The organism is Streptomyces humi (assembly GCF_001005085.2).
Taxonomy (GTDB): Bacteria; Actinomycetota; Actinomycetes; order Streptomycetales; family Streptomycetaceae; genus Streptomyces; species Streptomyces humi.
In genome coordinates, this window is sequence record NZ_LBMU02000025.1 from 113,257 (window position 1) to 214,220 (window position 100,964).

The window sequence follows — 100,964 nt, forward strand, 5'->3', positions numbered from 1 at the left end:
CCCTCCAGGTCGTCGCCGCTCGACCAGGCGACCCAGCCGGCCAGCGTCAGAGGGGCCGCGGCGTGTTCGCCGTAGGGGCCGACGCAGCGGCGGGCCAGGGCCCGCCACAGGCGCAGGGCTGGTCCGGCCTCGGCGCCCTCCATCCAGGCGGCCGCGCGGTCGCGGGTGAGGCGGTCCTGTAGTCCGAGGATGAGCTGGGCGGCCTCGTCGTGGGCGAGCAGCCGGTCGTCGCGGAGGTCCGCCTGGTGGGTGCCGGGGACCGGGGTGGCGTCGGCGTACCGTTCGATGATCCGGCGGGCGAGGGCCAGGGTGTCGTCGGCCACCTGCGCCCGGAAGGCGTCGTCGAGGATGCGGGGCACCAGGGCCATTCCGGCGCGGTCCAGGGCGATCTCCTGTTCCGGCGCGGCGCCGGTCTCCCAGGGAAGCAGCCTGGCCCGCAACTCGCGCAGACTGCCGCGCACCTGGATACCGGCGTAGGTGGCGGCGGCCGCGAGCACCGAGGTGCCAGGCAGCCCCATCGGGGTGCCTTCGGCGGGGCAGCATGCCTCCGCCGGGCAGCAGTACGACCAGAAGCGGGCGTCGGAGATGCACAGCGCCTCGATCACGGGCACGTCGAGGCGGCCGCACTCGGTGCGCAGCAGCTGGGCCAGCGGCGCCAGCCTGCGCATCACGTCCCGGCCTGATTCACCGGGCGCGGGTTCCTGGCAGACGTAGGCGACCATCTGCTCGGGCCGGGCGCCCCGGCGCTCGCTGCCCGCCATCAGCCCCTGGGCCAGTTGGCGTGCGGCCGACTCCCAGTCGTCCCTGTTCGCGGGGATGCCGAGCCGGGCGCGGCCGCCGAAGCGGCCACGGCCGCCCCGGTCGTGCAGAGCCATCAGGACCATGCTGTCCTCGGGGCGGTATCCGAGCAGGTAGGGCAGCGCGTCGGCCAGTTCGGCCGGGGTGCGCAGGGTGACCTGGGGGTCGTGGGCCGATCCGCAGAGGGGTGGCGAGCCGCCCGCGGCGTCGCTGTTTTCGGATGGTTCGGCGGTTTCGCTGTGGTTCGTCATGGGCCGACCATCTCGCGGATCTCGCGATTCCGGTTCGGCCTGTGGATAAGTCGAATCAGGGACATGCCAAGCACGCCGTCCTCGTCCACAGTCCGCCCGGACTGTCGGTCCCGTCCTGTTGTATGGGACCCATGGAGCACACGAACAACGCGGATCTCCGGGCCCGGGCCGACGCCGTCCTCGCCCGCCTCGTCGGCGACGACACCGGCACCGCCCGGCTGCGCGAGGACCAGTGGCGGGCGATCGAGGCACTGGTCGCCGAACGGCGCCGGGCCCTGGTCGTGCAGCGCACGGGCTGGGGCAAGTCCGCGGTGTACTTCGTGGCCACCTCGCTGCTGCGCGCCGGAGGCAGCGGCCCGACTGTGATCGTCTCCCCACTGCTCGCGCTCATGCGCAACCAGGTGGAGGCGGCAGCACGGGCCGGTATCCACGCCCGCACCATCAACTCGTCCAACACCGAGGACTGGGAGGCGATCCAGACAGAGATCGCGACCGGCGAGGTGGACGTCCTTCTCGTGTCACCGGAGCGCCTCAACAACCCCGACTTCCGCGACCAGGTGCTGCCCCGGCTCGCCGCGGCGACCGGTCTGCTCGTCGTGGACGAGGCCCACTGCATCTCCGACTGGGGCCACGACTTCCGGCCCGACTACCGGCGGCTGCGCACCATGCTCGCCGACCTCCCGGCCGGCGTGCCCGTGCTGGCGACCACCGCCACGGCCAACGCGCGTGTGACCGCGGACGTCGCCGAGCAGTTGGGCACCGGCGGCGGTTCGGACGCGTTGGTACTGCGCGGCCCGCTGGACCGGGAGAGCCTCAGCCTGAGCGTGCTGCGACTGCCGGACGCGGCGCACCGGATGGCCTGGCTCGCCGATCACCTGGACGACCTGCCGGGGTCGGGCATCGTCTACACGCTCACCGTGGCGGCGGCCGAGGAGGTCACCGCCTTCCTCCGACAGCGCGGTCACACCGTGGCGTCGTACACGGGGAAGACGGAGAACGCGGACCGGCAGCAGGCCGAGGAGGACCTGCTCGGCAACCGGGTCAAGGCGCTGATCGCCACCTCCGCCCTCGGTATGGGCTTCGACAAGCCCGACCTCGGGTTCGTGGTGCATCTGGGCTCGCCCTCCTCCCCCATCGCCTACTACCAGCAGGTGGGCCGTGCGGGACGCGGTGTCGAGCACGCCGAGGTACTTCTCCTGCCGGGCCGCGAGGACGAGGCGATCTGGAGCTACTTCGCGTCGCTCGCCTTCCCGTCGGAGGAGCTGGTGCGCCGCACCCTGGACGTCCTGTCCCGGGCCGGCGGTCCGATGTCGCTGCCCGCGCTGGAACCGCTGGTGGAGCTGCGTCGGTCCCGGCTGGAGGCCATGCTCAAGGTCCTCGACGTGGACGGCGCGGTCAAGCGGGTCAAGGGCGGCTGGATCGCGACCGGACAGCCGTGGACGTACGACGCCGATCGGTACGCGTGGGTGGCGCGGCAGCGCGCCGCCGAACAGCAGGCGATGCGCGAGTACGCGGCCACGACGGACTGCCGGATGGAGTTTTTGCAGCGGCAGCTGGACGACGAGGGCGCGAAGCCGTGCGGCCGCTGCGACAACTGCGCCCAGCCACGCTTCAGCGCGGACACCTCCCCGGCCGCGGTGGACGCCGCGCGGGTCGATCTGGGGCGGGCGGGGACCGAAGTGGAGCCCCGCCGGATGTGGCCCACCGGACTGCCGGCGATCGGCATCGAACTCAAGGGACGCATTCCGGCCGGTGAACAGGCCTCGGTCGGGCGGGCCTTGGGGCGCTTGTCGGACATCGGATGGGGCAACCGGCTACGACCACTGCTCGCGCCCCAGGCCCCGGACACTCCGGTGCCGGACGACGTGGCCCGTGCCGTGGTGGAGGTACTGGCCGACTGGGCGAAGGGGCCGGGCGGCTGGGCAGCCGGTGCGGCCGACGCACAGCCGCGGCCGCGAGGGGTCGTGACTGTCGCCTCACGCTCCAGGCCTGAGCTGATCCACTCTCTCGGGGCACGGATCGCGGAGATCGGCAGACTGCCGCTGCTGGGCAGCGTGGAGTACGCGGGCGACGCACAGCCGGGCTCCCGCAGCAACAGCGCGCAGCGACTGAAGGCCCTCGACGGTGCGCTGACCGTGCCGCCCGCCCTGGCCGCCGCCCTCGCCGAGGCTCAGGGGCCGGTGCTGCTGGTGGACGACTTCACCGAGACGGGCTGGACACTGGCCGTAGCCGCGCGCCTGCTCAGGCGGTCCGGGGCGCAGGGGGTGTTGCCGCTGGTCCTGGCGGTTCAGGGCTGATCCACCCGCTGCCGTTCGACCGCGATGCCGGCCGCGGTGCACGAACGTGCCGCTGTCGAACGTCTCAAGGGTCGTCCGCTGCCTCGTGGGGTAGGGATATAAGTCACACTCCACCAGATAACAGTCGGTGGCCCCATTTGCTCGTTGCCGCATCCAAGTTCGACAGGAAGAATTGAAGTCCGCTCCCCGCACGGCTCGTCCGTGATCCGGTTGGGCTTTGCTGCGGTGCGCGCTCCCCCGAATCCAATCCTGCCCGCAGTGTGGGCGCGTAGCCGAAGGGAGGAACGTGACCTTCGGATTCGCTCCGTCCTCGGCGGCATCCCTGTCGACGTCCGCGTCCGCCGCTTCCGCCAGCCGTCTGCTCGAGCCCGCGGAGTGGGCCGACGCCGGAATACCGCTGCTGCGCAACCCCCGTGAGGTCGTCAGCGGGCTGCACACCCGGCACCTGCCCCGGCTCGGCACGGCGATCGTGGCCGTCCTGGACCCGGAGGAGCGCCTGTGTGCCAGTGCCTCCTTCAGCCGGCGCACCGCCCCGGCCGACGGCTGGATGTTCCGGAACGTGCTGTTGGACCAGCTGCGCCGGGTCATCCCGCACGATCTTCGCCGGCGCACCCCGGTACGTACCGCCGTGCTGCTCTACTGCCGGGAGGGGGACGCGCGTTGGACGGAGGAGGACGGCGCCTGGATGTGGGGGCTGCGGGACGCCTGCACCCTGCACGGGCTGCGCTGCGGGGCGTACATCACGCTGACGCACGACGGCTGGCAGGTGCTCGGCGAGGGTCGTGGCGGGCGGCGCCCCAGTGCCGACTCGGCTCCTGAGCCCTTCGCCCTGTCCCAGGCCCCGCCGTTGGCACCGCGCACCGGGGGCGCGGCTTCCGAGGTGCTGCGCCGCGCGGCCGCTCGCTGAATCCCGGCCCTGTGAGGGGAGGTGCCGGGCCGGGCCGGCCGGACGCCCTTCGTGCGGAGGCCGACCGGATACACGTCGTGCAGAGGCCGGCCGGCCACGAATCAGCGGCCCGGCACGGCGGACCCGCCGTACCCGGTGCTCGGGAAGGAACGCTCACCGCGCTCCGGGGCGGCCCGGGCGGGCCCGCGTGGGTGTCTCGCCGTCGCGGCCTGGCGGGCCCGCGTGGGCGTCCGGCCGTCCGGCACCTCGGCGAGCTAGGAGGATCAGGCCCGGTGCCCGCGTTCCGGACCTCCGGCGGCCGGACGGCCGCTCCGTGACGGCAGCGGGTACCGCCCGTCAGGTGTCCGGGCACGGCAAAGGCACCACCGTGCGAATCACCGCCGGAACTCCGCCGGTGCCTCCGGAGACCCAGAGGCGCCGGAGACGGCTCAGACGCCCGCGCCCAGTACCGAGTTGATGTGCTGCGGGTCGCCGCAGACGATCAGCAGGGCACCGGCCCGGGAGAGGGCCAGCGGCAGGGCGGTGGCGGCAGCGTCGGCCGGGCCGCCGTTGACGGCGACGACCACGACGGCGCGGGTCGCGGCGCGGGAGGCGATGGCGGCGTCCGTGTAGAAGACGTCGTCACCCGCGTCGTGCTGCGCCCAGTAGGAGGCTTCACCGAACGACAGCTCGTGGTCGGCCCACGGGTGCTGCGCGCCGGTGGTGATCACCAGCACGTCGCCGGGGGCACGGCCCGAGTCGAGGAGCAGATCCACCGCTTCCTCGGCCGCGTCGAGAGCACTCTCGACCGATGCCGGGATCAACTGGATCTGCGGAGCCGCCGCCGCAGCGGCGGGCACGGCCGGGCCGGACGGGCCTGGCTTGGCCACGTCACGCGCTGTGCGCTGTACCGGCGGCGCCGGCCGCACAGGGCCGGGACGACCGGGACGCGACGGAGCCGCGGGGCGGGGGCCGGGTACGGGACGGGGGGTCGGCGCGGTACGGCCACTGGCCGGAATGGCGCGGGGACCCTGGGCACTCTCGTGAATCTGAGGCTCCTCGGGAATGAGAGGCATGAGCTGATATCTATCAAACGTTGGTGCAGGTCAGGTGAACCGGGTGGCACAAGAGTGCGACTGGAACGTCAGAAGTCGAAGCCGAGCTGACCCTCGATCTCCGGAACGTTTCCCTCCGCCCAGCTGCGGACCTTCTTGAGGTGCCGCCACTGGGGCAGCGCATCAAGATACGCCCACGACAACCGGTGGTACGGGGTGGGGCCCCGCTCCTCCAGTGCGGCCTTGTGCACGGGCGACGGATACCCGGCGTTGTCCGCAAATCCGAAGTCTGCATGGTCGACACCCAGTTCGGCCATCATTTTGTCGCGCTGAACTTTGGCGATCACCGAGGCCGCCGCCACGGCCACACACGAACGGTCACCCTTGATGACCGTACGCACCTGCCAGGGCAGGCCCAGGTAGTCGTGCTTCCCGTCGAGGATGACCGCGTCGGGGCGGACCGGCAGGGCCTCCAGGGCTCGGCTCGCCGCGAGTCGCAGCGCGGCCGTCATCCCGAGGTCGTCGATCTCCTCCGGCGAGGCATGCCCCAGGGCATAGGCCGTGACCCAGGTCCGCAGCACCTCGGCAAGTTCCGTACGCCGCTTGATGGTCAGCAGCTTGGAGTCGGTGAGGCCCGTGGGCGGCCGGCGAAGACCGGTGACCGCGGCGCAGACGGTGACGGGGCCGGCCCAGGCGCCGCGCCCCACCTCGTCGACACCGGCAATGACCTTCGCTCCGGTCGTGGCGCGAAGGGAGCGCTCGACGGTGTGAGTAGGTGGTTCGTACGGCATGGCGCCCTTAGGGTACGCCGCGCTGATCCCCGAGCGACACCCCGGCCTCCCGGAGGGCGCGGCCGACCGCCGGAACATGGATCACGCGTCGCGCGACAGCAGTAGCGGAAGCATGAACCCGTCGATCATCTCTTCGATCTCCCGGTCGCTCCATTCGCTTCCAGAAATCTTGGTGCGGTACATCATCATCGCCGGAATGGCGTCGAGGACATAGCCGTTGGCCGCATCGGGCCGTACCTCACCACGCTCTGTGCCACGGGAGACGATCTCGCCGATCAGCCTGGTGGTCGGCTCCACGACCGCTTCGAAGATCACACCATGGAACCTTTCGGCCTGCACCGGATCGCATTCGTGAATCACCGATCGCAGTGCGAAGCCCGGACGCGAGAACATCGCGTCCCGGGTCTGCCGGCACAGGGCCAACAGGTCCTCGCGGACACTTCCGACGTCGGGCGCCTGCTCGAAACGCGGCAGACCGGCCTGTAGGGCGTCGGCGACCAGGTCCTCCTTGGAGGACCAGCGGCGGTAGACCGCGGCCTTGCCGGTCTGGGCCCCGGCGGCGACACCTTCCATGGTGAGACCGTTCCAGCCGACCGTGCTGAGCTGCTCCAAGGCGGCGTCGAGGATCGCGCGTTCGAGAACCGCACCGCGCCGACGAGGGGAAACCGCCTGAGGGGGAGCGGGGGCGGCGGTCCAGCGCGAGGTAACCATCTGAGTTTCTCCAGCGAGCAGGGGAGCGGGGATTGCGGAGCGGGGGATGCGGAGCGGGGGATGCAGCGTGCGACGGCAAAGGGGGACGCGGCACACGACGCAGTTAAGTGAACGCTTGCGTTCTCTACTGAGGACTCACTACCGTTGGCGTGACAGTGAACGCTTACGTTCACTAAAACATTTGTGGGGGATCCACAGTGACAACCTCTCAGCTGATACAGGGCCAGAAACCGGGTGCGGCACGTCGGCAGGGGCGCCCAGGCATCGCCCTCACCGTGATCGCCGCCTGCCAACTCATGGTCGTACTTGACGCGACGATTGTGAACATCGCGCTCCCGCACATTCAAGACGCTCTCAGGTTCAGCACCACGGACCTGACATGGGTGGTCAGCGCCTACACACTCACCTTCGGCGGACTGCTGCTCCTCGGCGCGCGAGCCGGCGACATCCTGGGCCGGCGCCGGGTTTTCATGACCGGCATCCTGCTGTTCACCTTCGCCTCGCTCCTCGGTGGTCTCGCCCAGGAGCCCTGGCAGCTGCTGGCCGCCCGGGCCCTCCAGGGCATGGGCGGCGCGATCGCGTCGCCCACCTCCCTGGCGCTGATCACCACGACGTTCCCCGAAGGCCCGGAACGGAACCGGGCGTTCGGCGTGTTCGCAGCCGTCTCCGCGGGCGGCGGTGCCATCGGACTGCTGGCCGGCGGCATGCTCACCGACTGGCTCGACTGGCGCTGGGTGTTCTTCGTCAACGTGCCGATCGGCCTGCTGATCGTCGCCCTCACCCCGCAGTACATCAACGAGTCCGAACGCCACCCCGGCCGCTTCGACATCGCGGGCGCGCTGACCTCCACACTGGGCATGGCCTCCCTGGTGTACGGCTTCATCCGGGCCTCGGAGGACGGCTGGCGCGACGGCCTGACCCTGGGCTCCTTCGCCGCCGCGGTGGTGCTTCTGCTGGCCTTCGTCTTCATCGAGACCCGGGCGAAGGAACCCATCACACCACTGCGGATGTTCGCCGAGCGTAACCGCTCCGGGACGTACGTCATCATGCTGAGCCTGGCCGCGGCGATGTTCGGCATGTTCTTCTACATCGTGCTGTTCGTGCAGAACGTGCTGGGCTACAGCCCGATCAGAGCCGGTCTGGCCTTCCTGCCGGTGACGGCGGCCATCGCCGTCGGCGCGGGGCTGTCGCAGCGGTTCCTGCCCGTTCTCGGCCCGAAGCCGTTCATGATGACCGGGTCGGCGCTCGTGGTCGTCGGACTGGCCTGGCAGACGTTCATCAACCCCGACAGCTCCTATGTCGGCGGCGTGCTCGGACCCATGCTGGTCTTCGGTTTCGGCATGGGGCTGAACTTCGTGACGGCGACCGTCACCGCGGTGTCCGGGGTCGCCCCGCACGAGGCCGGAGCGGCGTCCGGACTGCTCAACGCCATGCAGCAGGTGGGCGGCTCGCTGGGCCTTTCGATCCTGACCACGGTGTTCGGCACGGCCAGCAAGGACGAGGCGCGGAAGCAGCTGCCGAAGTTCCTCGCCGAGGGTTCGCCGGAGCAGAAGGCGGAGTTCGCCAAGTCCCGTCAGCTGCCCGCGCCGTGGGGGCACGAGGTGCTCGCACACGGCATCTCGACGGCGTTCGTGCCGGCCGCCGCGATGGCCGGGATCGGCCTGCTCACCGCCTGGCTGGTGATCAAGGTCCGCAAGAGCGATCTCGAAGCCCTCGCCGGCACCGCCGGCCCGGGGCTGGGCTGACCCCACGAGGTCCGCACCACTGCGGCCGGCGCCACGGTCAACGTCAGAAGAACCCATCCCACCCACACCCTCCCGCTCCGACTCCGCCTCCCGATCCGCCCTCCGCACCTGGACGGAGCGCGGATCGGATACCGGGAGAACGCCGCACGATTACCCAGAGTTCCCACCGGGCACGGAGAGTACAAAAAGCGAGGTCGGCCATACGGCGAGAGGCGCGGGGCCCGGCCGTCCTACGGGTGACCGCCCCGGCGCGCGGGGGCGGGGCCGTCCTGCTGTGCTCCGCGCGCCGGGGCGGTCACCCGCCGGCGCTGGTGCCCGTCGCCGACGGTGTCCACTGCGGCAGCGGTTCCGTGCGCCGCGCCCAGGCGGCCGGAGGTGCTCCCGCCTCGGCGCCCGCGAGGACGCCGCCCACGATGGCGCAGGTGGTGTCCACATCGCCGCCCACCTGGGCCGTGGCCCAGAACGCCGTCTCGTAGTCGCCGAGGGCACGCGCCGCCGACCACAGGGCGAAGGGGACGGTGTCGTGAGCCGTCGTACGCCGTCCGCAGCCCAGGACGGCCGCGACGGTGCCGGCGTCGCCGTAGTCGAGCATGTCGCGGGCGCGTCGCAGCCCCTGGCCGACGGCGCTCCTGGGGATCAGCGAGATGACGCCGTCGAGGAGGTCCGCGGGGCTCGGCGGGCCGCCGGGCCCGGCTGCCAGAGCGGCGGCGGCAGCGACGGCCATGGCTCCCACGACCGCCTCACGGTGCTGGTGCGTGGGGTAGGCCGAGATCTCGGCCTGATGGGTGGCCTGCTCCGGGTCGTCCGCGTACCAGGCGCCCAGGGGCGCGATCCGCATGGCCGCGCCGTTGCCCCACGATCCCTGGCCGTTGAAGAGCGCGGCGGCCAGTTCACGCCAGTCGCCGCCCTCCCGGACCAGGCGGAGCAGACGGTTGACGGCAGGGCCGTAGCCGCGGTCGAAGTCGTGATGCGTGGCGAAGGAGTGGGCCAGCGCGTCCTGGTCGACGCGTTGATGGGCGGCCAGGACGGCGACGACGGAGCAGGCCATCTCGGTGTCGTCGGTCCACTGCCAGGGACCCGGCGGCAGCTCTCGCCGCTTGAGCAGCGGATAGTTCACCGGGACGAAGAACTGTGAGCCCAGCGCGTCACCGACGGCGAGTCCGCGCAGGCTGGCCAGGGCGCGGTCCAGGCGCCCCGGGGTCGAGGAGTCGAAGGAGGAGGTCATCGCGGCCAGCCTAGCCGCTCATCCAGTGCGGCTCCGGGTCCCGCCAGCGGTCGAAGGGCTGGTCGAGGCTGTACTTGCCGTCGTCTCCGAGAACGAGCATCCGCATCTCGGCGTTCCCAGGGTTGGAGAGCGACTCGAAGTCCGCGACCGTCCAGTGGAACCAGCGCATGCAGAACAGCCGCATCGCCAGACCGTGGGTGACGAGGAGCACGTTCGGCGGGTGGTCCGGTGCCTCGAAGCTGCGGAACAGGCTCTCCAGGAAGCCGCCGACCCGGTCGTACACGTCGGCCCCGGACTCCCCCTGGGGAAAGCGGAAGAAGAAGTGCCCGTACGCGTCCCGGTACGTCTTCTGAAGGCGTACGTCGTCGCGGTCCTGCCAGTTTCCCCAGTCCTGCTCACGCAGCCGGGGCTCCTCACGCACCCGTATGAGATCCGGGTCGAGGTGGAAGGCGCGGAGAGTCTCGTGCGTACGGCGGTACGGGGAGACGTACACGCTGACACGCTCCTGGCCGAAGATCTCCCGGATGCGTTTTCCGGTCTCCTCGGCCTGTCGCCAGCCCCGGTCGGTCAGGGCCAGCGCATGGTCGGGTTCGCGTTCATACACGGAGTCGTCGACATTGCCGGTTGACTCGCCGTGCCGGACAAGGACGATGCGCCGTGGTCGTGCCATGCCAAAACCCTAGATCGAGTGACGCGAAGTCGAGCACTCGGATGGGCCTCATACGGCGCAGGTCACATTAAATGAAGGTTGGATATTCAAACGATCCAGCTCGGTTCGAGCTCCACGATGTCGCCCCTGAGGGCGGCGATGTCGGCCTCAGTCTGGGCGCGCAGTGCCAGACGCTCCACCCGTTCGGTGCGGTACTTGCCGTGCTCGGCCGCCGACCGCCACATCGAGAGGATCAGGAACTCGTGGGCCGGGGCCTCCGCGAACATGCCGCGGATCATGCCGGGAGAACCGGCCATCGCCGGATTCCAGACCTTCTCCTGCATCAGGGTGAAGTGCTCCACACGCTCCTCGTGCACCCGGCAGAGCGCCACCCGGACCAGGTCGGCGTCCGTGAACCGCGGTTCGAAACCGGTCTTCACATCGAACCGGTACTCGAACAGCTTGACCTGCTGGTCCTTGTACGTACCGGACTGGGACGCGGCCAGTCGGTCGTGCGAACGCGCCATGAAGGAGTCGTAGAAGGCACGGCTCTCCCAGAAGGCGAAGGTGTGCGCGACTCCGGGACGCTGCCGACTCCAGCCCCCGCCCTGTCCCCGAAATCCCGGCTCCCCCAGAAGCCCCGCCCATTTCCGCTGCCCCCGCTCGAAGCCCCGGCGGTCCACCACGGTGCAGCGAATCCACTTGACCAGCACCGCGCCATCGTAAGGCCATGAAGGGTGGCGCCGGTCACGCTCCGGCTGAGATCACCCGCGCACGCGCCCCCGCGCGCGTGGCACGATGGACAAAGGGCCTTGGCAGCCCATCAGTTGGGTAAGTGGACCTCTAGGGGGGAAGGGGACGCGTGGTGAGCGGTTTCAGCAAAGCGATCCGCAAGGTCGAGGTCGCGGTGAAGTGGGATCCCAGCCCGTCCGGGCAGCCGCCCACCGATCTCGACGTCGTCGCCGGGACGTTCACGGCGGCGGATCCGTACGGAACCCCGGCCTACCTGGTGCACTTCGACAGCCGTTCGCCCGACGGCACCATCTTCCTCAACCGGGACAGCCAGGACGGCAAGGGTTTCGGCTGGGACGAGGTGATGACGCTCGAACTCGACCGGCTCGCCAGCCAGTACGTGCGCGTGATCGTCGGAGTCGTCATCCAGCAGCGGCCCACGCACCGGACGTTCGTGAACGTCCTGAACCCGGCCGTGCGGGTACGGGAGGGCTACAGCGTGCTGGCCGAGGACGACTTCGGCTCGGTCCTCGGGGCGACGGCCGCCACCGTCGCGGAGTTCGTGCGCGACGGATCCGGCGACTGGGGCTTCCGGCCCGGTCTGCGCGGCTTCGAGGACGACCCGGTGGTCTTCACCCAGGAGATGGGCGGGCTCGGCCGGCCCTGACGGCGGAGGACAGGGACACCGAACGGTAAGGGGCGCCGGCATTGGCCGGCGCCCCTTACCTCACTTCATGGACGGTCAGCTGCAACCGCTGGTCGAGCCGCAGCCCTCGCAGATGTAGCAGGACCCGGCCCGCTGCATCTTCGTGCCGCAGGAGAAGCAGAGCGGGGCGTCGGCCTGGATGCCCAGCTGCATCTCCACCAGCTCGGCGCTGGTGTGAGCCTGCTTCGGGGCGGGCTTGGCCACCTCGGCCCTCGGGGACGCGACGGCCTTCAGCTCCTGGGTGCGCGGTGCCGACTGGGCCAGGCCCTCGACATCGACCTCGTCCTCCTCGATGGAGGGTTCGTACGAACCGGTCTCCAGGTGGCGCTGACGCTCCTCGGCGGAGTGGATGCCGAGCGCGGAACGCGTCTCGAAGGGAAGGAAGTCCAGCGCCAGGCGGCGGAAGATGTAGTCGACGATCGACTGCGCCATCCGCACGTCCGGGTCGTCCGTCATACCGGCCGGCTCGAAGCGCATGTTGGTGAACTTCGAGACGTACGTCTCCAGCGGCACGCCGTACTGGAGACCGACGGAGACCGCGATGGAGAAGGCGTCCATCATGCCCGCGAGGGTGGAGCCCTGCTTGGACATCTTGAGGAAGACCTCGCCGAGGCCGTCGTCCGGGTAGGAGTTGGCCGTCATGTAGCCCTCGGCGCCGCCGACGGTGAAGGACGTGGTGATGCCGGGACGACCCTTCGGGAGGCGCTTGCGGACCGGGCGGTACTCGATGACCTTCTCGACCGTCTCGCGGATGGTCGCCTCGGCCTTCTCGGTGACCTCGGTCTTCTCCTTCTCCTTGGTCTTGGCGGAGAGCGGCTGCCCGACCTTGCAGTTGTCGCGGTAGATCGCGAGCGCCTTGACGCCGAGCTTCCAGGCCTCGTAGTAGATCTCCTCGACCTCCTCGACGGTCGCCGTCTCCGGCATGTTGACCGTCTTGGAGATGGCACCGGAGATCCAGGGCTGGATCGCGGCCATCATGCGGACGTGGCCCATCGGGGAGATGGCGCGCTCGCCCATGGCGCAGTCGAAGACCTCGTAGTGCTCGTGCTTGAGGCCGGGGGCGTCGATCACGTTGCCGTTCTCGGCGATGTGGGCGACGATCGCCTCGATCTGCTCCTCCTGGTAGCCCAGGCGGCGCAGGGCCTGCGGGACCGTGCCGTTGACGATCTGCATCGAGCCGCCGCCGACCAGCTTCTTGAACTTCACCAGGGCGAGGTCGGGCTCGACACCGGTGGTGTCGCAGGACATCGCGAGACCGATGGTGCCGGTGGGCGCGAGGACGGACGCCTGCGAGTTACGGAAACCGTTCTTCTCACCGAGGCGCACCACGTCCTGCCAGGCCTCCGTGGCGGCGGCCCAGACCGGGGTGTCCAGGTCGTCCATGCGGACGGCCACGGTGTTGGCGTCGGCGTGCTGGCGCATGACCCGGTTGTGGGCGTCGGCGTTGCGGGCGTAGCCGTCGTACGGGCCGACGACCGCGGCGAGCTCGGCGGAGCGCTTGTACGCCGTGCCGGTCATCAGGGAGGTGATGGCACCGGCCAGCGCGCGGCCGCCGTCGGAGTCGTAGGCGTGGCCGGTCGCCATCAGCAGGGCGCCGAGATTGGCGTAGCCGATGCCGAGCTGGCGGAAGGCGCGGGTGTTCTCGCCGATCTTCTGGGTCGGGAAGTCGGCGAAGCAGATGGAGATGTCCATCGCGGTGATGACGAGCTCGACGACCTTGCTGAAGCGCTCGACGTCGAAGGACTGGCTGCCCTTGCCGTCGTCCTTCAGGAACTTCATCAGGTTCAGCGACGCGAGGTTGCAGGACGTGTTGTCCAGGTGCATGTACTCGCTGCAAGGGTTCGAGCCGTTGATCCGGCCGGACTCCGGGCAGGTGTGCCAGTGGTTGATGGTGTCGTCGTACTGGATGCCCGGGTCGGCGCAGGCCCAGGCGGCCTCGGCCATCTTGCGGAACAGGCTCTTGGCCTGGACCTCCTCGATGACCTCACCGGTCATACGGGCCCGCAGACCGAACTGCCCGCCCTGCTCGACCGCCTTCATGAACTCGTCGTTCACGCGGACCGAGTTGTTGGCGTTCTGGTACTGGACGGACGTGATGTCGTCGCCGCCCAGGTCCATGTCGAAGCCCGCGTCACGGAGGGCGCGGATCTTCTCCTCCTCCTTGACCTTGGTCTCGATGAAGCCCTCGATGTCGGGGTGGTCGACGTCCAGGATGACCATCTTCGCGGCGCGGCGGGTGGCGCCGCCCGACTTGATGGTGCCGGCCGAGGCGTCGGCGCCGCGCATGAAGGAGACAGGTCCGGAGGCGTTGCCGCCGGAGGAGAGCAGTTCCTTGGAGGAGCGGATCCGGGAGAGGTTCAGGCCGGCTCCGGAGCCGCCCTTGAAGATCATGCCCTCTTCCTTGTACCAGTCGAGGATCGACTCCATGGAGTCGTCGACGGACAGGATGAAGCAGGCGGAGACCTGCTGGGGCTGTGGGGTGCCCACGTTGAACCACACGGGGCTGTTGAAGCTGAAGATCTGGTGCAGGAGGGCGTACGCCAGCTCGTGCTCGAAGATCTCGGCGTCGGCGGGCGTGGCGAAGTACTTGTAGTCCTCGCCGGCCTTCCGGTACGTCTTCACGATGCGGTCGATCAGCTGCTTGAGGCCGGTCTCGCGCTGCGGGGTGCCGACAGCACCACGGAAGTACTTGCTGGTGACGATGTTGACCGCGTTCAACGACCAGAAGTCGGGGAACTCGACGCCACGCTGCTCGAAGTTGATCGAGCCGTCGCGCCAGTTGGTCATGACGACGTCACGGCGCTCCCAGCTCACCTCGTCGTACGGGTGCACGCCGGGGGTGGTGTGGATGCGCTCGATACGCAGTCCCTTGGTGGCCTTCGTCCCCTTCGCGCGGGAACTCCGTGCCGGACCGCTCGCCGTCTCTGTCATGCCGCCTCCCTCTACGGGCAAAAACGCCCTGAAATGCCACGATGTTCCCGTGACACGCTGTTCTGTTTTCGCGTTGCGGGCACCCTGAGCTGCCCCCGCAACAAGTCCTGGATCGCCGTCCGACAACCGGACCCGGGTCCTCCGACCGGTTCCGGTCCGCCCGTCAGCCGGCGATATCGGCGGGCGCGGGCACCCGGGTGGTCCCGCCCGGCCCGCGATCGTCCTCCTGGCTCCCCGCTGCCGCGCCTTCGTCGTCCGCGACGGGGTCCTGCGCCGCCTTCCTGAGCTCCGCGATCGCGGCCTCGAAGTCCTCGAGCGAGTCGAACGCCCGGTAGACGGAGGCGAATCGCAGGTAGGCGACCAGGTCGAGCTCCTGCAACGGGCCGAGTATGGCCAGACCCACGTCGTGGGTGGTCAGCTCGGCGCTTCCGGTGGCGCGCACCGCCTCCTCGACCCGCTGGCCGAGCTGTGCGAGCGCGTCCTCGGTGACAGGCCGTCCCTGGCATGCCTTGCGCACACCGTTGATGACCTTGGTTCGACTGAATGGCTCGGTGACTCCGGACCGCTTGACCACCATGAGCGAGCACGTCTCCACGGTCGTGAAACGACGGGAGCAGTCGGGGCACTGGCGGCGCCTGCGGATCGACGTGCCGTCATCGGTCGTACGGCTGTCGACCACACGGCTGTCGGGATGCCTACAGAAGGGGCAGTGCATGATCTCCAACCCTCCTCACAGCAGACTCGACAGCCTCGCCGGACCTCATGGGTCCCGCGAAGCAGCCCCAAGCATAGGCGATCTCAGAGAGACCGGAGACCCGGGGGACCACAACTTGTGGGCTGCGGTAGCAATCCAACCACTAGATGTGGTGATTGGCTGATACATCGCCAGGTTGCGCGTGTCGCACACGTACCGCTACGGCGGATTCGGAGATAGCGTGAGCGCCGCACGGAGGTCACGTGCGACTCCGGCGCAGATGGGGAGGGTCATCCCGGTCGGCGGCGGCACTGATGGCAGACTGGCACCCGCCCACGAGGCCGTCACCGGCGGTGAAGAGTACAACAATGGACCTTTTGTCCGCCGGGTACCGCATGAGCCATACACCTAGAGATGTGATCGCGTCCGCTGAACCGCGTTTTTTCACTCGAACGTGTGTTTGGCGCAACCTTTCGAAAGCAACTACCGTTGTCCAGCAGGGAGACCATCGAGAGGGGCCGACGTGACCACGACCGCAGACAGTGCCACCATCACCGCCCAGGACCGCTCCCAGGGCCGACTCGACCCGGTGCATGCCATGAACGAAGCCGTGAACCCCGAGGAACACAAGCGTTCCCTGCCGGGCCGACCTCCAGGCATCCGGGCCGACAGCTCCGGGCTCACCGACCGGCAGCGCCGGGTGATCGAGGTGATTCGGGACTCGGTGCAGCGGCGGGGCTACCCGCCGTCGATGCGGGAGATCGGCCAGGCCGTCGGCCTGTCGAGCACCTCCTCGGTGGCGCATCAGCTGATGGCACTGGAGCGCAAGGGCTTCCTGCGGCGCGACCCGCACCGCCCGCGCGCCTACGAGGTGCGCGGTTCCGACCAGGCCGTGACCGTGCAGCCCACGGACACCGCCGGCAAGCCCGCCGCGTCCTATGTCCCGCTGGTCGGCCGGATCGCCGCCGGTGGTCCGATCCTCGCCGAGGAGTCCGTCGAGGACGTCTTCCCCCTCCCCCGACAGCTGGTCGGTGACGGTGAGCTCTTCGTGCTGAAGGTCGTCGGTGACTCCATGATCGAGGCCGCGATCTGTGACGGCGACTGGGTGACCGTCCGCCGCCAGCCGGTCGCCGAGAACGGTGACATCGTCGCCGCCATGCTCGACGGCGAGGCCACGGTCAAGCGCTTCAAGCGCGAGGACGGCCACGTCTGGCTCCTCCCCCACAACGCGGCCTACGAGCCGATCCCCGGCGACGACGCGACCATCCTGGGCAAGGTCGTCGCGGTACTGCGGCGCGTGTGACGCCTGCGGCGGGCGATCATGTCGCCCGCCCTCAGATCGGGCCCCGGGACCCCTGCGCCGGTTCCGGGGCCCTGCACTGTCCGGACCCCGGCGCCCGGCTACTGCGATGCGGGGCCCGACCCGTCCCGACGCGGGGACGGACGGGCCCCTACGTCACTCCGCCTCCGCCTGCTGCGCGACCGCGTCGATGGCAGCCAGCGATTTCCGCACCTGGTTACGGTCCGTGGTGTACCAGAAGTCGGGCAGCGACGCCTTGAGATAGCTCCCGTACCGCGCGGTCGCCAACCGCTGATCGAGTACGGCCACCACGCCCCGGTCCCCGGACGCCCGTACCAGCCGGCCTGCGCCCTGGGCCATCAGCAGCGCGGCATGGGTGGCGGCGACCGCCATGAAGCCGTTGCCACCGGCCTCCTCCACCGCCTTCTGGCGCGCGCTCATCAGCGGGTCGTCGGGGCGCGGGAACGGGATCTTGTCCATGACCACCAGCTGACAGCTGGGGCCGGGGACGTCCACACCCTGCCACAGCGACAGCGTGCCGAAGAGACAGGTCCTGGGATCGGCCGCGAAGTTCTTGATCAGCTCGCCGAGTGTCTCCTCGCCCTGTAGGAGTATCGGGAACTCGGGAATCCGGACGCGCAGTTCCTCGGCGGCCTGCTGGGCTGCCCGCATCGAGGAGAAGAGGCCGAGGGTACGGCCGCCCGCGGCCTGGATCAGCTCGGTGAGTTCGTCGAGCATGTCGGCGCGGTCGCCGTCCCGGGCGGGGCGCGAGAGGTGTTTGGCCACGTAGAGGATGCCCTGCTTCGGGTAGTCGAAGGGCGAGCCGACGTCGACCCCCTTCCACTGCGGGAAGTCCTCGCCCTCGGTGCCCTCCGGGGCGAGGCCCAGGGAGGCACCGACGCCGTTGAAGTCGCCGCCGAGTTTCAGGGTCGCCGAGGTGAGGACGACCGAACGGTCCGCGAAGAGCTTTTCCCTCAGCAGGCCCGACACCGACATCGGGGCGACACGGACGGAGGCACCGAACCGGTCGTGCCGTTCGTACCAGACGACGTCCCACTCGGAGCCGTTCACGATCCGCTCCGCCACGTCGTGCACGGACTCCACCGAGGCCAGTGCCTGTTTGCGGACCGCGTCCTCGTCCTGGACCGACTTGTCGCGTGTGGTGCCGATCGCCGAGATCACCGTGCGGGCCGCGTCCCGCAGAGCGGCGAGGGCGTAGCCGAGATCCTCCGGGATCTCCTCGAGGCGGCCCGGCAGGGCCAGCTCCATCAGCCGCTCGAAGCCCTCGGCGGCGGTCTGGAGCTGATCGGCGGCCTTCTCGTCGACGAGTTTGGCGGCGCGCCGCACGGCACGGTTGACCTGGCCCGGAGTGAGCTCACCGGTGGCGACGCCGGTGACCCGGGAGACCAGTTCGTGCGCCTCGTCCACGATCAGCACCTCGTGCGGCGGAAGCACCGGGGCGCCCTCGATGGCGTCGATGGCGAGCAGCGCGTGGTTGGTGACGACCACCTCCGCCAGCTTGGCGCGCTCGCGGGCCAGCTCGGCGAAGCACTCGGCGCCGTAGGCGCACTTGGAGGCGCCGAGACACTCCCGGGAGGAGACGGAGACCTGGGCCCAGGCTTTGTCGGAGACACCCGGCGTGAGGCCGTCGCGGTCGCCGCTCTCGGTCTCGTCGGCCCAGTCCCGCAACCGCAGCAGGTCCTGACCCAGCTTGCTGGTCGGCGCGGCTGCCTCGAACTGGTCGAAAAGGCCCTCCTCCTCGTCCTGCGGCACCCCCTCGTGCAGCCGGTGCAGGCACAGGTAGTTCGACCGGCCCTTGAGCATCGCGAACTCAGGGCGGCGGCGCAGCAGCGGGTGCAGGGCGTCGACGGTCCTGGGCAGGTCCCGTTCCACGAGCTGTCTCTGAAGGGCGAGGGTGGCCGTCGCCACGACGACCCTCTCCCCGTGCGCCAGCGCCGGTACCAGGTAGCCGAGCGACTTTCCGGTGCCGGTGCCGGCCTGGACCAGCAGATGGGATCCGTCGTCGATCGCCTCGGCGACCGATTCGGCCATGGTCACCTGGCCGGGGCGCTCCGTGCCGCCGACGGCTGCGACAGCGGCATGCAGGAGTTCAGGGAGTGAGGGCTTCGTCATAGCGCGACCACCCTACGGCCCGGCGCTGACAATCGGGCGGTCGAGCCGGAGCCGAGGGGTCTGATCACGCCGGGGCCGCCGGAACGGACCGGCGCAGCGGGGAAGGGGCAGGCCGGAGTTCGGGCCGCTTCGAATTTCTTCGAGCGGCCGGGAACTCGATCGGTCGCCGCTTCGTACTACATGTGTACGCGCAGTCACGCAGCGCTACATCAGGTGACGCAGGGACCGGTCCCTCATCATGAGGGCGGCCCGTTTGCCAGGCAGATCGACCTCGGCGGCGTAGCGGTAGCCCGCGTTGAGGAAGGCGGCCACGGAGGGGGTGTTGTGAAGATCAGGTTCCGCGACGACGCGCGCACAGGCCGGGCGGCGATCCAGTACGAGATCGGCCACCGCTCTGAGCAGGGCGGACCCCAGTCCCCGTCCGCGATCGGAGGGATCGCCGATGAGGAGATGCAGCCCGGTGTCGTGCGGGCGGGCCGGATAGCGGCGGGCGAGGGGATCCAGGTCGGCTCGGTAGATCTCCCAATAACTCATGGGAGTGCCGTCCAGCAGGCCCAGACACGGCACACTGCGTCCGTCGCCCGCGAGTTGGATCCGCAGGTACTCCTCGGTCTGCGCCCGTGAGCCGGCCAGCTGCCAGAACGCGGCCACCGCGGGGTCGTTCATCCAGCGGCTGATGACCGGCAGGTCGCGTTCCATGTGCACCGGCACGAGCAGGAAGGACCCCACCGGCGTCGGAGTCGCACCCCAGGTGTCCACGTGGTCGAGCAGGTCCGACGTGTCCAGTGGTCCAGGGGCCGGCGTCCCCGTGGTGGCGGCGCCGGGTCTCTCGCCCACGTCGGGTCGGGGTGTCTTCCCTGCGCAGAGGACGCGGAGTTCCGCGGGCAAACGGAGGTCCAGGGTGTCCTCGCAGTCCCTGGTGTCCTCGCAGTCCCTGGTGTCCTCGGCGGGTCCGGATCGGCCGGGGTGGTAGGGGCGGCCGGGGCGGACCGGTACGGGGCCTGCGTCGGCGCTCGCGTCGGTGGGAGGCATGGTGCGCTCCTCTCAGAAGACGAGGTGGGGCATGTTCCTCGGTCGGTGAATGACGTCAGGTGATCGTCGAAGGGAAGGCGGTGATCGTCGGAGTATGGGCAGTGGGCGGCGGAGCCCGGCAGGTGGTCGATGACGGAAGGGCGGTGGCCGGCGGAACGGAAGAACAACGAGTGGGCGAGACGACAGTGCGAAAGCGCGTCAGCAGTGGAGGGGGTTGGCGATGGTGACGTAGACGGACTGGGTGTCGACCGGACCGACGAGCTCGTCGAGGCCGTGCAGGCGGGTCAGCAGGTTGGCCTTGCAGCGCAGGACCGGTGAGTCGAGCAGACGGGCGGGCAGGGAGCTGCGCAGCCGGGCGGGTCCGCGGGCCGTCTCGGTGAGGAACCCTCGGAACGCCGCGAGGAGCAGACGCTCGTCGGCGAGCCGCTGGGAGCCGAACGCTCCGATGAGGCCGAAGACGTTGTTGATGCCGAGGTAGTAGGCGAAGCGCTCGTCGGTGACCTCGTCGGAGACGAAGGTGTCGCTCTGCTCGCCGATGCCGGGCAGCCGGGCATCCAGGTCGGCCCGCCGGGACTCGCGGAAGTAGTAGCCCTGGTTGTCTCGGTAGCGGCCGCCGGCGGGCCAGCCGTCGGCGTCCAGCAGGAGCAGGGTGTTCTGCTGATGCGCCTCGAGCGCGACGCCGACCTCGCCGTCCAGCCACAGCACCGGGCGGACGACCTGCTCCAGGTAGCGCAGGAACCACTCGGCGCTGACGGCGCCGACGGGCCGGCCGGTGCGTTCGGCGAGCCGGGCGACCACCCGGGCCAGCCGGGAGCGGTGCGGCTGCGGTGAACTGCCGTACGGCCTGTGGTTCGGTTGGTGGTTCGGTTGGTGGTTCGGTTTGGCGTTCGACGCCGGGGTCTCGTGGGGCCGGGGCGTGACCAGTCCGGCGACGCAGGACACGTCGTCGGCGGGGGTGAACGGGTTGTGCCGGACCATCACGTCGAGTCCTTGCACGGGCCAGCCGTCCTGGTCGTCGACGGCCAGCCAGGCGGGGTCGCGCACGATGTCGAAGCCCGGGTGGACGGCCTGCCACTGCTCGGCGAGGCCGGTGCGCAGCAGACGGTGCACCTCGACGCCTCGGTGGAGTTCCTTGCGGAGGTTCTCACGGCGGGAGTTGGTGATGCGCAGGCCCAGCGACAGCTTGAGCATGGCGGGAGCACCGGTGCGGTGGACGGTGCGTACGGAGGAGGTGGGGTACCAGGGGGCACCGAGAGGGCCCAGGTCGCGGAGGAGTCCGGCGTCGAGGAGGGCGGCGGGCACCTCGCGGAGACGGAGCTCGCGGGCCTGCCAGGGGTGCAGGGGCAGGGCGGCGGCATGACCGTCCGGCATCGGCAGGGGCTGGTCCGTGAGGCGTCGCATGAGGTCGGGTGCGGGCACGGGACGGCCGCGTTCGGTCCAGGCCGAGTCGGTGGCGAGCAGGGAGGAGTGGACCGTCATCCAGTGCAGTGGAAAGGAGCCGCGCAGCTCCGGTGAGTAACGCCGGGCCTCGGACTCGGTCAGGCCCTCCCGGCTCTTCGGGGTCGGGTGCAGCGGATGCCCGAGAAGGAGCGCCTGCTCGGCGGCGAGGAAACGGTCGGGGCCGTCGGCGGGACGGGCGCGCCGGTCCGCGATGAAGGTGGCGGTGCGGCGCAGGGAGTCGGCGACGCGGGCCACGAGGTCGTCCTCGGAGGAGACGTCCAGGGCGTCCTGGGTGGCGGACGCGCCCTCGCCGACACGAAGTACGCCGCCGGCGACGGCTCGGCCGGGGTCGGCAGCGGCTCGGCCGGGGTCGGCGACGGCTCGGCCGGGGTCGGCGACGGCTCGGACAGCCGTGCCCTTGGGTCCGTGTGCTGTCTCGCGGGCGAGCAGGGCGGCGAGGGTGACCGCGTCCACAGGCGGGGCGGAGCCGGGGGCGCCGGAGAGCTGGGGTGGGCCGAAGCGGTGCCAGCCCGTCGGGGACCAGTGGCGGACCGGGGTGATCAGGACGGTGCCGCTGGCGGGCAGCGGGATGCGGAGGGTGCCGTTGTCGGGCGCGGGGAGGATCGTCTCGCGCACCCAGCAGCGGAGCAGGTTCTCCACGGCCGCGGCCTGGGCGGCGGTGTGGGGATCCGGGTGTTCCAAAAGGTCCTCCGTGTCGTCGTTCGACCTTTCGGGCCGGCCGGCGCGGCCGCGTTGCTGGGGAACCGACTCGGCGAGTGGAACGGGGCGTCCCTGTGGGCCCTGGTCTCCGGGGTCGTCGGGATCGGGGGTGGCGTTCACGGGGTTCCTCGGGGCTCGGGCGGTGTGGATGCGCGTCGTGCGGGAGGGGCGAGCGGGGCCGACGGGGTCGGGAGTCGAGTACGGCGGGTCGGAGCGGGCGGCGAAGGAGAGAGACGGGAAACGGGAGATGGGAGAGAACACGGATGGGGGCCGGTCCGGTCACGGTGGGCCGGCCGGGAGCGAGGTCCTTCACGGCTGCCAGGGTCATGCTGGCGTCCTGGGCCTTGCCCACGTCCAGGGTCGTGCCGGTCCTCAGGAGCTTCGGGGGCCTTCCGGCTCGTCCGGTTTCCGGGCGCCCCGGCTAGTCGGCCGGATCCTTGAGGCCGTCTGGTTGGCGGGGGCGGACGCCGTGGGCGGCCGGGTCGCGGGCCACCGCCGCCACGGCGTCGGCGAGGCGGTCCATCACGGCGGCGGCCTGTTCGTCGGTGATCGTCAGCGGCGGGAGAAGCCTCACGACAGCGGCGTGGCGTCCACCCAGTTCAACGATCAGGCCCCGTTCCAGGCAGGCTCGTTGGACGGCGGCGGCCAGCTCGGGGGCGGCGGGGTGCGGTCCGACGGACCCGGTCCCGGACCGGGAGCCGGAGCCGAACCCGGACCCGGACCGGGAGCCGGAGCCGGGCCGAGAGCTGGAGTCGGAGCCGGGCCGAGAGCCGGAGCCGGAGCCGGACCGAGAGCCGGAGCCGAACCCGGACCCGGGCCGAGAGCCGGAGTCGGAGTCGGACCCGGACCGAGAGTCGGAGTCGGAACCGGAGTCAGGAGGGCTCTCCCCCCACGGACGTCGTTCCGTCTCTGGGTCGACCAGTTCCACGCCGATCATCAGGCCCCGGCCGCGTACGTCTCCCACGCAGGCGAAATCGTTCTTGAGTCGGCCGAGTTGGCTCAGCATGCGGGTGCCGAGCAGGCGGGCTCGGTCGGCGAGGGCGTTCTCGCGGACGTGGGCGAGGGTGGCGGTACCGGCGGCCATGGCGAGCTGGTTGCCGCGGAAGGTGCCGGCGTGGGCGCCGGGTTCCCAGACGTCGAGGTCGTCGCGGTAGACGACGACCGCGAGGGGGAGGCTGCCGCCGATGGCCTTGGAGAGGACCATCACGTCAGGGGTGACGCCGCTGTGCTCGACGGCCCAGAAGGCGCCGGTCCGGCCCACCCCGGTCTGGATCTCGTCCGCGATCAGGGGGATGGACCGGTCCGCCGTGAGCCGGCGCATCCGGCGGAGCCAGTCGTCGGGGGCGGGCAGCACTCCGCCCTCGCCCTGGACGGGTTCGAGGATCATGCCGGCGGGCTGCGGGACGCCGGACTTGGGGTCGTCGAGCAGGGACTCGGTCCAGCGGGCGGCGAGTTCCGCGCCCTGCGGGCCGCCGACGCCGAACGGGCAGCGGTAGTCCTGCGGATAGGGCAGCCGGGCGACCCGGACGTCGCCTGCTCCGCCGGAGGCGGCCAGCGCACCCTCGGTCATCCCGTGGTAGGCGCCGGTGAAGGCGAGGACGCCGGTGCGTCCGGTCGCGGCGCGCACCAGCTTGAAGGCGGCCTCGACGGCGTCCGTCCCGGCGGGTCCGCAGAACTGGACGCGGGCGCGGCCTGCGAGGCCGGGCGGCAGGGTGCGGAACAGTTCGGTGATGAAGGCGTCCTTCACGGGGGTCGCCAGATCGAGTACCGAGAGCGGAGCGCCGGAGTCGAGTACCTTGCGGATCGCCTCCAGCACGACGGGGTGGTTGTGGCCGAGCGCGAGGGCGCCGGCACCGGAGAGACAGTCCAGGTACCGGCGGCCGTCGGCGCCCTCGATGGTCAGTCCGCGTGCCCGCACCGGCACGATGGGGAGGGCTCGGGCATAGGTGCGGGCCCGCGACTCGCGCGCGGACTGGCGCCTGAGAATCACCTCGTGCGCCCCGGGTGCTCCCCCGAACGTTTCCCCGGTCACCGACTCCGTCACGGCCACGGCTCGCTGTCCTCCCGCTGTCCAGGGGCGAGTTGTTCGGGGGGTACCGGACACAGGCAGCCGGAGCCCCACCGCTACAACCCCGGACCGTCCGGCGGGTTACGGGTCGCTCCGAAGATCCTTGCCGTCACTTTGGGATCCTCCGCCCTTCGGTGAACTCCCCGTCATGTCTTGACATGCGGATCAAGAGGTTCGTAGCTTGGGCCGGTATTTAGATCCATGAAGAGAATTCATGGATATGAACACGAGGGAGCCATGAAGTTCCAAGGAGTGTTGTTCTTCCCGGTCACGCCCTTCGCGGCGGACGGCTCGCTGGACGAGGACCGGCTCGCCCGGCACATCGGGTCCGGGGTGGCGGCAGGCGCCGGGGGCGTGTTCGTGGCCTGCGGCACCGGCGAGTTCCACGCGCTCACGACCGACGAGATCGAGCGGGCCACCCGGGTCGCGGTCACCGTCACCGCCGGGCGGGTGCCGGTGCTGGCGGCGGCCGGCGGCCCCGTGCCGGTCGCCCGTGACCAGGTCGCCCGCATCGGGGCGGCGGGCGCCGACGGGCTCCTGCTGCTGCCGCCGTACCTGGTGAACGCGCCGCAGCAGGGCCTGGTCCGGTACGTCGAGGAGGTCACCGCCGCGACGGCGCTGCCGGTCGTCTTCTACCAGCGCGGCACGGCCCGGTTGACCGAGCAGACGGCGGCGGCGATCGCGGCCCTGCCACGGGTCGTCGGCCTCAAGGACGGCATCGGCGACATCGAGCAGATGCAGCGCATCGTCCGGGCGGTCGGTCAGGTGCCCGGGAAGGGCGACGACTTCGCGTTCTTCAACGGTCTGCCCACCGCCGAGATGACCGCCCTCGCCTACCGGGGCATCGGCGTCGGCCTGTACTCGTCGGCGGTGTTCGCGTTCGCCCCCGAGATCGCCGTGGCCTTCCACCGGGCGCTCGAAGACGGTGACTCACCGCTCGTGCGCACCCTCCTGGACGAGTTCTACGGGCCGCTCGTACGGCTCCGCGACGAGGTGCCCGGTTATGCCGTGGCGCTGGTCAAGGCCGGGGTGGCACTCCGCGGTCCGGCCGTGGGCGGGGTCCGCGCGCCGCTCGTCGACCCCACGCCGGAGCATGTGGCCCGGCTCGCGGCACTCATCGATCACGGACTGGAGGTCGTCCACGCATGAAGCCCACCCGGATCAGGGAACTGGTCATCACCCCCATCGCCTTCCGCGACCCGCCGCTGCTCAACTCGAACGGCGTGCACGAGCCGCTCGCGCTGCGGATCGTGCTGCAACTGGTCCTGGAGGACGGCACCGTGGGGCTCGGGGAGTCCCCCGGTGGGACGGCGCGTCTGGAGCGCCTCGAGGCGGCCGCCAACACGGTCGTCGGCCTGGACGTCTTCGACACGACGGCGGTGTCGGCGGCGATCGACGCGGCGCTGCTGCCGACCGTGCCCAGTTCCCACGAACGCGGCTGGACCACGAGCGCGGTGGAGGTGGCCTGTCTCGACGCCCAGGGCAAGCTGCTCGGACGCCCGGTCAGCGATCTGCTCGGCGGTACGGTCCGGGAGTCGGTGCCGTTCGCGGCGTACCTCTTCTACAAGTGGGCGGAGCACCCGGCCCTGGACGGCCGCCCGGCGGTCGGCGACGACTGGGGCCCGGCGCTGGACCCGGCCGGGGTCGTCGGGCAGGCGCGGCTCATGCAGGAGCGGTACGGCTTCCGGTCGTTCAAGCTGAAGGGCGGTGTGTTCCCGCCGGACGAGGAGATCGCGGCGATGCGGGCGCTGGCCGAGGCGTTCCCCGGGCAGCCGCTGCGGCTCGACCCCAACGTGGCCTGGTCGGTGGAGACGTCGAAGTACGTCGCCGACGAGCTCGCGGACGTCCTCGAATACCTGGAGGACCCGACCGCGGGCATCGAGGGCATGGCGGCGGTGGCGAAGGACTCGCCCCTCCCCCTCGCCACCAACATGTGCGTGGTGGCCTGGGAGCACCTCAGGCCCGCGATCGAGCAGAACGCGATCCAGGTGCTGCTCACCGACCACCACTACTGGGGCGGACTGCGACGCACCCGTGAACTCGCGGCCGTCTGCGAGGCGTTCGGGATCGCGCTGTCCATGCACTCCAACTCGCACCTCGGCATCAGCCTCGCCGCGATGACCCATGTCGCGGCGGCCATCCCGAACCTGGACCACTCCTGCGACACGCACTACCCGTGGAACGGCGCGGACGACGTGATCCGGCCCGGGGTACTGGAGTTCAAGGACGGGGAGGTCCGCGTCCCCACCGGTCCCGGACTCGGTGTGGAACTCGATCACGAGGTTCTCGACCGTCTGCACCGCCTGTACCTGGAGTCGGGAATGCGCACACGGGACGACACCGGTTACATGCGGCGCGTGGATCCCGGCTACGAACTGCGGTTGCCTCGCTGGTGAGACCCGTAGCGAAACCGTTGCCCGGCCATGAGTGGACCCCCACAGCGAGCGCATAGTGTGTGGCGCTGAAGTTCCTTACCGACAGGGGGAGTCACCACCATGCGATCCATCCGGCCGTCGTCCGTCCTTCGGCGGGGAGGGCGCGCGCCCCGGGCGCTGGCGGGCGTCGCGCTCGCCTCCGCGCTGGCGCTCACCGTCGGCGCGTGCAGCGGCTCCGGCGACGACAACGCGGGCGGCCCGGCGTCCGCGTCCGTCACGTCGGACCCCGGCGACGGCAAGATAAAGATCCCGGACGACATCAAGAACAAGCTCAAAGAGCACGGGATCGACATCGACAAGTGGAAGCACGGCGCCTGGAAGAACTGGGACCGGGACGACTGGCTGCGTGAGGCCAACGACTTCGTCAACCCCATCATCAAGGGCCTGTGGGACCCACACCGGATGCGGGACGCCGACGACCCGGACAAGAACAAGGGCGTCGACGACAACGACCTCTCGGGCGACCAGGGGGTGACCGATCCGGCTCCGGCACCGGTTCAGGCGAAGGCGGTCCCGCCGACGTACCACGCCGGCGCGGCCACGGCCGGGAAGGTCTTCTTCGACGCCCCCGAGGGCACGATGGTCTGCTCGGCGACGGTCGTCGAGGACCCCGCGCACCCGGGCAAGTCCAACCTGGTGTGGACGGCGGGACACTGTGTGCACGCCGGGAAGAAGGGCGGCTGGTACCGCAACATCGCGTTCGTGCCGTCGTACAACGACAGGGGCCTGACCGGTGCGGCGCTGGCGAAGGCGACCCGGTCCGAGGTCGCGCCGTACGGGGTGTGGTGGGGTGACGGGGCGCAGACCTCGCAGCAGTGGATCGACCAGGGCGGCGAGACCGGCGGCGACGGCGCGTCGTACGACTACGCGGTGATCCATGTGACGCCGGAGCAGGGCAGTGGGGGCAAGTCCCTGGAGGAGACGATCGGTTCGGCGCTCCCGGTGAACTTCGACGCGCCGGCCGTGCCGAAGGTGTCGAGCATCACCGCCACCGGGTATCCGGCGGCCAAGCCGTACGACGGGTCCTTGCTGTACCAGTGCGCGGACAAGCCGGGGCGGCTGTCGGTGGACGCGGCGGCGCCGACGATGTACCGGATCGGGTGCACGATGACCGGCGGGGCGTCCGGCGGCGGCTGGGTGGAGAAGGGTGCCGACGGGAAGGTGGCGCTGGTCTCCAACACGTCCATCGGGCCGGTGAGTTCGGGATGGCTGGCCGGGCCGCGGTTCGGTGATGTGGCCAAGGGCGTGTACGAGACGGTCAGCAACGAGTTCGCTGATCAGTGAGGGCGGCTGATATCGCCTTGTCGCCGTAGGGGGACGGTGGTTCGGCGGCCGACGGCCGTCGTGGGTTGCTCGCGCAGTTCCCCGCACCCCTGAAAGACAAGGGACTCCGCCCCTGAACGACAAGAGACACAAGGCCCCGCTCCTCGGTCGAGGGGAGCGGGGCCTTCGGTCGTGCCGGGTGTCAGGCAGCCGGGGTCGGGACGTACGGCGCGAGTTCCGCCGCCAGTTCCTCGTGCACGCGCACCTTGAGGAGAGTGCCCTCGGCGGTGTGCTCCTCCGAGAGGACCTCGCCCTCGTTGTGGGCGCGGGCGACCAGCTTGCCGTGGGTGTACGGGACCAGGGCCTCGATCTCGACCGACGGGCGGGGCAGGTCGTTGTCGAGAAGGGCCAGCAGTTCGTCGATGCCCTGGCCCGTGCGGGCCGAGACGGCGATGGACCGCTTCTCGACGCGGAGCAGGCGCTGGAGGACCAGGGGGTCCGCCGCGTCCACCTTGTTGATCACGACGATCTCGGGTACGTCGGTGGCTCCGACGTCCCTGATCACCTCGCGCACGGCGGCCAGCTGCTCCTCCGGAGCCGGGTGCGAGCCGTCGACCACGTGCAGGATCAGGTCGGAGTCGCCGACCTCCTCCATCGTGGAGCGGAACGCCTCGACCAGGTGGTGGGGCAGGTGGCGGACGAAGCCGACGGTGTCCGCCAGGGTGTAGAGGCGGCCGCCGGGGGTCTCGGCCCGGCGGACCGTCGGGTCCAGGGTCGCGAACAGGGCGTTCTCGACCAGGACACCGGCGCCCGTGAGGCGGTTGAGCAGGGAGGACTTGCCGGCGTTGGTGTAGCCCGCGATGGCGACGGACGGCACCTTGTTGCGGCGGCGCTCCTGACGCTTGATCTCGCGGCCGGTCTTCATGTCCGCGATCTCCCGGCGCATCTTCGCCATCTTCTCGCGGATCCGGCGCCGGTCCGTCTCGATCTTGGTCTCACCGGGGCCACGCGTGGCCAGGCCGCCGCGACCGCCACCCATCTGCCGGGACAGCGACTGACCCCAGCCGCGCAGCCGCGGCAGCATGTACTGCATCTGTGCGAGCGCGACCTGCGCCTTGCCCTCTCGGGACTTGGCGTGCTGGGCGAAGATGTCCAGGATCAGGGCGGTCCGGTCGATGACCTTGACCTTGACGACGTCCTCCAGCTGAATCAGCTGGCCGGGGCTCAGCTCACCGTCGCAGATGACCGTGTCGGCGCCGGACTCGAGGACGATGTCGCGCAGCTCCAGGGCCTTGCCGGAGCCGATGTAGGTGGCCGCGTCGGGCTTGTCACGGCGCTGGATGACGCCGTCGAGCACCAGCGCGCCCGCCGTCTCGGCGAGGGCGGCGAGCTCCGCGAGGGAGTTGTCCGCGTCCTGCGCGGTGCCCGAGGTCCACACCCCGACCAGTACGACCCGCTCGAGTCGGAGCTGTCGGTACTCGACCTCGGTGACGTCCTCGAGCTCGGTGGAGAGGCCCGCGACACGGCGCAGGGCCGCGCGCTCGGAGCGGTCGAACTGGTCGCCGTCCCGCTCTCCGTCGATCTCGTGGCTCCAGGCGACGTCCTCTTCCATCAGGGCATCGGCCCGAAGACCGTCGGAGTAGTCCTGCGCGAGGCGCCTGGTGTCCTGGGAAGGGGAAGAAGAGGAGGTCATTGGGTCCTTAGTGTCGATGGGAATGCCGATGCCGGCGGCTGTCGCGCCGACACTGGTTCAACGTACGTGTACCCCGGGAGATTCCCCGTGACCCGTGACCCGTGACCCGTGACCCGTGATCCGTGATCCGTGATCCGTGACCAGTGGCCGGCGACCGGCGACCGGCGACCCGTGCGGCGCCGGCCCCATGATGGTCGCACGGGCGGCGCCGCCTCGGCACCGTGTTATTCCCGGGGAACGGCCCCGTCGTCACTTGCGGGCCTTGCGAGGCTGTTTGGCCGGGACCTGCTTCCAGTCCGGGTGACCGGGCATCGGCGGGGTCTTCTGGCCGTACAGCCAGGCGTCGAAGAAGCCGGTGAGGTCGCGGCCGGCGATCGCGGAGGCCAGCCGGACGAAGTCGGCGGTGGTGGCGTCGCCGTCCTTGTGGCGCTGTACCCAGATCCGCTCCAGGCGCTCGAAGGCCGGCTTGCCGATCTCCTGGCGCAGGGCGTAGAGGGCGAGGGCCGCGCCGTCGTAGATGTTCGGCCGGAAGATGCTGATCTTCTGGCCCGGCGCGGGGGCCTTGGGCCGCGCGGGCGGGCCGCCGGCGGCGCGCCAGGCGTCGGACTGGCCGTAGGCCGCCTTCATGCGGTCGATCATGGGGTGGTGGCCCTTCTGCTCCGCGTACAGCTCCTCGTACCAGGTGGCGTGGCCCTCGTTCAGCCAGACGTCCGACCACACGCGCGGGCTGACGCTGTCGCCGAACCACTGGTGGGACAGCTCGTGCACCATGATCGACTCGATGTACCACTTGGGGTACGCGGGTTCGGTGAACAGGTTCTTCTCGAAGAGCGAGAGGGTCTGGGTCTCCAGCTCGAATCCGGTGGCCGCCTGTGCCATGAGCACGCCGTACGTCTCGAACGGGAACGGTCCGACCTTGCCCTCCAGCCAGGCGATCTGGTCCGGGGTCTTGGCCAGCCAGGGCTCGAGCTTCTTGGCGTCGGCGCTGGGGACGACGTCACGGACCGGCAGCCCGTGCGGCCCCTTGCGGTGCAGTACGGCGGAGCGGCCGATGGAGACCTGGGCCAGTTCGGTGGCCATGGGGTGCCGGGTGCGGTAGGTCCAGGTGGTCCGGCCGCCGGTGCGGACCGAGTCGGTGGGCAGGCCGTTGGCGACGACCGTGTAGGCGTCGGGGGCGGTCACGTGGAAGGTGAACATCGCCTTGTCGGACGGGTGGTCGTTGCACGGGAAGACCAGGTGGGCGGCGTCCGCCTGGTTGGCCATGGCGAGCCCGTCGGTGGTGCGCACCCAGCCGCCGTCCTGGTCCTTGGCGGGCACCGGGTCGCTGGTGTGCCGGACCGTGATGCGCGTCCAGCTGCCCCGCCGCAGCGGCCGGTCCGGGGTGACGACCAGGTCCTCGCCGGCGCCGGCGTAGTCGGCGGGCCGGCCGTCGACCGTCACGGACTCGACCTTGCCGTGCGCGAAGTCGAGGTTGATCCGGTCCAGGTCGGCGGTGGTGACCGCGTCGATGGTGGTGACGGCCTGGAGCGGCTTGGAGTTGCTGCCCGAGTAGGTGAAGGAGAGGTCGTACGACGCCACGTCGTACCCCGGGTTGCCGAGGTACGGGAAGAGCCGGTCGCCGAGGCCCAGCTGGGCCGGCGGTGCGCTCGCGCCGAGGAGGGCGACGGAGACGGCGGAGGCGAGGAGGGCGGCGGCCCGCCGGTGCCTGAGCGGGCGGGTGCGGAGGGTGAGCGGCATGGACCACCGCTACCAGCGCGTTCGCGACGTACGGCGACGACTCGCGACCAAACCACCCGAACGGGTAAGTCACCGGTATTTCGTTCGGCTCACTCCGGTGACGTGCCTGGTGAGGACGGCATCACTGGTGTCGCGCGCGGCCCACGTCGTACACGCCGGGCACGTTGCGCATCGCGCGCATCAGGGCCGGCAGGTGGGCCGCGTCGGGGAGCTCCACGGTGTAGGTGTGGCGGACGCGCTGCTGGCTGGGCGGTTCCACGGTCGCCGAGACGATCTCGGCGCCCTCCTGGGCCATCGCCTCGGTGAGGTCGGCGAGCAGATGGGGGCGGCCGAACGATTCGGCGACCAGGGTGACCCGGCAGCCCGTGCTGTCGCCCCAGCTCACGGCGATCTCCGGGCGGCCGGTGCCCTTCATGTGGGCCACCGCGGCGCACTCCACCCGGTGCACGGTGACCACTCCCCCGCGTACCGCGAAGCCGGTGACCTCGTCGGGCGGTACGGGGGTGCAGCAGCCCGCCAGCCGTACGGCCGCCTCCGGGCGGTCGACGACCACGGCGCTGGCGGTGCGCGGGGCGGACGCCTGGGGCTCGGGCACGGGACGGCTCGGCACGGGGGCCGGCAGCTCCTCCGCGGCGGTCGTCGGGTGGGTGGCGAGCCAGCGCTGGATGGCGATGCGCGCGGCGGGCGTGTGGGCGTGCTCCAGCCACTCCCGGGAGGGTTCGGAGGCGGGGTCCTGGCCCATCAGGAGCTGAACGGTGTCGCCGTCCCTGAGGACCGTGCTGAGGGTCGCGAGGCGGCCGTTGACGCGGGCGCCGATGCAGGCGTGGGCGTCCTCGCCGTACTGGGCGTAGGCGGCGTCGACGCAGGTGGCGCCGTCGGGGAGGCCGAGGGTTCCGCCGTCGGGGCGGAAGACGGTGATCTCGCGGTCCTGGGCGAGGTCCTCGCGCAGGGTGGACCAGAAGGTGTCGGTGTCGGGCGCGGCCTTCTGCCAGTCGAGGAGACGGGAGAGCCAGCCGGGGCGGGTGGGGTCGGCGCGCTCGCCGTCGACGGTGTCGTCGGCGGTGTCCGCGGCGGGCGCGTCGGCGGCCTGCGCGTAGGGGTTGCCGAGGGCGACGACTCCCGCCTCGGCGACCTTGTGCATCTGGTGGGTGCGGATGAGGACCTCGGCGACCTGCCCGTCGGGGCGGGCGACCGCCGTGTGCAGCGACTGGTAGAGGTTGAACTTCGGTACCGCGATGAAGTCCTTGAACTCCGAGACCACCGGGGTCAGACAGGTGTGCAGTTCACCGAGGACGGCGTAACAGTCCGCGTCCTCGTTGACCAGCACCAGCAGCCGGCCGAAGTCGCAGCCGCGCAGTTCGCCGCGCTTGCGGCTGACGCGGTGGACGGAGACGAAGTGCCGGGGGCGGATGAGGACCTCGGCCGGGATGTCGGCCTCGCGCAGCACCGCGCGTACCTCGTCGGCGATGTCGGCGAGGGGGTCGTCCGCGCGGGCGGTGTTCTCCGCGATCAGCTCGCGGGTGTGGGCGTACTCCTCGGGATGCAGGATCGCGAAGACCAGGTCCTCCAGCTCGGTCTTGAGCGCCTGCACGCCGAGCCGTTCGGCGAGCGGGATGAGGACGTCCCGGGTGACCTTGGCGATGCGGGCCTGTTTCTCGGGGCGCATCACGCCGAGGGTGCGCATGTTGTGCAGCCGGTCGGCGAGCTTGATCGACATCACCCGGACGTCGCTGCCGGTGGCGACGAGCATCTTCCGGAACGTCTCGGGTTCGGCGGCGGCCCCGTAGTCGACCTTCTCGAGTTTGGTCACCCCGTCGACCAGGTAGCGGACCTCCGCGCCGAACTCCTCCCCCACCTGGTCGAGCGTCACCTCGGTGTCCTCGACGGTGTCGTGGAGCAGAGAGGCGGTCAGGGTCGTCGTCTCGGCGCCGAGTTCGGCGAGGATCAGGGTGACCGCGAGCGGGTGCGTGATGTACGGCTCGCCGCTCTTGCGCATCTGGCCGCGGTGCGACGACTCGGCCAGCACGTAGGCGCGGCGCAGCGGTTCGAGGTCGGCGTCGGGGTAGTGGGCGCGGTGCGCCTCGGCGACGTGGCCGATGGCGTCGGGCAGTCTGCCCCGGGCGGCGTTGCCGAGCAGCGCGGCCAGTCCCAGTCGACGCAGGTCGATCCGGGGGCGGGCCTTCCTGCGGGCCACTGTGGGCACTACAGGACCGGGCGTCGCAGGGTTCGTGGCCTCCGCACTCATGGGCACACCTCCGGCTCGTGGACCGGCGGACGGGGCCCCAGGGCATACGTGGCTCAGGGATTGGCGACGTCCCCCCGTCCGTGCCGGTGCTTGATGCTATCGAGCCCGTCGCGCCCGATTGACCGCCTCCCGCCGAGCGTGAAACGGATCACCCCATCGAGCGATGATTTGGAGGTTTACGATTTTGCGCCACCTGTTCGGCGGGTGGCCGATGTTTCTCGCCACCGAGGGCGAGCGAGGCCGTGGATCCGGGTGCCGTACGACGCCCCGGACCACGGTTCACTACGTGCGGTCAGCTCAACGGACGGCGTTTTCCAGCCATTCGGCGTCGATCTCGCCCTCGGCCACGATCACGGCGGGGCCGGTCATCTCGATCTCACCGTCGGGCCGTTCGGTGATGACGAGCCGTCCGCCGGGCAGATCCACGGTGTACGTCGCCGGAATCCCGGTGACCGCCGGGTCGGCTCCGTCGCGGCGGGCCGCGGCCACGGCGACCGCGCAGGCGCCGGTGCCGCAGGAGCGGGTCTCGCCGGAGCCGCGCTCGTGCACGCGCATCGCGACGTGACCGGGGCCGCGGTCCACGACGAACTCGACGTTGACCCCTTCGGGGTAGGCCGACGGCGGGCTGAAGGGCGGCGGGGTGCGGAGGTCGCCGGCGTCCGCGAGGTCCTCGACGAAGGCGACGGCGTGCGGGTTGCCCATGTTCACGTTCCGCGCGGGCCACGCGCGGTCGCCGACGCTCACCCTGACGTCCCCCTCGGGGAGCCGGGCGCGGCCCATGCCGACGGTGATGTCGCCGGCCTTGTCGATGTGGACGGACTTGACGCCGCCACGGGTGGCGACGGCGAGGTCGCCCTCGGTGACGTGACCGGCCTGCTGGAGGTAGCGGGCGAAGACGCGGACGCCGTTGCCGCACATCTCGGCGACCGAGCCGTCGCCGTTGCGGTAGTCCATGAACCACTCCGCTTCGGCGGCCATCCCCTTGGCCTCGGGGTGCGCGGCGGACCGTACGACGTGCAGCACGCCGTCGGCGCCGAGGCCGGCCCTGCGGTCGCAGAGGGCGGCGACCGCGGCCGGGGTGAGGTCGAGGGCGTTGTCCGGGTCCGGGACGATCACGAAGTCGTTCTGGGTGCCGTGGCCCTTGAGGAAGGGGATGTTCATTCTTCGAGGGTAAAGGAGGGGGGTGGGGTGGTTCGGGTGCGGGCCGGTGGGGCTGGTCGCGCAGTTCCTCCCCCAGCCTTCGGCCGGGGGTACCCCCAGCGCCCCTACGGGACGCTCCCCGGGTGAGGGCGCGTTTCAGCGCAGGCGTGCCACGCGCCAGACCGCCAGGACGACCACGATCGCCACCAGGAGGGCGTAGCCGATCACCACGCGCCAGTCGGGTCCCCGGCCCGAGCCCCTCGCCGGGATGCCCGGCCAGGTGTAGCCCACCCGGCGGGCGGCCGTCATGCCCCAGCCGGCCGCGCAGAAGCAGATCAGCAGGCCCAGCATCGCGATCACCGCGCCGCTGTCGCCGAAGTCGAAGGCCAGCGGGAACGCGAACATCAGGGAGCCGACCGCGGCCAGGCCCACGATGGGGGCCAGCTGCCACAGCCGCAGGCGGCGCTGCGGGCGGAGTTCGACCTCGACCTCGGGGCCGCTCGCGAACATCTCCTCCGGCTCGGGGCCGTCGGCGGTCACGCCGCCGCCCACCGTGTCGTCCGGACCGTCCGAGCTCAGCCTGTCCTCGGCCTCCTCGGCCGCACTGGGCCCTACCGCGACATGCTCGGCGTCTTGTGCGGTGTCGCGAGGGCCGGCCTCCATCGCCACGCGCCCTCCCAACCTAGGACTCCACTTGCGATCGAAGCTCGATGATGGCACGGCGCCGGAGGCCAGGATGACCGGTGGCGCATCCCGATGCCATGACGTGATCAGGCTGTGACCGGTCGTTCGACCAACGCCAGGGCCAGCCGCGGAAGTTCCTGGCGGTCCGCCGCGGCCCCACTCAACCAGTGCACCCGCGGGTCGCGCCTGAACCATGAATCCTGGCGGCGCGCGAAGCGCTTGGTGGCACGGACGGTCTCGGCCCGCGCCTCCGCTTCCGTGCACTCGCCGGCGAGCGCCGTGAGGACCTGCTGGTAGCCGAGGGCGCGCGACGCCGTGCGGCCCTCGCGCAGCCCGTGCGCCTCCAGTGCGCGCACCTCGTCCACGAGACCCGCCTCCCACATCCGGTCGACGCGCAGCGCGATGCGCTCGTCGAGTTCGGGGCGGGCCACGTCGACGCCGATCTGGACGGTGTCGTACACCGAGTCGTGGCCGGGGAGGTTGGCGGTGAAGGGGCGGCCGGTGATCTCGATCACCTCCAGCGCGCGGACGATACGGCGGCCGTTGCTGGGCAGGATGGCCCGCCCGGCCTCGGGGTCGGCGGCGGCCAGCCGGGCGTGCAGGGCGCCGGAGCCGCGCAGCGCGAGTTCCTCCTCCAGGCGGGCCCTGACCTCGGGGTCGGTGCCGGGGAACTCCAGGTTGTCGACGGCACCGCGGACGTAGAGCCCGCTGCCGCCGACCAGGATCGGCCAGCGGCCCTCGGCGAGCAGGGCGTCGATGCGGGCACGGGCGAGCCGCTGGTACTCGGCGACGGAGGCCGTGACGGTCACGTCCCAGATGTCGAGGAGGTGGTGCGGGACCCCGGCGCGCTCCTCGGGCGTCAGCTTGGCGGTGCCGATGTCCATCCCCCGGTACAGCTGCATGGAGTCGGCGTTGACGACCTCCCCGCCGAGCCGTTGGGCCAGGAAGACGCCGAGGTCGGACTTTCCGGCCGCGGTGGGGCCGACGACGGCGATGACACGGGGGGCGGGGGGTGCGCTGCTCACGGCACCAGTCTCGCAAACCTCGGAAGCGGGTCTCGAACGAGTTACGTGACGGTCCGTGTCCGGGCTTCGTTGCCGTTGCGAGGTTCCTGCCGCCCACGAGAGGCGGCGACCGGGGTGGCGCCGACGGGCGCACCGGGTCACGCGGGATTTCGCTCGCACGAGTAACGTATGGAGTGGATATGGGCGTTTTTGCACGGCTCCTCGGGAAGAAGTCGAAGGCGACGGAGGAGCCCGGCGCCGAGGTCACGGCCGGTGTCGAGCCGGCCGGGCCCGAAGTGGAGAACACGGCGGAGAACGCGACGGAGAGCGCGGCGCGGGAGACGGCCGAGGCGACGGCGGCGAAGGGCTCCGGCTCGACGGAGGACGACGACGGCGGTCACGGCGACGGCAGGCACGGCGACGGCGGTCACGGTGGTGTGGACGCGCGGACGGAGCCGGAGCCGGAGTCCGCCGGCGCGGTCACGGCCGACGAGAGCACCGAGATCCCCAAGCAGCAGTCGGCGCGGGAAGCCGCCGACAACGAGGCCGGCGAGAACGCCCGCACATAACGGCCCGCGCGGAAGCCACAGGGAAGGTAACCATGGGTCTCTTGGAGAATTTGAAGGCCAAGCTCGCCCCGGCGAAGGACAAGGCCTCGCACCTCGCGCAGCAGCACGAGGACAAGATCGACAAGCTCCAGCACGGCATGGACAAGGCCGCGCGGGTCGTCGACGAGAAGACCAAGGGCAAGTACAGCGACAAGATCCAGACGGGCACGGGCAGGGCCAAGGACGCGATGGACCGGTTCGTGCACCCGGACGCCATGGGCGGCACGGCGCCGGTCGACGCCACCACCCCGACGCGGCCGGAGGGGCCGCCGCCGGCTTCCTGAGCCGGGCGGGTCCCGTTGATCGGCGGACGGCCGAGAGCCACCGGGCTCCCGGCCGTCCGCCGTTCCGCGGGACGTCTCAGGACCAGGTCGCGACGAGGTAGCCGACGCCGTACGGCGCGTCGTCGTAGAGCAGCGCGCCGGCGAGACCGGCGCCTTCGGCCGCACCGGCGAGGACCTGCCAGGGCGCGCGGCCGGAGGCCTTGAGGCGGTACGCCAGGTCGGCGTCGAGGTCCTTGATCGCCGCGAGGTCCGCGGTGCCGAGGGCCCGGGCCGCCTCGGCGTCGAAGGGGGCGGCCCGCTCGTCGAGGTAGCCGGGCGCCTTGAGGGTGCGGCAGGCGCTGGCGTCGCCCATGACCAGCATCGCCATCCGGGCGGCCCGGCCGGCCAGCTCCCGGCCGGTCGCCACGCAGCGTTCGGCCTCCAGGGGCTCGCCCACGCCCAGCGCCTCGACCGGGGCACCGGCCCATCCGGCGCGCTCCAGCAGCCAGGCCCCGACGGCGAGCGACCCGGGCAGCTCCCGCTCCCCGGCCGCGCCGTCGCCGGTCCCTCCGCCCTCGGGCGGGCCGGCTCCCAGGTGTACGTCGATCCCGACGCCGTAGCCGCGGAAGGTGCCCCGGCTGCCCTGGGGGAACACACCGCGGCCGGACCGCTCGGCGGGGCCGACGACCAGCAGCAGGTCGGGGCGGGCCGCGGCGAGCACGCCGAGCGCGTCGGCGCAGGCGGCACGGGCCGTGTCCAGCTCGGGTGCGGCGCCCGCCGCGACCTCCGGGACGAGGAGCGGCGGACAGGGGCAGACGGCGGCTGCGACAAGCATGAACGGCAGCCTACTTCCGGGCACCACGGTTCAGCGCCGGCCGGTGCCCGGACCGTGTCGTTCAGGATTCGGCCGTGCCCGGAGCCCGGTCGTCATGGCCCGGTTCCGGGCCGACCTGTCTCGGCGGCGTGCGCTTTCCTGACAGCGCGGCGGCGCTCAGTGCGCCGCGCAGCCGCCCGTGGCCACCGGCAGCGGCTCCGGTACGCCGATCTTCGGGAGGCCCAGCATGACACCCGCCTGCGGGGCCGTCTCCGCCGCGTTCCGCTTCTCCCAGGCGTCGCCCGCGCGGGTGCGGCGCACGGCGAGTGTCGGGCCCTCGGCAAGCAGGTGGTGCGGGGCGGCGTAGGTGATCTCGACCGTGACGACGTCGCCGGGGCGGACCTCCTGGTCCGGCTTGGTGAAGTGGACCAGGCGGTTGTCGGGGGCACGGCCGGACAGCCGGTGCGTGGCACCGTCCTTGCGGCCCTCGCCCTCGGCGACCATCAGCTCCAGGGTGCGGCCGACCTGCTTCTTGTTCTCGTCCCAGGAGATCTCCTCCTGGAGGGCGACGAGACGCTCGTAGCGCGCCTGGACGACCTCCTTGGGGATCTGGCCCTCCATGGTGGCGGCCGGGGTCCCCGGGCGCTTCGAGTACTGGAAGGTGAAGGCCTGGGTGAAGCGGGCCTCGCGGACCGTGTGCAGGGTCTGCTCGAAGTCCTCCTCGGTCTCGCCGGGGAAGCCCACGATGATGTCGGTGGTGATCGCGGCGTGCGGGATCGCGGCCCGCACCTTCTCGATGATCCCGAGGTAGCGCTCCTGCCGGTAGGAGCGGCGCATGGCCTTGAGCACGGTGTCCGAGCCGGACTGGAGCGGCATGTGGAGCTGGGGCATGACGTTCGGCGTCTCGGCCATGGCGGCGATGACGTCGTCGGTGAAGTCACGCGGGTGCGGGGACGTGAACCGCACCCGCTCCAGGCCCTCGATGGTGCCGCACGCCCGCAGCAGCTTGCTGAACGCCTCGCGGTCGCCGATGTCGGAGCCGTACGCGTTGACGTTCTGCCCGAGCAGCGTGATCTCGCTGACGCCCTCCGCCACCAGGGCCTCGATCTCGGCGAGGATGTCGCCGGTGCGGCGGTCCTTCTCCTTGCCGCGCAGGGCCGGGACGATGCAGAAGGTGCAGGTGTTGTTGCAGCCGACGGAGATCGAGACCCAGGCGGCGTAGGCGCTCTCGCGCCGGGTCGGCAGGGTGGAGGGGAAGGCCTCCAGCGACTCGGCGATCTCGACCTGCGCCTCCTCCTGGATCCGGGCGCGCTCCAGCAGCACGGGCAGCTGGCCGATGTTGTGCGTGCCGAAGACCACGTCGACCCAGGGGGCCTTCTTCACGATGGTGTCGCGGTCCTTCTGCGCGAGGCAGCCGCCCACCGCGATCTGCATCCCGGGCCGGTCCGCCTTCCTGGGCGCGAGCCGGCCGAGGTTGCCGTACAGCCGGTTGTCGGCGTTCTCGCGGACGGCGCAGGTGTTGAAGACGACCACGTCGGCGTCGCCGTCGGCGTCCTCGGGGGCCCGTACGTACCCGGCCTCCTCCAGCAGGCCGGACAATCGCTCGGAGTCGTGGACGTTCATCTGGCACCCGTAAGTGCGCACTTCGTAGGTCTTGGGTGCCTGAACGTCCACTACCGGGCTCCGGTCGCTGCTGCTGGTCATGCGTCCAGGGTAGGCGGTCCCGGACGGGCGCCCGTCCGGGACCGCCCGGGACCGCCCGGGGCGGGTCAGGCGGTGGCGTCGATCGGCTTGAGCAGGGTGCCGGCGGCGCTGACCGTGACGACCGGGCGCTGGTTGGGCTTGTAGAGGATCACCCGCTGGTAGGTGCCGTCGGTGAACACCGGCGCGGGCTCGTGGTCGACGACCTCCTCGAACATGCCGTCCTTGAGGGCGAAGACGACCTCGTCGTCGTGGCCGGGGCCGAGGCGTTCGTGCCGCACGTCCTGCGGTGTGACGGTGACCCTGGTGGCCCGCAGCCCGCTGGGGTGGTGGGGTATGCGCTCGGTCCTCACCCGCGTGGTGCGGGCGTCGACCTTCACCTCGGCCACCGTCGAGACGCTGAGCTGGCGGCTGAACCCGTTGCCGTCCGGGTCCTGGCCGTCGACGAAGACCTTCCAGTTGTAGGTGCCCGCCTTGAACACCCGGCGGAAGGTGTTGGTGTAGTTGCCGTCGCCGTCCGGGTCGTGGAGCTTGTCGGTGCCGTCCGCGAACAGGCCCGGTGCCCGGTGCCGGGGCCACGTCGGCCAGCCGTTGTGGCGCATCAGGTCGATGATCCGCTGCTCCGCCGCCGGCGGGACGTCCTTGCCGCCGGGGGCGGCCGTCGAGGGGGTGAGCGACGGTGCCGCCGCCGACATCGCCTCGCCCAGGCCCGCGGCCGGGGCGTCGAGTTCGGCCCGGACGACCGCCCCGAGGACCGGCGCCGAGTCGCGCCGGATCCGGACGGTCAGGACCATGTCGTCGCCGGTCAGGTAGGCCTGCTGGTCCAGCGTGAGGTCGGCCTTCAGGTGCAGGTCCTCGTAGAGCAGCACCTGGTCCGGGGTGAGCGGCTCCGGTTCCTTGGTGGTGTCGTTCAGCAGGCTGACCCGCCAGACGACCTCCCCCTCGGGGAGCTTGTTCGGTGCTCCGGCGGTGAGGGCCTGGTCGGTGTCCGAGATGTTGGGGACCGGCACGGGGGTGGGCGGGACGAAGTGCGTGCCGTCCCAGAGCTCGAGCGTGACGGTACCGGCGGCCGGCGGGGTGATCACCGAGAGGACGATCCGGTCGGCGTCCGTGGTGGTGACGTACACCCGGTCGGGCTCGCTCGGGATGGTGCCGGGCGCGGTGGCGGACGGGACGGGCCGGTTGACCTCCTGGGAGAAGTGCAGCATGTCGGTGAACGCGCCGGGCAGCTCGGCCGGGTCGACGACGTGCCGGAAACCGGTGTCGGTGAGCTTCCTGAGGACGTCGGCGTCGATGGTGGAGCCGAGGCCGATGACGTACATGCGGGCGGCGGCCAGGATCAGCTTGCGGTCGCCGGTGACGCTGGTGAGCGCCTCCACGGTGTCCGGCGGCGCGCCGGCCGGCAGCGTGTCGCCGATGTAGTAGTGGCCGCAGTTCTGGATGCCGTCGGTCATCACGACCATCGTGAAGCGCCGGTCCGCGATCGGGCCGGCGGCGGCGAGCAGGTCCAGGGCGGCGACCATGCCGTCGCCGATGTTGGTGTTGTCGGCCGGCTGCCCGAGGTCGAGCGTGTTGACGGCGGTGCGGGCCTGCTCCAGCGGGGTCAGCGGCAGCACGGTCCGGACCTCGTCGGAGAACGGCAGCGCGTGCCAGCCGCCCGGGTCGGTGAAGGTGACGATGCCGATCCGGTCCTGGTCGTTGACCCCGGCGCGGGCGTCGGCGATGAGGTGGACGAGGGACCGGGTGGCGATGACGGCGTCGGTCCACTTGTCCTCGAGGCCCATGCTGCCCGAGCGGTCCAGCACGAGCACGATGTCCTGCGGCCGGTGGCTGATCGTGAGGTGTCTGGTCTCGCTGACGTTGGTGAGGAAGCCGTCGGTGCCGAACATGGTGGTGAGCGTCAGCGGGGCGTCGATCGTCGCGTACACGCCGGGCAGTTCGACGTCGAGCGTGGGGCCGTCGGTGGTCTCGTCCATGGGGAGGATCGCGATCCCGGCGTCCTGGTGCCAGAGGTAACTCGGGGTGAACATGCCGTCGGGCGGTGTGCCGAGCACGGTCGGCTCGGTGGGCAGGCCCGTCGCGTCGTCCGCCCCGAGGGTGATGTGGTCCTGTTCCAGCGCCGTCCCGGGGTCCTGCACCACCGCGCGCGGGTCGCAGATCACGTAGTCGGTCACCGCGGTGGCGTCGGAGAAGCGGATGTCCCACTGGTCCGGGGCCGGCAGGCTGCCGCGCAGCGTCCACGGGGAGTTGATGGCGCCGAGGGTCTGGTTGGTGATCCGGCAGTTGACCAGGACGCTGCCGTTGTCCGGCGGAGCGGCCGAGACACCCACCGTGAAGTCGCCGACGACGACGTCCTGGCCCGCCGGGACGGTGAGCAGGTTGATCGGCGCGTTGCCGGTGAGGGTGAGTTCGAGGACCGGGTCGGTGGCGCCCACTCCGTAGGTGATGTTGACGGACTTGGTGACCTGCGCGCCGATGGTCTGGTGGTAGGCCAGCACGAACGCCTTCGCGTCGCTGACCGTGTAGGAGTTGACGGACGGGGCGGTGGAGCGGGTGATGCGTGGCTGTGGCATGGAACGCCCTTCTCGGATGCCGGCCGGGTGCCGGTTCGGATGCTGGCTGAGTGCCGGTTCGGTGCCGGTTCGGATGCCGGCCGGGTGCCGGTTCGGGTGCCGGCTGAGTGCCGGTTCGGATGCCGGCTCAGATGGCTGTGATGACCCGTCGTGCGAACAGGTCGGTGTTGGTGGAGCCGTTGCGGTCGTTGGCCCAGACGGCCCAGATGCCCTGGCCGGGGACCGGGACCGCGGCCGGGAACCCGTCGTTGCCGGGGCTCGGGGCCAGTCGCTGGGGTGCGGACCAGTCGCCGCTGGCCGCGTTGCGGCGGCGTACGACGACGTGGTTGGTGTTGTCGGAGAACCTCCGGGTGGACATCAGCCAGACGGTGCCGTCGGTGTCCTGGACCGCGGAGGGCTGGCTGTCGTTGGCGTCGGTGCCGGAGACCGCGACCGGGCCGGTCCAGGTGTTCCCGTTGAGGGTGAGCACGCTCAGTCCGCTGCCGGTGTTGTAGAAGACCAGCGCGGAGGTGGCGCCGAGCGCGAGGACGTGGATCTCGCTAGCCGCCCCGGTGGCCTGGGTCGTGCTGTCGAGGGTGGTGTTGACCGGGTTCAGCCGGGTCGCGGTCAGCTTGGTGCCGTCGTGGTAGGCGATGAACACCAGGCCGCCGGCGGACGCGGCGTGCATGGCGCGGCTGCCGGAGTTGGTGGCCAGCGGGACGGCCACGGTGTCCGGGAAGGAGTTGTCGGTGTGCCGGTAGCGGCGGTACACCCACTTGTCGGTGCTGGTGCCCTGCTGGTCGAAGACGAAGACCACGTAGTCGCCGGCCAGGACCGCCTGGACCTTCTGGTCCGAGGTGGCCGCGGTGTCCGAGACGGTCACCTCGCCGGCGCCCGCCAGGGACGTGAGCGGCCCCCGCTTCAGCTTCAGGTCGGCGTTCGGGTCCTCGCTGGCCGCCGTCTGGTAGGCGACCAGGAAGTCCCCGTTGGGCAGCATCAGGGCGGACGGCGCCGCGTGCACACCGCCGCTGGTCAGCGGTGTCGCCGGGACGCTGGTCAGGGCGGGGTTGGTCAGGTCGATCCGGGCCAGGGCGACCTGGCTGGTGCCGGACTGGCTGGACTGCCACACGATCACCAGTCCGTTCGCGTTGTCCAGGAGGACCGCCTTGCCGAGCACGTCGGCGCCGGGGCCGTTGGCGACCGCCACCTCCTGCGTGGTGGGCAGCTGTCCGGCCAGCAGCGCGTTGATCGCGCTGCGCAGGCTGACGAGCGGACGGTTGGTGCCGCCCCGGTAGTCGAGCGGGTCGACGCCCACCGTGTCGAGGACCAGGTGCGCCGGTGGCAGCAGCAGCCGCCGCTGGCGTCTGTCCGTGATGCCCGAGGAAGCGATGAGTGCCGTGGCGGCCGGGCGGTTGAGGGTGGCGAGCGCGGTGTAGGAGTGCCCGGCCAGGAAGTCCGAGGAGCCCGGCGCGGGTACGGCGGTGCCCACCCGGACCGCCCATTCGCGTTTGATCCGGGCGCACGACTCGACGCCGAGGCCGGGCAGGATCAGGGTCGGGTCGTCGTCGGGGGTGACCAGGTGCTCCCAGACGTCCAGGTAGGCGACGAGCGTGGTGGCCGTGCCGGGTGTGGTGAGGGCGGGTACGACGGGGACGCCGAGCTTCGCCGCGAGGGCCGCGGCGCCGGGCTGGGAGGCGTGCAGCGGCTGGGCCGAGAACGCCAGATCCGTCGTGATCATGACATCCAGACCGTCGACGATGATCCGGCCGGTGTGGGCGAGCGCGGTGTCCAGGTCGGTGCTGCCGCTGCCCGCCGGGGCTCCGGCGCCGATGGTGAAGTCGTTGCTCAGGCCCCCGGTGATCTGGAAGCCGTTGGTGCCCTCGGGGATGCCGTCGCCGACGTACCACTTGAGGAAGGCCCGGAGTTCGAACTTGCGGACGTCGTCCAGTTCGTTGAGGTCCGCGTCGACGAGCGGCACGCCCTGTTGCAGCCGTACGTTCACGTACCGCAGCAGCGGACGGAACGTGCTGGAGGTCATCGAGGCCATGGGTTCTCCTGCTCAGAACGTCAGCCAGACGGTCCGCTGCAACGTGCTCGCGGGGTCCTTGGCGATGACGGGATGGGTGACGTAGTTGACCAGCACGGTGGTCCCGTCCAGGCTCGCGACCAGCCCGAACTCGCGGAGATTGCCGCTGATGTGGTTGGTGTCCGGCCAGTTCGGGACGGCGGGTCCGAGGGTCGCCTGAATCTGTAGCCGGTTGGTGGGCGCGGCGGACACGGCGGCCGAGTCCAGGAAGTCCATCCGCAGGTTCGCCGCCGCCACCGTGTACGGGTGCGGATCGACCAGCGCCGTCTGCACGGCGGTGGCAGGCGGCGGACCGGCGCCGTCCCACTGGCTCAGCCCGGCGCCGACCTGGAGGCCCAGCAGGCCGGTGGACGCGGGGGCGCCGCGCAGCATGCTGGCCAGCAGCCGCCGGCAGTCCCCGACGATGGCGTTGGACCGCCAGCCGTGGTCCCACACCATCCGGCCCGCCGCGTCGAACAGCACGTCGCGGTACTGACCTTGCAGTCGTCCAGCGGGGTGTTCGCTCGTGGACATGTGCGCTCCTCCTACCGGAACGGTGGCCACCAGCTGCGTCGCCGCAGGGTGGTGGGCTTGGTGGGGTCGACGGTGATGCTCGTACCGTCGGTGGACAGGAACACCTGCCAGCCGGGCAGCCCGACCGCGGTCTCCTCGGCGATCCGCAGGACCTCGGCGAGCGGGTAGTCGTCGCTGAACGCGTCGGCGAGTTCATGGGCCGCCGGGAAGAGCAGCTCCTCCAGCGGGCCGGAGCCGAGCACCACCACGGCACGCAGGTTGACCGGCAGGAACCGCTCCAGGAGCTGGCGCAGCCGGTCGGCGTCGCGCTGCACGAGCGGCCGGCCGGTGGGCCCGCGTTCCACGTAGAGACCGATGGTGGACGGGGTGTAGAGCTCGTCGGCGGCGAGCGGGGCGCCGTCCGGCCGCTGGGGTGTGTAGTCGAGCAGGTCGCCGAACTGCCGGGTGGACCGGTTGCGGTCCAGGTCGGCGAGGGTCGCGGTGACGGTGCCCGCGAACCGGCGGACGGACGCCTCCTCCGGGGCGCGCCGGCCGGCCCCGTCCTGTGCGGGACCCGGCACGCCGCCGCCGAGCCGGCCGAGACCGACGTTGCGGTCGCTGCGGAACAGCAGCCCCGTCGGGCCGTCCGGGAAGGTGACCGGGGCGGGATCGGTGTCCGAGGAGGGGCCGGCGGTCACCGTGACGGGCGCCGCCGGGCTGCCGCCGGCGTCGAGGTCGGCGGACCACAGGCGTGGGCCGCCGCCCCGGTTCGAGCGGAAGTAGACCCGCGCGGCACCGGCCCCCAGCGGGACCAGTGCCGGTTCCCGGTCGGTCGCGGTGGTGCCGGTGACGGCGACGGGCGCCGACCAGGCGGTGGCCGGGAAGTCGAGGTGCCGTACGACGATCCCCCAGCGGTCGTCCGGGTCCGCGTGGGCCTGCCGGACGGCCGAGGACAGCCAGAGCCGGTCGCCGTCGGCGGTCAGGTGCGGGTCGCGCTCGCCGGGGCCGCCCTCCGGGAACCGGAGCGGCGCGGACCAGGAGCCCGTCAACGCCCTTACGGCGGACGTGAGTCCGGGCACGGTGCGCCAGATCCCGGAGCCGTCGAGGAAGGCGAGGCCGGCGGTGGTGCCCGCCCAGACGGTGTTCCGGTCGACGAGGACCGCCCGGCAGTCGCCGCTCGGCAGGCCCTCGGCGGGGGTGTGCACGCGGATGTCACGCGGCGACCGGATCTCGACCGCTCCGGCCGTGGTCGCCGCCCACACCGGCCCGGCGTCGTCCGCCCGGGGCTGCGGGCCGGGCGCGGCGGGGGCCGGGGCGACCTGCCGGACGTCGGTGGCGGCGCCCAGGTCCAGGGTGCGCGCCGTACCGTCGGCGCCGACCCGGACGACGCCGTGGGCCAGCGCCGCCCACAGCGAACCGTCCTGGGCCGGGGCCGCGTGCCGTACCTCCGTGCCGGCCAGGAACGAGGTCCAGGTGCCCGTGCGGTCCAGGCGGGACAGGCCCGCCCCGGTGGCGAACCACACCGCGCCGGCCAGGTCGGCGGCGATGTGCCGCACGTCGGCGCTCGCGAGGCCGCCGGCCGTCGCGGTGACCACCCGCCAGGTGCCGTCCGGCAGTAGCGCCGCGGCGCCCGCGCCGTGCCCGAACCACACCGCGCCGGACGGGTCGACGGCGACCGTCCGCACGTCGGCGGTGGCGAGGCTGCCGGCGGTGCTGCCCGGCGTGAAGACGGCCGTCGTCCCGTCCGGGCGGTGCACGGCGCCGCCGGCCGCGGTGGCGAACCAGCTCGCCCCGTCGGCGTCGACCGCGACCTCCCGGACGTCCGTCGTCGGCAGCCCGGTGACCGTGGCGAGCGCGCCGTCCCCGGACAGCACCCGCACCCCGGCGTCGGTGGCGATCCGGATCCGGTCGTCCCAGCGCAGCCGGTGCAGCCGCCAGCCGTCGTACCGGCTCGCCCAGCACAGCCGTACCGCGCCCGCCGGGTCGAGCACGGCCGTGCAGTCGGCGTGCCGGCCCGCCGGTACCGCCGGCAGGTCGGTGGCGGCGGCCCAGTCGATGTCGGACCGCCAGTCGCCCCGCCCGGTCAGGGCGCGGTCGCCGAAACCCAGGGCGCGGGCCGCGGTGGACTCCGACAGGTCGGCGCGCAGAGCGGTCCCGGGGCCGGTCGCGGTGGTGGCGAGGGCCAGCGAGCCGTCCCCGGCGACGGTGGCGGTGACCCCGGTGAGCTGTGCGTCGAACGCGGCGGCGACCTCCTCCGCGCGGGCCGCGGACAGGTCGGCGTAGTCGGCGGCGCGGACGGTGAACCGCTCGGTGGCGCCGTGGCCGGTGAGGGTCAGCACGGTGCCGGCGGTCAGCGCGAACGGCGCCACCGCGTCCCCGCGCAGCCGGGCCGGGGTGGGCGCGGCCGGGGTCCCGAGCCGCCAGCGCAGTCGCGCGGCGCCGGTGTCCGGGTGCTCGACCCAGGCCAGCCCGAGCCGGCCGTCCGGCAGCGCGACCGGCGCCGGATCGGCCTGCGGCGCGACCGGCTGCGGCTCGACCACGCGGGTGTCGGCCCAGGCGCCCCGGAAGCAGGCCTTGAGGTGCAACCGGGGGACGACGTCCCCGGCGCCCACGGTGGCGGCGTGGGCCAGCCAGAGCCGGCCGGCCGCGTCGGTGACGGTGGCGAGCCGGCCGCGGGGCGCGCCGTCCAGCGAGACCAGGCCGGCGGGGGCGGTGCGCACCTCTATCCGGGAGGCCTCGCCGGTGAGCCGCGACATCAGCCGGACCGCGCCCGCCGCCTGCTCCGCGCGTACCTCGCCGATGTCCCGGTTGACGATCGCCGCGACCTCTGCGGCGGTCGCGGCGCCCGGGTCGGCGAAGTCGGCCGGACCGAGGGTGATGGTGATCGGCAGGCCGCCGTCCGGCGCGATGGTGACCGTCATCCCGGCGCGCAGCGCGAATGGTTCGGTGGCGGCGCCGGTCAGCACGGCCCTGGTGGTGGCGGTGCCGGTGGCCACGTCGTGCGGTGCGGTGAAACCGAGCACCGCGGACGCCTCGTCGGCGCCCCACCACGCCCCGTCGCGCAGCGCCGCCGCGAAGACGTTGCGCTGCGGTGCCGCCCCGGTCCGCGCCACGTGCTGGGTGAACTCCGCGACCCGGGTGGACCAGCCGGTGTAGAAGTCGACGAGGCTGCGCAGTCCGGGCACGGTGCCGACGGCGTCGTACAGGCGGGGCGCGGTGCGGATCTCGTTGCGCTGGCGGGCCAGGTCGGTGTCGGCGGTGAGGTCCCAGCCGACCCACTGCGACAGCAGCGGCAGGAACCGGCTGTCCACGTCGGAGACGGCGCGCAGCCCCCGCAGGTTGTCCGCGGAGCTGCGGATCGTGTCGACGGCGGCACCCCAGACGTCCATGAGGCGCCGTAACTGGCCGCCGCCCGTGCCCGCCTCGGGCAGCAGGCCGGTGCCTGCGTCCGGGACCCGGGTGACGGTGTCGTGGCGGCGGTACACCTCGGGGATCAGCTCGTACAGGGTGCGGTGGGCGCCGTGCACGTCGCCCGGTGTGGCGACGGCCCGCATCGGCCGGCCCAGGGCGGGGCTGTCGAGCTGGTAGTAGTAGGGCGTGCCGGCGGCCGGTTCGCCGCCGCCGGGGCCGCCGACGTCGAGCAGGTCGAGTTCCAGGCGCAGTACGGCGCGGTCGGCGCCGAAGACGGTACGGGTGACGAGCCGGAGCACCTCCCGGGACACCCCGGCGGCGGTCTCGGCCACGCTGACGGTCCGTTCCCGGACCCGCTGGGCCCCGGAGGCCGTGTCGCGGTCCGGCAGGTCGGTCACGGTGAGCGTCCCGGGCACCGGGGCGGGCGGGAACGCGGTGCTGTCGTAGAGCAGCCAGGGGGCTCCGGTGTCCGGGAACGCGAAGTCGCGGGTCTTGCGGCGCACGGTGACCGGTGGCGCGTCCAGCACGGTCTCGCCCGGGTCCGGGACGAACGCCCAGCGGACCCGGATCCGGCGGCCGACCAGGTCGGCGCTCGCGGTGAACGTGTCGATCCTCATGGCAGTGTCGTCCGTACGGTCACGTCGAGGGCGCCGGGGACGGCGATCTCGAACTCCCCGATGTCGATCCGGCCGTCCGCGGCCACGTCGACGGCGACGGCGTCCCGCAGGAAGGCGGGCAGGTCGGCCAGGGCCGGCAGGTTGTACCGGGCCAGTTCGGCGTCGACGTCGGGCGTGGGCCGGTCCTGCCGGCGCAGCCGCGTCACGGTCGCCGCGAGGACCCCCGGGACGGACTCGGCGGCCGCGAACACCTCGCTCTGGAACAGCGGCCGGCCGAAGTCGGCACGGGCGAACGACAGCAGGTCGGTGACGGCGGCCGTCACCTGCCCGGCGACCGCGTCGGTGACGAACCGTTCGTCGACGAGGAGTTCGACGGCGATGTCCACGGCGACCGGCTGCGCGTCCAGCACCCGGACCAGGCAGCCGGCCATCCGCTTGTCCTCGAAGTAGCCGACGAGCCGGCTCCGCAGCGCCTCCGGGACCGGGACCAGGGTGTCCCCGGCGGGCGCCACGTACAGGTCGATGCGGTTCCAGGAGACGCTGCGGGCCCGGACCTTGGCCACCGTGCCGGTGCTGTGCGCCAGCGCCTCGTAGTCGCTCGCGGTCACCGCCCGGTTGGTGGAGCGGAACGCGAAGGGCGCGTACCGGGCGGCGTGGTCGGAGCGTTCGGCGTCGCTGCCGCCCGCCGTGGCGTTCTCGTTCACCACGGACCGGAGGGTGTCGACCGGGGTGAGGGCGGTGGTGACGGTGCCGGCCGCGATGTTGCCGGCGGTGCCCTGGCAGACCCGGTAGGAGACGCGGATGTTGTTCACCCCGGCCGGGGGCACCCGGCCGGCGCCGAACACGGCGTGACCGATCCCATCGGCGTCGAAGAGCAGCTGGTAGTAGCGGGCCTCGGGGTGGGAGAAGACGGCCCGGCCGTCCGGGGCGATGTCGAAGAGCAGGCTGTCGCGGCGGTCCCAGGTCACCCAGCCGGCGCCCTCGTTGACCTCGACGACCACCGACGACACGACGACGGACGCGTCCGGCAGGGCGAAGGACTGGCTGGCCTCCCCGGTGGACGAGCCGATCGGCACCGGCCCGACCGCCCGGCTCTGCTCGACCGGCAGGCCGGCGTAGCGGACCACCGGCCTGCCGTCCGCGCCGGTGCCGGGGCTCAGCTGGTCGGACAGGAGCGCCAGGTCCAGGTCGGGGCCGAGGTAGGTGAACTCGATCGCCGCCGCGCCCGGCGGCCGGGCGGCGAACTGCGCGCCGTGCGGCACGGTCACGGTGCGCGGGTCGGCCGGCCGCGGGAAGGTGAGCAGCAGGTCGCCCATGGCGGGGGCGGCCGGGGTGAGCTCGTATCCGATCAGCCGCAGCAGGTCGACGATGCTGGCCCGCTCCGTGGCGGTGCCCGGGAACAGCTCGCTGGCGATGCGGTCCTGGTAGTAGAGCATGATGTCGCCGACGTAGGCGAACAGGTCGACCAGCAGCATGCCGAGGTCGGCCGGGCTCTGGTCGGTCCACTCCGGCAGCCGCTGCTGGGCCAGCCGGAGCATCGCCGCCCGCAGGGACGCGAAGTCCTTGTCGGTGTAGTCGATCGCGGGTACCGGTGTCGTCATCGCCTACACCAGGGGGACGATCATCTCGGCGGAGACCGGCTTGTCGCTGTGCACGTAGCTCAGCAGCAGCCGCAGTTCGCCGTCCGAGCGGGACAGCCGGGCGCGGGTGACGACGACCCGCCGCTCCCAGCGCACGATCGCCTCGTGCGCCTGCTTGCGCAGCAGGTCGGCGGTCACGTCGTCGTCCGGCTCGTGGACCAGGGTGTGCACCCGGGTGCCGAAGTCTCGCAGCATGGGCCGCTCCCCCAGCCGGGTCCCGAGCAGGATCCGCAGGTCGTCGCGGATCTTCTGGGTGCCCTCGGTCCAGGCGATGCCGCCGGTGCGCGGGTCGATACGGAACGGGAACGCCGCTCCGCGGGCGTCGGCCATGGGGTCTCCTTCACGTGACTTCGGGCGGGTGACTTCGGGCAGCCGGCTTCGGGCAGCCGGCTTCGGGAAGCCGGCTTCGGGAAGCCGGCTTCGGGTAGTTGACTCGGGATGGGGCTGACGGCGTTTCACTTCACGACGGCCGACCGGCTCAGGTGCACGCCGGGCTGCAAGGTGAGCGGTGCGAGCTGCGGCGACGGGGAACCGGGCGGCCCGTGGACATGGGTGAGCAGCTGGGTCCACAGCTGGTTGAAGCCGTTGCCGAGGAGCGTGGGCTCGCTCGCGTCGCTGCCGACGGCGACGCTCGACCCGTCCAGCACGATCCGGTCGGCGCTCACGCGCACGCTGCCGTCGGGCTCGATCGAGAGGGCGGCGCCGCCGCTGTGCCGGATCAGGATCCGTTCCTGTCCGTCGGTGTCGGTGAGGTCGACGGTGTGTCCGGCGGCGGTCCGGATGACCTGGTGCTCGGGCGGGGTCACCCGCGCCTCGGCCGGCACGGCTCCCACCGGGTACCAGACGCCGACCCAGATCGGGGCCCGGGTGTCACCGGCCGCGAACTCCACCCAGACGTTGGTCTCGTTGGGCGGTACGAAGAAGTGCCCGTGCGGGAAGCAGGGTTCGGCGGTGACCAGGGCCTCCGGTCCGAAGATGTCGGGCACCAGCACCTGGATCCGGCCGCGCTGGCCGTCGTCGGTGTTGTCCTTCACGATCCCGCGGTACTTGCCGTAGAAGTTGCCGGAGTGCCGGGTCGGTTCGCCGGTGAGCATGCCGTGCCTCCTTCTTCCTCCGCGCCGGGCTTCCCCGGTGCCGGGCTTCCTCCGTGCCGGGCATGTCGGGCCCTGGGTCACCGGGTCGCGGTGATGTCGGTGAAGTAGCTGGTGTCCTGGTGGTCTCCGACCAGGTCGCGGGTGTAGACGTGGGTGACCCTCGCCAGGTACCAGGCCCCCTCGGCCCACGGGGCCAGCCCGGTGATCCGCAGCATCGCCTTCGCCCGCAGCAGCACGTTGCCGACGGCCCTGCCCCGGCCGCTCATCCCGACGATCCGGGTCGGGTCGGCGCGCACCCGGTTCCGGGCGTCCTGGGCGGAGCCCGCCGCCCTGCCGACGACCCGCTCGGCCGGCGCGGTGAGCCGGGCCTGGGCCGCGGCCGTCTGCCCGGTCAGGGCGGTGACCGCGGCGCGCATCGCGACCGGCAGGTCCGGGTCGCGGCCGGTCTGCGGTGCGGCCGGCGGGAGCCGCGGCGGGCGTGGGGGCGTGGGCTGGTCGACGAGCTTCCCGGTGTCCGGGTCGACGGTGCTCGCCGAGCGGTCCGGGACCGCGCCGGAGCTGATCCGCTCGTACGTGAAGGAGACCAGGTCGCTGCCGACCCGGCAGTACCGCAGCGTGCCCACCGGCTCGGCGGCCGCGACGGACTCGATCGACCGGAACGAGAACCGGGACCTCAGGTCCTTGTCGAGTTCGACGTAGGCCAGGCAGCCCTGGTTCTGGGCCTCGTGCAGGATGAAGTCCCAGACCGAGGCGGCGACGTAGCGGCCGCCGCCCCTGCTGTCCGGCGCGGTGTCGTCGACGGGTTCGATCGTGCCCTCGGTGATCCCGGTGCCCTCCGCCAGGACCAGCCGGCGCAGCAGCGCGCTGAGCGGCTCGCCGGTGGCCCAGGTCCGCGGGTCGAACGGCGTCTGCGCCAGCCGGTGGGTGTAGTCCCGGGCGGTCAGCTGGATCCGCTGCCCGGCCGGCTGCCCCTGCACCACGGAGCTCACCACGACCCCTTCGAACAGCGGGGCGTGCTGCATCCGCCGGCCCATGTCGATCCGGATCACCAGGCCCTCGAACAGGGCGTGGGCGAGAACGCCGGTGGGGTCGTCGAGGACCACCTTCGCCTCGTCGGTGAGCCGGTCGTGGTCCTCCACGGTGATCGACCACACGGGCACCGTGACGTCGTGCAGTTCCCTCGGGTCGAGTCCGACCTGCACGGTGGCGTACGCGGCCCGGTTGTCGCCGCCCGTCACGGGCGGGATCGCCACGGTCATCTCAGAACACCCGGTCCCGGTTGACCACGCCGACGTCCTGGGAGGCCGGCACCGCCACGGCGGCGCCGGGACGCAGGTCGAGCGGGAACGCCACCGGGTTGGCGTCGGCGATGCGCCACCACACCTCGCTGTCGCCGAAGTAGCGCCAGGACAGGTACTCGAGGTCCTCGGCGCCGGTGACCCGGTGCTCGTAGGCCACGGCGCCGTCGGCGGGCGGGGTGTGCCGGCGGATCGCCACGGTGGCCCGGGGGGTGCCGCCGGCGTCCACGGCGGGGTGGACGGCGGCCTGCTGGTACCGCGAGCTGATCGACACGGACATGATGGGGCGCTCCCCTCAGAGCTCGAAGATGTTCTGCACCAGTCCGGCGCCGGGCACCGACTGCACCCAGTCGTCCAGGCCGAGCTGGCCGTAGGACTTGCCGACCTCGACCAGCCGGTCCAGCACATCGAGGCCGGTGCTGACGGAGGCGGTCTGTTCGTTGAGGGTCAGGCTGACCTCGGCGCGCTCGGGCGTGAGGTCCGGCTTGAACTTGGTGATCTTGATGTTGAGGTCGGTCATCACACAGTCCAGGTCGATGCCGCCGAGTTTGAGCGTGCACACCGGCGGCCGGGCCGGCGGGCAGAACGTCTTGGCGGCGCTGAACCAGGCGAGGACGTCGTTGACCGGGTCCCAGGCCGGGTTCATGAACGAGCGCAGGACCGCGAGGCTGGGCTCGATCCGGCCGCCGAACCGCGCGTCGTCCGCGGCCTGGCCCTCCCCGCTCTGCTGTGCCGGGATGTCCGGGAGGGCCCGCGCGTCGAGGGCGAAGTCCAGTGCGAAGGTGCGTGGCTTGCCGGTGTCGGCCTCCAGCGCCTTCGTCCCGACCAGCAGGCTGCCGATCTCCTTGAGGTCGTTGACGGCCCCGCTGACGTTGCCGAAGCCGCTGGAGGCCCGGGTCTGGTCGAAGGCCCACTTGCCGAAGCTGGTGGTCTCCCGGTAGGCGAAACTCTTCTTCTCCGAGAGCAGTTCCGGGTTGAACTGGAACCGGAAGATCAGCGGCGGGACGGCGAGCAGGTTGGCGAGGTAACCGGCGGTGCGTGCCATGGCGACTCCTAGAGCGGACGGGGCAGCCGGCTGCCGCCGCCGCGCTGGTCGTAGTCGAACCACATCCGGGCGTGCCGGTCGATGTCGTCCGACGGGTGGGCGGGGCGGGCGGGTTCGGCGGTGGTCAGGGCGACGGGCGCGGTCGCGACGGGTCCGGGCGCGGCGCTCGCCACGTCGACGACCACCTCGTCGATCTGGATGACGGCCCGGGTGCGGTCCGCCGACTCGACGGCGCTCCGCGGGATTCCGTCACGGCCCGCCGGGCCGGTGAAGTGGCCGGTGATGGTGGCCAGCAGGCCGTCGAGTCCGCCCTTGGTCAGCCAGGTCTCGTAGGCGTCGGCGACCGCCGTCAGACCGGTCTTCGGGGTCACGGCCTCGCCGACCACGAGCCGGTCGGCCAGCCGTGCCGACTGCGCGTTGACGTCGTCCAGGGCGCTGCCGAGCCGTGCGTCGGACCGCCTGGACTCGGCCAGCGCGGCGGCCTCCATGGTGGACCCGAGGGTGCGCAGCCCGTCCGACGCGGCGCCGCCCAGCAGGCCGGCCGCGTCCGTGCCCAGCGTCCGCAGCCCGCCGAGCGCCTCGGTCAGGCTCGTGACGAAGGCCGGGTCGGTGAAGGGCGCGACGGGGTTCGGCACGGCGGGCCGGACGGCCACCGGGGCGTTGCCGCCGAGGACGCTGGCCGGCAGGCCGAGCTTGGCCGCGTCGTCGAGCGCGCCCTGTTGCCGTGCGGTCAGCTGGGTGTCGGTCTTCAGCTCGAAGACCAGTGGCAGCACCGCGGGCAGGATCCGCACCAGGTGCGTGATCACCCGGAACACCCGTCGCTCGCCGAAGTCGCGCAGGACCGTGCCGACGGTCGGGATCAGCCAGTCGAGCAGGCCGTCGACGGTGGCTCGGACGGCGTCCCCGAGCGTCGCGCCGATCCGCAGCACCGCGAGAAGCGCCTGCTGGACGCCGGTGAAGACCCCGCCGATGATCCCGTCCACGGTGCCCGCGAGGACTCCCACCACGGTGGCGCCGACCCGGGCCACGACGGCCACCGTGTCCAGGGCGAGCACCAGCAGCGAGCCGCGCAGCAGCAGGGCGACCCGCAGCCCGAAACGGAGGCTCTCGGCGAGCTGGAACCGGATGTCGCCGAGCCCGTCGACCAGCAGCGCGAGCGAGCCGACCGCGACGGGCAGCGCGATGACGAGGCCGTCCACCACCTTGGCGACAGCGGTCAGCAGCGCGGTGGCGCTGCCCAGCTGGTCGGTCAGCGGCCGCGCCGCGACGGCCGGACCGCCGGCGGGCGCGCTGCCGCCGGCCCGGAACAGCGCGGTGAGCGAGTCGACGGCGCTCCTGATGCCGTCGAGCCGGGCGACGAGGCCGGTGCCGGGACCCGGGGGGACCGTCCCGGCACCGGAGGCGGCCGTGGCGGTACCGGACGGGCCGCCGATCAGGGTGAGGATGTGTTCGACGTGCTCGGCGATCGCCGCGATGTCGTGGAACGACCAGACCAGCTTGAACTGTGAGACGGCGCCGCCCGCGACCCCGCCGACCAGGTTGCCGACGAACCCGCCGAGACCGCCGAGGAGTCCGGACAGGAAGTCGCCGAACCCGCCGCCGGGCGCCAGGTCGTCGATGTTGACGACGTACACCTTCAGGGCGCCCTCGAACAGGGGCGGTGCGCCGAAGTGCGGGCCGGCGGTGATGACGGACGTGAACGCGAAGGTGCCGTACGTGGACGTGGCGCGCTCGATGTCCTCCAGGGCGCGACGGCCGAACCTGGTCTGGGTGAGCAGCAGTCCGAGCTGGGTGATCAGTTCCCCGGTCTCGTCCATGTCAGACCCGCACCCCCTCGGTGAGCACCCGCAGCCGCCGCTCGCCGGTGCGGTAGGCGTCCTGGACGGCCCCGGCGAACGCGGTGGCCACCGCGTCGGCGAGGTCGTCGTCGAGGTCCGCGCCGGAGCCGACGCGCAGGGTCAGCCGGGGCATGACGACCCGCCCGAGGGCCGCCCGGCGCAGGATCCGCGGGGAGGTGGGCAGGTGCCCGGTGGCGGGCAGTGGTTCCCGGGCCCGGTCGACCAGCCCGGCGACGTACCCGTCGATGACGGCGCCCACCACCGTGAACCCGCCGTTCGCGAGCCACGACTCGAAGGCACGCGCGATCCCGCCCGCCGGCCGCGCTGCCCGCTGCCTGCGGCTCTCCTCGCCGAACACCCGGTCGGCGAGTTCCGCCGACCGCTCGCCGATCCCGTCCAGGCCGGGCAGCCGGGTCGCGCCGCGCTGTGCGGCGATGCTCCCGTCGGCCAGTTCGCCCAGGCCGGCGGCGGTGGCGGTGAGCGCTCCGCGGACCGCGGTCCGGAAGCCGGTGCCCAGCGCTCCGACCGCCCCCGTCAGGGCCGGGCCGAGCTCCGGGGCGACCAGGCGCGGGAACCCCGGCCGGGCGGCGAGGGGCGCGCCCTCGGGGAAGTCGGGCAGCAGCACGTGCCCGGCGCCGTGCGAGTCGAACAGGGCGTCCAGGAGCCGCCGGGCGCGCCGGAGTTGCCGGCGCACGTACGGCGAGAGCACCAGGGGGCTGCGGCGCACCCGCTTGGTGATCCCGTCCAGGACGTTCGACAGGGACCCGTACAGCGCCCGGTTGGTGGCGGTGCCGGGCTCGTCGAGGAGGCTGCCGACCGAGAGGGGGATCCGGTCCAGCACGGCCGCGTCGCCGACCCACGGGATCAGATGGAGCAGGTTGAAGTCGATCACGTTGCTGACGGCGATCACCAGGACCTTGAGGAACCGGACCACGCCCCGCAGCGACTCACCGAGCGCGCCGGCGAAGTCGTGGAGCCCGGCGGCGAGCGCGGTACCGAAGGCCGTCCAGAAGCGGATGGTGAAGTCGAGGTGCGAGCCGAGCAGTCCGGCGATCGAGTGGGCCGCCCGGGTCGCCGTCCCGATGAGGGCGGCGAAGTGGGCGAACGCGGTGTCCAGCGCGTCGCGCCTCAGGTCGAGTACGGTCCGCACGGCCTGCTGGACGGCGTCCCGGACGGCCGGTCCCAGGGCGCCGAGCAGCGAAGAGGCCACCCGCGGCAGCAGCACGACGACCGCGATCCCGGCGGCGATGCCCGCCGCGACGCCGTCCAGTGCCTCGGCGGGAGCCGCGGCCGTCGCGGGGGCGGCCGCCGCCGGGGGCGTGGGCTGCGGCACGGGTACGGGTACGGGTACGGGCAGTACCGCTCGTAGCTGGGCGGTGAGCCGTTCCAGGTCACCGCCTTTCGCGGACGCCTCGGTCAGGGCCCGGAACGCGAGTACCGCGACCCCGACGAGGTCCGAGCTGTCGAACACGGCCGGCCGTGGCGCCGCTCCGGAGGCCGAGGCGTCCACCGCGGCGGCGACCGCGAGGAGTTGTCTCAGCAGCCCGGGGAGCGCGTTCGCCGCCTCCAGCGGGCGCGGCCGGGTCAGGCCGGTGAGGAACGCGAGCCCCGCGTCGGCCAGGCTCGGCACCGGCGTGGTCCGTTCGAGCGCGCGGTGCTGCGACGGTACGACTCGCAGGGTCACCGCGCCGTCGAGGAACAGCAGGACCGGGAAGCGCTCGGTGGCCCGGTCGGTCTGCCGGCCGGCCAGCAACCGGCGTTCCAGCACCGGCCGTACGGCCCGGCGGGCCACGCGCATGGCGTGCTCCTGGGCGGCGAAGACCCCGGCGAACCGGGCGGCCACGGCCGCGAAGTCGATCGGCATCGTCCTCACCCGCCCGTTCCGGTCAGGTAGGGCCGGCTGCGCAGCCGGGCCAGGAGCCCGTCCTGGAAGCGCCGCAGCTCGTCCGGATCGGCACCGGGCACCCGCAGCCGCAGGGTGTGCACGACGGGCCGGAGCACCTCGCTGCCGGGGAGTTCGGCGACCGGGAAGTCCGCGAGCAGCCGGTCCAGCTTCTCCTGCACGGGCCCCCGCATCGCGGCCGGCAGCAGGTGGTCCACGATCGCCTTCAGCGGCGTGAGGTCGACCGGCGTGCTCAGGAAACCGGGGGGCTCGGGCAGCTCCGGCAGCGTCAGGGCGGGCACCCGGACGGCCGGGAGACGCGGCACGGACAGCGGTTCCACGACGGGCACGGGTGGTGCCACCTTCACCACGGGCAGTCGCGGAGGCTTCGGGAAGGAGACGTCCGGCAGATCCGGCACCACGGCGAGCAGCGGGGCGAGCCGCCCCGGTCCCGACGACGCGTCGTCGGTCTCCTTCGGTTTCGGCTTCGGGGGTACGGCGGCCAGGGCGGCGGTGAAGACCTCCAGCTCGGCGCGGAGCGCGGTGCCGACCCGGACGGTGGGGTGCCCGGTGATCAACGCCCGCACGAAGGGGCCGAGTCCGCCGAGGAGCGGGGTCGCCCCGGGGGTGGCGGCCAGCGCCGTCAGCACGCCGGTCACGATCTCGAACAGCCCGCCGAAGGCAGCGCCCGTCACGGTCAGCACGCCGCGCAGGGCGGCGGTCACCCGGGCGAGGAGGGGGCCCACGGCGAGCGAGTCCTTCGCCCGGGTCGCCGTGCTCCCGGCCACCTCGCCGATCGCGCCGGCCAGCGCGCCGGCGAGCGAGGCGAGGCCGGTGAGCAGCGCGGCCACCGGGCCGAGCGCCGGGCCCACCCGCACGACCAGGAAGGCCGTGGCCCCCAGCACCTGGCCGAGCAGCCGCCCGAGGCTCCTCCCCGCGATGACGAGGCCGGCGGTGAGCGGGTTGCGCATCCGGTCCCCGAGCACCTGGCCGACCAGGTCCCCGGCGGCGATGAACAGCCGGGTCAGGGAACCGAACAGGTCGTGGGCGGCGCGCACCTCGCGGCGGTCGCCGAGCGCCACGAGCAGGCCGTAGCCGAAGCCCGCGGCGGCCAGTCCGCCCCCGACCAGGACGGCGGTGCCGAGCGGCGCGGCCACCGCGCCGACGGCGAGCAGGAACGGCGTCAGCCACCACAGCACCGCGAGGCCCAGTGTCGTCCAGGTGTCCCCGGCGAACCTCGACAGCAGATGGATGCCGGCCATGGCGTACAGCGGGTCGAGCGCCATCCCGGCGATCATCCCGGCCAGCCCGAGCAGTGAGCCGACGGCGTTCGGGCCGCCCGGGCTGACCGGCACCGAGCCCTGCACGGCCGCGAACCGGTCCTGGAGTTCGCGGAGGTTGACGATGTACCCGCTCAGGTTGAGCCGGGTGACCGGGGTCCCGGACCCCCACCAGTGCACCAGGAACGCGGCCCTCGCCCGCTCGACGAGCACCGACTCGTGCTCGACGATCTCCAGCCAGGGCGTCAGGGTGCGGACCGTGGCGCGCAGCGACGCGGTCAGCCCGCGCAACAGCATGATCACCGGCATGGTCCGGTCCACTCCCTTCGGTTCGTCGGGCACGGTCGGTTCGTCGGGCAGCGTCGGTTCGTCGGGCGCGGTCGGTTTGTCGGGCAGCGTCGGTTCGTCGGGCGCGGTCGGTCGGCTGCGGTCGGTCAGTTGCGGTCGCGGGCCGCCTCCACCTGGGCGTTCTCCCGTTGGATCTGCTCGACCAGCAGGTCCACGAAGGCGCGTCGGTCCCCGGCGGCCATGTCCATCAGCTCGCCGTGCGGCCAGTGCAGGTGGTAGCCGAGGAAGAACACCTCTCGGCGGAGCTGGTCGAGGCTCACTCCAGGACTAAAAAATTCGTCATGTCCAAGGTGGCCCGCATCTCGTGCCCGCAGGCCGCGCAGTCCAGTTCGCGGATCAGGTCGACGCCCGGCGCGCCGTCGTTGAAGGCGCGGTCGATCAGTCGCCGGTCGCTCAGGGTGAGATCGGCCAGGATCTTCGGCCCGAGCGCCTCAAGCCGGTGCTGGGGCAGGTCGCCGAGCGACTTCAGGCAGCGCGCGAGCAGCGCGTTCTTGCCCAGCGAGGCGTTCTTGCGCAGCTGCGGCGCCGCCGCCACCTCGTCGTCGCCGCGGGCGAGCCGCAGGGTCATCGCGGTGTGCACCGAACCGTCCCGGTCGACGTAGCCGTCGAGGAGTTCGACCACCACGTCCTGCGGCGGTTCCCCGTCGGCGAGCGGGCGGACCGGGAGCGTGTCCAGGTCCTCGGTCTGCTCGAAACGGTCCCCGCAGGACGGGCAGGTGTAGGCGGCCCGCAGCTCGGGTCCGAAGGTGAAGCTGCGCAGCCGGATCAGCAGGAAGTTGCGGTCCAGCGAGTACATGGCGTCGACGTCCGAGCGCCGTACCCGCTCCAGCTCGCCGAGCCGGACGACGCAGCTGTGCAGCAGGGCGGTGACCAGCCGGCCGCCGTTGCGCTGGTTGGCCGGGTCGGCGAGCAGTGCCTCCTCGCGGCCGGTCATCTTGCGCAGCGTGACCTGGCGGTGGGTCTGTCCGTCCTGGTCGACGTAGCCGATCGGCAGCGTGACGTCGAGTTCGCGGCCGCCCGGGCGGCCGGCGTCCGGGCCGGGGAGGTGGTCGGTGAGGGTGTCGGTGAGGGTCATGGGCGGGCTCCTAGGAGACGCGTTCCAGGCCCTCGTGCTCCAGCACGATGGTCTGGAGGAAGAGGTTGGTCGACCCGGCTTCGAGGTCGGTGAACTTGGACGACTTGACCCAGGCGCCGTAGAAGGCGAACTGGAGGACGACATCGCCGAAGTGACGCTTGATGATCATGCCGTTCTTCCGTACCGACGAGCCGCCCTGCCGGGGTGCGTTGAGGCGGAACGTCTGCTGGAACCAGTCCAGGAACCGCTTGTCGTCGGCGCTGCCGTCGACCCGCCGCTCGATGGTCAGCGGCTCGAACTTCATCTTCGCGGCGGCCAGTTTGTACACGTGGCCACTGCCGCCGTCCGGTTGCTCGATGGTGTCCAGCTCGCCCTCGCTGAGCCCGGACACCTTGCTCACGCTGGGGCTCTCCACGCCCTCGATGACGAGGACGAACTCGTTGGCCCGGTAACCCTCGTCGAAGTCGTTGACCCTGGGCATGACCGCTCCTCGCTTTCCGTACGTTCCGTGCCTGCCATGGATGGGCCCCGCGGTGGGTTCAGGCCTCGGTGGTGGTGGCGCCGCCCGCCTGCTGGCCGACGGTGATCACGATCGTCTCGGCGGGCCGGGACGGGTAGAACAGCACCCGGACCTGGAGCAGGCCCTGCTGCACCTGGTCCGGCGGGTTGTTGGTGGCGTCCACGGTGACCGTGAAGGTCTGCTCGGGGGTGCCGGTGCCGAACGCGCCCAGCCGGTGCAGCCCCATCAGGAACGGGGTGACGGTGCCGAACTTGACGGCGCTCCACAGCGCCTCCCGGTTGGGCTCCTGCCGCGCCCAGCGCAGCGCGGTGCGCAGGCTGCTCTCCACGAAGTTGAACAGCAGCCGCACGTTGACGTAGCGCCAGCGGGGGTCGGAGCTGAGGGTGCGGGAGGCGTCCACGACGATCCCGGACCGGGGCACCGGCCGGATGCCGTTGACACCGCCGTCGACCACGAGCTCGGTGTGGTCGGCGTCGGAGAGCCGGGTCTCCACGTCCAGCACGCCGAGCAGGTTGGCCTCGTCGCCGGCGGGCGCCTTCCAGATGCCGCGGGTCGCCTCGATCCGCGCGTACACGCCGAGCACGTGTCCGACCGGCGGGAGGGTGATCTGCGGGCTGGTCCCGGTGCCGATCGGGTCGGGTACGACGATCCACGGTCCGTAGAGCGCGCCGTACGCCTTCTTCGTCTGGAGCGCCTGCCCGTAGGCGACGGCCTGCCCGGCGGCCACGAAGCCCTCCGGTACGGCACCGACGTACACGGCGTCGCCCCGGCCGGCGCAGTAGGCGAGGCCCGCCTGGGCGATGGCCGTGTCGGTGCGCTCGCAGCACACCAGCTGGACGTCGAACGGGTCGAAGGCGAAGAACCCGGTGCGGGCCGCGGGGTCGCCGCTGAAGTGGGTGGCGGTGGGCGTGCCGTCGGCGCCGCCCTGGAGGGCCAGGAAGCCGCCGGTCGGGGCGGGCCGGTCGGTGCCCGGGCTCGGGGTGCCGAGGTCGACCAGGCGTACGAAACGCGATCCGGAGAGCGGGTTGTTGAGCACGGTGGGCGCGTAGTTGGCGGCGCCTGGCTCCATCGACAGGGCCGGGAAGGTCTCCACGGCGTGGTCGGCGTCGCCGGTGCCCTGGGCGACGGTCAGGTCGAACTCGGCGTTGGCGACGGTGACCGCGCGCAGGTCGGTGAAGGCCGCGGGGTTGGGCAGGTCGGGCGCCCAGGTGACGGCGCCGCTCGCCGGGTCGACGGAGAGCAGCCGGACCCGGACGGTGGTGGTGGCGTCGGTGACGGTGAGCGCGTCGCCCGCCTCGAAACCGTCCGGCCTGGCCAGCCGGGTGCCGCCGGCGGTCAGCGCGACCGGGGTGCCCTGCACCGGGTTGGACATGGCGGTGAACCCGAGCGCCGTGGCGTCGGCGGTGACCTGGAGTCCGGACCAGCCGCCGGAGACGGCGGCCCGCTCGCCGGTCGAGGTGAGCACGAGCGCGCTGCCGCTGACGGAGGCGACCATCAGGTGGGTCTGCCGGTTGATCGCGTCCCGGATCTCCTGCCGGGTTGCGGCGGCCGGGTTGGCGAAGTCGGTGCCGAGGAAGGTCACCACGGTCGCCGTGGCGGCTCCGTCCACCTTGACCGACAGCGTGGGCGGCGCGGACATGTTGACGGTGGCGGCGGTCGCGGCGCCGGTGACGGTGGCCGGGGCCGACTCCCGCAGCCGGCTGGACGCCGAGGAGCTGAGCGCCGTCCGCACGAACAGGCCGCGGCCCCAGGTGCCGGGGTCGGCCTGGCCGCGGAAGCCGGCCTCGACGCGCAGGGTGGGGCTGGTGCCGCCGGTGTCGGGCAGGGTCCGGCTCGCGACCGCGTCGGAGGCGGCGATCGTCGGGTCGACCACCCGGTTCACGTACGCCGTCTGGCCGCCGTTGTCGAAGAACCCCTTCACCAGGTAGGCGCCCAGCCCGCCCGCGAAGTAGCTGCCGAACCGGTCGACGAACTGCACGAAACTGGTCACGCGTACCGGGGTGTCGGGCACTCCGCGCTGGGTCAGCACGTTGAACGCGCCGACCGAGACGGCGGCACCGGTGACCGTGGGTGCCTCGGTGCCGTCGGTCTCGACGACGTTGACGCCGATGTTGAAGGCCATAGCGGGGCTCTCCTTCCTGACTCTGGGGCGTTCAGCCGCGTCCGCGGGAGCGGCGGGCCGGCTTGTCGGACGTGGTGGGCGCGGGCTGCGCGGTGGGCGCGGGCTGCGCGGTGGGCGCGGGCTGCACGGTGGACGCGGGCTGCGCGGTGGGCGCGGGTTGCGCGGGTTGCGCGACCAGGACGCCGGTGCGGCAGAGCACCCGGACCTGGGCGAGCGCGAGGTCCGCCGGGTCGCAGGGCACGTGGCCGAAGGGTCCGACGACCACCACCCCGGAGCTCAGGTGCAGTTCGACGGGCCGGCCGCGGGTGTTGGCGAGGGTCGTGGTCATGCGATCTCCAGGAGGTCTGCGGTGACGACCAGGCCGTCGACCTGACGGACCGGCGGTACGGGCGGCGGGGTGCGCCGGACGCTCACCCGGTAGGTGAGGGCGGGGACGTCGGTGAGGAAGCCGCCGATCCGGTTCGGGCCGGGGATCCACACCAGCCGGGTCGGCAGCCGCTCCCCGTCGACGGCCAGCTCGTCCAGCGGCGCCAGCCGGTCGAGCACCGCTTCGAGCAGTGCGGTCTGGTCGGCGCGGGTGGCGGCGACCGGGGTGACGGCGTAGTCGATGTCGTACGGGTCGCCGGGTACCGTCCGGCGTGCGCCGAGGGCCGTGAAGTCGCGCGGCACGACGGCGTCCACCACCCGGTCGTACGCGGGGCGCACGTCGAACTGGAGGACGTCGAGCGCGGGCGCCGCCGGGGCGGGTTCGCCGGCCGCGCGTACGGTCACGGGCACCGCGCCGCCGCCGACCTCGATGCCGGCCAGGCGGGCGGCGAGGGCACGGTCGGCGTCGGCGAACGGCCGCGGGGTGACCGCGATCAGGTCGTCGAGGTAGGCGGTGAACCCGGTTCCGCCGAGGCAGCGCAGCTGCAACTCGGTCAGGGGGCCGGTGAGCGTCAGGTCGTCCAGGCCGAGCCGGACGGTGTCCCAGCGGCCCGCGGCCTTCACCGGCAGCAGGCGGTGCCAGGTGTTCGCCGGATCCTCGACCGGGGTCGCCGCCGACCCGGCCCGCAGTTCGAGGAAGAACGGGGCACCGCCGTAGCCCGCCGGGCGGTCGGCCCGGAGGGACAGCCGCAGTTCGGTGAATCCGCTCAGGTCCACCGGTGCGAGAGCGCGCCGCAGCCGGTGCCCGTCGGCCAGGGGTGTCGCGGAGATCCGCGCGCCGCGCCCGTCGGGGCCGTAGCCGACGATCACCGTCTCGTCGGCCATGGCGACCTCGGTGGAGGGCGTGGCGCCGTCCGGCCCCACGGCCGCCCAGAGACCCGCGTCGCCCATCGGCTCGACGGTCCGGGCGGTCATCGTCTGCATCCGTGCTGTCGCATGCCGCCGACTGTGCGGGTCCGGCCGTCACCGCCCCGTCACAACCCCATCACCGCCTCCGGCCCGCGGCCCGTCCCCGGACGACCACGCCTTCCCGGCCGGCGGCCCCCGACCGTCCGGAGCACCGACCGCGCGCCCCCGACCGGCGGTCCCCGCCGTCCCGGTCGGGCGGCCACGCTCGTCCGGGCCTCGGTCCCCGGCTCGCCGGGCCGTCCGCGCGCCCTCCGGCCGCGTGGGCGGTGTTCTTCCGGTCCGGTGGACGGAACGGGGCACGACAGCCGGCGGGCCGGGGTTCACGCTGGCGGCAGCGGTCGGCGGTTCAGGGAGAGCCGAACGCGCACGGGGAGCACGGCGCCGGTCCCGGCGTCCGGGACGACTTCGGTACCCGTCTCACGGAACCGCCGTCCGCCCACCCCGTGCCGACGCCGTCACGGTCCGCGCAACGGCCGATGGTCCCCCCTCAGGCCGACGCCACGACCGGACGGCACACCCCCTGGCCGGGGGCCACCCCTCCAGGCTCCCGGCCAGGGCGGCCATCCGCTGCGGTGTACCGAAGCGGCCATCCGGTGCGGTGTACCGGAGCGGCCGTCCGGTGCGGTGTACCGAAGCGGCCATCCGCTGCGGTGTACCGAAGCGGCCATCCGCTGCGGTGTACCGAAGCGGCCGTCCGGTGCGGTGTGCCGGAGCGGCCGTCGGGGTGCGGTGTGCCAGGGCGGTCGTCGGGGTGCGGTTCGCTGAGCGGAACAACACCTGACAGACCACTTCCGGACTTTCACTCTGGGCCCACGGGCCGCTCAGCCGGCGGCCCGGACACGGGGGCACACGGGGGAACGGGGACAGCGCATGGCATGGAGCGAGTTGACCGGCGAAGCACCGAGAACGCACCCGGCCGCGCGGGAACGCGAGGTCACCCGGCTGTGCCTGTTCGGCGCCTTCCGCCTGGAGGGCGCGAACGGGACCATCGCGGTCCCGGCGAACGAACAGCGGCTGCTGGCCTACCTCGGCCTGCACAAGCGCGCGTCCCGTTCGGTCGTCGCCGGAACCCTGTGGCCGGAAGTAACCGAGGAGCACGCGCACGGCAGCCTGCGAACGGCGCTGTGGCGACTGCGCAGGGGACGGCGGCCCACGGTCTGCGCCGACGGCGACCACCTGTACCTGTCGGACGCCGTCCGCGTGGACGTCGACGACCTCGCCCGGGCCGCCCTCCGCCTCACCGGCTCCGCGCCCGACCCCACGGACCCGGCGCTCCCGCCGGCCCTCCTGGAGGGCGGCGAGCTGCTGCCGGGCTGGGACGCGGAGTGGATCTTCTTCGAACGGGAACGGCTGCGCCAGCTCCGGCTGCACGCGCTCGAAGCGCTGAGCGCCCGGCTCACCCGGCGCGGCTGCTACGCGCTCGCGCTGGAGGCCGCCCTCAGGTGCGTCGCCATCGAACCGCTCCGCGAGAGCGCGCACTGCGCGCTGGTCGCCGTCCACCTGGCGGAGCACAACGTCGCGGAGGCGCTCCGGCACTACGAGGCGTTCCGGCGGCTGCTCAGCGAGGAGCTGGGGCTGGAACCCTCAGCCCGTTTCACCGGCATGTTCCCGAACCGGACCGTCCCGTATCCGTCAAGCACGTGACCGACACACGAAAGGGGGCGGTCCGAGTTGGCCACCTGCCGAGGCATCGACCTGTCCGTCTACCAGCCGGCCCAGGACTGGAAGGCCCGCGAGGCCGAAGGCGTCGTCTTCGCCTTCGCCAAGGCCAGCGAGGGCGAGCACACCCATGACGCGCGGTTCGCGCAGCACATCACCGGCATCATCGGGGCCGGGCTGGTCCCCGGCGCCTACCACTTCGCGTGGCCCAACCAGGACGTCGCCGCGGAGGCGGCCAACTACACGGCCGCGGTACGACCGCACGCCGGACCCGGGTTCGTGCACTGGCTCGACCTGGAACGCAGGTCCGACGGCGCGAACTACGCCGGCGTCACCGCGGGCGGGATCCGTGCCTACGCCACCGCCTGGATCGCCCAGGTCCAGGCCGCCTTCCCCGGTCAGCGGGTCGGCGTCTACACCTCGGCGAGCGACCTGGCCGCGGGCCACGCGCCGGCCACCGTGCCGCTCTGGTACCCCGCCTACCCCTGGTCCGGCGCGACACCCTACGCGCGGGCCGAGGCACGTCCGCAGCCCAGCCCGTCCGGCCGGGCGCCGCTGTTCTGGCAGTTCACCTCCACTCCCCTGGACCGATCCATCTGCTACCTGAGCGAGTCCGCGCTGCGCGCGTGGGCCGCAGGAACGGAGACAGACATGCCCCTCACCACGGACGACGTCAACAAGGTCGCCGCCGCGGTCGTCGCGAAGCTCGTCGCGGGCGGCGGTGTGCTGGAGACGCAGGACGTCAGCAAGGTCGCGGCGGCCGCGGCGAAGGCGGTGCTGACCATGGACGGGGTGATCGCGGCCCCCGCGGACGCCCCGGACGTGAAGACCAACCCGTTCTGGGCCCTCCAGTCCTACGTCAAGGACACCAACGCCCGGCTGCGGCTGGTGCAGGCGACGGAGGCGGCGCAGAGCGCGGCCATCACCCAGCTCGCCGGCGCCGTCGCCGCGTTCGACAAGACGATCGACGCCGCCGCGCTCGTCGCCTCCGTGACCGCGGCGATCGAGGCCGCCGTGCGCAAGGTCGTCATCCACCTCGACCCCGCGTCCTGACACCCGGAGCGGCCCGCCCATGAACCTCTTCACCAGCTTCATGCGCACCGTCGTACCGATCGTGGCCGGCCTGGTGCTGACCCTCCTGGTGCACATCGGCGTCCGGTTCGACTCGGTGTCCGTGGCCAGTGTCGTCACGACCGTCCTCACCGGCGCGTACTACACGGTTTCCCGCTCCTGGAGGACCTCGCCGTGAAGATCCGCTCGCGTCCGCTGGCGACCGTCGCCGGGGTCCTGCTCGGCTGGGCGACCCCGCCCGACTACCCGGGCACGACGCCCCGGCCCGCCACGGGGGCACGCGGTTAGCTGCACTGTGCACATTCTCACGCGTGCGGAGCCTCGGCCGCAGGTAGCGTCTGGGGCAGTCGACGTGACGGCTGCTCCGGCCGCCGCCCGAAGCCCGTGCCACGCAAGGAGAAACGACCGTTGTCCCTCTCGACCGTGCCCCGGGGCAGCTACTTCGAGCCCATCGACGACCACCGCTACAAGCCGACGGCGCACGCGGGCGGTGCCTGGGACCCGGACGAGCAGCACTTCAGCCCGCTGGGCGGACTCGTCGCCCACGCCATCGACCGGCACCGGGCGGCCGGCCCGGACGACGGCCTGGTCCTGTCGCGGATCAGCTACGACATCCTCGGCCGGCCGGCCCTGGACGAGTGCGAGATCAGGGTGGAGACCGTCCGTCCCGGCCGGACCATCGAGCTGGTCGAGGCGGTCGTGCGCATCGCGGGCCGGCCGGTCGTGCGGGCCCGTGCCTGGCTGCTGGCCGGCCTCGACACCACCGGGGTCGCGGGCGGCCCCGACGACCGGCTGGCCGCACCGGAGTCGCTGGCCTCCTGGCGGATGTCCGACGTCTGGCCCGGCGGCTACATCGCCTCCGTGGACGTCCGCCCGGTGGCCCCGCCCCGCCCCGGTCGTACCACCGCCTGGATCTCCACGCCGCTGGACCTGGTGGCGGGCGTCCAGGTGAGCCCGCTCGCCTCGTATCTGGCGCTGGTCGACACCGCCAACGGCATCGCCGCCCGGCAGCCGCCCGGGCGGTGGATGTTCCCCAACGTCGACCTGACCGTCCACCTGCACCGGCAGCCGCGCGGCGAGTGGACCGGACTGGACACCACGGTCACCTTCGGCCCCACCGGTCAGGGCCTCACCAGCACGGTGCTGCACGACGTGGACGGCCCGGTGGGCCGGGCCGAGCAGATCCTCACCGTCCGCCCGCTGCCCGTCACGCCTTGACCGCGCCGGAGAGCATGCCCGAGATGAAGTGGCGCTGAAGGAAGACGTAGAGGGCGACGACCGGCAGGGCGACGATGATCGAGGCGGCGGCGAGCAGGGAGTACTGGGTGGTGTGCTCGCTCTGGAAGAAGGCGAGGCCGAGCGGGGCGGTGCGCTTGTTCTCGTCGGTGATCATGACGAGGGGGAGCAGGAACTCGTTCCACGTCCACATGAAGACCAGCATCGCCATGGTCAGCAGGGCGGGACGGCTGGTGGGGACGAGGATGCGCCACAGGAGCCGCCAGTCCGTCGCGCCGTCCAGCCGGGCCGCCTCGATGATGCTGACCGGTACCGAACGGAAGAAGTTCCGCATCCAGAAGACGCCGAAGGCGAGGGACTGCGCGGTCTGCGGCAGGATCAGCGCCCAGTAGGAGTCGGTGAGGCCGGCGTCGCGCAGGTTGAAGTAGAGCGGGATGACGAACGCCTCGGGCGGCACCATCAGGCCGACCAGGGTGACGTAGAAGAGCAGTGACCGGCCGGGGTAGTCGAAGAGGGCGAAGGAGAAGCCGGCCAGGACGGCGAGGACGGCCGTCAGGACCACGACGGAGACCGCGACCAGCACGCTGGAGCCCAGGTAGGCGGCGAAGTGGCCCTGCCGCCAGGCGGTGGCGAAGTTGCCGAGGTCGAGGTGGTGGGGCCAGGTGAAGGTCGGGGAGGCCTGCGCGGCGGGGGTCAGGGCCGAGGCCACCACACCGATCAGCGGTACCAGGGCCAGCGCGGCGAAGACGGTCAGGACGACGTAGTTGAGCGCGCGTTCGCGGGCGGAGATCATGTCCCGTCCTCCTCGGGCTGGAGCTTGGTGATCAGGAAGGTGATGAGCAGGATCACCACGGTCAGCACCACGGCGATGGCGCAGGCCGAGCCGACCTGGCCGGTGCCGAAGGCCCGGTTGTACACCTCGAAGGCGGGCAGGCTGGTGGCGTTGCCGGGGCCGCCGTGGGTGGCGACGTACACCAGGTCGAAGGTCTTCAGGGCGGCGATCACGGTGAGCGTGAGGGCCACGGTGATCTGGCCGCGCAGTCCGGGCAGCGTGACGGCGAGGAACTCCCGTACGGCGCCCGCCCCGTCGAGCTTGGCCGCCTCGTACAGCTCGCCGGGGATCTGGCCGATGCCGGCGATGAACAGCACCAGGCACAGGCCGATCTCCAGCCAGGTGCCGATGAGTCCGACGGACGGCAGGGCGGTGGTGAAGTCGCCGAGCCAGGGGCGGGCGACCGCGTCGAGGCCGATCGCGCGCAGCGCGGTGTTCAGGACGCCGTCGGGGGCGTAGATCGCCGTCCAGGCGGTCGCGGTGACGACCATGGCGACCACCTGGGGCAGGAAGATCAGCGCACGGAACACCGAGACCCCGCGCAGCCGGGAGGCGCGGGTGGTGATCGCGGCCAGCAGCAGGGCGAGCCCGATCGGCAGCACGGAGAAGAAGAAGATGAGGACCAGGGAGTGCAGGAACCCGGCGCGCAGCTGCGGATCGCGGGCGATCTCGGTGTAGTTGGCGAACCCGGCCCAGGTGGAGGCGGACACGCCGTCCCAGTGGAAGAGGGAGATCTGGACCAGCTGGCCGAGCGGGACGAGGAGGAAGACCGTGAGGACGGTCAGGGCGGGAAGGGCGTAGAGGTAGCCCTTCCACTGGATCCGGCCGCGGCGCCGGGCCGGGCGCCCGCCGGGGGCGTCGGCCGGGCGCTTGCGTGCCGTCGGGCGGGATGCGGTGACAGCCATGAGGGGGGTGCGCCTTAGCTGCCCTGCTGGAACCGGGCGTAGTCGGACTGGAGCTGGGCGCCGAAGGCCTGCGGGGTGAGCTGCCCCGCGGTCAGTTCCTGGACGGCGGCGGTGAGGGTGTCGTAGAAGGTCGGGGTGGTGTAGTCGAGGTAGGGCAGCAGGCCGTCCTTCTCGCTGACCGCCTTCCACTGGGCCAGGATGTCGGCGTCGACGGTGCCCGCGGCGGGCCGGTAGTCGGCCTGCGGGAGGGCGGGCAGGTTGCCGTGGTCGGCGAGGACCTTCATGCCGTTGCTGTTCACGAGGAAGTCGATGTAGGCGGCGGCCACGTCCGGGTGCTCGGACTTGGAGGTCATGGCCCAGGCGAGGCCCTCGCCGCCCTGGGTGAGCGGGGGCTGTCCGGCGGCCGGGCTGAGCGCGGTGAAGCCGACGTTCGTCTTCATCTTGGGTTCGAGTACGGCGGCCTGCCAGGTGCCGTCGACCAGGAAGAGCGACTTGCCGGCGGCGAAGTCCGCGACCGCCTGGTCCTTGCTCTCGCCGTTGAAGCCGGAGCCGAGGTAGCCCTTGTCCGCCCAGCCGCGCAGGGTGGTGGCCGCCTTCAGGCTGCCGGGGTCGGTCCACTTGGCGCCGCCCTCGTCGAAGACGAGCTTGCGGACCTCGGCCTTGCCGGCGGTGGCCGCCTGGACGACGCCGAAGATGTGGATGCCGGGGCTCTTGTCCGCGTCACCGTAGGAAATGGGCTGGAGGCCGGACGACTTGGCCTTGGCGAGGGCGGTCTCGAAGCCGGCCAGGGTGGTGGGGGCGGCCAGGCCGAGGGACTTGAGCTTGGCCTTGTCGTAGTAGATGCCGACGATCTCGCCGGTCTGGGAGACGCCGAACAGGCTGCCGCTCTTCCAGGTCTTGCCGTCGGTGGAGAAGCGGTTGAGGTCGAGCAGCTGGGAGGGGAACGCGGTGTCCCAGCCGTAGACCTTGGCGTAGCTGTCGACGGGCTGGAGCAGGCCCGCCTTCACGAAGGCGCCCATGTCGGGGTAGCCCTGGTTGGCCTGGACGACGTCCGGCGGGTTCGAGGAGGACAGCGCCAGCTTCAGGGTCGTCTTGAGGTCGGAGAAGGAGCGGGAGACCCGCTTGATCGTGACGTTCGGATACTTCGCCATGAACGCCTTGTTCAGCGCCTCGGTGGAGGCGTCGGTGCCCGGGTCGGTGTTCTGGTCCCACTCGGTGAGAGTGACCTTCCCGGCCTTGGCGACGTCCGTGGACACCGGACCCGCGGTCCTGGTCGCGCCGGCGGAGGCGTTGCCGCCGGGGCCGGGCGAGCAGGCCGCGACGGCGGTGAGCAGACCGGTGGCGAGGGCGGCCGCGGCGACGGTGCGCCGGGCGGAACGGCCTCGGGTTCTCTCGGTCATGGAGTGGTCCTCCTGGTGCTGGTGCTGCTGCTGGTGCAGGTGGGCGTGCTGGTCGTGCCGGTGCTGCGGAGGTGGTGAGGGGTGTGGTGAAGGGTGTGGGGAGGGGTGTGGTGAGGGGTGTGGTGCGTCGGCGCGGGTGCGCACGCGTCCGCGCGGGTCAGCGCAGGATCGTGCGCATCCGCTCGGCGTCGTCGTCGGGGATGCCGGGGGTCCGGGCCAGGAAGGCGGCGACGGCCGCCCGGTGCGGGGCGCCGGCCGCGCCGCCCAGGGTGCGTACCGACAGGGCGGCGCAGAGTCCGGCGAACCGGAGCCGGGTGGACAGCGGCCAGCCGTGGCCGAGGCCGGTGACGAGGGCGGCGGTGAAGACGTCACCGGCGCCGGTGGGGTCGACGGCGGTCACGCGGGGAGCGGGGACGCGGACCAGTTCACCGGTGTCCCCGGCGACGGCGACGGCGCCGCGCGGCCCGTCGGTCACCACGACCTCGGCGACCAGGCCGTCCAGGACCTTCACGGCCTCCTCGACCGTGCCGGTGCGGGTGTAGCCGGTGGCCTCCACCGCGTTGCACACGAAGACGTCGACCTCGCCGAGCCGGTCGAGCACCTCGGGCGACCAGCGGCCGGTGGGGTCCCAGCCGACACCGCCGACCACCCGGGTGCCCGCGTCCCGCAGCCGGGCGACCCAGCCGGGCAGCGGCTTGCCGAGGGTGAGCTGGACGAAGCGGACGCCGGGCAGGTCGCCCTCCCACACGTCGGGGCGCCGGGCGCCCGCCTCCTCGTAGGTGATGAAGGTGCGGTCGTGCTCGTTGGTCGCGGCGACCGTGACGGGGGTCTGCACGGCCGGGTCGCGGCGGAGCCAGGTGAGGTCCAGGTTCTCCTCACGGGCGAGTTCGGCCACCACGTGGTCGCCGAGGAAGTCGGTGCCGAGCACGGCGCACAGCCCGGTGCGCAGCCCCAGCCGGGCGGCGGCCACACCTCGGGTGGCGGTGCCGCCGGGGACCACGGCGAACCGGTCCGCGTACACCTCGCCGCCCGTGGTGGGCAGGTGCGGGATGCCGGCGAATACGAGGTCGCAGAAGACTTCGCCGGCGAAGAGCACATCGAGCACGGAAACCGCCTCCGTCGGGTGCCGCCACATGAAGTGCTCAACTATGAGCACCGCCATCACCCAATGACAAGAGTCAGTCAGTTACGAGCAGATTTCTCTGGCCGTCATGACTGAAGTCAGTCATCCGGTGCTATGTTCATTGAGTGACTTCACGCAAACGCCACGCGAAGATCGTGGAATCCCTGCGCACGACCGGGGTGGCCTCGGTGCGCGAGCTCGCCGAGCGGCTCCAGGTCAGCGAGTCCACGATCCGCAGGGACCTGATCGAACTCGACCGCAACGGCGAACTGGTGCGCACCTACGGGGGCGCCGCCATGTCCCCGCGCGCCGTCCTGGACGGCTCCGCCCAGGAGCCCGAGGAGGCCGAGGTCCCCTTCGACGTGGTCGCCACCCGCGACCAGGCGATGAAGGAGGCCATCGCGGAGGAGGCCGTGAAGCTCGTCGAGGACGACAGCGTGGTCGTCCTCGACATCGGCACCACCCCCCAGGCCATCGCCCGCAGGCTGCGTGGACGCCCGGTCACGGTCATCACCAGCAGCCTCGCCGTGCTCGACGAACTCCGGCACGACGAGGCGGTGCGGCTGGTGATGCTGGGCGGGGTGCTGCGCCGCAACTACCAGTCCCTGGTGGGCTCCCTGACCGAACAGGCACTGCGCCAGGTCAGCGCCGACCTGCTCTTCCTGAGCTGTACGGGGGTGCGGCCGAGCGGTCACGTGGTGGACAACATGGCGGTCGAGGCGCCGCTGAAGCAGGCCATGATCGAGACGGCCGCGCAGGTCGTCCTGGTCGCAGCCGAGACCAAGTTCCCGGGCAGCGGTTCGCTGCGCGTGTGCCCGCTGTCGGACATCGACGTCCTGATCACGACCGGCGGTGCCGATCCCGACACGCTCCAGCTCTGCCGCGAGGCGGGTGGAAAGGTGATACTCGCATGAAGTTGACCGTCCTCGGCGGCGGCGGATTCCGCGTGCCGTACGTCTACCAGGCCCTCCTGCACGACCAGGGCAGCCCCCGGATCGACGACGTCTGGCTCTACGACACCGATCCCGCCCGGCTCAAGGCGATGGCCGAGGTGCTCGCCCGGTTCGCCGACGGCCGTGCCGACGCGCCCCGGGTGACCGTCAGCACCTCGCTCGACGACGCGCTGGAGGGCAGCGACTTCGTGTTCGCGGCGATCCGGGTGGGCGGGCTCGCCGGCCGGACCTGCGACGAGCGGGTCGCCCTGGACCTGAACGTCCTCGGCCAGGAGACCACGGGACCGGGCGGACTCGCCTACGGCCTGCGCACCATCCCCGTGATGCTCGACATCGCGCACCGCGTGCGCAGGCTCGCGCCGAACGCGTACGTCATCAACTTCACCAACCCCGCCGGGATGATCACCGAGGCGATGCAGAGCGTCCTCGGCGACCGTGTCCTCGGCATCTGCGACACCCCCTCCGGCCTCGGGCGCCGGATCGCCACGACGCTCGGACTCGACCCGTCCCGGGCCCAGTTCGACTACGTCGGCCTCAACCACCTCGGCTGGATGCGCCGGGTGCTGCACGACGGCGAGGACGTGCTGCCCCGCCTGCTCGCCGACGACGAACGTCTCGGCGGCCTCGAAGAAGGGGTCGTCTTCGGCCGGGAGTGGCTGCGCGACCTCGGTCTGATCCCCAACGAGTACCTGTACTACTACTACTTCAACCGGGACGCCGTCCGCTCCATCCTGGACGCCCCGCAGACCCGCGGCGAGTTCCTGGCCCGCCAGCAGCGGGAGTTCTACGAGCGGGTGACCGAGGCCGCCGGCGGCTCCGCGGTGCGGCTGTGGCGGGACACCGTCGCCAACCGCAGCGCCAACTACATGGCGGAGGCCAAGGGGACGGTCCAGGGCGAGGCCGAGGCCGACGCGGACTTCCGGCCCGACCCCGCGCACCAGGGCTACGCCGGGGTCGCGCTCGCGGTGATGGCCGCGGTCAGCCGCAACGAACGCGCCACGATGATCCTCAACGTCCGCAACGGCACGACCGTGGCCGCGCTCCCCCAGGACGCGGTCGTGGAGGTCCCGGTCACCGTCGACGCGAACGGCGTCCACCCGCTCACCATCACCCAGCCCGACCTCCACCAGGCCGGTCTGATGCAGCAGGTCAAGGCGGTCGAGCGGCTGACCGTCAGCGCGGCCGTGACCGGCTCCCGCGCCGACGCGCTCCAGGCGTTCGCGCTGCACCCCCTGGTCGACTCGGTCAACGTCGGCCGGCAGCTCCTCGACGGCTACATCGCCCGCATCCCCGAGGTGGCGGCCGTGTTCGCGAACGGACGTGCCTGACATGGAAGTTGTCATCGTTCCGGACGCCGCGGCGGGTGGCGAGCTGATCGCCGAGGCCATGGCGCGGCTGCTGCGGCGCAGGCCGGACGCGCTGCTCGGGGTGGCCACCGGCTCGACCCCGCTGCCCGTCTACCAGGCCCTCACCGCCAAGGTCCGGGCCGGCGCCGTGGACACCTCCCGGGCCCGGATAGCCCAGCTCGACGAGTACGTGGGCCTGCCCGCCGAGCACCCCGAGTCCTACCGCTCGGTGCTGCGACGCGAGGTGCTGGAACCCCTCGGCATCGCCATGGACGCCTTCCTCGGACCCGACGGCACCGCCACCGACGTCCAGGCCGCCTGCGACGCCTACGACACCGCACTCGCCCAGGCCGGCGGCGTCGACCTCCAGCTCCTCGGCATCGGCACCGACGGACACATCGGCTTCAACGAACCCTGCTCCTCACTGGCCTCCCGGACCCGGATCAAGACCCTCACCGAACAGACCCGCATCGACAACGCCCGCTTCTTCGACGCAGACGTCGAACAGGTCCCCCACCACGTCATCACCCAGGGCATCGGAACCATCCTGGAAGCCCGGCACCTGGTACTCCTCGCGACCGGCGAGGGCAAGGCCGACGCGGTCGCCGCGACCGTCGAAGGACCGGTCGCCGCGGTGTGCCCCGCCTCCGCCCTCCAGCTCCACCGCCACGCCACCGTGGTCATCGACGAAGCCGCCGCCTCCAAGCTGAAACACGCGGACTACTTCCGGTACACCTTCGCCAACAAACCGGAATGGCAGGGGATCTAGGACCGGTACGAGCCGGTGGGGCCGGTCGCGCCCACACGGCACAGCCCCTTATCGGCGGAGCCCCTAATCGGCGGAGCCCCTTATCGGCACAGCCCCGCGCCCCTGAGCGGGCGCCGTGACCGACGGGCGTCAGCGTCTCCGGAAGAGTTCGTTCAGGTCGGTCTGGGAGATCTGCTCCTCGGCGTACGAGAACGTGCCCTGCTCCGCCAGTTCGCGTGCCGCGCCCAGCAGCCGTGCGTACATCGCGCGCGCGATGCTGCCGCCCACCGTGACCCGGCGCACGCCCAGCTCGCGCAGGTCTGCGAGGGACAGGGCGCTGCCCGTCAGCCCCATCACCACGTTCAGCGGGCCGTCGATCTCCTTCACCAGGGTGCCGATCGTCGCCGCGTCGGCCGCGCCCGGCACGAAGGCGCAGTCCGCGCCCGCCGCGAGGTAGGCGTTGGCCCGGCGGACGGCCTCCGCGAGCGGGCCGCCGGTCAGCAGCACGTCGGTGCGGCCGACCAGGACGAACGGCTCGCCGGCCGCGTCGGCCGCCTGGCGTGCGGCGCGGATCCGGTCGGCCGAGAGCTCCGGGTCGTACAACGGCCGGGAGCGGTCGCCGGTGAAGTCCTCGATGTTGCCGCCCGCGGCCCCGGCGCCGACGGTCAGCGCGATCGTCTCGGCCACGGTCTCGGGAGCCTCGCCGAAGCCGTCCTCCAGGTCGGCGCTCACCGGGATCCGGGCCTCCGCGGCGATCTCGGCGATCCGGCCCACCATGGTGCCGCGGTCGACGCGGGCACCGCCGTAGTCGTGGTCCGGCCGGCCCAGGGAGAAGGCCACGCCCGCGCTGGTGGTGGCCACGGCCGGGAAGCCGGCCGCCTCCAGGATCCGGGCGCTTCCCGCGTCCCAGGCGTTGGGCAGCAGGAAGCAGCCCTCCCGGTGCAGTTCGACGAAGCGTGCGGCCGGTTCACGGCGTTCGATGTCCACGCGGCCCAGTCTGGCAGCCGCCACTGACAACCCCGTCCGGCGGCGTACTGTCGTCCGGCGTGCCCGGTGCCCCGGGCCCGGCGAACCGTCGAGGAGGAGCCACCCCGTGACCTGCCGAGTCGTCCTCATCGCCCCGGCGATCACCCCCTCGCTGCGGCGGGCCCGCTTCGACGACGGTGACTCGATCGAGAACCCCGGGGCGGTGGCGCTGTCCCTGCCCGCCGCCGGGCGCGCGGTCAGCTCCCCCAGCGTGCGCTGCCGTGAGACCGCGGCCGCGCTGGGCCTGGACGCCTCCGCGGAGCCCGCCCTGGCGGGCCTGGACGCGGGGCGCTGGCGGGGGCGGACGCTGGAGGAGGTGGGCGCCGCAGAGCCGCAGGCGCTGGCGCGGTGGCTGTCCGAGCCTGGGGCCGCGCCCCACGGGGGCGAATCGGTACGGGAGTTCCGTGCCCGGGTGGTCGCGTGGCTGGAGACCACCGGCCGCACGGCGGGCAGAACCGTCGCCGTGGTCGAGCCGGAGGTGGTCCGGGCCGTGGTGGTGCATGCGCTGGGGGCGGCCGAGGCCGCGTTCTGGCGCGTGGACGTGCCGCCGCTGGCGGCGACGGAGGTCACCGGCGGGCCCGGCCGCTGGAACCTGCGGCTCGGTCAGGCCGGTGCGTGACCGGGGGCGGCCGTGGCTCGGTGCGGGTGCGTGACCGGAGGCGGCCGTGGCTCGGTGCGGGTGCGTCGTGGCTGGTCGCGCTGTTCCCCGCGCCCCTGGCTGGTCGCGCAGTTCCCCGCGCCCTGGCGGGGCGCGGGCGTGACCCCTGTCGTCAGCGGGCGTTCGTGGTAGGCGGCCAGGGCTGCTCCCTCCGCCGCACCGACAGCTACGGCGCCGGCTCCGGCGGCCGGCGCGCCCCGAGTCCCGTCAGTCGGTGCCGGCGGATGTCCAGCCCTGGTCGCGCAGCACCGCCGCGACGTCGGGGGCCCGGTAGTGCTCGCCCTTGAGGACCTTGCCGTCGGCCCGCCGGACGACCTGCCCGTCGGGCCCCAGCTTGCTCATGTTGGCGCGATGGATCTCGGCGAGCACCGCGTCGAGGTCGATCCCGTGCACCAGCGCCGTGCCGTACGCCACGTAGACCACGTCCGCCAGTTCGTGCGCGAGCCGGTCCAGGGGGCCGGCGACCGCGACCTCGGCGACCTCCGCGGCCTCCTCGGCGAGCAACTCCCCACGGTGCGCGGCCAGCTCGGGTGAGACCTCGGCCGGCGTGGTGCGGGCGGCCAGGCCGAAGGCGCGGTGGAACTCCCGGACGAGCCGGGCGGGCGAGGCAGCGGTCGGCACACCGGGGACGGAACTGGTCATGCGGACGACTCTAGCGGCCGCCACTGACAGCGCCGGCCCGTCGCCGGTGCCCCCGGCCCTGGTCAGGACAGTCGGGGGCTGGCAGGATCGCCCGCATGTCCAAGGTGTTCCCGCGTGTCGGCAGGCGCCGCGCGCTCCAGGCCGCGGCCGCCTCGGTCGTCGCGTTCGGGCTGCTGCTGTGGTGGCTGCTGCCGCTCGGCGAGGAGCCGCCGACCGGGACGATCACCTTCAGCACGGGCACGCTGCGGGGGGTCTACCAGGACTACGGCGAGCGGCTGCGCAACGAGCTGGGCAAGGACATGCCCGGGCTGAAGGTGAAGCTGGTGCAGAGCGCCGGGTCGTACGAGAACGTACGGCGGGTAGCGACCGGCCAGGCCGACTTCACCATCGCGGCGGCCGACGCCGTGAAGACGTACGAACTCGACGGCGGCCGGGGCGCCGGACGGCTGCGCGGGGTGGCACGGCTCTACGACGACTACGTCCAGCTCGTCGTACCGCGCGACTCGGGCATCACCGGTGTCGCGCAGCTGCGGCACAAGCGGGTCGCGATAGGGCTGCCCAACTCGGGTGTGCGCCTGATCGCCAACCGGGTCCTCAGGGCCGCCGGGATCGACCCCGAGAAGGACGTCACCCCGGTGTCCGACGGCATAGACACCGGCCCCGACCAGCTGCGGCAGGGCCGGATCGACGCGTTCTTCTGGTCGGGCGGGCTGCCGACCAAGGGGCTCCTCGACCTCGCGAAGAAGTTCCGCTTCGCGTTCGTGCCGATCGACGGCGGTCTCGTCACCAGGCTGCACTCCGAGAGCGAGGCCGCGCTCTACTACCGGGCGACCAACATGCCCGAGTCGGCGTACCCGTCCGTGCAGCAGGGCACCACGGTGGCGACGATCGCGGTGTCCAACGTCCTGATGACCCGCAAGGACATGGATCCGCGCCTCACGGAGTGGGTGACCCGCACGGTGATCAAGAGCCGCGACGACATCGGCAACCACGTCCACTCCGCCCAGCTGGTGGACCTGCGCACGGCGATCTACACGGACCCGCTGCCCTTGCAGGAGGGTGCACGCCGCTACTACCGCTCGGTCAAACCCTGACGGGGGCGCCCGCCGGCTCCCCTCCCCCGTTCCGCGGCACCGCGACGGTCACCCGCAGTCCACGGGGCTCATGGTGCTCGTACGACAGCGAGCCGCCGCCCGCCGCCAGCAGCGCCCGGGTGATCGACAGCCCCAGCCCCGACCCCTTCACGTTCTGATGCCGCCCGCTGCGCCAGAACCGGTCCCCCACCCGCGCCAGTTCCTCGTCGGTCAGCCCCGGCCCCGTGTCGGTGACGACCACCTTCACCACCTGGGCCTCGACCACCACGGCCACCTCCACCACGCCCTCCTCGGGCGTGAACTTCACCGCGTTGTCGATCACCGCGTCCAGTGCGCTGGACAGCGTGATCGGATCGGCCCAGCCGGTGGCCGGCGGGCAGTTCCCGGCCAGCCGCACGCCCTGCGCCGCGGCGGCCGGGGCCCACGCGGCGACCCGTTCCTCCGTCAGCCGCCCCACGTCGGTCAGCACCAGGTCCGCGTCGGCGTGCTCGGCCAGCGCCAGGTCGAGCAGGTCGTCGAGGACCTGGGCGAGCCGCTTGCCCTCGGTCCGGACGGAGGCGATCTCCTCGTTGTCCTCGGGGAGTTCGAGGGCGAGCAGTTCGATGCGCAGCAGCAGCGCGGCGAGCGGGTTGCGCAGTTGGTGCGAGGCGTCGGCGACGAAGGCCCGCTGCTGCTCCAGCACGTCCTCGACGTTGTCCGCCATCTCGTTGAACGCCCGGGCCAGCCGCCTGAGTTCCGGCGGCCCGCCGGCCGCCGCGACCCGGGACTTGAGCCGCCCGCTGGCGATCGCGTGGGTGGTGGCGTCCAGGACCCGTACGGGCCGCAGCACCCAGCCGGTCAGCCGGAGCGCGGCACCGACGGCGAGCAGCATCGCGGCGAACTCCCCGGCACCGATGAGCAGCCAGCCGCGCACGGTACGGGAACGCATCGGGCCGGTGGGCGAGTCGGTGACCACCACGGCGACGACATCGCCGTCCCGGATGACCGGTGAGGCCACGACCAGCCGTGTGCGCTGCCATGGCCACACCTGCTCGGGGTCATGGCTGCGCCGGCTGAGCAGCGCCTCGTCGAACGCCTCCCGGACCTCGCCCGTCGTCGGCAGCACCCAGTCGTCGGGGGCGTTGGCCATGGAGGACGCGTTGCGGTAGAAGACGCCCGCACGGATGCCGTAGACCCCGTAGTAGCTCGCGAGTTCGCGGCGCAGGGTCTCCAGCCGGTCGTCGGTGCGCATGGGGCGCGCGGTGGTGGGGGTGTCGGTGACGAACTGGGCGAGGGCCGCGAAGCGCGCGGTGTCGTCGATCCGGTCGACGACGACCTTCTGCTGCTGCGCGGAGGCCGTGCTGACGGCGAGCGGGACGCCGAGCGCGAGGAGTACGGCCGCCATCAGGACGATGAGCAGCGGAAGGAGTCGTGTGCGCACCCGTCCCCGCTACGCGGCCGGGGCGACGAGCCGGTAACCGACGCCGCGTACGGTCTCGATGAGCGCGGGCATGCGCAGCTTGGCGCGCAGGGAGGCCACGTGCACCTCCAGGGTGCGGCCGGTCCCCTCCCAGCTGGTGCGCCAGACCTCGCTGATGATCTGCTCCCGGCGGAACACCACGCCCGGCCGCTGGGCGAGCAGCGCCAGCAGGTCGAACTCCTTGCGGGTCAGCTGGACGACCGTGCCGTCCACGCTGACCTGCCGGGTGGGCAGTTCGATGAGGACCGTGCCGAGCCGCAGCGCGCTGTCGCCGCCGGCCTGGCCGTCCTCGTGGTGGGTGCGCCGGCTGACGGCGTGGATCCGGGCGAGCAGTTCCCCGGTGTCGTAGGGCTTCACCACGTAGTCGTCGGCGCCCAGGTTGAGGCCGTGGATGCGGGAGCGGACGTCGGAGCGGGCGGTGACCATGATCACCGGGGTGGCGGTGCGTTTGCGGATCTTGCCGCAGACCTCGTAGCCGTCCTGGTCGGGCAGGCCGAGGTCGAGCAGGACGACGTCGAAGGCGTCGCTCTCGGGGACGAGGGCCCGCAGGGCCTCCTCGCCGCTGCGGGCGTGGGTGACGGAGAACCCGTGCCGGGCCAGGACCGCGGAGAGCGCGGCGGCGACGTGGTTGTCGTCCTCGACGAGCAGCAGTCTCATCCCGGCCCCCTCCGGTTCAGCGGTCGTACGCGCACGCGTGCGCATCAGGGCAGTCACGCTGATGGACGCCGACGGCGTCAAGTGGGTTCCGGCGGCGGGCCCGTTCCGTTACGCGGCCGATATGCGAGCAGGTCACCGCTGCTACGACACGTGTCCGAATGCTATCGGATCGTGATGCTCAGATCTCCCTCAGATGTAATGACGCTGGTCATCCGCCCTCACTACATTCCTCCGAAACCGAGGAGGACGGAGCCCGATAGCGATGACCGAAGTATCGACGGCCAAGCAGGACGCGGCCGCGACCGGCGAACTGGTCGTCCTGAGGAGCGTCAACAAGCACTTCGGCGCGTTGCACGTGCTCCAGGACATCGAGCTGACGATCGACCGAGGTGAGGTCGTCGTGGTGATCGGGCCCTCCGGGTCCGGCAAGTCCACTCTGTGCCGCACCATCAACCGCCTGGAGACCATCGACTCCGGGACGATCACGATCGACGGCAGGCCGCTGCCCCAGGAGGGCAGGGAACTGGCCCGGCTGCGCGCCGACGTCGGCATGGTCTTCCAGTCCTTCAATCTCTTCGCGCACAAGACGGTGCTGGAGAACGTGACGCTCGGGCAGCTCAAGGTCCGCAAGGCCGACAAGAAGCAGGCCGAGGAGAAGGCCCGCGCTCTGCTCGACCGGGTCGGCGTGGGCACCCAGGCCGACAAGTACCCCGCGCAGCTCTCCGGCGGCCAGCAGCAGCGTGTCGCCATCGCCCGGGCGCTCGCGATGGACCCGAAGGTCATGCTCTTCGACGAGCCGACCTCGGCCCTCGACCCCGAGATGATCAACGAGGTCCTGGAGGTCATGCAGCAGCTGGCCCGGGACGGCATGACCATGGTGGTGGTCACCCACGAGATGGGCTTCGCGCGCTCGGCCGCGAACCGGGTGGTCTTCATGGCCGACGGCCGCATCGTCGAGGAGGCCACGCCCGACCAGTTCTTCAGCAACCCGCGCAGCGACCGGGCCAAGGACTTCCTGTCGAAGATCCTGCACCACTGACCCGCACGGCGATCCAGCAACCTTTCACCACTCAAAGGATGTTCATCATGCAGCTCCGCAAGGTCACCGCCGCCTCGGCCGCCGTGCTCGCCCTCGCCCTGTCCGCCACCGCGTGCGGCAGCGGCGACAAGGACGACAGCGGTTCCTCGGGCGGGGGCAAGATCAAGATCGGCATCAAGTTCGACCAGCCCGGCCTCGGCCTCAAGAAGCCGGACGGCACCTACGCCGGCTTCGACGTGGACGTGGCGACCTACGTGGCCAAGCAGCTCGGCTACGCCCCCGACAAGATCGAGTGGGTGGAGACCAAGAGCGCCGACCGCGAGAACGCCCTGGCACGCGGTGACGTGAAGTTCATCGCGGCCACCTACTCGATCACCGACGAGCGCAAGGCCAAGGTGGACTTCGCCGGCCCGTACCTGCTGGCCCACCAGGACCTGCTGGTCAAGACCGGCTCGGACATCGCCAAGGGCACGGACCTCAACGGCAAGAAGCTGTGTTCCGTGACCGGTTCGACCTCGGCGCAGAACGTGCAGAAGTCGATCGCCCCGAAGGCGCAGCTCAAGGAGCTGAGCTCCTACTCGGAGTGCATCGCCGGCCTCCAGAGCGGCGCCGTGGACGCGGTGACCACCGACGACTCGATCCTCGCCGGCTTCGCCTCCCAGGAGCAGTACAAGGGCAAGTTCAAGCTCGCGGGCCTGAAGCTGAGCAACGAGAACTACGGCGTCGGCGTCAAGAAGGGCGACACCGCGACCGTCGACAAGATCAACAAGGCGCTGGAGAAGATGGTCTCCGACGGGTCCTGGCAGAAGGCCGTCGAGGCCAACTTCGGCCCGGCCGACTACAAGAACGAGCCGGCCCCGAAGATCGGCGTCATCGTTCCGAACGCCTCGTAGTCACAGCCCAGCCAAGCGGGTTCCTGCGGCGCGCCGCCGTCCGTCGCGATCACGGCGGCGGCGCCCCCGCCCCACCGCATTCGCCACCCACCCGGAAGCGCGGGAGATCGTGTTCGACTTTCTTGAAGGTTACGACGTCCTAGGGGCGTTCTGGATGACGGTGAAGCTCACCGCCCTCTCCGCCGTGGGCTCGCTGGTCTGGGGCACCCTGCTGGCCGCGATGCGGGTCAGCCCGGTCCCCCTGCTGCGCGGCTTCGGCACCGTCTACGTCAACGTCGTCCGGAACATCCCCCTGACGGTGATCATCCTCTTCAGCTCGCTCGGCCTCGCCGACATCTTCGGTGCCACCATGGGCACCGGCGACTTCAAGGTCCAGGGCTTCCGGCTGGCCGTGCTCGGCCTGGTCGCCTACACGGCGGCCTTCGTCTGCGAGGCGGTGCGCTCCGGCATCAACACGGTGCCGATGGGGCAGGCGGAGGCCGCCCGGGCCATCGGTCTGAGCTTCAGCCAGACCCTCACCCTGGTGGTGCTCCCGCAGGCGTTCCGCGCGGTCATCGGACCGCTGGCCAACGTCCTGATCGCGCTGACCAAGAACACCACGGTCGCGGCCGCGATCGGGGTGGCCGAGGCCGCGTACCTGATGAAGACGATGATCGAGAACGAGGCGCAGACGCTGCTCATCGGCGCGATCTTCGCCTTCGGGTTCGTGGTCCTGACCCTGCCGACCGGTCTGCTGCTGGGCCGGCTGGGCAAGCGACTGGCGGTGAAGCGATGAGCTCGGTCCTCTACGACACCCCCGGCCCCCGCGCCAGGCGGCGCAACCTCCTCCTCACCGTGGTCTTCTCGGTCCTGTTCGCCCTCCTCCTGTGGTGGGCCTGGCAGAAGATGGACGAGAAGGGCCAGTTCACCTCCGCCCTCTGGAAGCCGTTCACCGAGTCCGAGGCCTGGACGACCTACCTGCTCCCCGGCCTCGCCAACACCCTGAAGGCCGCCGCGCTCGCGATGGTGATCGCCCTTCCGCTGGGCGCGGTCTTCGGCATCGCGCGGCTGTCCGACCACCGGTGGGTGCGGGGCGTGTCCGGCACGGTGGTGGAGTTCTTCCGGGCCATCCCGGTGCTGCTGCTGATGCTGTTCGCCAACGAGTTCTACTCCCGCTCCACGAACGTCGGCAGCGAGGACCGCCCCCTCTACGCGGTCGTCACCGGACTGGTGCTCTACAACGCGGCCGTCCTCGCCGAGGTCGTCCGGGCCGGCATCCTCTCGCTGCCCAAGGGGCAGACGGAGGCCGCGTACGCGATCGGTCTGCGCAAGGGCCAGACGATGAGCAGCATCCTGCTGCCGCAGGCGGTCACGGCGATGCTGCCGGCGATCGTCAGCCAGCTGGTGGTCATCGTGAAGGACACCGCACTCGGCGGTGTGATGATCGGTTTCACCGAACTGCTCAACTCGCGCGGCACGCTCGCCGCCAACTACGCCAACGTGATCCCGAGCTTCATCGTGGTCGCGGTCATGTTCATCGTGCTGAACTTCATCCTGACCAGTTTCGCGAGCTGGCTGGAGCGCCGGCTGCGGCGCAGCAAGCGCAGCACGGGCGCGGTGCTCGGCGTCGAGAAGGTCGACGAACTGAACGCGGCCGAGGTGGGCGGCGGCTTCGGTTCGGGAGCGTCCGCCTGACGTCGGGTCAACCCGCGTGACATCCCCGGAGGCAGCGGTCCAGCGACCGCTGCCTCCGGCGTTTTCCGCCGCGTCACCGCACCCGCGCGCCCGCCATGCTGACGTGTCCCCGGGTGCGCCGCTTGACCGGGTGGCGCCCAGTCTGTTGCATACGTTCTGTGATCGTGCACCCTGCTCCAACAATCTGTTCATCCATGTCCGCCGGGACTTGCGTACGGGCAGGGGGCGCCGCGCCGTGGATCCGGTGATCATCGTCGGAGCGGGGCCCGTCGGGCTCACGCTCGCCCTGGCGCTGGCCCGTCAGGAGGTGCCGTCCGTCGTCCTGGACGAGGGCCCGGGCAAGGACGAGTCCCGGCCGGCGCGCACGGTGGTGCTGCGCGAGGACACCGCCGCCCTGGTCACGCGCCTCAGCGGCGCCCCGCTGGACGATCTGGGCACCCGCTGGACCGGCTGGCGGTCCATGCGCCGCCGGCAGGTCATGCGCGAGGTGGTGTTCGACGAGGCCACCGAGCCGTCCCCGCTGCACATCGCCCAGCATGTGCTGACGAACGCCCTGCGCACCGCGATCGCCGACGAACCGCTCGTCAAGGTCGCCACCGACAGCCGCCTGGACGGCGTCGAGCAGGAACGCTCCGGGGTCACCGCGCACACCCGGGGCCCCAGGGGCACCTGGTGGCGCGGCAGTTACCTGGTGGGCTGCGACGGGCCCCGCTCGACCGTGCGCAAGCTCCTGGACATCCGTTTCCCGGGCCGCACTGCGGTGGAGCGGCACGCGGTCGCCGCGCTGCGCGCGGAACTTCCGTGGCCGGGTCAGGCGTTGCTCCATCGGACCCCGCCGTGGCGGACGTCCGGGCCCTCGGCCGGGGAGGTGACCGCCCGCCCCCTCCCGGACGGCGCCTGGCGCCTGGACTGGCTGCTGCCGCCCGGCAAGGACCTGGTGACGCCCGAGCTCCTGGTGTCCCGGATCCGCGAGACCCTCGCGGGCTGGACGGGCGGCACCACACCGCCGTACGACCTGCTGGACACCGGCGTCCACACCGTGCACCACCGGCTCGCCCGCCGGTGGCGGGTGGGCCGGGTGTTCGTCGCCGGCGACGCGGCGCACCTGCTCGGCGCACTCGGGACGCACGGGCTGGACGAGGGGCTGCGGGACGTCGACAACCTCGCCTGGAAACTGGCCCCCGCCTGGCACCACGGCCCCCACGAGGCGCTGCTGGACAGCTACCAGACCGAGCGGCGCGCGACGGTCGCGGCCCGGCTGCGCGCCGCCGACCAGGTGCTGCCGGTGCTGCGCGGCGGCGGCGGGCTGCGCGGGTTCGTACCGGGCACGTCCCGGGGCCAGGACGCCCTCCTCACGGACGGCCACCTGGGGCACGGCGCGCTCGGTGCGCCGGGGGCGTACGCCGACTCCCCGCTCGCACCACGGGAGCTGGAGCACGAGATCGCGGTCGACACCCCGCCGGGAGCACCGGTCACCGACGTCCGGGTCACGGCGGAGGACGGGACCTTCGTACCCCTGCGCTCGCGGCTGGGCCGCGGCGCGCTGCTGGTGGTCCTCGTCGCGCCCGGCACGGGTGTGTGGGACCGCAAGCACTGGATGTCCGCCGGGATCATGCCCCGGCTCGCGGCCGCCGTGACCGCGCTGCCGCACCCCGCCGAGCTGCTGGTCGCCGAGGCGTACCCGGGCGCCCCGGCGCACACCGTGCTGCTCGTGCGCCCCGACGGCCACCTGGTCACCGCCCTGAACGGGGTCCGGCCCGCCGATCTGTACACGGCCGCCGAGGCGACGCTGGGCGGCAAGGACAAGGCCGGGACGGAGCGGCCGGAGAGCGCGCCGCGGGCAGGGAGCCCGCGGAAGTCACCGGGGACGCAGAGCGCGCAGGGGACGCAGGGGACGCAGAGGGCTGAGCAGGCGGAAGCGGAGGCCCAGGCTCAGGCCGGCTCCACCGCACGGTGACCACGGTCCCGTGCGGCGGCCGTCCACCCATGTGACGCTGAGTTGACCGGCCTGCGCCCCGTCCACCATGTGACGCTGAGTTGACCGGCCTGCACCCCGCCCACCATGTGACGCTGAGTTGACCGGCCTGCACCCCGCCCACCATGTGACGCTGAGTTGACCGGCCTGCACCGACATGGTGTACTCCGCATCGTGAACGACACGACTGTGCGCCTGTGGCGGAAGGTCCATGTGGACCTCGTCCGCTATGCGGGCTGCGTGTGTCTTCCGTCCTGCTGATTTCGCATCTCTCCTCCTTCTGCGGGCGCCGTCTGCGCCCGGTTCTGCGAACCCTCATCAGGAACGGTGCACGTGTCTGCCTCCCTCTCCTCGTCCGTTTCCCCTGCTCCTTCCGCCTCCGCGCCCGGCGCCGCGCCCACCCAGGCGGACCTCCTCGACTTCGTCCGGCGCACGGCCGCCGACGCCGAGCTGATCGCCTCCCTCCCGCTCGACCCCGAGGGCCGTACCTGGATCCGGCTCGACGGTCCCGGCGGCAGCGAGGCCTGGCTGATCGGCTGGCCACCCGGCAGCGGCACCGGCTGGCACGACCACGCCGAATCGGTGGGCGCCTTCCTCACCGCGGCCGGTGAGCTCAAGGAGAACTCGCTAGCCACCCGGCTGCCCACCGACGGCTGGCAGACCCTGGAGCTCTCCGAGGGCGTCGACCGCGAGCGCCGGCTGCCCACAGGCAAGGGCCGCGCCTTCGGCCGCGACCACGTCCACGAGGTGCTCAACGAGTCCACCGAGCACCACGCGGTCTCCGTCCACGCCTACTTCCCGCCGCTGCCCAGGATCCGCCGCTACAGCCGCAGCGGCCAGGTGCTGCGCCTTGAGCAGGTCGAGCGCCCGGAGGACTGGCAGTGAGCGGGCCGGACCAGCCCGCGGGCATACCGGACCGACGGCCCGTGGGTATCGACGAGTTGCTGGAGCGGGTGCGGGCCGGCTACCGGCGCGTCGAGGCGCACGAGGCGCACGACGCGGCCCGGGCAGGCCAGGCCCTGCTGGTCGACATCCGATACGCGGCGCTGCGGGAGCGCGACGGGGTGATCCCGGGCGCCCTCGTCATCGAGCGCAACGAACTGGAGTGGCGACTGGACCCCCAGGGCAGCCACAAGACACCCGAGGCCACCGACCACGACCTCCGGGTCGTCGTGATCTGCAACGAGGGCTACGCCTCAAGCCTGGCCGCCGCCTCCCTGCACCAGCTGGGCCTGCACCGCGCGACGGACCTGGTGGGCGGCTTCCAGGCCTGGAAGGCAGCGGGCCTGCCTGTCACCTCCTGACGCCCCGCTTCCGACAAGGCACCCTCCGGCCTTCCAGCCGCAGTACACCGCCGCGCGGCCGGGTGTACTGCCGGTAGCGCTACCAGCAGTACACCCGGCCGCACTGCCGACGGTACTCCCGGCCCCGCCACCGGCAGTACGCCCGGCTCCGCCACCGGTGGTCCAGCCGGCCGCGCCACCCCAACGGCGCCATCGTCCGACTCGTCGACTGGACCACCCCCACCACCCACTGACCGACCGCCCTGCCCTCACCGACCGACCCTGGGCCGTTGGCCCTGGCCCCTGCTCTCGGCTCCTGGCCCTTGGCTCTCGGCCCTTGGCCCTTGGCCCTCGGCTCTCGGCTCTCGGCTCTCGGCTCTCGGCCGGACAGTCCCTAGTCCTTGGCCGTCGCCACGGTCACCGCCCGTATCCGCAGCGCGGCCCGGCCGGGCAGGGCCGCGGCCACCAGTGCGAGCAGCGCGGCGGTCGCGACCACGGTGACGTAGAGCAACGGCGTCACCGTCGGCGCGGCGCGGCGCGTCATGCCGACGCTGAACGCGGTCAGTACGGCGAGCGCGATACCGCTGCCGAGTGCCGTGGCCAGCGTCAGTACCGACAGCACCTCGGTGCGCAACATCCGCAGCACCTGTCGGCGGGTGGCGCCGGCCAGCCTGAGCAGCGCGAACTCGCGGACGCGGTCGGTGACCGACATGGCGAGCGTGTTGACCACGGCGATGGCGGTGAAAGCCAGCACCAGCCCCATGGCCAGGTAGTTGACCTCGGCGTTGTCCTGCTGCCGGTGGGCCTGGAGGGAGTCGGCGGCGGTCGGCGAGAGAATCTCGAGCCCCGGGAACTCACGGAGGGTAGTCGCGAGTTGTGCCTGTGTACGGGTCGTGCTGACGAGGACGGAGGAGGCGAGCGGGTTGTCCACGTGGTGTGCGACGAGGTCGTGGGCGAAGGTGAGGTCGCCGAAGCCGAGACCCCGGGCGTAGACGGCGGCGACGGTGAGCGTGGCGGGCGTGCCGTCGCCGAGGGTGAGTTCCAGAGTGCTGCCGGGCTTCAAGTGGTGCTGATCGGCCGCCAGTTCGCTGACCGCGACGGTGCGCTCGGTGAGCCGGCCGAGGGAGCCGGCGGTGATCTCGGGGTCCCAGGTGCGGGTGAGCCCTTCGGGGGTGACGCCTTGGGCCGCGTACTTGTCGAGCCCGACACGGACGGTCGTGCGGACCACTTCGGTGACCGCGTCGTCCCGCGTCCGCAACCTCCGCGCCGCCTCGGCCGGCACGCCCGGCCCCTGGGCGGCGACGACCCAGTCGGCGGTGACTCCGGCGCGGGTCTGGGCGCGAGCGGCGTCGGCGAGGGTCGACTGGACGAACAGCACGGTGCAGGTCATACCGATGAGCAGGGTGAGGGGGGTGACGACGGAGGCCATCCGGGCGGCGTTGCCGCGCAGGTTGGCGGTGGCGAGCCGGCCACCGTGGCCGGTGAGCCGCAGCGGGCCGGCCAGCAGCAGCGCGGCCGCCTTGACCAGCAGCGGCCCGAGCAGGGCGACGGAGGTGGCGAGGACCACGACGGCGAGGAAGGTGACGGGAGTCGAAGCGGGCTCGGTGCGCAGCGAGGTCAGCAGGACGACGAGGGTGGCGCCGCCGGCGAGCAGCAGCAGACCGGCGGCGATCCGTGCCGGGGCGAGCCGGGCGGGTTCCACCCGGGACTCGGCCAGTGCCTCGGTCGGCCGGATCCGGCTCATCCGGCGGGAGGCGATCCGGGCGGCCGCCCAGGCACCGGTCAGGGTCGCGGCGAGTGCGACGGCCGGGGGGAGGAAACCGGTGGCGTGCTGAAGCGTGGCGGGTACGGCGCCCAGGGCGACGAACCTGTTCTGAAGCCAGGCGCCCAGGGGCAGGCCGAGGAGTGCGCCCAGTGTGCCGGCGAGGGCGCCGACGATCAGCGCCTCCCGGCCCAGCAGCCGGCGGATCTGCCCCGGGGTGGCGGCGATGGCGCGCAGCAGGGCGAGTTCGCGGTGGCGTTGCTGGACGGTGAGCACGAAGGTGCCGACGACCACCAGGATCGCCACGAGCAGCGAGGTGCCACCCATGGCCCCGCCCATGCTGACCAGCCGGACCCGGGCGGCGGAAGCGTCCAGGAACTCCACGGGGCCGCGCGCGGCCCCGGTGGAGACCTGGGCGGTGGTGCCGTGCAGCGCCCGGGTCACGGCCTGCTTCAGCCGGTCGGGGTCGGTGCCGTGGACGGGCAGCACACCGAACGCGGTGACCTGCCCGGGGTGTGCGGCGAGCCTGCGGGCCTCGCCCGCTGAGAAGAAGAGGGAGGTCTGGTGGCGGACGTCCGTGGCCGGGGCGGCGATCCCGGTGATCCGGTAGGTGCGCGGGGCCCGCGTCGACTGCACGGTGAGCCGGTCGCCGGGCCGCAGACCGGCACGGGCGGCGAGGTAGCGGTCGACGACCAGGTCGCCGGCGGCCTTCGGGGCGACGCCGGTGACCAGCCGGTACGGGGTGAGCGCGGCGGACTCCCAGGCGTGCCCGTAGGCGGTACGGTCACCGGTGCCGGCCGGGGTCGACGGCTGTGCGAGGAAGGTCAGTTCGGGCACGACCCGGGCCACGCCGGGTGTGCGGGCGAGTCGGGCCGCCAGGTCCGCCGGCAGCCAGGCACGCTCGGCGATGGGCTTGGCCTTGTGTTTGACCTTGGTCTTGCCGTGCTTGTGCTTGACGGTCGTCCGGTGCACGTACTGGTCGGCGGAGACGATGACGGGGGCCGCCGCGTAGCGCTCGGTACGGATCGTGCCGCGCAGTCCGGTGTCGAGGAGGGTGCCGCAGGCCGAGATCAGCGCGGCCGCGCACAGCAGGGCGAGAAAGGCGCCGAGGAACGCGGCCTTGCGGGCGTGGACGGTCTTGAGGGCGTAGCGCAGCATCATGGCGTACACCGTCGTTCACCCGGGCCCCCTCGGGCACTGCGGTGGTCCGGCGTCTTGACGGGGGGTTAACCCCACCTCGGTCCGCCACCGGGACCGCCCACCAGCACAGTTGACGGTGCGTCAGCGCTTCAGAGGTCCCCGTCCGTCAGGAACTCCGTGTCCTCGCCCTCCTCCTCCAGCGCCTGTCGGACCACCCTGAGAGCCATGCCCTCGGAGTACCCCTTGCGGGCGAGCATGCCGGCGAGGCGGCGGATGCGTTTGTCGCGGTCGAGTGCCCGGGTGGAGCGGAGTTTGCGGGCGACGAGTTCACGGGCCGTCTCCTCCTCCTGCTCGGAGTCGAGCCGGCCGACGGCGTCGTCGATCAGCGTCGAGTCGACGCCCTTGGTGCGCAGTTCCCTGGCGAGTGCCCGCCGGGCCAGCCCCCGACCGTGGTGCCGGGACTCGACCCAGGCGTCGGCGAACGCGCTGTCGTTGACCAGTCCGACCTCCTCGAACCGTGACAGCACCTCCTCGGCGACCTCGTCCGGGATCTCCCGCTTGCGCAGGGCGTCCGCGAGCTGCTTCCGGGTGCGCGGGGTCCCGGTGAGCAAGCGCAGACAGATCGCCCGCGCCCGCTCAGCCGGGTCCGCTGGAGGCTCCCCCTGCTCGGCCCTCGACAAGGAGGAGGAGCCCCCGTCCTCACCGGACGGGTCCCCGAAGCCTCGCCTGCGGCGTGCTCCGGGCCTGCGCGGGTCACGGCCGGGTGACCCATGACCGCGGTGCCCGCCCGAACCGTCGTACGTGTCTTCCTCGTATGAGCCGTCACTCCCCCGAGCCTGGTCGCCACCCCCGGCGGAGCCCGAGTCGCCCCAGGTGCCCCTCCCCCGTGGGGCACCTGGGGACGTGTACTCGTGGTCGGCCCAGTCGGTTCGTCGTGTCACGGCGTCAGCTCTTGGCGGTGGCGGCCTTGGGCTTGGTGGCCTTGGCGGCCGCCGGGGCGGGCACCGTCTTCGCCGCGTCGTCCGTGACCGCGGTGGTGACCGCCGCGTCCGCGCCCGGCTCGGCGGCGGGCTCCTCCGGGCGGACGCCGACGCCCAGCTTCTCCTTGATCTTCTTCTCGATCTCGTTGGCCAGGTCGGGGTTGTCCTTGAGGAAGTTGCGGGCGTTCTCCTTGCCCTGGCCGAGCTGGTCGCCCTCGTACGTGTACCAGGCGCCGGCCTTGCGGACGAACCCGTGCTCCACGCCCATGTCGATCAGGCCGCCCTCGCGGCTGATGCCCTGGCCGTAGAGGATGTCGAACTCGGCCTGCTTGAAGGGCGGCGCGACCTTGTTCTTGACGACCTTCACGCGGGTGCGGTTGCCGACCGCCTCGGTGCCGTCCTTGAGGGTCTCGATGCGGCGGATGTCGATACGCACCGAGGCGTAGAACTTCAGCGCACGGCCACCGGTCGTGGTCTCCGGGGAGCCGAACATCACGCCGATCTTCTCGCGGAGCTGGTTGATGAAGATCGCGGTGGTCTTGGACTGGTTGAGCGCGCTGGTGATCTTCCGCAGCGCCTGGCTCATCAGCCGGGCCTGCAAACCCACGTGGCTGTCGCCCATCTCGCCCTCGATCTCCGCGCGCGGGACGAGCGCGGCGACGGAGTCGATGACGATGAGGTCGAGGGCGCCGGAGCGGACCAGCATGTCCACGATCTCCAGGGCCTGCTCGCCGTTGTCGGGCTGGGAGAGGATCAGGTTGTCGATGTCGACGCCGAGCTTCTTGGCGTACTCGGGGTCAAGGGCGTGCTCCGCGTCCACGAACGCGACCTGGCCGCCGTTCTTCTGGGCGTTGGCCACGGCGTGCAGGGTCAGGGTCGTCTTACCGGAGGACTCCGGTCCGTAGATCTCCACGACACGCCCACGCGGCAGGCCGCCGACACCGAGGGCGACGTCGAGCGCGGTCGAGCCGGTCGAGATGACCTCGATGGGCTCGTTGGCCCGCTCGCCCATGCGCATGACAGCGCCCTTGCCGAACTGCCGTTCAATCTGTGCGAGTGCGGCGTCGAGCGCCTTCTCGCGGTCGGTTCCTGCCATGGGTTCCACCCGGTTTGCTTGAGTCGATCGCTTCACGTCAAAGACGCTAACGCCTGCCACTGACAATGCGCCCCGACGCCGGTCCGGCCTGTGGATAACTAGGGGACATCTCCACCGAAACCATGTCGAACTGCCGCTGGAAACCCCATCGGAAGCCTCGCCGGAACATCCATAAGAATGGATGTTCGATTTTCATGTCAAGCGCACCACGCGGCACTTCCCTACTTCCCCGCACGGCGCCCACCCACCCCGCACGGCGGCCCTCGATCGGGTCACGGGGGTGACCGAAGCGGGTGCGGAGACCGCGCCGCACCGCCCGCGATCCGCACTGTCCGGCGAAGGGGTCACCCGATCGTGAGTTTCCGCATGACCGGGCCCGCCGGGCCGCGATGCTCGAAGAGGCGGCCGGTGAGCGGCGCCGCCCCTGTGTGCCATGAGTGGGAGAGCGCATGACACGTGAGACGGGACGACGTGGACTGGACGAACAGGCCGTACTGCTGGCGGCAGGGCTGGCCGATCTGGCGGTGAGCACCCTGGGCACCGCCTTCGGGACGGTACGGGGGCTGTTGCGCCGCTCGGACGCCGGCACGCTGGCGGCGGAGGCCGAGCACGACCTCGCCGCGCGGGGCCGGCTGGCCCTGGACCGGTACACCACCGTGCCCCCGGCCCATCTGGAGGTCCTGGCCCGGCACGCCCTCGCCCGGCGGACCGCCGACGATGACTGACCGCTGGGATCCGGGCGCCTTCAAGCACCGCGTCGACGCCGTGCTGCGCCGGTTCGTCGCCGAGGAGGCCGACCTGTTCGCGGCGGTCGACCCGCTGCTCGGCCCGGTGGCCGAGCAGCTGGAGGCGGCCGTGGCGGACGGCAAACGGCTGCGGGCGGCGTTCTGCTACTGGGGCTGGCGCGCGGCGGGCCAGCCGGACAGCGACGCGCTGGTGCGGGCGGCGGCCTCCATGGAACTCGTGCACGCCGCCGCCGTCGTGCACGACGACCTCATCGACGACAGCCCGCTGCGGCACGGGCGCCCCACGGCACACCTCGCCCTGCGTGCCGCCCTGCGGGACCACCCGGATGCGGACGGCACCGCGCGGTGGCTGGCGATGCTGGTGGGCGACCTGCTGATGTCACTGGCCGGACAGTCGTTCGCGACCTGCGGTCTGCCGGCCGCGTACCTGGCCCGGGCCCGTCCCCTGTGGTCGGTGCTGGCGCGGGAGCTGATCGCGGGCGAGTGCCTGGAGATCCTGCGCACCGGCGCCGGTCCGGACACCGAGGCCTCGCTGAAGGTCATCCGCTACAAGACCGCCAAGTACACCGTCGAGCAGCCCCTGCTGATCGGCGGCGTGCTGGCGGGGGCCGGTGAGCGGCTGCGCGAGGGGTACTCCGCGTACGGGCTGCCGCTGGGCGAGGCGTTCCAGCTCCGCGACGACCTGCTGGGTCTGTTCGGAGCACCGGAGCACACCGGCAAGGCCAACGCCGACGACGTGCGCGGCCGACGGCCCACGGCCCTGCTCGCGGAGACCTGGCGGCTGGCCCGCGCCGCCGACCGGGAGCGGCTGGCCACCCTGCTCGGCAGCGGTGACCTGGACGCGGACGGTCTGGACGCGGTCCGCGAGGTGATGTGCCGGCTAGGAGCACCCGACCGGATCGAGGCCATGATCGGCGTGCGCGTCACGGAGGCGCTCGACGCCCTCCGCGCACTGGCCGTACCGGCCCCCGCCACCGCCGCCCTGACCGCGCTGGCCCACTCGGCCACGGTCCGCCTGTCCTGACACCCGCCCGCCGCGGCCTCCGAAGGCACCCTGCGACGACCGCGACGACCGCGCCCGTCGACTAGTGACCAGCGCTCAACGACCTGCGGCCTGCGGCCTGCGACTGCAACTGCGACCTGCGACCTGCGACCTGCGAAGACAAGGAGCCCCTGCCGTGATGCACACCGAGGCCTCGATGGACGCCCTGCGGGACGCCGGTGACGAACTCGCCGACGCCACGGTCGCCACGCTCTTCGAGCGCGGGGAGGTGGGCACGTTCAACACGCTGATGCGCCACGTCTCCACGGCGGGCGCCCCGCTGCCGGACGGACTGCCCGACGTCGCGCGGGAGTACCTGGAGGCCACCCGGGTGCCGCCGGCCTGGGTGGACTGGGGCGAGATGGAGAAGGCCCGGCTGTTCTTCATCGACAACAACGTGCACATCTCGACCGCGCTGTCCTTCGCCTCCATGCCCGCCTGCTACGTCGTGCCGCGGGTGGCGAAGCTGCTGTCGGCCACGCACGGGCTGAGCTACCCCTCCAAGCGCATGGCGGAGACCGGCCAGTTCACCGTCTACCTGATGCGGCCCGACGCCTTCGAGGCGGGCAGCCGCTTCATCCCCGCCGCCCAGAAGGTACGCCTGCTGCACGCCTCCATCCGGCATCACCTCAGGCGGGAGGAGCGCTGGGACACCGCGGCGCTCGGCACGCCGATCTGCCAGGAGGACATGATCGGCGGCCAGATGTTCTTCTCGCTGCTGGTTCTGGACAGCCTGCACCGGCTCGGCGTCCACCTGTCCACGGAGGGCGCGGAGGCGTACTACTACGCGTGGCGGGTGGTAGGCGCCATGCTCGGCGTCGACCAGGACGCGGTCCCCGGGACGCTCGACGAGGCACGCGCCTTCCTGGACCTGTACATGGTCAGGTACATGGGCCCCTCGGAGGAGGGCGCGCACCTCACCCGGCAGCTCATCGACCTCTACGAGGAGGTCGTCCCCGGCACCTTCTTCGACCCGGTCGTCTCGGCCCTGATCCGCCACCTGGTCGGCGACACCTGCGCGGACTGGCTCGAGGTGCCGCGGACCCCGTGGGACACCGTCGTCAAGGCCGTACCGCACCTCCTCGGGGTCCTGGAGACCATCGAGGACCGCTCCCCGCTGGGCGCCTGGGCCCTGGACCGCCTCGGCCACCTCACCACCGTCCTCGAGCTGTCCTCCCTGACCCGTGGCCGCGTCATGCACTACGCCATCCCCGAGCACCTCAGGAAGGACTACGGCGTCTCCGGCACGGTGCCCCGCACCCGGCGGTGGACCCCACCGCCCGCCACAGTCTCCTGACCGCTCCCGCTCCCTGCCTCCCGCCCCCGGCTCCCCCTGCTCCCTGCTCTCCGCTCCCGCGGGCGTACGGCGGGTGTCTCCGGCGGGACGACGCCCGAGCGGCCGGCTCCCGGGAGGCTGGGCCCATGCCCTCAACGTGCGGACGCCGACCTGATGCGGGTGTCACCGGGCGGGCGGCTGTCAGGACGGGCTCTCCTCGGGTTCCTCGGCCGGCCGCTGCCATATCAGGCGTCGCGCGCGCGTGAGCAGGCCCGGGCCGCCGGGGCCGCGGCGGCGGTGCCCGTGCACCCGGGGGTCGTCCGTGACGTCGTACCGCTTCACATAGGCCCCCAGGAACGCCTGGAGGGTGGCGACCGCCGGGATGGCGATCAGCGCGCCGACGGCGCCGAGGAGTGCGGTGCCCGCGATGACCGAACCGAAGGCGACCGCCGGGTGGATGTCGACGGACTTGGAGGTCAGCTTGGGCTGGAGCATATAGTTCTCGAACTGCTGGTAGATCACGACGAACACCAGCACCCACACCGCGTACAGGGGGTTGACGGTGAACGCGATCAGCATCGGCAGCGCGCCCGCGAGGTAGGTGCCGATGGTCGGGATGAACTGCGAGACCAGGCCCACCCAGACCCCCAGGACGGGCGCGTAGGGCACGCCGAGGGCCTCCAGCAGGATGTAGTGGGCGATGCCGGAGATCAGCGCCATCACACCGCGCGAGTAGAGGTAGCCGCCGGTCTTGTCGACGGCGATCTCCCAGGCCCGCAGCACCTCGGCCTGGCGGGCGGGCGGCAGGACGGAGCACAGGGTGCGGCGCAGCCGGGGGCCGTCGGCGGCGAAGTAGAAGGCGAACAGCCCGATCGTCAGCAGCTGGAACAGACCGCCGAGGACCTGCCCGGACACGTCGAGGACACCGGCCGCGCTGTTCTGCGCGTACTTCCGCAGCCAGTCGGAGTGCAGCAGCCCCTCCTGGACGTCGACCCGTCGCACATGGGTGTGGAACGTCTCGTTGACCCAGTTGATGACCGAGTCCAGGTAGTCCGGGAAGCCCTCGACCATCTTGATGATCTGACCGGCCAGCATCGAGCCGAGCAGGGTGACGAACCCCGCGACGGCGATCGCGAGGCCGAGGAAGACCAGGAAGGTCGCGAAGCCGCGGCGCATGCCCCGGGAGGCCATCCAGCTCACCGCGGGCTCGATGGCGAGCGCCAGGAAGAACGCGATGAGGATGTTGATCAGCAGTCCGGTGAGCTGGTGGAAGGCCCAGCTGCCCAGTTGGAAGGAGGCGATGAGGGCGAGCGCCAGCACCATGGCGCGCGGCAGCCAGCGCGGCATGCGGGCGCCCGTCGGCGCGGCGCCGGCGGCCGGGGATGCGGCGGGCGGCGTCGTGTCGAGCGGGGGTGTGTCCTGGGCGGTGCGCCCTTCGTCGTCAGTGGGTGCCACGGTGCAAGTCTCGCCCACGCCACCGACAACGCGTGGCCCGTATCCGATCTCCGTGCACGGTCAGCGCCTCTCCCCCGGAACGTTCATGACGGTGCAGACCACGCGCCACACGTCCTTGGCCTCCCAGCCGGAGTCCAGCGCCTCGTGCACCGTGCGTCCGCCGAGCTCCGTCATCACATGATCGCGCGCGAAGGTGTCGGCGTACCCGGAACCGAAGTGCTCCGCCATCCGCTGCCAGAAGACCGTCAACCGCATGACACCAGTATCCCGCCCCTGAGAGTGGGCCCTGCCCGGGAGCGCTTGCCGAGACCGCTTTCCGCCCTACGGTCTTTCGCATGGCCGAAACCGGAGCTTCCCCACTCCCCCCCGCGCCCCCGGCGCGCTCCCCTCTGCTCCGCGCCGAGCAGTTCGTCTGGCTCACCGCGCGCGTGCTGGAGCAGCGCCTCTTCTCGTACCACTTCCTCAACGGCGGACCCGATCCGGTGGAGACGGCGCTGGACGCGTACCGCAACGAGGATGGCGGGTACGGCCACGCGCTGGAGCCCGATCTGCGCGGACCCGCGAGCCAGCCCCTGCACACGGCGCACGCGCTGCGGGTCCTGGACGCGGTCGGACGCTGTGGCGGACAGCGGGTGGAGCGCGTGTGCCGCTACCTGACGTCCGTCTCCACGGCGGACGGCGCGCTGCCCGCGGTCCACCCGAGCCAGCGCGGCTACCCGGCGGCGCCGTTCGTCCCGATCGTCGACGACCCGCCCAGTGACCTCCTCGCCACCGGTCCGGTGGTCGGCCTGCTGCACCGCAACGAGGTGTGGCACGCCTGGCTGTTCCGGGCGACCGACTTCTGCTGGGAGGCCGTGGAGTCCCTGGAGAAGTCGCATCCCTACGAGGTCGAGGCCGCGGTCGCCTTCCTGGACGCGGTGCCCGACCGCTCGCGCGCGGAGGCCGCCGCCGACCGGCTGGGCCGCCTGGTGCGCGAGCAGCGGCTGGCCGCGCTGGACCCGGGCCGCCTCGGCGCGTACCCGGTCGCGCCCGGCTACGCGCCGGGCGAGCACCACTTTCCGCACGACTTCGCGAAGTCCCCGCGGTCGCTCGCGCGCGGGTGGTTCACCGACGAGGAGATGGCCCGGTCGCTGGACTTCCTGGCGGCCGAGCAGGCGGCGGACGGCGGCTGGCCGATCCGGTGGCGGCAGTGGGCACCGGCCGCCGCCCTGGAGGCCCGCCCGATGGTGACGATCGAAGCCCTGCGCACGCTGGAGGCGTACGGCCGCCACACGGGGTGACGGACGTCTCGCTCCACAGGGTGACGGACGTCTCGCCCCACAGGGTGACGGACGTCTCGCCCACGGGGTGCCGGACGCTCACCCCGTCACGGCGCGCAGCCCCGCCGTGACCACCACGGCGACGCCCACGACGACCAGGAAAGGCGCGCGCAGCAGCAGCGCCACGGCGGCCGCCCCGAGCCCTGCGGCGCGGGCGTCCAGCACGAGCGCGTGCCCGTCGGCGAAGGTCTGCTGGGCCGTGAGGGCGGCGAGCAGGGCCACCGGGAGCAGCGCGGCCAGCCGGCGGACCACCGGGCGCTCCAGGACGCCCGCGGGCACCAGGAGTCCGGCGAGTTTGACGACGTAGCAGCCGACGGCGGTCGCGCCGATCGCGATCCAGAAGTTCACCGGGTCTCCTCGGGTGCGTCGTCGCGGGTACGACCGGACCTGCGGCCGGAGACGAACAGGGCGGCCGGCGCCGCGAGCGCGGCCACCAGGACCGGTACCCCGGCGGGCAGCACGGGCAGCAGGCCGAGCCCGAGCAGTACCGCGACGGCGGCCACCGCGCGGTCGGTGGTGGTCTTCAGCATGGGAGCGAGCAACGCCAGGAAGACGGCGGGTCCGGCCGCGTCCAGGCCCCAGGCGTCGGTGTTCCCGACGGCCTTGGCACCGAGCGCGCCGAGCAGGGTGGTGAGGTTCCACAGCACGTACAGGCTGAGCCCGGTGACCGTGAACCCGATCCGGGCGGCGCGCCGCGTCGGCTGGGCGAGGGTCACCGCGGTGGTCTCGTCGATCACCCACTGGGCGGCGAACGGACGCACCGCGCGCGGGAGTGCCAGCACCTGGGACAGCCGCAGCCCGTAGAACGCGTTGCGCACCCCGAGGAAGAAGGCCCCGGCCGCCGCGGTGAGCGGGTTGCCGCCGGCCGCGAGCGCGCCGACCAGGGCGAACTGGGAGGCGCCGGTGAACACCAGGAGGCTGAGCGCGCAGGTCTGGAGCAGGCCGAGCCCGCTGCCGGCCGAGGTCACCCCGAAGGCGAACCCGGACAGTCCTACGGCGACGCCCACCCCGAGGGCGTCGCGGACGACGGCGGAGTCCGCCTTCGGGCCGCCGTCGCCGCGTATGTCTGCGAGTGCTGTCTGATGTGCCACACCCGGAACGCTAGGGCCGCCCCGGCCGCGCGTCTTGTACGTTCTTGCGCTCGCGCTGGTAGGCGCCCGGCGGGACACCGACGATCCGGGCGAAGTGGCGGTTGAGGTGCGGCTGGTCGGTGAAGCCGACGGCGACGGCCGCGTCGGCGGGGGCCGTGCCCGCGTCGAGGAGCAGCCGGGCCCGGCGCACCCGGGCGTCGGTCAGCCACGTGTGCGGGGGCATGCCGTAGGCGTCGCGGAACGCCCGCAGCAGCGCGAAGGGGCTGGTGCCGAGGTCCGCGGCGAGCCGCTCCAGGGTCGGCGGCCCGGCCATCCGGTCCTCCAGCACGGCACGCGCGCGGGCGGCGAGCCGGGCACCGGCGGTGCGGACCTGCCGCTGCGGCAGCGGGCCGCCGTTCAGGCGCAGCAGCCGGGTCACCGCGACGCGCAGCAGGGTGTCGGCGGCGAGCGCGTTGCCGTCGTCGGCGGCACGCAGCACCCGGTGCACCAGGGCGACGGCGTACGGGTCGTCGAGCACCGGGCTGACGAAGCCGGGGGTGCCCCGGATCGCGGTGGTCTCGGCGGCGATCGCGGCCACCAGCTCGGGTGCCGGGTAGACCGCCCCGTACCGCCAGCCCTCGGGCACCCCGGCCCGGCCGGTGTGCGCGGTGTCGGGGTTGACGAGCGCGAGCGCCCCGGCTCCGACGGTGACGTCCGCGCCCCGGTGCCGGAAGACCTCGACCCCGTCCGCGATCCCGGCGATCACGAAGTGCTCGTGGGTGTGCCGGACGAACGTCTTGCGGACGTACCGGGCCCGGAGCAGATCGACGTCGGGCAGCGCCTCGTACCGCCAGTGCCGAGCCCGCTCGTCCGATCCGCTCATACGCCCATTGTCAGCCGCCCCACACCCACCCTCGCCCCACCCACCCCGACTCCACCCACCCTTGCCCCGCCCCGCCCGCCCCCGCCCGCCGTGACGTGCTCCGTCCGTCCCGGTCCCGCCCCCCACTCACCATGAC

Annotated in this window: 87 protein-coding genes (1 of these 87 running past the window's edge); 31 read left to right on the plus strand and 56 right to left on the minus strand. The window is 72.3% G+C overall.

Annotated features, from left to right (window positions below):
- On the minus strand, nucleotides 1-1,049 hold the 5' portion of the coding sequence (locus AAW13_RS11770; protein WP_079178781.1) for a DUF4192 domain-containing protein. The gene continues 655 nt to the left of window position 1, outside the view; 1,049 of the gene's 1,704 nt are visible here — the first part of the coding sequence; it begins with the start codon at nucleotides 1,047-1,049; its stop codon lies off the left edge, out of view.
- A gap of 131 nt (nucleotides 1,050-1,180) precedes the next feature.
- Between AAW13_RS11770 and AAW13_RS11775 the strand changes: the two genes are divergently transcribed.
- Both AAW13_RS11775 and AAW13_RS11780 read left to right on the plus strand, forming a co-directional pair.
- On the plus strand, nucleotides 1,181-3,346 hold the full coding sequence (locus AAW13_RS11775; RefSeq protein WP_046728663.1) for a RecQ family ATP-dependent DNA helicase: 2,166 nt from the start codon (nucleotides 1,181-1,183) through the stop codon (nucleotides 3,344-3,346).
- Nucleotides 3,347-3,632: 286 nt separating this feature from the next.
- Entirely contained in the window at nucleotides 3,633-4,253 is a 621-nt protein-coding gene (locus AAW13_RS11780; protein WP_046728662.1) for a hypothetical protein, read from the plus strand.
- Nucleotides 4,254-4,681: 428 nt separating this feature from the next.
- Here the strand turns inward: AAW13_RS11780 and AAW13_RS11785 are convergent, their stop codons facing one another.
- From AAW13_RS11785 to AAW13_RS11795, 3 genes are all read right to left on the minus strand, one after another.
- Nucleotides 4,682-5,308, minus strand: coding sequence for a hypothetical protein (locus AAW13_RS11785; protein WP_071659511.1), 627 nt, complete (start codon nucleotides 5,306-5,308; stop codon nucleotides 4,682-4,684).
- A gap of 68 nt (nucleotides 5,309-5,376) precedes the next feature.
- Nucleotides 5,377-6,078 (minus strand): ribonuclease HII, encoded by a 702-nt coding sequence (locus tag AAW13_RS11790; protein WP_046728660.1) that lies wholly within the window; start codon nucleotides 6,076-6,078, stop codon nucleotides 5,377-5,379.
- Between the two features lie 81 nt (nucleotides 6,079-6,159).
- Nucleotides 6,160-6,789, minus strand: a complete 630-nt coding sequence (locus AAW13_RS11795) for a TetR/AcrR family transcriptional regulator (protein WP_046728659.1) — start codon at nucleotides 6,787-6,789, stop codon at nucleotides 6,160-6,162.
- A gap of 197 nt (nucleotides 6,790-6,986) precedes the next feature.
- Between AAW13_RS11795 and AAW13_RS11800 the strand changes: the two genes are divergently transcribed.
- On the plus strand, nucleotides 6,987-8,534 hold the full coding sequence (locus tag AAW13_RS11800) for an MFS transporter (protein WP_071659512.1): 1,548 nt from the start codon (nucleotides 6,987-6,989) through the stop codon (nucleotides 8,532-8,534).
- Between the two features lie 295 nt (nucleotides 8,535-8,829).
- Here the strand turns inward: AAW13_RS11800 and AAW13_RS11805 are convergent, their stop codons facing one another.
- The 3 genes from AAW13_RS11805 to AAW13_RS11815 all read right to left on the minus strand — a co-directional run bounded on the left by AAW13_RS11805 (nucleotide 8,830) and on the right by AAW13_RS11815 (nucleotide 11,121).
- A complete protein-coding gene (locus AAW13_RS11805; RefSeq protein WP_046728658.1) occupies nucleotides 8,830-9,759 on the minus strand; it encodes an ADP-ribosylglycohydrolase family protein in 930 nt (309 codons plus the stop codon).
- 10 nt (nucleotides 9,760-9,769) lie between these two features.
- The gene (locus AAW13_RS11810) at nucleotides 9,770-10,429 is read right to left on the minus strand and encodes a histidine phosphatase family protein (RefSeq protein ID WP_046728657.1); all 660 of its coding nucleotides are present in this window, start codon (nucleotides 10,427-10,429) and stop codon (nucleotides 9,770-9,772) included.
- Between the two features lie 86 nt (nucleotides 10,430-10,515).
- Nucleotides 10,516-11,121 (minus strand): YdbC family protein, encoded by a 606-nt coding sequence (locus AAW13_RS11815; RefSeq protein WP_046728656.1) that lies wholly within the window; start codon nucleotides 11,119-11,121, stop codon nucleotides 10,516-10,518.
- 152 nt (nucleotides 11,122-11,273) lie between these two features.
- Here AAW13_RS11815 and AAW13_RS11820 point away from each other — a divergent pair, with 152 nt between their 5' ends.
- Complete coding sequence (locus tag AAW13_RS11820) at nucleotides 11,274-11,807, plus strand: TerD family protein (RefSeq protein WP_046728763.1); 534 nt, start codon at nucleotides 11,274-11,276, stop codon at nucleotides 11,805-11,807.
- 75 nt (nucleotides 11,808-11,882) lie between these two features.
- Here the strand turns inward: AAW13_RS11820 and AAW13_RS11825 are convergent, their stop codons facing one another.
- Together AAW13_RS11825 and nrdR are read right to left on the minus strand one after the other, a co-directional pair.
- A complete protein-coding gene (locus AAW13_RS11825; RefSeq protein ID WP_046728655.1) occupies nucleotides 11,883-14,777 on the minus strand; it encodes a vitamin B12-dependent ribonucleotide reductase in 2,895 nt (964 codons plus the stop codon).
- Nucleotides 14,778-14,940: 163 nt separating this feature from the next.
- Complete coding sequence (gene nrdR, locus AAW13_RS11830; protein ID WP_046728762.1) at nucleotides 14,941-15,492, minus strand: transcriptional regulator NrdR; 552 nt, start codon at nucleotides 15,490-15,492, stop codon at nucleotides 14,941-14,943.
- A gap of 502 nt (nucleotides 15,493-15,994) precedes the next feature.
- On the opposite strand from nrdR, the gene lexA reads away from it, so the two are divergent.
- A complete protein-coding gene (gene lexA, locus AAW13_RS11835) occupies nucleotides 15,995-16,774 on the plus strand; it encodes a transcriptional repressor LexA (protein ID WP_046728654.1) in 780 nt (259 codons plus the stop codon).
- A 153-nt stretch (nucleotides 16,775-16,927) separates the two neighbouring features.
- Here the strand turns inward: lexA and AAW13_RS11840 are convergent, their stop codons facing one another.
- The 4 genes from AAW13_RS11840 to AAW13_RS11855 form a co-directional block, all read right to left on the minus strand.
- Nucleotides 16,928-18,904 (minus strand): ATP-dependent DNA helicase, encoded by a 1,977-nt coding sequence (locus tag AAW13_RS11840; protein ID WP_046728653.1) that lies wholly within the window; start codon nucleotides 18,902-18,904, stop codon nucleotides 16,928-16,930.
- A 204-nt stretch (nucleotides 18,905-19,108) separates the two neighbouring features.
- Nucleotides 19,109-19,936, minus strand: a complete 828-nt coding sequence (locus AAW13_RS11845) for a GNAT family N-acetyltransferase (protein WP_046728652.1) — start codon at nucleotides 19,934-19,936, stop codon at nucleotides 19,109-19,111.
- Nucleotides 19,937-20,134: 198 nt separating this feature from the next.
- Nucleotides 20,135-22,216, minus strand: coding sequence for an IucA/IucC family protein (locus AAW13_RS11850; RefSeq protein WP_046728651.1), 2,082 nt, complete (start codon nucleotides 22,214-22,216; stop codon nucleotides 20,135-20,137).
- A gap of 301 nt (nucleotides 22,217-22,517) precedes the next feature.
- On the minus strand, nucleotides 22,518-24,146 hold the full coding sequence (locus AAW13_RS11855) for a diaminobutyrate--2-oxoglutarate transaminase family protein (RefSeq protein ID WP_046728650.1): 1,629 nt from the start codon (nucleotides 24,144-24,146) through the stop codon (nucleotides 22,518-22,520).
- Nucleotides 24,147-24,401: 255 nt separating this feature from the next.
- On the opposite strand from AAW13_RS11855, the gene AAW13_RS11860 reads away from it, so the two are divergent.
- From AAW13_RS11860 to AAW13_RS11870, 3 genes are all read left to right on the plus strand, one after another.
- A complete protein-coding gene (locus tag AAW13_RS11860; protein WP_046728649.1) occupies nucleotides 24,402-25,313 on the plus strand; it encodes a 5-dehydro-4-deoxyglucarate dehydratase in 912 nt (303 codons plus the stop codon).
- On the plus strand, nucleotides 25,310-26,560 hold the full coding sequence (locus AAW13_RS11865) for a glucarate dehydratase family protein (protein ID WP_046728648.1): 1,251 nt from the start codon (nucleotides 25,310-25,312) through the stop codon (nucleotides 26,558-26,560). The genes AAW13_RS11860 and AAW13_RS11865 overlap by 4 nt, the downstream gene beginning before the upstream one ends.
- Nucleotides 26,561-26,659: 99 nt before the next feature.
- Nucleotides 26,660-27,883: a trypsin-like serine peptidase gene (locus tag AAW13_RS11870; protein WP_206306196.1), complete on the plus strand. Its 1,224-nt coding sequence runs from the start codon at nucleotides 26,660-26,662 to the stop codon at nucleotides 27,881-27,883.
- A gap of 181 nt (nucleotides 27,884-28,064) precedes the next feature.
- On the opposite strand, the gene hflX is transcribed toward AAW13_RS11870, so the two are convergent.
- The 6 genes from hflX to miaA form a co-directional block, all read right to left on the minus strand.
- Complete coding sequence (gene hflX / locus AAW13_RS11875) at nucleotides 28,065-29,555, minus strand: GTPase HflX (RefSeq protein WP_046728647.1); 1,491 nt, start codon at nucleotides 29,553-29,555, stop codon at nucleotides 28,065-28,067.
- 249 nt (nucleotides 29,556-29,804) lie between these two features.
- Nucleotides 29,805-31,292 (minus strand): M1 family metallopeptidase, encoded by a 1,488-nt coding sequence (locus tag AAW13_RS11880; protein WP_046728646.1) that lies wholly within the window; start codon nucleotides 31,290-31,292, stop codon nucleotides 29,805-29,807.
- Nucleotides 31,293-31,413: 121 nt separating this feature from the next.
- Nucleotides 31,414-33,537 (minus strand): RelA/SpoT family protein, encoded by a 2,124-nt coding sequence (locus AAW13_RS11885; RefSeq protein ID WP_046728645.1) that lies wholly within the window; start codon nucleotides 33,535-33,537, stop codon nucleotides 31,414-31,416.
- Nucleotides 33,538-33,834: 297 nt separating this feature from the next.
- Nucleotides 33,835-34,698 carry a diaminopimelate epimerase gene (gene dapF, locus AAW13_RS11890; RefSeq protein WP_046728644.1) on the minus strand — a complete coding sequence of 288 codons (864 nt, stop codon included), beginning with the start codon at nucleotides 34,696-34,698 and terminating at the stop codon, nucleotides 33,835-33,837.
- A 135-nt stretch (nucleotides 34,699-34,833) separates the two neighbouring features.
- Nucleotides 34,834-35,340, minus strand: a complete 507-nt coding sequence (locus AAW13_RS11895) for a hypothetical protein (RefSeq protein ID WP_046728643.1) — start codon at nucleotides 35,338-35,340, stop codon at nucleotides 34,834-34,836.
- Nucleotides 35,341-35,447: 107 nt separating this feature from the next.
- Nucleotides 35,448-36,386 (minus strand): tRNA (adenosine(37)-N6)-dimethylallyltransferase MiaA, encoded by a 939-nt coding sequence (gene miaA, locus AAW13_RS11900; protein WP_046728642.1) that lies wholly within the window; start codon nucleotides 36,384-36,386, stop codon nucleotides 35,448-35,450.
- A gap of 179 nt (nucleotides 36,387-36,565) precedes the next feature.
- Between miaA and AAW13_RS11905 the strand changes: the two genes are divergently transcribed.
- Nucleotides 36,566-36,934, plus strand: coding sequence for a hypothetical protein (locus AAW13_RS11905; protein WP_046728641.1), 369 nt, complete (start codon nucleotides 36,566-36,568; stop codon nucleotides 36,932-36,934).
- Between the two features lie 32 nt (nucleotides 36,935-36,966).
- Entirely contained in the window at nucleotides 36,967-37,257 is a 291-nt protein-coding gene (locus tag AAW13_RS11910; RefSeq protein ID WP_046728640.1) for an antitoxin, read from the plus strand.
- 76 nt (nucleotides 37,258-37,333) lie between these two features.
- On the opposite strand, the gene AAW13_RS11915 is transcribed toward AAW13_RS11910, so the two are convergent.
- From AAW13_RS11915 to AAW13_RS12010, 21 genes are all read right to left on the minus strand, one after another.
- A complete protein-coding gene (locus AAW13_RS11915; protein ID WP_046733783.1) occupies nucleotides 37,334-38,071 on the minus strand; it encodes a class III extradiol dioxygenase subunit B-like domain-containing protein in 738 nt (245 codons plus the stop codon).
- A 156-nt stretch (nucleotides 38,072-38,227) separates the two neighbouring features.
- Entirely contained in the window at nucleotides 38,228-39,754 is a 1,527-nt protein-coding gene (miaB, locus tag AAW13_RS11920) for a tRNA (N6-isopentenyl adenosine(37)-C2)-methylthiotransferase MiaB (RefSeq protein ID WP_046733782.1), read from the minus strand.
- A gap of 65 nt (nucleotides 39,755-39,819) precedes the next feature.
- Nucleotides 39,820-42,324: a vWA domain-containing protein gene (locus AAW13_RS11925; protein WP_046733781.1), complete on the minus strand. Its 2,505-nt coding sequence runs from the start codon at nucleotides 42,322-42,324 to the stop codon at nucleotides 39,820-39,822.
- Nucleotides 42,325-42,451: 127 nt separating this feature from the next.
- Complete coding sequence (locus tag AAW13_RS11930; RefSeq protein ID WP_046733780.1) at nucleotides 42,452-44,350, minus strand: DUF6519 domain-containing protein; 1,899 nt, start codon at nucleotides 44,348-44,350, stop codon at nucleotides 42,452-42,454.
- A 12-nt stretch (nucleotides 44,351-44,362) separates the two neighbouring features.
- Nucleotides 44,363-44,902, minus strand: a complete 540-nt coding sequence (locus AAW13_RS11935) for a hypothetical protein (protein ID WP_046733779.1) — start codon at nucleotides 44,900-44,902, stop codon at nucleotides 44,363-44,365.
- Between the two features lie 11 nt (nucleotides 44,903-44,913).
- On the minus strand, nucleotides 44,914-48,909 hold the full coding sequence (locus AAW13_RS46705; RefSeq protein ID WP_046733778.1) for a phage tail protein: 3,996 nt from the start codon (nucleotides 48,907-48,909) through the stop codon (nucleotides 44,914-44,916).
- Nucleotides 48,906-50,510 (minus strand): baseplate J/gp47 family protein, encoded by a 1,605-nt coding sequence (locus tag AAW13_RS11945; protein WP_046733777.1) that lies wholly within the window; start codon nucleotides 50,508-50,510, stop codon nucleotides 48,906-48,908. The genes AAW13_RS46705 and AAW13_RS11945 overlap by 4 nt, the downstream gene beginning before the upstream one ends.
- Nucleotides 50,511-50,513: 3 nt before the next feature.
- A complete protein-coding gene (locus tag AAW13_RS11950; RefSeq protein WP_046733776.1) occupies nucleotides 50,514-50,879 on the minus strand; it encodes a GPW/gp25 family protein in 366 nt (121 codons plus the stop codon).
- Nucleotides 50,880-51,004: 125 nt separating this feature from the next.
- Nucleotides 51,005-51,643, minus strand: a complete 639-nt coding sequence (locus AAW13_RS11955) for a phage baseplate assembly protein V (RefSeq protein ID WP_052768740.1) — start codon at nucleotides 51,641-51,643, stop codon at nucleotides 51,005-51,007.
- 77 nt (nucleotides 51,644-51,720) lie between these two features.
- Nucleotides 51,721-52,902, minus strand: a complete 1,182-nt coding sequence (locus AAW13_RS11960) for a hypothetical protein (RefSeq protein WP_046733775.1) — start codon at nucleotides 52,900-52,902, stop codon at nucleotides 51,721-51,723.
- A 1-nt stretch (nucleotide 52,903) separates the two neighbouring features.
- Entirely contained in the window at nucleotides 52,904-53,221 is a 318-nt protein-coding gene (locus tag AAW13_RS11965; RefSeq protein WP_046733774.1) for a hypothetical protein, read from the minus strand.
- A gap of 15 nt (nucleotides 53,222-53,236) precedes the next feature.
- Complete coding sequence (locus AAW13_RS11970; RefSeq protein WP_046733773.1) at nucleotides 53,237-53,986, minus strand: hypothetical protein; 750 nt, start codon at nucleotides 53,984-53,986, stop codon at nucleotides 53,237-53,239.
- An 8-nt stretch (nucleotides 53,987-53,994) separates the two neighbouring features.
- Entirely contained in the window at nucleotides 53,995-55,803 is a 1,809-nt protein-coding gene (locus AAW13_RS11975; protein WP_046733772.1) for a hypothetical protein, read from the minus strand.
- A 1-nt stretch (nucleotide 55,804) separates the two neighbouring features.
- On the minus strand, nucleotides 55,805-57,688 hold the full coding sequence (locus AAW13_RS44805) for a hypothetical protein (RefSeq protein ID WP_143144996.1): 1,884 nt from the start codon (nucleotides 57,686-57,688) through the stop codon (nucleotides 55,805-55,807).
- Between the two features lie 5 nt (nucleotides 57,689-57,693).
- Nucleotides 57,694-59,328 (minus strand): hypothetical protein, encoded by a 1,635-nt coding sequence (locus tag AAW13_RS11985; RefSeq protein WP_046733770.1) that lies wholly within the window; start codon nucleotides 59,326-59,328, stop codon nucleotides 57,694-57,696.
- Nucleotides 59,329-59,420: 92 nt separating this feature from the next.
- Nucleotides 59,421-59,594 carry a hypothetical protein gene (locus AAW13_RS45875; protein WP_167391703.1) on the minus strand — a complete coding sequence of 58 codons (174 nt, stop codon included), beginning with the start codon at nucleotides 59,592-59,594 and terminating at the stop codon, nucleotides 59,421-59,423.
- Nucleotides 59,591-60,409: a T4 family baseplate hub assembly chaperone gene (locus AAW13_RS11990; protein ID WP_046733769.1), complete on the minus strand. Its 819-nt coding sequence runs from the start codon at nucleotides 60,407-60,409 to the stop codon at nucleotides 59,591-59,593. Before AAW13_RS11990 ends, AAW13_RS45875 begins: the two co-directional genes overlap by 4 nt.
- 10 nt (nucleotides 60,410-60,419) lie before the next feature.
- Complete coding sequence (locus AAW13_RS11995; protein WP_046733768.1) at nucleotides 60,420-60,890, minus strand: phage tail protein; 471 nt, start codon at nucleotides 60,888-60,890, stop codon at nucleotides 60,420-60,422.
- 58 nt (nucleotides 60,891-60,948) lie between these two features.
- Nucleotides 60,949-63,051 (minus strand): phage tail sheath family protein, encoded by a 2,103-nt coding sequence (locus AAW13_RS12000; RefSeq protein WP_046733767.1) that lies wholly within the window; start codon nucleotides 63,049-63,051, stop codon nucleotides 60,949-60,951.
- A 31-nt stretch (nucleotides 63,052-63,082) separates the two neighbouring features.
- A complete protein-coding gene (locus AAW13_RS45880; RefSeq protein ID WP_046733766.1) occupies nucleotides 63,083-63,379 on the minus strand; it encodes a hypothetical protein in 297 nt (98 codons plus the stop codon).
- Nucleotides 63,376-64,392 carry a hypothetical protein gene (locus tag AAW13_RS12010; protein WP_143144997.1) on the minus strand — a complete coding sequence of 339 codons (1,017 nt, stop codon included), beginning with the start codon at nucleotides 64,390-64,392 and terminating at the stop codon, nucleotides 63,376-63,378. The genes AAW13_RS45880 and AAW13_RS12010 overlap by 4 nt, the downstream gene beginning before the upstream one ends.
- 864 nt (nucleotides 64,393-65,256) lie before the next feature.
- Here AAW13_RS12010 and AAW13_RS12015 point away from each other — a divergent pair.
- The 4 genes from AAW13_RS12015 (at nucleotide 65,257) to AAW13_RS12025 (ending at nucleotide 68,334) form a co-directional block, all read left to right on the plus strand.
- Entirely contained in the window at nucleotides 65,257-66,030 is a 774-nt protein-coding gene (locus AAW13_RS12015; RefSeq protein ID WP_052768739.1) for an AfsR/SARP family transcriptional regulator, read from the plus strand.
- A 27-nt stretch (nucleotides 66,031-66,057) separates the two neighbouring features.
- Complete coding sequence (locus AAW13_RS46375) at nucleotides 66,058-67,098, plus strand: glycoside hydrolase family 25 protein (RefSeq protein ID WP_206306197.1); 1,041 nt, start codon at nucleotides 66,058-66,060, stop codon at nucleotides 67,096-67,098.
- A 19-nt stretch (nucleotides 67,099-67,117) separates the two neighbouring features.
- Nucleotides 67,118-67,294 carry a hypothetical protein gene (locus AAW13_RS45885; RefSeq protein ID WP_167391705.1) on the plus strand — a complete coding sequence of 59 codons (177 nt, stop codon included), beginning with the start codon at nucleotides 67,118-67,120 and terminating at the stop codon, nucleotides 67,292-67,294.
- A gap of 230 nt (nucleotides 67,295-67,524) precedes the next feature.
- Nucleotides 67,525-68,334 carry a thioesterase family protein gene (locus AAW13_RS12025; RefSeq protein WP_046733764.1) on the plus strand — a complete coding sequence of 270 codons (810 nt, stop codon included), beginning with the start codon at nucleotides 67,525-67,527 and terminating at the stop codon, nucleotides 68,332-68,334.
- Here AAW13_RS12025 and AAW13_RS12030 read toward each other — a convergent pair.
- The 4 genes from AAW13_RS12030 to AAW13_RS12045 form a co-directional block, all read right to left on the minus strand.
- A complete protein-coding gene (locus tag AAW13_RS12030; protein ID WP_046733763.1) occupies nucleotides 68,324-69,145 on the minus strand; it encodes a carbohydrate ABC transporter permease in 822 nt (273 codons plus the stop codon). The two genes, AAW13_RS12025 and AAW13_RS12030, sit on opposite strands and share 11 nt — an antisense overlap.
- On the minus strand, nucleotides 69,142-70,089 hold the full coding sequence (locus AAW13_RS12035; RefSeq protein WP_079178783.1) for a carbohydrate ABC transporter permease: 948 nt from the start codon (nucleotides 70,087-70,089) through the stop codon (nucleotides 69,142-69,144). The genes AAW13_RS12030 and AAW13_RS12035 overlap by 4 nt, the downstream gene beginning before the upstream one ends.
- Nucleotides 70,090-70,103: 14 nt before the next feature.
- A complete protein-coding gene (locus AAW13_RS12040) occupies nucleotides 70,104-71,489 on the minus strand; it encodes an extracellular solute-binding protein (RefSeq protein ID WP_046733762.1) in 1,386 nt (461 codons plus the stop codon).
- Nucleotides 71,490-71,646: 157 nt separating this feature from the next.
- Nucleotides 71,647-72,594: a carbohydrate kinase family protein gene (locus AAW13_RS12045; protein WP_052768738.1), complete on the minus strand. Its 948-nt coding sequence runs from the start codon at nucleotides 72,592-72,594 to the stop codon at nucleotides 71,647-71,649.
- 143 nt (nucleotides 72,595-72,737) lie between these two features.
- On the opposite strand from AAW13_RS12045, the gene AAW13_RS12050 reads away from it, so the two are divergent.
- The 3 genes from AAW13_RS12050 to nagB are packed head-to-tail and all read left to right on the plus strand — an operon-like array spanning nucleotide 72,738 to nucleotide 75,680.
- Nucleotides 72,738-73,526, plus strand: coding sequence for a DeoR/GlpR family DNA-binding transcription regulator (locus tag AAW13_RS12050; protein ID WP_046733760.1), 789 nt, complete (start codon nucleotides 72,738-72,740; stop codon nucleotides 73,524-73,526).
- Nucleotides 73,523-74,893 (plus strand): 6-phospho-beta-glucosidase, encoded by a 1,371-nt coding sequence (locus AAW13_RS12055; protein WP_046733759.1) that lies wholly within the window; start codon nucleotides 73,523-73,525, stop codon nucleotides 74,891-74,893. Before AAW13_RS12050 ends, AAW13_RS12055 begins: the two co-directional genes overlap by 4 nt.
- Nucleotide 74,894: 1 nt before the next feature.
- Entirely contained in the window at nucleotides 74,895-75,680 is a 786-nt protein-coding gene (gene nagB, locus AAW13_RS12060; protein WP_046733758.1) for a glucosamine-6-phosphate deaminase, read from the plus strand.
- 129 nt (nucleotides 75,681-75,809) lie between these two features.
- On the opposite strand, the gene AAW13_RS12065 is transcribed toward nagB, so the two are convergent.
- Nucleotides 75,810-76,646 (minus strand): isocitrate lyase/PEP mutase family protein, encoded by an 837-nt coding sequence (locus AAW13_RS12065; RefSeq protein WP_107483304.1) that lies wholly within the window; start codon nucleotides 76,644-76,646, stop codon nucleotides 75,810-75,812.
- A gap of 106 nt (nucleotides 76,647-76,752) precedes the next feature.
- Between AAW13_RS12065 and AAW13_RS12070 the strand changes: the two genes are divergently transcribed.
- On the plus strand, nucleotides 76,753-77,304 hold the full coding sequence (locus AAW13_RS12070; RefSeq protein ID WP_046733757.1) for a histidine phosphatase family protein: 552 nt from the start codon (nucleotides 76,753-76,755) through the stop codon (nucleotides 77,302-77,304).
- Nucleotides 77,305-77,550: 246 nt separating this feature from the next.
- On the opposite strand, the gene AAW13_RS12075 is transcribed toward AAW13_RS12070, so the two are convergent.
- Entirely contained in the window at nucleotides 77,551-77,985 is a 435-nt protein-coding gene (locus tag AAW13_RS12075; RefSeq protein WP_046733756.1) for a pyrophosphohydrolase domain-containing protein, read from the minus strand.
- Between the two features lie 95 nt (nucleotides 77,986-78,080).
- Here AAW13_RS12075 and AAW13_RS12080 point away from each other — a divergent pair, with 95 nt between their 5' ends.
- Nucleotides 78,081-79,079, plus strand: coding sequence for a TAXI family TRAP transporter solute-binding subunit (locus AAW13_RS12080; protein WP_046733755.1), 999 nt, complete (start codon nucleotides 78,081-78,083; stop codon nucleotides 79,077-79,079).
- Here the strand turns inward: AAW13_RS12080 and AAW13_RS12085 are convergent.
- Both AAW13_RS12085 and AAW13_RS12090 read right to left on the minus strand, forming a co-directional pair.
- Nucleotides 79,069-80,499: a sensor histidine kinase gene (locus AAW13_RS12085; RefSeq protein ID WP_046733754.1), complete on the minus strand. Its 1,431-nt coding sequence runs from the start codon at nucleotides 80,497-80,499 to the stop codon at nucleotides 79,069-79,071. The genes AAW13_RS12080 and AAW13_RS12085 overlap by 11 nt on opposite strands.
- Before the next feature lie 9 nt (nucleotides 80,500-80,508).
- Nucleotides 80,509-81,195 (minus strand): response regulator transcription factor, encoded by a 687-nt coding sequence (locus tag AAW13_RS12090; protein ID WP_046733753.1) that lies wholly within the window; start codon nucleotides 81,193-81,195, stop codon nucleotides 80,509-80,511.
- Nucleotides 81,196-81,457: 262 nt separating this feature from the next.
- Between AAW13_RS12090 and AAW13_RS12095 the strand changes: the two genes are divergently transcribed.
- The 8 genes from AAW13_RS12095 (at nucleotide 81,458) to AAW13_RS12125 (ending at nucleotide 88,080) form a co-directional block, all read left to right on the plus strand.
- The gene (locus tag AAW13_RS12095; protein WP_046733752.1) at nucleotides 81,458-82,234 is read left to right on the plus strand and encodes an amino acid ABC transporter ATP-binding protein; all 777 of its coding nucleotides are present in this window, start codon (nucleotides 81,458-81,460) and stop codon (nucleotides 82,232-82,234) included.
- Nucleotides 82,235-82,281: 47 nt separating this feature from the next.
- Nucleotides 82,282-83,127, plus strand: coding sequence for a glutamate ABC transporter substrate-binding protein (locus AAW13_RS12100; protein WP_046733751.1), 846 nt, complete (start codon nucleotides 82,282-82,284; stop codon nucleotides 83,125-83,127).
- A gap of 109 nt (nucleotides 83,128-83,236) precedes the next feature.
- Entirely contained in the window at nucleotides 83,237-83,902 is a 666-nt protein-coding gene (locus AAW13_RS12105) for an amino acid ABC transporter permease (protein WP_046733750.1), read from the plus strand.
- Entirely contained in the window at nucleotides 83,899-84,801 is a 903-nt protein-coding gene (locus tag AAW13_RS12110) for an amino acid ABC transporter permease (protein ID WP_046733749.1), read from the plus strand. The genes AAW13_RS12105 and AAW13_RS12110 overlap by 4 nt, the downstream gene beginning before the upstream one ends.
- A gap of 235 nt (nucleotides 84,802-85,036) precedes the next feature.
- Nucleotides 85,037-86,758, plus strand: coding sequence for an FAD-dependent monooxygenase (locus AAW13_RS12115; RefSeq protein WP_079178785.1), 1,722 nt, complete (start codon nucleotides 85,037-85,039; stop codon nucleotides 86,756-86,758).
- A 207-nt stretch (nucleotides 86,759-86,965) separates the two neighbouring features.
- Nucleotides 86,966-87,037, plus strand: coding sequence for a putative leader peptide (locus AAW13_RS47595; RefSeq protein WP_311737274.1), 72 nt, complete (start codon nucleotides 86,966-86,968; stop codon nucleotides 87,035-87,037).
- 72 nt (nucleotides 87,038-87,109) lie between these two features.
- Nucleotides 87,110-87,661 (plus strand): cupin domain-containing protein, encoded by a 552-nt coding sequence (locus AAW13_RS12120; protein WP_046733748.1) that lies wholly within the window; start codon nucleotides 87,110-87,112, stop codon nucleotides 87,659-87,661.
- Nucleotides 87,658-88,080 carry a rhodanese-like domain-containing protein gene (locus AAW13_RS12125; RefSeq protein ID WP_046733747.1) on the plus strand — a complete coding sequence of 141 codons (423 nt, stop codon included), beginning with the start codon at nucleotides 87,658-87,660 and terminating at the stop codon, nucleotides 88,078-88,080. Before AAW13_RS12120 ends, AAW13_RS12125 begins: the two co-directional genes overlap by 4 nt.
- Before the next feature lie 373 nt (nucleotides 88,081-88,453).
- Here the strand turns inward: AAW13_RS12125 and AAW13_RS12130 are convergent, their stop codons facing one another.
- From AAW13_RS12130 to recA, 3 genes are all read right to left on the minus strand, one after another.
- Nucleotides 88,454-90,982 carry an ABC transporter permease gene (locus AAW13_RS12130; RefSeq protein ID WP_046733746.1) on the minus strand — a complete coding sequence of 843 codons (2,529 nt, stop codon included), beginning with the start codon at nucleotides 90,980-90,982 and terminating at the stop codon, nucleotides 88,454-88,456.
- Between the two features lie 128 nt (nucleotides 90,983-91,110).
- Nucleotides 91,111-91,902 carry a recombination regulator RecX gene (recX, locus tag AAW13_RS12135; RefSeq protein ID WP_063777108.1) on the minus strand — a complete coding sequence of 264 codons (792 nt, stop codon included), beginning with the start codon at nucleotides 91,900-91,902 and terminating at the stop codon, nucleotides 91,111-91,113.
- A gap of 4 nt (nucleotides 91,903-91,906) precedes the next feature.
- Entirely contained in the window at nucleotides 91,907-93,037 is a 1,131-nt protein-coding gene (recA, locus tag AAW13_RS12140) for a recombinase RecA (RefSeq protein WP_046733744.1), read from the minus strand.
- A 449-nt stretch (nucleotides 93,038-93,486) separates the two neighbouring features.
- On the opposite strand from recA, the gene AAW13_RS12145 reads away from it, so the two are divergent.
- From AAW13_RS12145 to AAW13_RS12155, 3 genes are all read left to right on the plus strand, one after another.
- Entirely contained in the window at nucleotides 93,487-93,762 is a 276-nt protein-coding gene (locus tag AAW13_RS12145; RefSeq protein WP_046733743.1) for a hypothetical protein, read from the plus strand.
- On the plus strand, nucleotides 93,755-94,807 hold the full coding sequence (locus tag AAW13_RS12150) for a polyprenyl synthetase family protein (protein WP_046733742.1): 1,053 nt from the start codon (nucleotides 93,755-93,757) through the stop codon (nucleotides 94,805-94,807). Before AAW13_RS12145 ends, AAW13_RS12150 begins: the two co-directional genes overlap by 8 nt.
- 154 nt (nucleotides 94,808-94,961) lie before the next feature.
- Nucleotides 94,962-96,122 (plus strand): oxygenase MpaB family protein, encoded by a 1,161-nt coding sequence (locus AAW13_RS12155; RefSeq protein WP_046733741.1) that lies wholly within the window; start codon nucleotides 94,962-94,964, stop codon nucleotides 96,120-96,122.
- 180 nt (nucleotides 96,123-96,302) lie between these two features.
- Here AAW13_RS12155 and AAW13_RS12160 read toward each other — a convergent pair whose 3' ends face one another.
- Together AAW13_RS12160 and AAW13_RS12165 are read right to left on the minus strand one after the other, a co-directional pair.
- Complete coding sequence (locus AAW13_RS12160) at nucleotides 96,303-97,556, minus strand: AI-2E family transporter (RefSeq protein WP_079178787.1); 1,254 nt, start codon at nucleotides 97,554-97,556, stop codon at nucleotides 96,303-96,305.
- Between the two features lie 60 nt (nucleotides 97,557-97,616).
- A complete protein-coding gene (locus AAW13_RS12165) occupies nucleotides 97,617-97,811 on the minus strand; it encodes a DUF3046 domain-containing protein (RefSeq protein WP_046733740.1) in 195 nt (64 codons plus the stop codon).
- Between the two features lie 80 nt (nucleotides 97,812-97,891).
- Between AAW13_RS12165 and AAW13_RS12170 the strand changes: the two genes are divergently transcribed.
- Entirely contained in the window at nucleotides 97,892-98,836 is a 945-nt protein-coding gene (locus tag AAW13_RS12170; RefSeq protein ID WP_046733739.1) for a hypothetical protein, read from the plus strand.
- A gap of 78 nt (nucleotides 98,837-98,914) precedes the next feature.
- Here the strand turns inward: AAW13_RS12170 and AAW13_RS12175 are convergent, their stop codons facing one another.
- Genes AAW13_RS12175 through AAW13_RS12185 form a run of 3 tightly spaced genes read right to left on the minus strand, consistent with a single transcriptional unit; the run spans nucleotide 98,915 to nucleotide 100,828 of the window.
- The gene (locus tag AAW13_RS12175; RefSeq protein WP_046733738.1) at nucleotides 98,915-99,223 is read right to left on the minus strand and encodes an AzlD domain-containing protein; all 309 of its coding nucleotides are present in this window, start codon (nucleotides 99,221-99,223) and stop codon (nucleotides 98,915-98,917) included.
- Complete coding sequence (locus tag AAW13_RS12180) at nucleotides 99,220-99,966, minus strand: AzlC family ABC transporter permease (RefSeq protein ID WP_046733737.1); 747 nt, start codon at nucleotides 99,964-99,966, stop codon at nucleotides 99,220-99,222. The genes AAW13_RS12175 and AAW13_RS12180 overlap by 4 nt, the downstream gene beginning before the upstream one ends.
- Before the next feature lie 10 nt (nucleotides 99,967-99,976).
- Complete coding sequence (locus AAW13_RS12185; protein ID WP_046733736.1) at nucleotides 99,977-100,828, minus strand: helix-turn-helix transcriptional regulator; 852 nt, start codon at nucleotides 100,826-100,828, stop codon at nucleotides 99,977-99,979.
- Nucleotides 100,829-100,964 lie beyond the last annotated feature (136 nt).

Bases quoted from the DNA above. Each gene is read 5' to 3' on its own strand.
- AAW13_RS11810 (WP_046728657.1), bottom strand. From the start codon at position 10,429: ATGGCACGACCACGGCGCATCGTCCTTGTCCGGCACGGCGAGTCAACC.
- AAW13_RS11860 (WP_046728649.1), top strand. From the start codon at position 24,402: ATGAAGTTCCAAGGAGTGTTGTTCTTCCCGGTCACGCCCTTCGCGGCG.
- AAW13_RS12150 (WP_046733742.1), top strand. From the start codon at position 93,755: ATGACTGACCGCTGGGATCCGGGCGCCTTCAAGCACCGCGTCGACGCC.
- AAW13_RS12035 (WP_079178783.1), bottom strand. From the start codon at position 70,089: ATGGCTGTCACCGCATCCCGCCCGACGGCACGCAAGCGCCCGGCCGAC.
- AAW13_RS11845 (WP_046728652.1), bottom strand. From the start codon at position 19,936: ATGCCTCCCACCGACGCGAGCGCCGACGCAGGCCCCGTACCGGTCCGC.
- AAW13_RS12015 (WP_052768739.1), top strand. From the start codon at position 65,257: ATGGCATGGAGCGAGTTGACCGGCGAAGCACCGAGAACGCACCCGGCC.
- AAW13_RS12080 (WP_046733755.1), top strand. From the start codon at position 78,081: ATGTCCAAGGTGTTCCCGCGTGTCGGCAGGCGCCGCGCGCTCCAGGCC.
- AAW13_RS12130 (WP_046733746.1), bottom strand. From the start codon at position 90,982: ATGATGCTGCGCTACGCCCTCAAGACCGTCCACGCCCGCAAGGCCGCG.
- AAW13_RS11905 (WP_046728641.1), top strand. From the start codon at position 36,566: ATGGGCGTTTTTGCACGGCTCCTCGGGAAGAAGTCGAAGGCGACGGAG.
- AAW13_RS11865 (WP_046728648.1), top strand. From the start codon at position 25,310: ATGAAGCCCACCCGGATCAGGGAACTGGTCATCACCCCCATCGCCTTC.
- AAW13_RS11950 (WP_046733776.1), bottom strand. From the start codon at position 50,879: ATGGCCGACGCCCGCGGAGCGGCGTTCCCGTTCCGTATCGACCCGCGC.
- recA (WP_046733744.1), bottom strand. From the start codon at position 93,037: ATGGCAGGAACCGACCGCGAGAAGGCGCTCGACGCCGCACTCGCACAG.
- AAW13_RS12100 (WP_046733751.1), top strand. From the start codon at position 82,282: ATGCAGCTCCGCAAGGTCACCGCCGCCTCGGCCGCCGTGCTCGCCCTC.
- AAW13_RS11870 (WP_206306196.1), top strand. From the start codon at position 26,660: ATGCGATCCATCCGGCCGTCGTCCGTCCTTCGGCGGGGAGGGCGCGCG.
- AAW13_RS11885 (WP_046728645.1), bottom strand. From the start codon at position 33,537: ATGAGTGCGGAGGCCACGAACCCTGCGACGCCCGGTCCTGTAGTGCCC.
- AAW13_RS11935 (WP_046733779.1), bottom strand. From the start codon at position 44,902: ATGTCCACGAGCGAACACCCCGCTGGACGACTGCAAGGTCAGTACCGC.
- AAW13_RS44805 (WP_143144996.1), bottom strand. From the start codon at position 57,688: ATGCCGATCGACTTCGCGGCCGTGGCCGCCCGGTTCGCCGGGGTCTTC.
- AAW13_RS11990 (WP_046733769.1), bottom strand. From the start codon at position 60,409: ATGACCCTCACCGACACCCTCACCGACCACCTCCCCGGCCCGGACGCC.
- AAW13_RS11910 (WP_046728640.1), top strand. From the start codon at position 36,967: ATGGGTCTCTTGGAGAATTTGAAGGCCAAGCTCGCCCCGGCGAAGGAC.
- AAW13_RS11825 (WP_046728655.1), bottom strand. From the start codon at position 14,777: ATGACAGAGACGGCGAGCGGTCCGGCACGGAGTTCCCGCGCGAAGGGG.
- nrdR (WP_046728762.1), bottom strand. From the start codon at position 15,492: ATGCACTGCCCCTTCTGTAGGCATCCCGACAGCCGTGTGGTCGACAGC.
- AAW13_RS11960 (WP_046733775.1), bottom strand. From the start codon at position 52,902: ATGACCGTGGCGATCCCGCCCGTGACGGGCGGCGACAACCGGGCCGCG.
- AAW13_RS11970 (WP_046733773.1), bottom strand. From the start codon at position 53,986: ATGGCACGCACCGCCGGTTACCTCGCCAACCTGCTCGCCGTCCCGCCG.
- AAW13_RS12055 (WP_046733759.1), top strand. From the start codon at position 73,523: ATGAAGTTGACCGTCCTCGGCGGCGGCGGATTCCGCGTGCCGTACGTC.
- AAW13_RS12010 (WP_143144997.1), bottom strand. From the start codon at position 64,392: ATGACCGCCCGGACCGTCGAGCCGATGGGCGACGCGGGTCTCTGGGCG.
- AAW13_RS11925 (WP_046733781.1), bottom strand. From the start codon at position 42,324: ATGCCACAGCCACGCATCACCCGCTCCACCGCCCCGTCCGTCAACTCC.
- AAW13_RS12185 (WP_046733736.1), bottom strand. From the start codon at position 100,828: ATGAGCGGATCGGACGAGCGGGCTCGGCACTGGCGGTACGAGGCGCTG.
- AAW13_RS12165 (WP_046733740.1), bottom strand. From the start codon at position 97,811: ATGCGGTTGACGGTCTTCTGGCAGCGGATGGCGGAGCACTTCGGTTCC.
- AAW13_RS11945 (WP_046733777.1), bottom strand. From the start codon at position 50,510: ATGACGACACCGGTACCCGCGATCGACTACACCGACAAGGACTTCGCG.
- AAW13_RS11915 (WP_046733783.1), bottom strand. From the start codon at position 38,071: ATGCTTGTCGCAGCCGCCGTCTGCCCCTGTCCGCCGCTCCTCGTCCCG.
- AAW13_RS11880 (WP_046728646.1), bottom strand. From the start codon at position 31,292: ATGCCGCTCACCCTCCGCACCCGCCCGCTCAGGCACCGGCGGGCCGCC.
- AAW13_RS11965 (WP_046733774.1), bottom strand. From the start codon at position 53,221: ATGTCCGTGTCGATCAGCTCGCGGTACCAGCAGGCCGCCGTCCACCCC.
- AAW13_RS12110 (WP_046733749.1), top strand. From the start codon at position 83,899: ATGAGCTCGGTCCTCTACGACACCCCCGGCCCCCGCGCCAGGCGGCGC.
- AAW13_RS11840 (WP_046728653.1), bottom strand. From the start codon at position 18,904: ATGACGAAGCCCTCACTCCCTGAACTCCTGCATGCCGCTGTCGCAGCC.
- AAW13_RS11955 (WP_052768740.1), bottom strand. From the start codon at position 51,643: ATGCTCACCGGCGAACCGACCCGGCACTCCGGCAACTTCTACGGCAAG.
- AAW13_RS45885 (WP_167391705.1), top strand. From the start codon at position 67,118: ATGAACCTCTTCACCAGCTTCATGCGCACCGTCGTACCGATCGTGGCC.
- AAW13_RS12075 (WP_046733756.1), bottom strand. From the start codon at position 77,985: ATGACCAGTTCCGTCCCCGGTGTGCCGACCGCTGCCTCGCCCGCCCGG.
- AAW13_RS12170 (WP_046733739.1), top strand. From the start codon at position 97,892: ATGGCCGAAACCGGAGCTTCCCCACTCCCCCCCGCGCCCCCGGCGCGC.
- hflX (WP_046728647.1), bottom strand. From the start codon at position 29,555: ATGACCTCCTCTTCTTCCCCTTCCCAGGACACCAGGCGCCTCGCGCAG.
- AAW13_RS12145 (WP_046733743.1), top strand. From the start codon at position 93,487: ATGACACGTGAGACGGGACGACGTGGACTGGACGAACAGGCCGTACTG.
- AAW13_RS46705 (WP_046733778.1), bottom strand. From the start codon at position 48,909: ATGAGGATCGACACGTTCACCGCGAGCGCCGACCTGGTCGGCCGCCGG.
- AAW13_RS11775 (WP_046728663.1), top strand. From the start codon at position 1,181: ATGGAGCACACGAACAACGCGGATCTCCGGGCCCGGGCCGACGCCGTC.
- AAW13_RS11975 (WP_046733772.1), bottom strand. From the start codon at position 55,803: ATGGACGAGACCGGGGAACTGATCACCCAGCTCGGACTGCTGCTCACC.
- AAW13_RS11805 (WP_046728658.1), bottom strand. From the start codon at position 9,759: ATGACCTCCTCCTTCGACTCCTCGACCCCGGGGCGCCTGGACCGCGCC.
- AAW13_RS45880 (WP_046733766.1), bottom strand. From the start codon at position 63,379: ATGACCACGACCCTCGCCAACACCCGCGGCCGGCCCGTCGAACTGCAC.
- AAW13_RS11930 (WP_046733780.1), bottom strand. From the start codon at position 44,350: ATGGCCTCGATGACCTCCAGCACGTTCCGTCCGCTGCTGCGGTACGTG.
- AAW13_RS11995 (WP_046733768.1), bottom strand. From the start codon at position 60,890: ATGCCCAGGGTCAACGACTTCGACGAGGGTTACCGGGCCAACGAGTTC.
- AAW13_RS11795 (WP_046728659.1), bottom strand. From the start codon at position 6,789: ATGGTTACCTCGCGCTGGACCGCCGCCCCCGCTCCCCCTCAGGCGGTT.
- nagB (WP_046733758.1), top strand. From the start codon at position 74,895: ATGGAAGTTGTCATCGTTCCGGACGCCGCGGCGGGTGGCGAGCTGATC.
- AAW13_RS11895 (WP_046728643.1), bottom strand. From the start codon at position 35,340: ATGGAGGCCGGCCCTCGCGACACCGCACAAGACGCCGAGCATGTCGCG.
- AAW13_RS12040 (WP_046733762.1), bottom strand. From the start codon at position 71,489: ATGACCGAGAGAACCCGAGGCCGTTCCGCCCGGCGCACCGTCGCCGCG.
- AAW13_RS11790 (WP_046728660.1), bottom strand. From the start codon at position 6,078: ATGCCGTACGAACCACCTACTCACACCGTCGAGCGCTCCCTTCGCGCC.
- AAW13_RS12095 (WP_046733752.1), top strand. From the start codon at position 81,458: ATGACCGAAGTATCGACGGCCAAGCAGGACGCGGCCGCGACCGGCGAA.
- miaB (WP_046733782.1), bottom strand. From the start codon at position 39,754: ATGACCAGCAGCAGCGACCGGAGCCCGGTAGTGGACGTTCAGGCACCC.
- AAW13_RS11785 (WP_071659511.1), bottom strand. From the start codon at position 5,308: ATGCCTCTCATTCCCGAGGAGCCTCAGATTCACGAGAGTGCCCAGGGT.
- AAW13_RS12000 (WP_046733767.1), bottom strand. From the start codon at position 63,051: ATGGCCTTCAACATCGGCGTCAACGTCGTCGAGACCGACGGCACCGAG.
- dapF (WP_046728644.1), bottom strand. From the start codon at position 34,698: ATGAACATCCCCTTCCTCAAGGGCCACGGCACCCAGAACGACTTCGTG.
- AAW13_RS12090 (WP_046733753.1), bottom strand. From the start codon at position 81,195: ATGAGACTGCTGCTCGTCGAGGACGACAACCACGTCGCCGCCGCGCTC.
- AAW13_RS12030 (WP_046733763.1), bottom strand. From the start codon at position 69,145: ATGATCTCCGCCCGCGAACGCGCGCTCAACTACGTCGTCCTGACCGTC.